This window comes from Natrononativus sp. DTA114 (assembly GCF_059736515.1).
Genome location: NZ_JCASSN010000004.1, coordinates 227,197 through 342,539, shown reverse-complemented (window position 1 = coordinate 342,539; position 115,343 = coordinate 227,197). Strand labels below are relative to the sequence as shown.

The 115,343-nt window shown below is 61.9% G+C and carries 83 protein-coding genes and 1 pseudogene (1 of these 84 running past the window's edge); 44 read left to right on the top strand and 40 right to left on the bottom strand.

What is annotated here, in order from left to right:
* The 4 genes from AC6I6S_RS17315 to AC6I6S_RS17300 all read right to left on the bottom strand — a co-directional run.
* Positions 1–595, bottom strand: the 5' portion of a protein-coding gene (locus AC6I6S_RS17315) for an NADH:flavin oxidoreductase/NADH oxidase (RefSeq protein WP_497951881.1). 503 nt of this gene lie to the left of the window's left edge; the window shows 595 of its 1,098 coding nt (coding positions 1–595); it begins with the start codon at positions 593–595; its stop codon lies off the left edge, out of view.
* 123 nt (positions 596–718) lie between these two features.
* Entirely contained in the window at positions 719–2,221 is a 1,503-nt protein-coding gene (locus tag AC6I6S_RS17310) for a carboxypeptidase M32 (RefSeq protein WP_497951879.1), read from the bottom strand.
* Positions 2,222–2,288: 67 nt separating this feature from the next.
* A complete protein-coding gene (locus AC6I6S_RS17305) occupies positions 2,289–3,461 on the bottom strand; it encodes a M24 family metallopeptidase (RefSeq protein ID WP_497951877.1) in 1,173 nt (390 codons plus the stop codon).
* 84 nt (positions 3,462–3,545) lie between these two features.
* Positions 3,546–4,733, bottom strand: coding sequence for a M24 family metallopeptidase (locus AC6I6S_RS17300; protein WP_497951875.1), 1,188 nt, complete (start codon positions 4,731–4,733; stop codon positions 3,546–3,548).
* 92 nt (positions 4,734–4,825) lie between these two features.
* Here AC6I6S_RS17300 and AC6I6S_RS17295 point away from each other — a divergent pair, with 92 nt between their 5' ends.
* The 6 genes from AC6I6S_RS17295 (at position 4,826) to AC6I6S_RS17270 (ending at position 13,309) form a co-directional block, all read left to right on the top strand.
* A complete protein-coding gene (locus AC6I6S_RS17295; protein ID WP_497951874.1) occupies positions 4,826–6,919 on the top strand; it encodes a S9 family peptidase in 2,094 nt (697 codons plus the stop codon).
* 171 nt (positions 6,920–7,090) lie between these two features.
* Complete coding sequence (locus AC6I6S_RS17290) at positions 7,091–8,749, top strand: ABC transporter substrate-binding protein (RefSeq protein ID WP_497951873.1); 1,659 nt, start codon at positions 7,091–7,093, stop codon at positions 8,747–8,749.
* 163 nt (positions 8,750–8,912) lie between these two features.
* Positions 8,913–9,950, top strand: a complete 1,038-nt coding sequence (locus AC6I6S_RS17285; protein ID WP_497951871.1) for an ABC transporter permease — start codon at positions 8,913–8,915, stop codon at positions 9,948–9,950.
* 2 nt (positions 9,951–9,952) lie between these two features.
* Positions 9,953–10,933 (top strand): ABC transporter permease, encoded by a 981-nt coding sequence (locus AC6I6S_RS17280; protein WP_497951869.1) that lies wholly within the window; start codon positions 9,953–9,955, stop codon positions 10,931–10,933.
* Positions 10,934–10,937: 4 nt separating this feature from the next.
* On the top strand, positions 10,938–12,029 hold the full coding sequence (locus tag AC6I6S_RS17275) for an ABC transporter ATP-binding protein (RefSeq protein WP_497951868.1): 1,092 nt from the start codon (positions 10,938–10,940) through the stop codon (positions 12,027–12,029).
* Positions 12,026–13,309 (top strand): ABC transporter ATP-binding protein, encoded by a 1,284-nt coding sequence (locus tag AC6I6S_RS17270; protein WP_497951866.1) that lies wholly within the window; start codon positions 12,026–12,028, stop codon positions 13,307–13,309. Before AC6I6S_RS17275 ends, AC6I6S_RS17270 begins: the two co-directional genes overlap by 4 nt.
* A 48-nt stretch (positions 13,310–13,357) precedes the next feature.
* Here the strand turns inward: AC6I6S_RS17270 and AC6I6S_RS17265 are convergent, their stop codons facing one another.
* A complete protein-coding gene (locus AC6I6S_RS17265) occupies positions 13,358–13,876 on the bottom strand; it encodes a DUF7974 family protein (protein WP_497951864.1) in 519 nt (172 codons plus the stop codon).
* 88 nt (positions 13,877–13,964) lie between these two features.
* On the opposite strand from AC6I6S_RS17265, the gene AC6I6S_RS17260 reads away from it, so the two are divergent.
* The gene (locus AC6I6S_RS17260) at positions 13,965–14,354 is read left to right on the top strand and encodes a cupin domain-containing protein (protein WP_497951862.1); all 390 of its coding nucleotides are present in this window, start codon (positions 13,965–13,967) and stop codon (positions 14,352–14,354) included.
* A 21-nt stretch (positions 14,355–14,375) separates the two neighbouring features.
* On the opposite strand, the gene AC6I6S_RS17255 is transcribed toward AC6I6S_RS17260, so the two are convergent.
* Positions 14,376–14,909, bottom strand: a complete 534-nt coding sequence (locus AC6I6S_RS17255; protein ID WP_497951860.1) for a cupin domain-containing protein — start codon at positions 14,907–14,909, stop codon at positions 14,376–14,378.
* A 174-nt stretch (positions 14,910–15,083) separates the two neighbouring features.
* Between AC6I6S_RS17255 and AC6I6S_RS17250 the strand changes: the two genes are divergently transcribed.
* Positions 15,084–16,157 (top strand): M42 family metallopeptidase, encoded by a 1,074-nt coding sequence (locus AC6I6S_RS17250; RefSeq protein WP_497951859.1) that lies wholly within the window; start codon positions 15,084–15,086, stop codon positions 16,155–16,157.
* Between the two features lie 81 nt (positions 16,158–16,238).
* Here AC6I6S_RS17250 and AC6I6S_RS17245 read toward each other — a convergent pair whose 3' ends face one another.
* Complete coding sequence (locus tag AC6I6S_RS17245; RefSeq protein ID WP_497951858.1) at positions 16,239–17,066, bottom strand: SDR family NAD(P)-dependent oxidoreductase; 828 nt, start codon at positions 17,064–17,066, stop codon at positions 16,239–16,241.
* A 163-nt stretch (positions 17,067–17,229) separates the two neighbouring features.
* Between AC6I6S_RS17245 and AC6I6S_RS17240 the strand changes: the two genes are divergently transcribed.
* From AC6I6S_RS17240 to AC6I6S_RS17225, 4 genes are all read left to right on the top strand, one after another.
* On the top strand, positions 17,230–18,546 hold the full coding sequence (locus AC6I6S_RS17240) for an aspartate aminotransferase family protein (RefSeq protein WP_497951857.1): 1,317 nt from the start codon (positions 17,230–17,232) through the stop codon (positions 18,544–18,546).
* Positions 18,547–18,705: 159 nt separating this feature from the next.
* Complete coding sequence (gene gcvPA / locus AC6I6S_RS17235) at positions 18,706–20,112, top strand: aminomethyl-transferring glycine dehydrogenase subunit GcvPA (RefSeq protein WP_497951855.1); 1,407 nt, start codon at positions 18,706–18,708, stop codon at positions 20,110–20,112.
* The gene (gene gcvPB / locus AC6I6S_RS17230; protein ID WP_497951854.1) at positions 20,109–21,746 is read left to right on the top strand and encodes an aminomethyl-transferring glycine dehydrogenase subunit GcvPB; all 1,638 of its coding nucleotides are present in this window, start codon (positions 20,109–20,111) and stop codon (positions 21,744–21,746) included. Before gcvPA ends, gcvPB begins: the two co-directional genes overlap by 4 nt.
* Positions 21,747–21,886: 140 nt before the next feature.
* Positions 21,887–22,912: an ornithine cyclodeaminase family protein gene (locus tag AC6I6S_RS17225; RefSeq protein WP_497951853.1), complete on the top strand. Its 1,026-nt coding sequence runs from the start codon at positions 21,887–21,889 to the stop codon at positions 22,910–22,912.
* 30 nt (positions 22,913–22,942) lie between these two features.
* Here AC6I6S_RS17225 and AC6I6S_RS17220 read toward each other — a convergent pair whose 3' ends face one another.
* Both AC6I6S_RS17220 and AC6I6S_RS17215 read right to left on the bottom strand, forming a co-directional pair.
* A complete protein-coding gene (locus tag AC6I6S_RS17220) occupies positions 22,943–23,704 on the bottom strand; it encodes an SDR family NAD(P)-dependent oxidoreductase (RefSeq protein WP_497951852.1) in 762 nt (253 codons plus the stop codon).
* Between the two features lie 180 nt (positions 23,705–23,884).
* Positions 23,885–24,820, bottom strand: coding sequence for a TIGR03619 family F420-dependent LLM class oxidoreductase (locus AC6I6S_RS17215; RefSeq protein ID WP_497951851.1), 936 nt, complete (start codon positions 24,818–24,820; stop codon positions 23,885–23,887).
* Positions 24,821–24,934: 114 nt separating this feature from the next.
* On the opposite strand from AC6I6S_RS17215, the gene AC6I6S_RS17210 reads away from it, so the two are divergent.
* Together AC6I6S_RS17210 and AC6I6S_RS17205 are read left to right on the top strand one after the other, a co-directional pair.
* On the top strand, positions 24,935–25,354 hold the full coding sequence (locus AC6I6S_RS17210; protein ID WP_497951849.1) for a nuclear transport factor 2 family protein: 420 nt from the start codon (positions 24,935–24,937) through the stop codon (positions 25,352–25,354).
* Between the two features lie 51 nt (positions 25,355–25,405).
* Positions 25,406–26,179 (top strand): SDR family oxidoreductase, encoded by a 774-nt coding sequence (locus tag AC6I6S_RS17205; RefSeq protein ID WP_497951848.1) that lies wholly within the window; start codon positions 25,406–25,408, stop codon positions 26,177–26,179.
* A gap of 17 nt (positions 26,180–26,196) precedes the next feature.
* On the opposite strand, the gene AC6I6S_RS17200 is transcribed toward AC6I6S_RS17205, so the two are convergent.
* A complete protein-coding gene (locus AC6I6S_RS17200; protein ID WP_497951847.1) occupies positions 26,197–26,835 on the bottom strand; it encodes an EthD family reductase in 639 nt (212 codons plus the stop codon).
* Between the two features lie 206 nt (positions 26,836–27,041).
* Between AC6I6S_RS17200 and AC6I6S_RS17195 the strand changes: the two genes are divergently transcribed.
* From AC6I6S_RS17195 to AC6I6S_RS17185, 3 genes are read left to right on the top strand one after another with little or no spacing between them, the layout of a single operon-like run.
* Positions 27,042–27,956 carry an ABC transporter permease gene (locus AC6I6S_RS17195; protein WP_497951845.1) on the top strand — a complete coding sequence of 305 codons (915 nt, stop codon included), beginning with the start codon at positions 27,042–27,044 and terminating at the stop codon, positions 27,954–27,956.
* A 2-nt stretch (positions 27,957–27,958) separates the two neighbouring features.
* A complete protein-coding gene (locus AC6I6S_RS17190) occupies positions 27,959–28,987 on the top strand; it encodes an ABC transporter ATP-binding protein (RefSeq protein WP_497951844.1) in 1,029 nt (342 codons plus the stop codon).
* Positions 28,984–29,994 (top strand): ABC transporter ATP-binding protein, encoded by a 1,011-nt coding sequence (locus tag AC6I6S_RS17185; RefSeq protein WP_497951843.1) that lies wholly within the window; start codon positions 28,984–28,986, stop codon positions 29,992–29,994. The genes AC6I6S_RS17190 and AC6I6S_RS17185 overlap by 4 nt, the downstream gene beginning before the upstream one ends.
* 172 nt (positions 29,995–30,166) lie before the next feature.
* On the opposite strand, the gene AC6I6S_RS17180 is transcribed toward AC6I6S_RS17185, so the two are convergent.
* Positions 30,167–31,108 carry an ABC transporter permease gene (locus AC6I6S_RS17180; protein ID WP_497951842.1) on the bottom strand — a complete coding sequence of 314 codons (942 nt, stop codon included), beginning with the start codon at positions 31,106–31,108 and terminating at the stop codon, positions 30,167–30,169.
* Between the two features lie 205 nt (positions 31,109–31,313).
* Here AC6I6S_RS17180 and AC6I6S_RS17175 point away from each other — a divergent pair, with 205 nt between their 5' ends.
* From AC6I6S_RS17175 to AC6I6S_RS17165, 3 genes are all read left to right on the top strand, one after another.
* Positions 31,314–32,972 carry an ABC transporter substrate-binding protein gene (locus AC6I6S_RS17175; protein WP_497951841.1) on the top strand — a complete coding sequence of 553 codons (1,659 nt, stop codon included), beginning with the start codon at positions 31,314–31,316 and terminating at the stop codon, positions 32,970–32,972.
* 136 nt (positions 32,973–33,108) lie between these two features.
* Complete coding sequence (locus AC6I6S_RS17170) at positions 33,109–34,725, top strand: DUF885 domain-containing protein (RefSeq protein WP_497951839.1); 1,617 nt, start codon at positions 33,109–33,111, stop codon at positions 34,723–34,725.
* A gap of 67 nt (positions 34,726–34,792) precedes the next feature.
* Entirely contained in the window at positions 34,793–35,983 is a 1,191-nt protein-coding gene (locus AC6I6S_RS17165; protein WP_497951838.1) for a M24 family metallopeptidase, read from the top strand.
* 69 nt (positions 35,984–36,052) lie between these two features.
* On the opposite strand, the gene AC6I6S_RS17160 is transcribed toward AC6I6S_RS17165, so the two are convergent.
* Positions 36,053–37,285: a metal-dependent hydrolase family protein gene (locus tag AC6I6S_RS17160; protein ID WP_497951837.1), complete on the bottom strand. Its 1,233-nt coding sequence runs from the start codon at positions 37,283–37,285 to the stop codon at positions 36,053–36,055.
* A gap of 171 nt (positions 37,286–37,456) precedes the next feature.
* Between AC6I6S_RS17160 and AC6I6S_RS17155 the strand changes: the two genes are divergently transcribed.
* Entirely contained in the window at positions 37,457–37,945 is a 489-nt protein-coding gene (locus AC6I6S_RS17155; RefSeq protein WP_497951836.1) for a VOC family protein, read from the top strand.
* A gap of 60 nt (positions 37,946–38,005) precedes the next feature.
* Here AC6I6S_RS17155 and AC6I6S_RS17150 read toward each other — a convergent pair whose 3' ends face one another.
* The 5 genes from AC6I6S_RS17150 to AC6I6S_RS17130 all read right to left on the bottom strand — a co-directional run bounded on the left by AC6I6S_RS17150 (position 38,006) and on the right by AC6I6S_RS17130 (position 43,275).
* Positions 38,006–38,947 carry a dihydrodipicolinate synthase family protein gene (locus tag AC6I6S_RS17150; RefSeq protein ID WP_497951835.1) on the bottom strand — a complete coding sequence of 314 codons (942 nt, stop codon included), beginning with the start codon at positions 38,945–38,947 and terminating at the stop codon, positions 38,006–38,008.
* A 128-nt stretch (positions 38,948–39,075) separates the two neighbouring features.
* A complete protein-coding gene (locus AC6I6S_RS17145; protein WP_497951833.1) occupies positions 39,076–39,855 on the bottom strand; it encodes an SDR family NAD(P)-dependent oxidoreductase in 780 nt (259 codons plus the stop codon).
* An 80-nt stretch (positions 39,856–39,935) separates the two neighbouring features.
* A complete protein-coding gene (locus AC6I6S_RS17140) occupies positions 39,936–40,709 on the bottom strand; it encodes an SDR family oxidoreductase (protein WP_497951832.1) in 774 nt (257 codons plus the stop codon).
* A gap of 761 nt (positions 40,710–41,470) precedes the next feature.
* Complete coding sequence (locus tag AC6I6S_RS17135) at positions 41,471–42,412, bottom strand: aminopeptidase (RefSeq protein WP_497951831.1); 942 nt, start codon at positions 42,410–42,412, stop codon at positions 41,471–41,473.
* 587 nt (positions 42,413–42,999) lie between these two features.
* Complete coding sequence (locus tag AC6I6S_RS17130) at positions 43,000–43,275, bottom strand: PadR family transcriptional regulator (protein ID WP_497951830.1); 276 nt, start codon at positions 43,273–43,275, stop codon at positions 43,000–43,002.
* Between the two features lie 208 nt (positions 43,276–43,483).
* Between AC6I6S_RS17130 and AC6I6S_RS17125 the strand changes: the two genes are divergently transcribed.
* Together AC6I6S_RS17125 and AC6I6S_RS17120 are read left to right on the top strand one after the other, a co-directional pair.
* Complete coding sequence (locus AC6I6S_RS17125; protein ID WP_497951829.1) at positions 43,484–43,852, top strand: TIGR04076 family protein; 369 nt, start codon at positions 43,484–43,486, stop codon at positions 43,850–43,852.
* Between the two features lie 140 nt (positions 43,853–43,992).
* Complete coding sequence (locus AC6I6S_RS17120) at positions 43,993–45,030, top strand: aldo/keto reductase (protein WP_497951827.1); 1,038 nt, start codon at positions 43,993–43,995, stop codon at positions 45,028–45,030.
* 74 nt (positions 45,031–45,104) lie between these two features.
* Here the strand turns inward: AC6I6S_RS17120 and AC6I6S_RS17115 are convergent, their stop codons facing one another.
* Positions 45,105–45,626: a DedA family protein gene (locus AC6I6S_RS17115; RefSeq protein WP_497951826.1), complete on the bottom strand. Its 522-nt coding sequence runs from the start codon at positions 45,624–45,626 to the stop codon at positions 45,105–45,107.
* 1,055 nt (positions 45,627–46,681) lie between these two features.
* Between AC6I6S_RS17115 and AC6I6S_RS17110 the strand changes: the two genes are divergently transcribed.
* Positions 46,682–47,467: an endonuclease/exonuclease/phosphatase family protein gene (locus AC6I6S_RS17110; protein WP_497951825.1), complete on the top strand. Its 786-nt coding sequence runs from the start codon at positions 46,682–46,684 to the stop codon at positions 47,465–47,467.
* A gap of 27 nt (positions 47,468–47,494) precedes the next feature.
* Here the strand turns inward: AC6I6S_RS17110 and AC6I6S_RS17105 are convergent, their stop codons facing one another.
* Both AC6I6S_RS17105 and AC6I6S_RS17100 read right to left on the bottom strand, forming a co-directional pair.
* On the bottom strand, positions 47,495–48,349 hold the full coding sequence (locus AC6I6S_RS17105) for a hypothetical protein (protein ID WP_497951824.1): 855 nt from the start codon (positions 48,347–48,349) through the stop codon (positions 47,495–47,497).
* 363 nt (positions 48,350–48,712) lie between these two features.
* Positions 48,713–49,981 carry an FAD/NAD(P)-binding protein gene (locus AC6I6S_RS17100; protein WP_497951823.1) on the bottom strand — a complete coding sequence of 423 codons (1,269 nt, stop codon included), beginning with the start codon at positions 49,979–49,981 and terminating at the stop codon, positions 48,713–48,715.
* A gap of 104 nt (positions 49,982–50,085) precedes the next feature.
* On the opposite strand from AC6I6S_RS17100, the gene AC6I6S_RS17095 reads away from it, so the two are divergent.
* The 4 genes and pseudogenes from AC6I6S_RS17095 to AC6I6S_RS17080 all read left to right on the top strand — a co-directional run bounded on the left by AC6I6S_RS17095 (position 50,086) and on the right by AC6I6S_RS17080 (position 52,041).
* Positions 50,086–51,360 carry a GTP-binding protein gene (locus AC6I6S_RS17095; protein WP_497951821.1) on the top strand — a complete coding sequence of 425 codons (1,275 nt, stop codon included), beginning with the start codon at positions 50,086–50,088 and terminating at the stop codon, positions 51,358–51,360.
* The gene (locus AC6I6S_RS17090) at positions 51,329–51,568 is read left to right on the top strand and encodes a DUF7511 domain-containing protein (protein ID WP_497951820.1); all 240 of its coding nucleotides are present in this window, start codon (positions 51,329–51,331) and stop codon (positions 51,566–51,568) included. Before AC6I6S_RS17095 ends, AC6I6S_RS17090 begins: the two co-directional genes overlap by 32 nt.
* Before the next feature lie 20 nt (positions 51,569–51,588).
* Positions 51,589–51,846: a hypothetical protein gene (locus tag AC6I6S_RS17085; protein WP_497951819.1), complete on the top strand. Its 258-nt coding sequence runs from the start codon at positions 51,589–51,591 to the stop codon at positions 51,844–51,846.
* Positions 51,843–52,041: pseudogene (locus AC6I6S_RS17080) on the top strand (30S ribosomal protein S14). The gene AC6I6S_RS17085 and the pseudogene AC6I6S_RS17080 overlap by 4 nt, the downstream one beginning before the upstream one ends.
* A 301-nt stretch (positions 52,042–52,342) precedes the next feature.
* Here AC6I6S_RS17080 and AC6I6S_RS17075 read toward each other — a convergent pair.
* The 5 genes from AC6I6S_RS17075 to AC6I6S_RS17055 all read right to left on the bottom strand — a co-directional run bounded on the left by AC6I6S_RS17075 (position 52,343) and on the right by AC6I6S_RS17055 (position 58,141).
* Positions 52,343–54,580 carry a CDC48 family AAA ATPase gene (locus tag AC6I6S_RS17075; protein ID WP_497951818.1) on the bottom strand — a complete coding sequence of 746 codons (2,238 nt, stop codon included), beginning with the start codon at positions 54,578–54,580 and terminating at the stop codon, positions 52,343–52,345.
* A gap of 199 nt (positions 54,581–54,779) precedes the next feature.
* Positions 54,780–55,421 carry a hypothetical protein gene (locus AC6I6S_RS17070; protein WP_497951816.1) on the bottom strand — a complete coding sequence of 214 codons (642 nt, stop codon included), beginning with the start codon at positions 55,419–55,421 and terminating at the stop codon, positions 54,780–54,782.
* Between the two features lie 214 nt (positions 55,422–55,635).
* Entirely contained in the window at positions 55,636–56,331 is a 696-nt protein-coding gene (locus AC6I6S_RS17065; protein WP_497951815.1) for a glycerophosphodiester phosphodiesterase, read from the bottom strand.
* Positions 56,332–56,486: 155 nt separating this feature from the next.
* Complete coding sequence (locus AC6I6S_RS17060) at positions 56,487–57,167, bottom strand: NTP transferase domain-containing protein (protein WP_497951814.1); 681 nt, start codon at positions 57,165–57,167, stop codon at positions 56,487–56,489.
* Entirely contained in the window at positions 57,155–58,141 is a 987-nt protein-coding gene (locus AC6I6S_RS17055; protein ID WP_497951813.1) for a CDP-glycerol glycerophosphotransferase family protein, read from the bottom strand. The genes AC6I6S_RS17060 and AC6I6S_RS17055 overlap by 13 nt, the downstream gene beginning before the upstream one ends.
* Positions 58,142–58,727: 586 nt before the next feature.
* Here AC6I6S_RS17055 and AC6I6S_RS17050 point away from each other — a divergent pair.
* Positions 58,728–59,708, top strand: coding sequence for an ROK family protein (locus AC6I6S_RS17050; RefSeq protein ID WP_497951811.1), 981 nt, complete (start codon positions 58,728–58,730; stop codon positions 59,706–59,708).
* A gap of 21 nt (positions 59,709–59,729) precedes the next feature.
* On the opposite strand, the gene AC6I6S_RS17045 is transcribed toward AC6I6S_RS17050, so the two are convergent.
* The 3 genes from AC6I6S_RS17045 to AC6I6S_RS17035 form a co-directional block, all read right to left on the bottom strand.
* Positions 59,730–61,694 (bottom strand): bacterio-opsin activator domain-containing protein, encoded by a 1,965-nt coding sequence (locus AC6I6S_RS17045; protein WP_497951810.1) that lies wholly within the window; start codon positions 61,692–61,694, stop codon positions 59,730–59,732.
* Positions 61,695–61,930: 236 nt separating this feature from the next.
* Positions 61,931–63,952, bottom strand: coding sequence for a histidine kinase N-terminal 7TM domain-containing protein (locus tag AC6I6S_RS17040; protein WP_497951809.1), 2,022 nt, complete (start codon positions 63,950–63,952; stop codon positions 61,931–61,933).
* A gap of 226 nt (positions 63,953–64,178) precedes the next feature.
* Positions 64,179–64,988 carry a winged helix-turn-helix transcriptional regulator gene (locus tag AC6I6S_RS17035; protein WP_497951808.1) on the bottom strand — a complete coding sequence of 270 codons (810 nt, stop codon included), beginning with the start codon at positions 64,986–64,988 and terminating at the stop codon, positions 64,179–64,181.
* Between the two features lie 173 nt (positions 64,989–65,161).
* On the opposite strand from AC6I6S_RS17035, the gene AC6I6S_RS17030 reads away from it, so the two are divergent.
* The 3 genes from AC6I6S_RS17030 (at position 65,162) to AC6I6S_RS17020 (ending at position 83,155) form a co-directional block, all read left to right on the top strand.
* Positions 65,162–66,274: a hybrid sensor histidine kinase/response regulator gene (locus AC6I6S_RS17030; protein ID WP_497951806.1), complete on the top strand. Its 1,113-nt coding sequence runs from the start codon at positions 65,162–65,164 to the stop codon at positions 66,272–66,274.
* 1,315 nt (positions 66,275–67,589) lie between these two features.
* Positions 67,590–80,036: a right-handed parallel beta-helix repeat-containing protein gene (locus AC6I6S_RS17025; RefSeq protein ID WP_497951805.1), complete on the top strand. Its 12,447-nt coding sequence runs from the start codon at positions 67,590–67,592 to the stop codon at positions 80,034–80,036.
* Positions 80,037–80,329: 293 nt separating this feature from the next.
* A complete protein-coding gene (locus AC6I6S_RS17020) occupies positions 80,330–83,155 on the top strand; it encodes a hypothetical protein (protein ID WP_497951804.1) in 2,826 nt (941 codons plus the stop codon).
* Between the two features lie 254 nt (positions 83,156–83,409).
* On the opposite strand, the gene AC6I6S_RS17015 is transcribed toward AC6I6S_RS17020, so the two are convergent.
* Positions 83,410–84,399: a hypothetical protein gene (locus tag AC6I6S_RS17015; RefSeq protein ID WP_497951802.1), complete on the bottom strand. Its 990-nt coding sequence runs from the start codon at positions 84,397–84,399 to the stop codon at positions 83,410–83,412.
* A gap of 285 nt (positions 84,400–84,684) precedes the next feature.
* On the opposite strand from AC6I6S_RS17015, the gene AC6I6S_RS17010 reads away from it, so the two are divergent.
* On the top strand, positions 84,685–87,450 hold the full coding sequence (locus tag AC6I6S_RS17010) for a M14 family zinc carboxypeptidase (protein WP_497951801.1): 2,766 nt from the start codon (positions 84,685–84,687) through the stop codon (positions 87,448–87,450).
* Between the two features lie 720 nt (positions 87,451–88,170).
* Here AC6I6S_RS17010 and AC6I6S_RS17005 read toward each other — a convergent pair.
* The 6 genes from AC6I6S_RS17005 to AC6I6S_RS16980 all read right to left on the bottom strand — a co-directional run bounded on the left by AC6I6S_RS17005 (position 88,171) and on the right by AC6I6S_RS16980 (position 95,899).
* Positions 88,171–88,836 (bottom strand): DUF1028 domain-containing protein, encoded by a 666-nt coding sequence (locus AC6I6S_RS17005; RefSeq protein WP_497951800.1) that lies wholly within the window; start codon positions 88,834–88,836, stop codon positions 88,171–88,173.
* The gene (locus AC6I6S_RS17000; RefSeq protein ID WP_497951798.1) at positions 88,833–90,980 is read right to left on the bottom strand and encodes an ABC transporter ATP-binding protein; all 2,148 of its coding nucleotides are present in this window, start codon (positions 90,978–90,980) and stop codon (positions 88,833–88,835) included. Before AC6I6S_RS17000 ends, AC6I6S_RS17005 begins: the two co-directional genes overlap by 4 nt.
* The gene (locus AC6I6S_RS16995; RefSeq protein ID WP_497951797.1) at positions 90,977–91,858 is read right to left on the bottom strand and encodes an ABC transporter permease; all 882 of its coding nucleotides are present in this window, start codon (positions 91,856–91,858) and stop codon (positions 90,977–90,979) included. The genes AC6I6S_RS17000 and AC6I6S_RS16995 overlap by 4 nt, the downstream gene beginning before the upstream one ends.
* A complete protein-coding gene (locus AC6I6S_RS16990) occupies positions 91,858–92,817 on the bottom strand; it encodes an ABC transporter permease (protein WP_497951796.1) in 960 nt (319 codons plus the stop codon). Before AC6I6S_RS16990 ends, AC6I6S_RS16995 begins: the two co-directional genes overlap by 1 nt.
* A 59-nt stretch (positions 92,818–92,876) precedes the next feature.
* Positions 92,877–94,511: an ABC transporter substrate-binding protein gene (locus AC6I6S_RS16985; RefSeq protein WP_497951794.1), complete on the bottom strand. Its 1,635-nt coding sequence runs from the start codon at positions 94,509–94,511 to the stop codon at positions 92,877–92,879.
* A 137-nt stretch (positions 94,512–94,648) separates the two neighbouring features.
* Positions 94,649–95,899, bottom strand: a complete 1,251-nt coding sequence (locus AC6I6S_RS16980; protein ID WP_497951793.1) for a M20 family metallo-hydrolase — start codon at positions 95,897–95,899, stop codon at positions 94,649–94,651.
* Between the two features lie 329 nt (positions 95,900–96,228).
* On the opposite strand from AC6I6S_RS16980, the gene AC6I6S_RS16975 reads away from it, so the two are divergent.
* Together AC6I6S_RS16975 and AC6I6S_RS16970 are read left to right on the top strand one after the other, a co-directional pair.
* Positions 96,229–97,029, top strand: coding sequence for an IclR family transcriptional regulator (locus tag AC6I6S_RS16975; protein ID WP_497951792.1), 801 nt, complete (start codon positions 96,229–96,231; stop codon positions 97,027–97,029).
* A 612-nt stretch (positions 97,030–97,641) separates the two neighbouring features.
* Entirely contained in the window at positions 97,642–98,166 is a 525-nt protein-coding gene (locus tag AC6I6S_RS16970; RefSeq protein ID WP_497951790.1) for an Lrp/AsnC family transcriptional regulator, read from the top strand.
* Between the two features lie 39 nt (positions 98,167–98,205).
* Here AC6I6S_RS16970 and AC6I6S_RS16965 read toward each other — a convergent pair whose 3' ends face one another.
* The 4 genes from AC6I6S_RS16965 to AC6I6S_RS16950 form a co-directional block, all read right to left on the bottom strand.
* On the bottom strand, positions 98,206–99,447 hold the full coding sequence (locus AC6I6S_RS16965; protein ID WP_497951789.1) for a CaiB/BaiF CoA transferase family protein: 1,242 nt from the start codon (positions 99,445–99,447) through the stop codon (positions 98,206–98,208).
* 30 nt (positions 99,448–99,477) lie between these two features.
* On the bottom strand, positions 99,478–100,644 hold the full coding sequence (locus tag AC6I6S_RS16960) for an acyl-CoA dehydrogenase family protein (protein WP_497951787.1): 1,167 nt from the start codon (positions 100,642–100,644) through the stop codon (positions 99,478–99,480).
* Positions 100,641–101,996: an aspartate aminotransferase family protein gene (locus AC6I6S_RS16955; RefSeq protein WP_497951786.1), complete on the bottom strand. Its 1,356-nt coding sequence runs from the start codon at positions 101,994–101,996 to the stop codon at positions 100,641–100,643. The genes AC6I6S_RS16960 and AC6I6S_RS16955 overlap by 4 nt, the downstream gene beginning before the upstream one ends.
* Positions 101,997–102,148: 152 nt before the next feature.
* A complete protein-coding gene (locus AC6I6S_RS16950; RefSeq protein ID WP_497951784.1) occupies positions 102,149–103,408 on the bottom strand; it encodes a M20 family metallopeptidase in 1,260 nt (419 codons plus the stop codon).
* Between the two features lie 166 nt (positions 103,409–103,574).
* Between AC6I6S_RS16950 and AC6I6S_RS16945 the strand changes: the two genes are divergently transcribed.
* The 7 genes from AC6I6S_RS16945 (at position 103,575) to AC6I6S_RS16915 (ending at position 111,990) form a co-directional block, all read left to right on the top strand.
* Positions 103,575–105,233 carry a thiamine pyrophosphate-binding protein gene (locus AC6I6S_RS16945; RefSeq protein WP_497951783.1) on the top strand — a complete coding sequence of 553 codons (1,659 nt, stop codon included), beginning with the start codon at positions 103,575–103,577 and terminating at the stop codon, positions 105,231–105,233.
* A 90-nt stretch (positions 105,234–105,323) separates the two neighbouring features.
* Positions 105,324–106,463: an ABC transporter substrate-binding protein gene (locus AC6I6S_RS16940; protein ID WP_497951782.1), complete on the top strand. Its 1,140-nt coding sequence runs from the start codon at positions 105,324–105,326 to the stop codon at positions 106,461–106,463.
* Positions 106,464–106,529: 66 nt separating this feature from the next.
* Positions 106,530–107,564, top strand: coding sequence for an ABC transporter ATP-binding protein (locus AC6I6S_RS16935; RefSeq protein ID WP_497951780.1), 1,035 nt, complete (start codon positions 106,530–106,532; stop codon positions 107,562–107,564).
* 4 nt (positions 107,565–107,568) lie between these two features.
* Positions 107,569–108,507 (top strand): ABC transporter permease, encoded by a 939-nt coding sequence (locus tag AC6I6S_RS16930; protein ID WP_497951779.1) that lies wholly within the window; start codon positions 107,569–107,571, stop codon positions 108,505–108,507.
* Positions 108,504–109,322, top strand: coding sequence for an ABC transporter permease (locus AC6I6S_RS16925; protein WP_497951777.1), 819 nt, complete (start codon positions 108,504–108,506; stop codon positions 109,320–109,322). Before AC6I6S_RS16930 ends, AC6I6S_RS16925 begins: the two co-directional genes overlap by 4 nt.
* 87 nt (positions 109,323–109,409) lie before the next feature.
* The gene (locus tag AC6I6S_RS16920; protein WP_497951776.1) at positions 109,410–110,540 is read left to right on the top strand and encodes an arginase family protein; all 1,131 of its coding nucleotides are present in this window, start codon (positions 109,410–109,412) and stop codon (positions 110,538–110,540) included.
* A gap of 127 nt (positions 110,541–110,667) precedes the next feature.
* Complete coding sequence (locus AC6I6S_RS16915) at positions 110,668–111,990, top strand: aminotransferase family protein (protein WP_497951775.1); 1,323 nt, start codon at positions 110,668–110,670, stop codon at positions 111,988–111,990.
* Positions 111,991–111,996: 6 nt separating this feature from the next.
* On the opposite strand, the gene AC6I6S_RS16910 is transcribed toward AC6I6S_RS16915, so the two are convergent.
* Positions 111,997–113,223, bottom strand: coding sequence for a Zn-dependent hydrolase (locus AC6I6S_RS16910; protein ID WP_497951774.1), 1,227 nt, complete (start codon positions 113,221–113,223; stop codon positions 111,997–111,999).
* A 161-nt stretch (positions 113,224–113,384) separates the two neighbouring features.
* On the opposite strand from AC6I6S_RS16910, the gene AC6I6S_RS16905 reads away from it, so the two are divergent.
* Positions 113,385–113,831: a GNAT family N-acetyltransferase gene (locus AC6I6S_RS16905; RefSeq protein ID WP_497951772.1), complete on the top strand. Its 447-nt coding sequence runs from the start codon at positions 113,385–113,387 to the stop codon at positions 113,829–113,831.
* A gap of 106 nt (positions 113,832–113,937) precedes the next feature.
* Positions 113,938–115,227 carry an ArgE/DapE family deacylase gene (locus AC6I6S_RS16900; protein ID WP_497951771.1) on the top strand — a complete coding sequence of 430 codons (1,290 nt, stop codon included), beginning with the start codon at positions 113,938–113,940 and terminating at the stop codon, positions 115,225–115,227.
* The last annotated feature ends 116 nt before the right edge of the window (positions 115,228–115,343 follow it).

Sequence of the window (115,343 nt, the reverse complement as noted above, 5' to 3'; positions counted from 1 at the left end):
TCGCGACGGGTGAGAGAAACTCGTGGAGCAAGTAGCCGTGTGCGGCGTGGATTTCGGCGATCTCGAAACCACTCTCTGCAGCGAGTACGGCGGCTCTGGCAAACTGATCGACGACGTCGGCGATATCGTCGGTGTCCAACACGTGAAGGGGCGGCGAGTCGCCATACGGAGTCCACGGGAGATCACTCGGCGCGACGACTTCCCAGCCGCCGTCTTCGGGCTGTACCGGGCGGGCACCGTCGGTCTTCCAGGGGACGCTGGTGCTGGCTTTGCGGCCCGCGTGACTCAACTGGACGGCGGGAACGCTGTTCTGTGAGGAGATGAACTCGGTTATCGGTTTCCAGGCGTCTCTGTGTCCCTCACTCCAGAGCCCGGTGTCCGCCGGAGAGATGCGCCCGCGCGGGTCGACGGCCGTCGCTTCTGCCATCACGATTCCCGCACCTCCGACGGCGCGGCTGCCCAGATGAACCAGATGCCAGTCGTGAGGGATCCCGTCGTGGTCCTCGACAGAGTACTGGCACATCGGAGAGACGACCAGTCGGTTCGGAACCGACACCTCCCCGAGGTCGATATCGCTGAATAACTGTGAACCCATACACTCTGCTGGTTGCGCGACCGTAATAAACGTCACTTTCGAGGCCGATTCCGTAGCGATCTCGGCTACGGGACCCCTACCCAAGCGGGTACGACTCACAGATCCGACGATCCGAGACCCGGCTCAGAGGTCGTACAGATCGCTGTACTTCTCGGTGACGTAGTCGATGAAGTAGGTCGCGGTCAGCGGTTCGCCGGTCGCCTCGATGATCAGGTCGTCGGTCGTGTGAAGCCGGCCGTGCTGATGGACGTTGCTGGTCAGCCAGTCGTGGATCTCGTCGAACTCGCCCGCCGCGACCTTGCCGTCGACGTCGTCGATCTCCTCGCGCATCGCGGCGTCGAGTTGCGCGGCGAGGACGCTGCCGAGCGTGTAATTCTGGAAGTTGACGATCGCGCCCATGCTCCAGTGGATGTCCTGTAGCGGCCCGTCGGTCGCCGACTCCGAGGTGACGCCGAGATACTCCTCGAGTTTCTCCGACCAGACGGCCGGCACGTCCGCTACGTCGATCTCGTCGGTCAAGAGCGCCCGCTCGGTCTCGAACCGGAGGATGATGTGCATGTGGTAGGTGAGTTCGTCCGCCTCCACGCGGATCGGGTTATCCTCGTACACTTGGTTTGCGCTCCGGTAGGCCTCCTCCGGCGTGAGGTCGTCGAACCCGTCGAATTCCTCGCGGATGAGCGGCAGCAGTCGTTTCCAGAACGGCCGGGAGCGACAGATGTGGTTCTCCCAGAATCGCGACTGGGACTCGTGGACCGCGTGGTGCTGTGCGAGGCCGTCGGGCGAGTTGAATCGGTCCTTCGGCAGTCCGAGCGCGTAGGAAGCGTGACCGAACTCGTGGAGCGTCGTCGGGATCGCCGACAGGAGATTGGACTCGTCGAACCGCGTCGTGATCCGCGAGTCGTACGGCGTTCCGCCGGCGAACGGATGCGGGGCGGTGTCGAGTCGACCGTGTTCCCAGTCGTAATCGACGACGTCGAGAATCCTGCGTGCGAGTGCGTACTGTCGGTCTTCCGGATACGTCCCGGCGAACGCCTCCTGGTCGATTTCGACGTCGCTGGCGTTGATCTGCTCGATCAGCGGAACGAGTTCCTCGCGCAACTCGGCCAGGATCTCTTCCATCCGGTCGAAACTGAAGTGCGGTTCCGTCTCTCGAAAGAGTGCCTCCACGCGATCCCGATCCGGGTCGACGTGGTCGGCGTACCGCTTCGAGACGTCGAAAATCTCCTCGAGCGAGTCCGCAAACACCGAGAAATCCCCGCTCTCTTTGGCCTCCCGCCAGACGGGCTGCGCCTCGGAGGTGACCGTCGTCAGTTCGGAAACGACCTCGTCGGGGACGCGACTCGCGCGTTCGTGTTCCCACCGGAGTTCGCGGACGAGTGCCGCCTGTTCTCGGGACAGGTCGTCCTCGTCGACGGCCTCGAGCAGGTCGCCGGTTCGTTCGTCGGCCAACCGCTCGTGTTTCAGTGAGGAGAGCGTCGATCGCTGGCCCGATCGCGCTGGCGTCCCGCCTTCGGGCATCATCACTTGCTCGTCCCAGTACAGGTTCCGATTGGCCTGGTCGATCGTGACGACGGTGGTTCCGATCGTTTCGAGTTCGTCGAGTGGCGATGTGTCTTCTGTCGACATCCACCTCACACTTACCGTATGACCTAATAAAATTCAGTACACCGGTCAGGCTGGCGAGCGCACTTGGTCAGTCGATGACGAACTCCGTGTGATACTCGGTGAAGTTTCTGTGACCGTCTTCTGTCACTTCGATGATATCCTCGATCCTGACGCCGCCGACGCCCGGATAGTACAGCCCCGGTTCCAGCGTGATCACGTTCCCGGACTCGAGTTCGTCGCCACCGGGGAGACAGACCGGCGACTCGTGGACGTCGAGGCCGACGCCGTGGCCGACGTAGTGGAGTGCGCCACCTTCGATCTCCTCGTCATTCCGGCGGGACTGGTGACCGTTTTCCTCGAAGAACGTGAACACGCGGTCGTTGACCTCGTCGCCGGTCACGCCGCTTGCGACCGCATCGAGCGCAATATCGAGCGCTTCGTGGACCTCGTCGTACAGCTCTCGAAGCCGCTCGCTCGGTTCGCCCTTCACGAACGTCCGGGTCATATCCGAGTGATAGCCCGACTCGAGGTGCTTCGGGAAGATGTCGATGACGATACTCTCGTGGGGGCGAAGCGGCCCGCTCGTTTGGCCGTGGGGGTCGGCCGAATCGTCGCCACAGCCGACGAGCGTATCGTGGAGCGCTGCGCCGTGTCGCAACAGCGTGACCTCGATTTCGCTCTTGAGGTCCGCTCCCGTCAGCGTCTCACCGTCGACGACGAGCGTGTCGTCGTCGATCTCCGCCTCGGCGAGGAGGTCCTCCGCTCGTTGCATCGCCGCTTCGGTGGCTCGCTGTGCCATCTCGATGGCGTCGATTTCCGCATCGGTTTTCACCGCTCGCACGGTTTCGATCGTATCATCATCGTCTGTCGCCACGTCGATTCCGTGCGTTTCGAGGCCGCGGGCGGTTCCGAGGGGGAATCGCTCCGGTACGAGGACGGTCTCGACATCGCGTTCTGTCAGAAACTCCGCTAGCGCGTCGTACTTCGCGGTCTTCGGGTTCTCCGTCTGTTTCGCCTCGTAGTCGTACTCCGAGAGTCGCGCGACGTCCGTGGCGTTGCTCTCGCGTTTCGCTCGCCGATAGTCGGTGCCGCCGATGAGCAGATGCACCTCACCCGGCTTGTAGAGTGTGATGAACGGATCGTGGCCGTTCAGTCCCGACAGGTAGCGCTGATCGCCGTTCGAGGAGTCGTCGTCGAGGAGGTAGCCGTCGGCCTCGGCGGCGACGAGCGTCTCGTCCAGTCCCTTGCGTGGAAGGTCCATGCACTACGTGAGTGAACGGGTGATATTAAGTCTACAGGAACACTCAGTCCGGTCGAAGTTGATGGGACGTTCGAGTGAGGGTGACTACGCCTCGAGGATGCGGAACTCGGTCTGAGGTTCGACGAAGTACTCGACGCCGTCGTCGGTTACCTCGACCATCTCCTCCTGGCCAAGATAGCCCCACTCGGTGTCGACGCCGAGTTCGAGCGTGTAGATCTCTCCCTCGCGGACGATGCCCTCCGGCGACGTTCCGTATCTATCCCAGCGCGGACCGAGGAGCGTGCCGCCGTCGTGGGCGTTTCGCCCAACGTTGTGTCCGACGGCGTGTTTGTACTCCGGCCAGCCCCGGCCCGTGATCTCGTCGCGTGCGGCGTCGTCTACCTCGTACCCTTTCACGCCGGGCTCCATCGCGTCGAACGCCGCATCGATGGCCGCCCGAACGTCGTGGTACGCCTCGAGCAACTCCTCGGGTGGCTCCTCCCCGTTCTCCGGGTAGTAGTATAGCCGCTGGATGTCGGTCGCGTACCCCTTGTACTTCACCCCGAAGTCCGTATGAAGGACCTCGCCCGGCGGAAGCGTGAGATCGCCCGCCATCGTATGTCCCAGCTCTGATTCGCCGCCCGCGTGAACTGTCGGACAGTAGTCCCAGCTCCAGGCGCTGTCGAGGCCGCGCTCGGTCATCCGGGAGTGGATGAACTCGGAGACGTCCGCTTCCGACCAGTCTGGCCCCCAGGCGTCCGACATCTCCGTGAAGAGCCCCTCGGTGATCTCGGCGGCCCGGACCATCCGCTCGCGCTCGATGGGTGACTTCTCGCTGCGCAGTCTCGAGACGAGATCCGACGAACTTCGTAGCCGGTCCTCGTACCCCGTCCCCTCGAGCGCGTCGGTGAGCATGAGATAGAGGCCGTGTGTCAGTCCGTCTGCGATGTTGTTGTCCCGGGAGAAGTTCACCGCGATCTCGTCGGGGTCGATCTCCTCGAGGAGGTCGACGAACTGTGGTTCGAAGGACTCGTCGTAGGCGTGAACGTCGTAGACGCCGATTTCTCTGGCGTTCGGCGCGTCGTGACGGCCGATCAGAACGTGTTTCTCACCCGTTTTCGTCAACAACACCATCGTCGGCCAGACGATGTCGAATCCCAGCAACAGCGGGAGACACGGTTCGTCGATCTCGGTCGTCTCGCGGCCGAAGGTGATCCAGAGATCGGTATCCGTCTCCTCGAGCAATTCGATGCTCTGCGTTATCTTTTCGGTGACCAGTTCTTGGTCTGACATCGTCTACACGACTGGTCGACTCCACCATAATTGTTCCTCTGTCGGTTATCGGGGAGGGGAAACTATTACTCTCCCCCATGCGATGGGACGGTGTGTCACAGACAGTCGATTTCGGCATAGAGGATGCGCTCGATCTGGTATCGGTGTCGAATCCACAGTGGAATAGCGCGGGGGATCGAGTGGGGTTTCTGCGAACCGCCCACGGAGACACGGATTTCGCCAGTCACCCCGTTGGTGACCTGGCGGAGACCGCGGTCTCGATACGTGACGGAGCCGAAGAGCCAGCCCGGCGAACAGAAAGTGGCGCCGTCTCGACGTTCGACTGGCGACCCGGCCACCCCACGGAGGTCGCCGTCATCAACGATGGCGATCTCGAGCGTCTCGACGTCGAAACCGGAGAGACGCTTCCGCTCGTCCGTGGAACGGACCCCTGTTCGGGGGTAACGTGGTCTGCCGACGGCGAGACGCTGGCGTACCTCTCCGGGGAAACGCTGTGGCTGTACGAAGGCGGCTCCATCACAGCCTGCGAACTCGGTGAAGACGTCATTCCAGCGTCGTTTCTGAGCGGCCCGACGCTCCGGTGGGATCCGAGCGGCCGGTATCTCGGAGTCGTTACCGAGGGGGACCGCGAGGCACTCGGCATCGCGGTGTACGACGCGGCCGAGAACGCCGTCGCGTGGTCGACTGTCCCGGAAGAGGTAGAATCGTGTATGCGTGCGTCGTTCGACTGGGTCGACGACGGCCACCTCGTGTACGCCGAGGATACGATGGACGGGACGACCAGGATCTACCGGTCGGTCGTAATCGGTACCGACACCGGAATCGGCCGGCCGATCGCCTCCGAAACCGTCGACGGACTGTTGCTCCCTCACCGGCCGGTCGGCAGCGGTCACGGGCGACTCGCTGTTGTCTCCGCTCGGACGGGGTACCGACACGTGTACGTACTCGACGTCGAGCGGCGACGACGACTCGACGACTGCGATCACCCGGACCTCTCCGGGCCCGGCGTCGTACAGGTAACCGACGGCAAGTTCGAGGCTCGCGGTGACGCCTCCGACGTACCCGCCTGGAGTGACGACGGAAGCCAACTCGCGTACGTGACGAACCGTATCGACTCAGGCGAACGACACCTGCACGTCGCTTCGATCGACGACGACGGAAGCAGAGAGCGCGTCGCCTTCACTGACATCGACGGGAACGCGCTGGCGCCGACCTGGTTCGAAAACGACCGAATCGCGTTTCTCAGGGCCGGCCGACGTTCGCCGGCTGACGTTCACGTCACCGATGTCCGACACGAAACCGTACAGCGCGTCTCCGCGTCGCACCCGTCACCCGACCGACTCGAGACGCTGCCAGACCCCGAACCGGTGGCGTTCGAAGCGAGCGATGGCGAAACGGTGTACGGCTATCTCTATACGCCGCCCGAAGCCAGCCCAGGGGACGACCTGCCGGCGATCGTCCTCTGTCACGGCGGTCCCATCAGCCAGATGCGACGCGGTTTCCACCCCGGTCTGACCTACTGTTACTTCCACGGGTTCGATCAGGCCCTCGTTGCAGAGGGGTACGCCGTTCTCGAGTTGAACTTCAGAAGCGGAATCGGCTACGGTCGTGCGTTCGAACAGGCAATTCACCGGAGCGTGGGGGTCGGCGAAGTACAGGACTGCGTCGACGCCGCGGCGTTCCTACGAAATCACGACCTCGTCGGGGAGTCGGTGGGAATGTGGGGCCGGAGCTACGGTGGGTTTCTGGCGAACATTCTCGCCACGAAAACCGATGCGTACGACTGTGCGGTCAACGTCGCCGGAATCTGGGACTGGCGGACGTGGGAGGAATGGGCGATCGACCAGGGCCGATCGACGTGGGGACCGGGCGAAGCGAGCTGGTTCCACAACCGCTTTGGCGGGCCGCCGGACAGTGATGACCCAGCCGTCGCCGAGCGCTACCGCGTAGCGTCGCCCAACACTTACGTGGACGAAATGGAGACGCCGCTTCTGGCGCTGCACGGTTCTGCAGATAAGAACGTCACTATCGGCGAACTCCACCGGCTGATCTCCGAGTGTGTCGAAGCCGGCGTCGAGTTCGACTCCGTTCACTACCCGGACGAAGAGCACATGTTCGAACGTCCGGAAACCTGGCGAGATGCGTACGCTCGGGTCAGCGCGTTCTTCGCGACGCACCTCCGCTGAGTATCACTACTGCCTCGAGTGAGCAACTCCTGCAGCTTCTTTTGCGAGAGGGGAACTCGGTCCACGTTACACCTACCCACATATTTATTATGGGTGAGACGAATGGTCCGATATCATCGCGAACAGGTGGAGGGTGTACGCATATCCGATTCGCGATTGGTATGAACTATCATGACTGCCCGCAAAAGCACGGAGTTCGGTCGTCGGACGTTTGTCAAAGGAGCCGTTGGTACCGCCGGCGTAATCGGCGTCGCCGGTTGTCTCGGCGATGAGAGCGACGACGATGACTCGGGGAACGGAAGCGGAAATGGAAACGGGGACACGGATGCTGGCGATGGGGATGTCCCCCGGGATACGAAACTGTACATCGGACAATCGCAGGCGCCAGTTCACTGGGATCCGGTTGAACAGATGGACGTCCACACGCAGTTCATCGGGAACCAGATTTACACGACGCTGTTTACCTTCGACGAGGGGATCGGCCTCCAGCCCAGCGAACTGACCACCGGCTTACCGGAGGAAGAAAACGACGGACAACGGTACATCGTCGAGATCGTCGACTACGCCGAGTGGCACAACGGCGATCCGGTCACCGCAGAGGACGTCCAGTACACTTACGAGCAGCCGCTGGTCGAAGAGACGCGAATGATGGAGAGTTTCGACATGATCGACGAGATCGAAATCGTCGACGAAACGACCATCCAGTTCGACCTCGAGCATCCCTACGGTGCCTTCCCGGTCAACCTCGCCCACCAAGTAACTCCCATGAACGTCCGGGAAGACGACCTGGACACGTTCAGAAACGAGATGCCGATCGGTTCCGGCCCGTACCGCTTCGTCGACTGGACCCAAGGTGAGTACGTCCTCATCGAACGGTGGGACGATTACTGGGGCGACTGGGACCCGAACATTCAGGAGATCGAATTCGTCCCACTCGAGGAGGACACGACGCGAATCACGACCCTCGAAACGGGAGAAAACGACATGGTCGAAGGAATCCCGGCGAGCCTCTGGGAAACCGCCGAGGGTATCGACGACGCCGAAATCCACAGCGAGGAGGCGATGAACTACAACTACTTCGTTTTCAACTGTAACGAAGGTCCCACCGTGGATAAATCCGTCCGGGAGGCAATCGACCACTGTGTCGACATCGATCAGGCGGTCCAGAACTTCGTCGAACCCGCCGGTTCGCGGATGTACAGCCCCGCAAACCCTGCGATGCAGGCAGAGTGGGACTTCCCGCAGGAGGAGTGGGAGGAGTACTCCCTGGAACGTGACATCGATCGTGCACAGGAACTCTTCGAAGAGGCCGGCGTTCCGGACGACTACGAGTTTACGATCATCTGTCCGCCCGACGACGTCCGTGAAGAGATCTGTGTCTCGATGTCGAACGGTATCGAGGACGCGGGATACAGCGCACAGGTCCAGCGGCTAGGCTGGGACACGTTCATCGATCAGTTCGTTTCGGGTGACGAGGACGACTACAACGTCTACATCCTCGGACGCGGTTCGACGCCGAACATGCCCCGTCTGCTCGCTTCGCTGTGGAGCACCGAGGTTGCCGGGATCAACAACGGCCTGTACTGGCACGACGACGAGTTCGAAGATCTCATGCGAGAGGCTCCCCGGGAAGCCGACAGGGACACGCAGCGTGATCTCATGATTCAGATCATCGAGACGGCGCTCGAGGAGAAACTGCACCTGCCAACGCACGGAAACCTCAACAGTTGGGGGGCGAAGGACTACGTCAACGACGTCCACGTTCACCCGATCGCACAGTACAACCCCAGAGTCGTCAGTGACTACAGCAACATGTGGGTCGACCGGTAGTCGCCCCCACAGTTCGCTCGTGACGATGCGGAGACACGGGTGCGGCGGATAGCTCACCCCCTCCGATAACTATATAATCATAGTTCAGAGAGTCTATCCCATGCGAAGCGATCAACAGAGAGAAGAAATACATAATGAGATTCAGATTGCTCGGTGATTTTAGGTGAGTTTAGCTCGATATGTCCTCAGACGCGTCCTCCAGGCAGTACCGGTACTGCTGGGTATCATTACTATCACGTTTATCCTGGTGAACTTGATACCGGGCGACCCCGTACGGATAATGCTGGCGCAGGCGGGTGCGGATCAGCAACTGGCCGAGGCGATTCAGGCCAGATACGGGCTCGACCGGCCGATCCACGAACGCTACTTCAGTTACGTTCTGGGCGTATTCCAGGGTGATCTCGGACAGAGCATCTATTACGGTGTACCGGTGACGACGAAAATCGCGGAGGTCCTTCCAGTGACCATGCTGCTGATTTTTTCGGCGTTCGCGTTCGCGATCACGACGTCTATCCCATTGGGTGTTCTTGCCGCACAGCGGCAGAACAAGCCCACTGACCACGTTTCGCGCATCATCGCACTGATCGGCGTGAGCACGCCGTCGTTCTGGATCGGGCTCATTCTCATCATCGTGTTCGCGTTTCACCTCGGATGGCTTCCGTCGTCCGGCATGGTGTATCCGTGGCAAGATCCGGACACAGTCCGCCATCTCGACGGCGGAATACTCGGAGGATCACTGCTATCGATCCACCCCAGACTGGCCCTGTTCTACCAGACTGCTCGCCACCTGATACTGCCGACGATCGCACTTGGCACGCTCCAGATGGCAGCGATAATGCGTATCGAGCGAGCGGAGATGCTCGAGACGCTTCAGCGAGATTACGTCGACCTGGCACGGGCCTACGGCGTCTCTGAGCGGACGATCCTCCGGAGGCACGCGTTCAGAGTCGCACAGTTGCCCGTCGTGACGATAATCGGCCTGAACCTGACCTCGGCACTCGGTGGTGCGGTCCTCATCGAGACGGTGTTCAATATAAACGGCATGGGTCGACTCATCATTACGGCGATTGAGAACCTCGACTACCCGCTAGTGATGGGCACTACCTTCTTCTTCGGGTTGGTGTTCGTCGTTGGCGTGATCATTACGGACGTCTCCTACGCGTACATCGATCCGCGAGTGACCTACGGGGAGGAGAAGTGAATATGGCTGTTGGAGAATCCCAAACCGACGAAATAAGCGGTACAGGTCCCGGCGAAGTGAGTGATGAGCCCGAAGACGAGTTCGAATCGCGTATCGGGTGGCGGTATACCGTGGCGAGAATAACAGAAGACACCACGGCCAGATACGGGCTGTACATCATCGTTGGGATGATGTCCATGGCGACGATCGCAGCTATCGACTACTACGTGTTCAACTACAGTCTCGTCGAGTCGGTGTGGTATCACCCCGCTCGCGAACCGGATCAGCCGGAGATGCTCCTTCCGCCGTTCTTTGCCGATGGAGGAACGCTTTCCCATCCGCTGGGCACCGACCACCGCGGTCGAGACCTCCTCTCCCGCCTCGTCTACGGCTCGCGGATTTCGATGACCGTCGGGATATTCGCGACAGCGATCGGCCTCTCGGGCGGGATCGTTATCGGTTCAGTCGCCGGCTACTACGGCGGCTGGATCGACGACGTTCTGATGCGGATCGTCGAGACGATCTACTCGATTCCGTTCCTCGTGCTCATCATCGCGCTGATGGCCGCACTGGGGACGCGAAACGTTACGTTCGCCACGCTCGGCGTCGGAGTCGCGATCATTCCGGTGTTCGCTCGTCTGATCAGGTCTCGAGTTCTCAGCGTGCGAGAGGAGGAGTACGTCGAAGCGGCACGCGCTGCAGGGTTGAAAGACAGAAAGATCATTCAGCGCCACATCATTCCGAACAGCTTCGCACCAGTGATGGTGCAGGCGACGCTACAGATCGGTATCTGTATCCTCATCGTCGCGGGGTTGTCTTTCCTGGGCTACGGGGCACAACCACCGACGCCCGACTGGGGACAGATGCTCTCGGAGTCGCGGACGTACATGATCCCGAACCCCTGGTTTAGCGTCTGGCCGGGGCTGATGATCCTCATAACGGTCATGGGGTTCAATCTGCTCGGTGACGGCCTTCAGGACGCTCTCGACCCACGAAACAAGTGATACGATGACAGATGATATACTACTCTCGGTAGACGGACTCAAAACGCAGTTCTACACTGAACAGGGCGTCGTCAGGGCAGTCGACGAAATATCGTTCGACGTCAGGGAAGGCGAAATCGTCGGCATCGTCGGTGAATCCGGTGCCGGAAAGAGCGTCGCGATTCGAAGCATCATGCGGATGGTCCACCCGCCGGGTGAGATCGTCGCCGGAGAGATCACGTTCAAAGGCGAGACGTTGTTCGCCGTTGAGGAGGGGGAAGACAACACCGCCTCACTCCGGGACGACGTTCTCAGCAATGAAGCGATGCGAACGAAGATCCGTGGAAAAGAGATCGCGATGATTTTCCAGGACCCGATGGAGAGTCTCAACCCCGTGTATACTGTCGGGGGACAACTCCGCGAGTTCATCGAGTTGAACACCGACTACTCGGGCGCCGGGGCCAAAGAGCGTGCGATCGAAATGCTTCACAAGGTCGGTATTCCGGAGGCTGAAGAACGGTATTCAGAGTACCCTCACCAGTTCAGCGGTGGCATGCGCCAACGGGTGCTGATCGCGATGGCGCTCGCGTGTGAACCGAGTTTGATCATCGCAGACGAACCCACCACCGCTCTCGACGTCACTATCGAAGGCCAAATTATCGAACTCGTGAAGGAACTACAGGACGAGTTCCAGACGAGTTTTATCTGGGTTACACACGACATGGGCGTTGTCGCGGAGATCTGTGATCGGGTCAACGTCATGTATCTCGGCCAGATCGCAGAACAGGCGGAAGTTCGAAACCTGTTTCACGAAACGAAACACCCGTACACGCAGGCGCTGCTGAACTCGATTCCCCGCCCGGATCAGACGATCGATCGGGTCGAGCCGATCAAGGGAACGATTCCAAAAGCGATCAATCCGCCGCGAGGCTGTCGGTTCCACACTCGGTGTCCGTACGCCAGGTCGGCGTGTCGAGAGATCAATCCCGAACTCGAGCGGTTCGGAGAAACCGGTGGAATCGCACACAGCGCAGCCTGCATCAAATACGACAATCCGGAGTACGACGGATCGGAACCGATTCCCAACGCGGCCAGAACACAGGAGGGATACCAATGAGTAAGACTGTCGGCGAGGTGCCCCGGCCCACGACTGCTGACGATGCGATCCTCCGATTAGAGGGTGTCTCGAAACACTTCGACGTAAAGGAGGGGATGATCGAGGGGGTGCGAAACCGACTGGGGAACAAAGAACCCCAGAAAGTTCGTGCCGTCGAGGACATCTCCTTCGAGATCGGTGCGGGACAGACGTTCGGGCTGGTCGGCGAATCCGGCTGTGGCAAGAGTACGCTCGCTCGAGCGATCCTGCAACTGATCAGACCCACGGAGGGTAGTGTCTACTTCCAGGGTGACGACCTCTGTGGGCTGTCACAGCGGGAGATCCGTGCCAAACGTCGGAACATGCAGATGGTCTTTCAGGACCCACAATCCTCACTGGACCCACGGTTGAAAGTCGGGAAGATCATCGAAGAGCCGATGGAGGCCCACGGGATCCTTGACGCCGAGGGGCGCGAGGAGAAAGCACGGGAGCTGCTGACGAAGGTCGGTCTCTCACAGGACCATTACAACCGGTATCCGCACGCCTTTTCGGGCGGACAGCGACAGCGCATCAACCTCGCTCGAGCCCTGAGCGTCGAACCGGATCTGGTCGTCTGTGACGAACCCGTCTCCGCGCTCGACGTCTCCGTTCAGGCCCAGGTGCTCAACGTGATGAAAGACCTCCAGGAAGAGTTCGACCTCACCTACCTTATCATCAGTCACGATCTCAGCGTCATTCGGTACATCTGCGATCGCATCGCGGTGATGTACCTGGGTCACATCGTCGAACTAGGCGGGAAAGAGGAGCTATTCGACGACCCGAAACATCCGTACACGAAGGCGCTGTTGAACTCGATCCCGATCCCCGATCCGGATCTGACCGAGGTGCGAAGCATCATCCGCGGGGAGGTCCCGAGCCCGATCGACCCGCCATCGGGCTGTCGGTTCCGAACCCGGTGCCCGTCCGTGATCCCGAACGAGGAGTATTCGTTCACCGACGACGCCTGGGAGGCGCTCTTCGAGTACATCCGACGCGTCGACTACCGTGAAATCGATCCACGCTCCCCGGAGCAGGGCTACACGGAACGGTTCAGCGGGGTGCAGTTCGATGACGAGGTCGAACGGACGGTTCGAGCGTCACTCGAGTACGTCTGTAACGAGGAGTGGGAGCCCGCGAAAGAACTCCTCTACGACGAGTTCATCAGGACGAGTATCTGCGCCAGGGACCGACCGCAGTACGTCCTCGACGGTGCCGACGGCGCTGACGGCCGGTATGTAGAGTGTCATCTCTACCGGGAGTGACGGAACCGGCCGTTTCTGGCCCGTGGGATGTGACCCACGCTGGCGCAATTATTCGATTTCGATCGTCGTCGTCGCGGTCAGCCGTGAACCGGCCGACCGTGCGTCGATAAACGCAGCGATTTCGTGCGATCCGTTCTCGGAAGGGACCCATCGCGTGGGGCTGCCGCTCCGTTTGAACCGACCATCCCAGACTCGCCGGATCCGTTTGACCTCCCCAGCCCGAAAGCCGAGGTCGTTCCCGATGTCGCGGCGGTACTCGAGGTCGTTGCTCGCCGCCGGTTCGCCGTCGACGGTCCACCCCCACTGCCTGGACGTCGGCGTCTCGATCCGGACCGGGGCGGGCAGTCGGTTCGCGAACGTGATGTCGATCACGATCGGTTCACCGGAGCGGTACGTTTGCTTGTCAGTCCTCACCGAGACGGAGACGCCCCTGATCGCGAGCCACTGAGGGACGAGCGGCGCCATGATCGCAGAGAGATAGTTCTTCGTCTCACTGAATCCGTACTGGTCGCCGCTCTCGCGTCGGCTTCGACCGGACCGAGAATCCGAGCGTCGTGAGGGGGACATAGATATCGTATCTGTATACTGAAAGTGAGGCCAAATAAGCATCGTGGCTGGCGGTATCTATTTGCGAGTCGGGCCGAATCACATCGCCATGGGATACCATACGATCTCGGTCGAAGACATTCCCGCCCACTCGAGCCACGAGTGCGATCGGCGTTCGCTTTCGGCAGTTCTCGATCTGGATCACGTCGGAATGAGTGTCTACACGGCCGAGCCAGGCGAACAGATACCGCAGCACTACCACCTCCACACGACTCAGGAGGAGATCTTTTTCGTCCTCGAGGGCGAGTTACACGTCGAAACGCCCGACCGAGAGTTCGTCGTCAGTGAGGACGAACTCTTCGTCGTCGAACCCGGGAACTTCCACCGGGCGTTCAACGCCGACGACGCCACGAGCCCGGTCCGCGTGATCGCAGTCAGCGGGCCGAACGTCCGCGATGGGAAACTGCACGAAAGCGATCCGGAACACAACTCTCGCTGACCTGCTTCGTCACCAAGTCGGTCACTCCTCCGACGCTGGCTCGCCCTCCCAGTAGTCGACGGGATCGGACTGCCGGAAGTACTCGTTGAACGGGTCGCCGGAGAGCGTTCCTGATGCCGATCCCGCGAACGCACCGATCTTGTCCGAATCGGGGTAGATCGAAATCTCCGGCTCGATCATGGTCGAAAAGCAGAGGTATCGTAACTCCGAATCGGAGTCGTTGATCACTCGACGGGCGAACTGCTCGCCGGTCGGAAAGGTGAAGTAATCGCCGGCCTCGAGGGTCGTCGTGCCACCCTCCGCCCGCAGGGTGCCTTTGCCCTCGAGGACGTAGATCGCTTCCTCGTTGGCAGTGTGGTAGTGGTACGGCCAGGATTTCTTTCCCGGCGGAATTGCATAGAGGCTACAGCCGAGCTGTTCACCACCTGCGTGTGCGGCCAGTTTCTTTCGTTTGATATCGAATCCGGTCCGGTGGGAGTTGGTACGCCACTCGAGATCATCGGCGTTGACGTGCCGTGACCGTGCATCCTCAGTGGTCGGTTGATCGTCGCTCATCGTCGTTTCGTATTACGCCCCGGTGGGCATAACCCTATATGCTCCCGTTGTATGACGCCGCTTTGTGAGGTCACTCGCTTTCGCGCGAGGGCGGATGTTAGAACCTGCACCGACATTGCGGAGATTTTCGTACGCAACACGTATACTTACCTCCTCGGTCGCGAGAGATTGGCTATGCCAGAGGAGTTCGACCTGGAGCTATTACAGCGGCTGACAGCAGCAACCGGTCCCGTCGGCTACGAAGGGCCCGTTCGAGAAATCGTCGAACAGGAGTTGCGGGCGGCGACCGATACGGTTCGGACCGACGCGATGGGCAACGTCGTGGGAACGATTCACGGGGATTCCGACTACCGTGTCGTCGTCGCCGCACACATGGACGAGTGGGGCTGGATCGTCGAGAGCGTCACGGACGACGGGTTCCTCAACGTCAAGATTCTCGGCGGGACGAACCCCAGTACGGCCCGCTCACAGCGCGTGACCGTCAGAACGCAGAGCGAGGAACTCACCGGCATCATCGGCGCGGTGCCGCCACACATGCTCGAGGAAGAAGACCTCGACATGACTCCGAAAAAACGCCGACAGTCGGTCTGGGACGTCGAAGACGTCGTCATCGAACTGGGACGGCCGGCGGAGGAGGTCCGTGAACTCGTCTCGCCTGGTGACGTCGTCTCGCTCAAACAGGAGACGATCAAGATGGGAGATCACGTGACCGGTAAAGCATTCGACAACCGGGCACTCGTCTTCAGCATGATCGAGGCGGCCCGTCGAATCGAGGATCCCGACGTCACGATCGACTTCGCAGCGACCACCCAGGAGGAAGTCGGCCTCCGCGGGGCGGAGGCGCTCGCGACCGACCTCGATCCCGATCTGGCGATCGCACTCGACGTCACGCTGGCGACCGATCAGCCGTACTACGAGGAGGACGACCACATCAGCGAGACCGGCGAGGGAACGGCGATCAAGGTCATGGACCGGCGCACACTGACGAACCCCGAAGTCTACCGGCGAATGCAACGAGTCGCCGATGACGACGGAATTCCGTATCAACTCGAGTTACACTCCTCGGGCGGGACCGACGCCGGCGCGTTCCAGAGCACGAACGGAGCAACACCGGTGGGTGCGATCCTTCTCCCAACGCGGAACATCCACTCCGACACCGCGAGCGCACACGTCGACGATCTGACGGCGACGATCGACCTGCTCACGCGGTTCCTCGAGACTGAAACGGGCGACGACTACATTCCGTAGGCCAGTGCACTCCCGTTGCGGCGAGAACCCCGTCGCACAGACCGAAAGCGAAACGAACGGGGGAGAGAACGCCGCGGGCGGTTAGTCGCCTTTCGACCCCCAGCCGAACGCCAATACCCCACCGTCCGCGTTGAGTATCTCCCCGGTGAGATAGTGGTCTCCGCGGGCGAGAAAGGCCACGCAGGATGCGATCTCTTCCCCAGTTCCCTTCCGATCGAGCGGGATCCGGTTCAGGATCTCCTGGTCGTCGTCTAGAACGTACTGTGGCCAGGAACGGTCCCCACTGTCGTACTCATCGGGAATCCGGACGCGCTCGTCTGAGATCAGCTCCGTCCCGCCGATATACCCCGGCGCGACGGCGTTGACCTGAATTCCATCCTCGGCGAGTTCTACCGCTAGCGCCTTCGTCAGGTTGTTTATCGCCCCTTTCGAAGCACAGTAGGCCGCACGACCCTGCAACGGTGTCGTCCCCAGCATACTGGAGACGTTGATGATGTGGCCGCCGTCGCCTTGCTCGAGCATTCGTTTCCCGACCAACTGCGCACAGAAGAAGGTGCCAGTGAGGTTGACCGACAGCTCGTCTTCCCACTCCTCCGGTGTCACCTCCATGATCGGAACCACGGATTCGACCCCGGCGTTGTTGACGAGGATGTCGATCTGATCGAACTCGGAGACGGTCGCGGATACGAGATGTTCGATGTCCTCAACGGCGGAAATGTCGGCTTCGACCGCAAGAGCGCGTCCGCCCTCGTCTCGGATCTCCGCGGCCGTCCGCTCCGCTCGCTCGAGCGAGCGGGAGTTCGTTACGACGTTTGCACCCTCTGCTGCGAGTCGCTTGGCGATCGCCTTTCCGATACCGCTGCTCGATCCAGTTACGATCGCCGTCCGGCCGGCTACCGATTGATCCATACCCATAGATTCGAAAATCAGTACTTAGTCTTTCGCGTCGATGGCCGACCGAGTCGACGCGCCCGAAATCGGCGTAACACCGGCAATCGCCGCCCGTATCGTCGGTCCGACTGATCGACGCGAAAGATATAATTGCCGAGCACCGAAATAGATCGGATACCCGATGAGCGAGTTCACACGCGACGAAGCCACTCGTACAGCCGACGACAAACTGATGCCGGTCGTCTACGGACAACAGGACCTCGTTATCGACAGAGCCGAAGACACCCGTATCTGGGACGTCAACGGAAACGAGTACCTCGACGCGGTCGCGGGGATCGCCGTCGTCAACACCGGCCACTCGCACCCGACGGTCGTCGACGCACTCCAGGACCAGGCCGAGAAGTTCGTCCAGTCGTCGTACTACTTCTACCACGAACCGATGTCGACCCTTCTCGAGACGCTCGCTGAGAAATCACCCGGCGGTCTGAAAAACACGTTCTTCGGGAACTCCGGCGCCGAGGCGGTCGAGGGCGCGATCAAACTCGCGAAGAAGGCGACCGACTCGAGCGAACTCATCAGTCTCAGAGGTTCTTTCCACGGTCGGACACCCGGTGCGATGGCACTGACCGGCCAGAGCAAGTACACGCACACGTTCCACCCGCACATGCCCGGCGCCTACCAGATCCCGTCGCCGAACTACTACCGCTACGGCGACCGTTTCGAGAGCGAGGAGGAGTTCGGAAAGTGGGCGGCCGAGCAGATCCACGACGTGATCAAGTACGATTCGAACGACGACATCGCGGCCGTGTTCGTCGAGCCGATACAGGGCGAGGGCGGGATTATCGTCCCCCCGGAAAACTACCTGCCGTACGTCAAGGAGATCTGCGAACAGGAGGACATCCTCTTCGTCGCCGACGAAGTACAGACGGGGATGGGTCGGACCGGCGAACTCTTCGCCGTCGACCACTGGGGGGTGAAACCCGACATCATGACCCTCGCGAAGGGGATCGGGAGCGGAATGCCGTTCGGCCTGTTCATGGGAACCGAAGAAGTGAGCGACACGATGGATCCCGGCGACCACTACACCACCTACGGCGGGCATCCGATGGCGTGTGCGGCCGCCAACGCCACGTTCGACGTGATCGAATCCGAGGGACTGGTCGAAAACGCCGCGAGCGTCGGTGAGAGCGCGCTCTCGCGGCTTTCGGAGATGAAAGAGGACCACGAGTTGATCGGCGACGTCCGCGGAAAGGGGCTCCACATCGGCGTCGAACTCGTCCGGGACCGATCGACGAAGGAGGCGGCCGACGACGAGGCAGGTGCCGTCAGAGCCGAAGCCTTCAACGAGGGGCTGCTCGTCTCGCAGTGTGGCACCCACAAGAACGTCATCCGTCTCACCCCACCGCTGACCGTCTCCGCCGAGGAGATGGACGAGATGCTCGACCGCCTCGAGGCCGCTATCAAAACCGTCTCGAGCGAGACGACCGTCGAGGCCTGAGGGTCGGATCGACGCCTCGCTGCGGGGTCCACTCGGCGGATGTGTCCGCTTCTCGATGTGAGTACTACGCCCCGATTGTCGGGCGTATTCGTTTGTGAAACCAGTAGAGTGCACAGCATTGAGAAAAACCTATGTGGTGAGAGAACACCGTTCAACTGTATGTCAAGGGGTACCCACCCGTATATGCCCAACTCCTCTGCGGAGATCAAAGAGGAGATGCTCGAGGCGGTCGGGGCTGACGATATCGAGGAACTGTACGAACAGATCCCGCCGGCGCTGCGATACGACGGCGAGTTCGATCTGCCCTCCGCGACGAGCGAGCTCGAGTTACGAAAGCAGGTCACGAAGATCCTCTCGAAGAACGATTCCTGTGCCGACAACCTCAACTTCAGGGGAGCTGGCTGCTGGCAACACCACGTCCCGCCGGTCTGTGACGAAATCGCAGAGCGCCGGGAGTTTTTGACCTCTGAGTGGGGGTCGCCAGAATCGGACCAGGGGAGAAACCAGGCCTGGTTCGAGTTCTGTAGCCAGCTCGGCGAGTTACTCGAACTCGACGCAGTAGGAATGCCAGTGTACAGCTGGGGGAACGCGGCCGGGTTCGCGATGCGGCTGGCCCACCGGTTGAACGGTCGAACGGAGGTTCTCGTCCCGGAAACCATCAGTCCCGAGCGGTTGGCGGTCATCGAAAACTACAGACGGCTCGCGGGCAGCGACGAGGACCTGACAATTACGGAAATAGCCTACGACCGGGACACCGGGCGGCTGGACACGGAGGATCTGGCCGCAAAAGTGTCCGACGAGACGACGGCTGTCTACTACGAGACGCCGACGTACCTCGGGACGATCGAGTCGGCCGGCGAAGAGATCACAGACATCGCACACGAGCACGGCGCGGAGTGTATCGCCGGCGTGGACCCGATAACGCTCGGCGTTCTCGAGACGCCGGCGAATCACGGGGCCGACATCGTCGTCGGGACGACCCAGCCCCTCGGCGTCCACATGAACGCCGGTGGTGGCTGTAGCGGCTTCATCGCGAGCCGCGACGAGGAGGAGTACGTCGTCGAGTATCCGACGCTACTTCTGAGCGTCTCCGAGACGGCTAATGATGGTGAACTCGGGTTCGCGTTCATGCCCGAACAGATCGGCAGGTCGTCGTACGGCGAGCGAGAACACGGCAACGACTACACCGGGACGTCGGTGTTCCTCTGGACCATTGTGAACGCGGTCTACCTCTCGCTGCTGGGACCGAAGGGCTTTCAGGAAGTCGGAACCCTGATGATCGAACGCTCTCACTACGCCGCAGAGCGGTTGTCGGCTATCGACGGGGTCAGCGTCGAGCTCTCGCCGGAGTTCTTCAAGGAGTTCGTCGTCAATTTCGACGACGCCGAACAGTCCGCAGCGGAGATCAACGACGAGCTTCGTGAGCGAGGGATCTTCGGCGGGCAGCCCCTTGGCGAGGCGTTCCCCGAACTCGGCGATAGCGCGTTGTACTGCGTGACCGAAGTGCACGACAGGGACGAAATCGATCGGCTGGCGGCCGCGATGGACGAGGTGATCACGACATGAGTCGGAAATCCGGCGGCGACGAGCGTCCGGAGTGGGCTCGACTGGACGAACACGACGCTCGCGAGGGACAGCGGGGCGGCCTAGTTCGTGAGTACCAGGGCAAGGTCTGGGACGAACCTATGATCTTCAACATGGGACGAGAGGAGCGGCGGGCGGTCACGTTTCCCGACTCCGAGCCCGAAGTGAGAGACGAAGTCGGTGAGGCGGCCTCGTACGTACCCGATTCGGCACGCCGGGAGACCGAGCCCGAACTCCCCGAGGTTTCGAAACCCTGGGTGTTGCGCCACTATCTCCACCTGTCACAGGAGACGCTCGGATTCACCAACCTCAGTCCGTGGGGGACGTGTACGATGAAGTACGCCTCGAAACTGGGCGAACAGATCGAACGACAGGAGCTGGCAGACCTCCATCCGTTACAGGACGAGGAAACGCTTCAGGGAACGCTGGAGATCGTCCACGAACTCGAGGGGTATCTGCAGGAACTGACCGGAATGGATCGATTCTCGTTCCAGGCGGCCAGCGGGACCCAGTCCTCGTTCGTCTTTACGAACCTGCTGCGTGCGTATCTCGAGGATCGCGGCGAACTCGACCAGCGAACCGAGGTGATAACGACGTTGTACACCCACGCCTGCAGTCCGGCGACGGCTAACGTCGCGGGCTTCGACGTCGTTACGCTTCAGCCGGGTGAGAACGGCTACCCGACGACGGAAGCGCTCGAGGAAGCGGTTTCGGAGCGAACGGCCGCGTTGATGGTCGTCAACCCGAACGACCTCGGGATCTACAACCCGGAGATGAAGGAGTGGGTTGACATCGTCCACGAAGCGGGCGGGCTCTGTTTCTACGATCAGGCCAACTTCAACAGTACGATGGGGATCTCGAGAGCGGCGGATATCGGGTTCGACGCCTCCCAGTACATGTTGCACAAGACGTTCGGTAACCCGAAGGGCGGGCTCGGGCCGGCCGCCGGTGCGTTCGGCTGTACCGAGGAACTCAGCGAGTACCTGCCGGCCCCGCTCGTGACCTACGACGGGGAGCGGTACCACCTCGATGACGACCGCCCGAAGAGCATCGGGAAGGTCCGCGAGTTCTGGGGGAACGTCCCGCTGATGGTGAAAGCCTACATGTGGGTCAACGCGATGGGTGGTGACGGGATCATCGAGGGAAGTCACCTCTCCGTACTCGGGAACAACTACCTCGACGCGCTCCTCGAGGACGTTCCGGGGCTCTCGAAGTCCGTCGAGAACGTCACCCAGCACCGGATGGAGATGACTCGCCACTCGTGGGAGGAATTGGCCGAGGACACCGGTGTAAGCACCGTCGACATTCGCCGACGGCTGACCGACTTCGGTATCGACGCCTACTGGATGAGCCACGAGCCCTGGACGTACGCCGAACCGTTTACGCCCGAGATGGGCGAGATGCACTCGAAAGAGAACATCAAAACCTACGCGGAGGCGATACGCCGGATCGCAGAAGAGGCGTACGAAGACCCCGAGATGGTCAAAAACGCCCCGCATAACGGCTCGAAAGCACGGGTCGACGAAGCGCGAATCAACGACCCGGACGGGTGGGCGCTTACGTGGCGGGCGTTCCAGCGGAAGTTCCCCGAGTGGAGCGAGGCCCAGTCGAAGTAACGACCCACTCGCTCAATTTTTGCGGCAACGACCTGTTGGCCGTCTCACTCGAAACTGGGTTTTCCGGTCGCCGAACGTCGCCACCCTCGAGATAGCCGGGAGAGGAAGGATTATATGGGACACAGCGCACTGTCAGGACGATGGTAACCCAATCAGCAGCGCCGGGAGAACTCCTATTTCTGGATCGAAACGACGTGAACGCCGCACTTGACGCGGGCCCCTGTCTCGAGCGCGTCGAAGACACCTTTCGCTGGGTCGGCGACGGCCGCGTCCAGCAGTCGAACCCGTTCGATCTCGACGTCTCAGACCACAACGACGAGTACGGCCTCGGCATGGTCCAGTCGTTCCCCTCGTACGTCGAACCGCTCGCGGTCGCGGGACACAAGTGGCTGGGCTACTACGAGCGAAACGCGACGCGCGACCTCCCGACGATCAACGCTATCAACGTCCTGAGCGACGCACAGACCTCCCTTCCGCTGGCCATCATCGAGGGGCAGTCGGTGACGGCGATGCGCACCGCCGGCCATGCGGCAGTCGGAGCGAAGTACCTGGCGAGGCCGGATTCCTCCGTCGTGACTATCGTCGGCTGTGGCGATCAGGGGCGAACCCATCTCGCGATGATGGACGAACTGTTCGACCTCGAGCGGGTTCACGCCTGCGACATTAACGACGAGATCAGAAGCGGGTTCGTCGAGGAGATGTCCGAAGCCTACGACGCCGAAATCGTCGGCTACACGGACGCCCGGGAAGCGGTCAGCGGAGCTGACGTGGTCTGTACAGTCACGTCAGCGACGACCCCGATCGTCAAGGAGACGTGGATCGAACCGGGAACCCACGTGGCCGCCACAGCCGGATTCTACGATATGGAACCAACGCTCAGCAGCGAGGCGGATAAGTGGGTGGTCGGCTGGTACGAGCGCGATCTGAGCTGGATCGAGGGCGAACACGAGGACAACTGGACCGCGGACGGCTACGCGGTGGACGACGCCGACATCCACGGGGATCTGACCGAGGTGATGGCCGGCGACGTCTCCGGACGCGAGTCCGACAACGAACGGACCGTGATGACACACAAGGGGATGCCGGCGCTGGACACGGCGACGATGGATCTGGTTTATGAGCAGGCAACGGAGTCGGGACTCGGGACCTCGTTGTGGCTGTTCTGACTCGACGATCGGTCGCCTCCCGCTGAGCACTCACCGGGCGACGTACCCGCCGTCGACGTGGAGATCGACGCCGTTGACGAACGCTGCAAGGTCGCTTGCGAGGAAGAGAACGACGCCCGCGATCTCGTCGGCGGTCCCGGGGCGACCCTGCGGCGTCACCTCGAGTAAGCGCTCAGACGGCGAACTGTTGGCTCTGACCGCCGGGTCGTTGCTCATCGTCGTTTCGACGACGCCGGGGTGGACGGAGTTCGCTCGGATGCCATCGTCCGCATAGCCCACTGCGGCGTTCTTGGTCAGTACCGTCACGCCGCCTTTCGCAGCGTGGTAGGCCGCACAGTTACCGAATCCGCCCACGGTGCCGTAGATCGAAGAGATGTTGACGATACTCCCGCCGCCGCTGTCTCGGAGCAGCGGAATCGTGTGTTTCATTCCGAGCCACGTCCCCGTGAGGTCGACGCCGAGGACGTACTCCCAGCCGTCGACCGTCTCCTCGGTAATCGACTCCTGTCGGATGACTCCCGCGTTGTTGACTACCACATCCAGCCGACCGAACTCCTCCTCGATCAGGTCGACGAGTGCCTCCCAGTCGACCTCCGCTGCAACGTCCTGTTCGTAAAACACCGCCTCGCCGCCGCTGTCGGTTATCTCATCCGCCACGCCGCGTCCCTCCTCGGTCAGCACGTCGGTAAGAACGACAGTAGCACCGTGTTCGGCGAACAACTCCGCTTCGGCGCGCCCCTGACCGCGGGCTCCGCCCGTCACAAGCGCGATCTTGTTTTCGAGTAACTTCATCGTACGACACGTAGTGTCACCGCGTGCCACCGGCATAAGTGACTACTCCCACGACTTCAGTCGTGGGCTTTCTCCTCGAATCTGTGTAACGGTCTTCCGGCATCTGCGTGCCCTCGCTCGAGGAAGACGGCTCGCGACGACCGGCAAAGGGTCGGCGGTAAAAACGGCCACTGGCACCCGTTACTCGAAGGCGGGCCGGATCTCGTCTTCGAACAACTGGATCTGCTCGAGTTCTTCCTCCAGGGTGTCCGCTGCCGAACCGACGATCACCTGCGTGGTTCCCGCGTCGGCGTACGCCTTGAGATCGGCGATGATCTCCGCCGGATCGCCGGCCGACGTGTACTCGTGGTCCGCGTCCGGGTGGTCGCCGACGTGAACGCGCCGGCGCGCCGAGATTTCGGGGACGCCTTCCCGATCGAAATCGGTCCAGGCGTTCATAATTCGCTTGCGAGCGGCGTCGACCTCCTCGGCAGAGCGGTTGACGATCGTCCACCCGACGCCGAACTCCGCGACGCGGCGGAACGCGGCTCCCGAGTCCCCGCCCACCCAGATTCGCGGGCGCTCGTCACCCTCGGGGATCGGGTAGAACCCGGTCGTCTCGAAGGAGTGATGTGGGCCGTCCAGGCCGACCTCTCCCTCCGCACAGATACGTTCGTACAGACGGAGGAACTCGTCGGTTCGCGAGCCGCGTTCTTCGAACGGCACATCGAGAACGTCGAACTCGGAGGCGAGCCAGCCGGGGCCGACGCCGAACTCGAACCGACCGTTCGAAAGCGCCTCGAGGCTGAGCGCCTGCTTGGCCAGAATGATCGGCGGGCGGAGCGGAACGACGCAGATGTTCGTCCCGAATTTGATCTCGTCGGTCGCGCCGGCGAGATAGCTGAACTTCTGGAAGACGTCGACTGAGGGGTTGGTGCTGTTCGCCCAGTCCGGAACGCCGAACTGGTACTCCTCGTAGCGAAGTTCCTGTGGGATAGTGATGTGATCCCCCGTCCAGATCGTTTCGAACCCCGCTCGTTCCGCCTCCGTCGCAATGTCGATCCACGCCGACGGCTCTCCGTACTTGCTGAACCCGGGTAGTGCGTACCCGAACTCGAGGTCTGATTGTGTGCTCATGCGAGTCTTACGTTCCCAGTCGACTACTGTCGAGGGATACGCTTTACTGTTCGGGTATCGGCCGGTGACAACCCAGACAGCGGGTATTATCCCGCTGTCCACGCACGCTGTATCATGGACCTCGAGAAGACCCTCGCCGAGATAGTAGCCGAACGCGCGATTGAACGGCTGAAAATCGAATACTGCTACGCCATCGACGAGAAACGATGCGACGACTTTGTCGACCTCTTCACCGACGACGCGACGATCGATTACGCGACTCGAGACACCTATCGGGGTCGCGAAGAAATACGCGAGTTCATCGAGACGCACGTGATCGAAGCCGATAGGATGGCTCACACGGCGCTCAATCCGCGACTCGTCGTCGATGGCGATACGGCAGCCGGGACGTGGTACGGCATCGTCCTCATTTCGATCGACGAAACCACGACACTGTTCGGACAGGGGAAATACGACGAGACGTACCGCCGGACGACCGACGGGTGGAAGATAGCGTCGTTAGCGACGGAGTCACGGTTTTCCACCGAACTGTAGCGGAGTGAACCCACCGGTACAGTAATGATGGTCCTCTCGGAACCCCCAGGTATGACCGACCTCTTGCTCGACAAGACGGTAGTCGTTACCGGCGCGGCCAGCGGCAACGGCCGCGAGATAGCCATCACGAGCGCTGAACACGGAGCAGACGTGATCGTTGCGGACATCCAGTCAGAGCCCAGGGAGGGTGGGGCCCCGACTCACGAGGAGATACGTGAACGAACCGACCGGGACGCCACGTTCGTCGACTGTGACGTCACCGACGCCGCCCACCTCGAGCGGTCGATGGACGCAGCCGAGACCTATGGCGGCGTCGACGTAATGGTGAACAACGCGGGAATTCTCACGATGGGAGCAATAATGGATCTCACTGAAGACGAGTACGACACGCTGATGGACGTCAACGTCAAGGGTGTCTTTCTGGGGTGTAAAAGCGCCGCCGAACGAATGCGCGAGAATGGTGGCGGGAGTATCGTCAACATCTCGAGCACGGCGGGGATGGTCGGCATTCCGGAAAACAGCATCTACTGTGCCTCCAAAGGAGCCGTGAGACTGTTCACCTACGCGCTCGCTGCAGAACTCGGCCCCGATATCCGCGTCAACGCGGTTCATCCGGGTACGACTGAAACCCAGATGGTGACCGAGGACGTCGAGATCATCGGTACCGAGCGTGGCGCCGAGCAGGAAGGGGCAATCCCGCTCCAACGGTTCGGAAAACCGAGAGACGTTGCGAACGCAACTGTCTACCTGGCGAGCGACCTCGCAGACTACGTGACCGGCGAATCCCTCGTCGTCGACGGCGGAATTCTACAGGGCGTCAACTAGCCGGGTTTGCCCCGGACTCAGCGCGCCTCGACGACCGTCGTTTCCCACCCCGCGAACGAAATCGTCGTCTCCGAGACGTCGTCGAGGCCATCGCGGCCGGTCGGGTCGCCAGACGCGCGTTCCTCACGATATCGCTCGTAGGACGCCTCCGAGTCGAACGATCGCTTCACGACGGCATCGTACCGTGTCGTGTCCTCAACTGGTGTCGCTATGAAACACGACTCGACTGACGGATTCCGGGCTGACGCCGCCGTGACCTCCTCGAGGCGTTTTGCGAACCGATCCGGCTCGACCTCCGGACTGCGAGCGAGGACCAGCAGTTCGGAAACGGTGCGTGCTGCGGACGACGGCGTCTCGGCGTCGGTCGGTTCAGCAAGAAGATGGCGCTCCGTTCGCGCGATGAAGTTGTTTACGTCCGCCATCGCGTCCGTCTCGGCGTCTGCGCCGAGAACGCGCTCGAACGCCGACACCGAGTCGAAGGAGAGTTCCGCGACTCCGTCGAACCCCGCGGTCGGCGTGAGCGCGCGGTTCACCGAGTACCTACGCAACCCCGGTAGCTCTCGGGCGATCGATGCGTGCTCGTCGTGCCAGTACCGGACGAACTCCTCGTGAGAAAGTGCACCTTTTCGGACGAGAAACGAGGTCAGTCGTATCATGGCTTCGTATCTGCCCAGCACCGAATAAAGCTACCGCCGAGGACGAGAAGCGCGGTCGATTTGGCTCCGAACGGTATCGTTTTCCGACGGACGTCGTCTGCGATAACTCGAGGGTGGAGACAGATCGCCCCATGCACCGTCGGTGTGCTACGCTACCCCGTAACAATTATAGTGGTATGTGAATCACATTGACTCATAGCCGGTACATGAAGGCCCAACAGACGGATTCACAGGCGACGGTAACGATCGCATCCCGTTATGCACGCGCCCTTTCACTCCTCAAACGGAGCGTTCAGACACGGCTCGCACTGACGGGAATGGTCATTATCCTCGCGCTAGTGATCGTCGCGGTCTTCGCCGATTTCATCGCCCCGCACCCGCCCGGGGCGCAGTACCACGAGGCGACCCGTCATCCGCCGAGTTTGGACCCACTGTACCTGTTCGGGACGGATCAGTACGGCCGAGACATGTTCTCTCGCGTTGTCCACGGTTCGCGGTACGCGTTGTTTCTCGGCGTCGTGATCGTCGGGATCCAGATGGTGATCGGTGTCACGCTCGGACTGATCGCTGGGTACTATAAGGACTCGTACATCGAGGGGGCGATAATGCGGTTAGTCGATATCAGCCTCTCTATTCCGGATATCGTCCTCGCGCTCGCGATCGCAGGAGTGCTCGGCGGTGGGCTCGTTCCGCTCATCATTGCGGTGAGCGCGGTCGGGTGGCGCGGGTTCGCCCGCCTCGTTCGAGGTGACGTTCGGACGGTGATGGAAGACGACTACGTCAGGGCAGCACAGCTCTCGGGCGTCCGCGACGTCTCGATCATGCTTCGGCACGTGTTGCCGAACTCGATCGACAGCGTGATCGTCTATGCGACGCTGAACATCCCCACGGTGATTCTGTACGCCGCGGGGCTGTCGTTTCTCGGTCTCGGCGTCCATCCTCCGACACCGGAGTGGGGCGCGCTAATCGCCGACGGGCGCGGCGACCTCAGAGCCGCGTGGTGGATTTCGACGTTCCCGGGGTTGGCGATCATGCTCACGGTTATCGGCTTCAACGTGATCGGTGACGGTCTTCGGGAAGCGGTGGATCCACGCCAGCAGCAACTCAACCAGTCTGACTGATCATGTCCTCGCCAATACTCGAAATACGAGATCTGTCGGTACAGTTCAACACGAACGATGGCGTCGTCGAAGCGGTCGACGGCGTCTCGCTCGAGCTCGAAGCGGACGAAGTCCTCGGCGTCATCGGCGAAAGCGGCTGTGGAAAAACCGTGACCGTACTGTCGGTGATGGGGTTACTCGACTCCCCACCTGCTGAAATCACGAGCGGTGAGATCATCTTCGACGGACAGAACCTCCTCGAGCTCTCGGACGGAGAGATGAACCGCCTCAGAGGCGACGAGATCGCGATGATCTATCAGGACCCGATGTCATCGCTGAATCCGACGCTCAAAATCGGCTATCAGGTAGCTGAACCGCTGCTGATGCACACAGAGCTGTCCAAACGGGAGGCGATCGACCGTGCGATCGAAACCCTCGAGGCGTGCGGGCTGGCCGACGCCGATCGGATCGTCGACCAGTACCCCCACTCGCTCTCCGGCGGAATGCGCCAGCGCGTCGTCATCGCGATGGCGTTGATCAGCGAGCCGAGGCTGCTCGTCGCCGACGAGCCGACGACCGCCCTCGACGTCACGATTCAGGCCCAGATCATCGATCTGCTGGACGACCTGCAGCGCGAGCACGGTATGAGTATGATATTCATCACCCACGATCTACCGCTGGTGAGCGAGATCGCGGATAGAATCTCCGTGATGTACGCCGGAAACGTCGTCGAGAACTGTGCGGTCGAGGATCTCTTCCAGAACCCGCTTCACCCCTATACCCGGAAGCTCTCGGAGAGCATCCCCCGTCAGAGCCGAACGTATCACAGACTGCCGACGATCGAGGGCACCGTCCCACAGCTGATCGGCATCTCCGGCTGTCGGTTCGCCTCGCGGTGTCCCCAGTACATCGGCGGCGAGTGTGATGCCGTCAGACCGGATCTGGAACGGGTTCGAGACGGAGACGACCACGAGGTCGCCTGTCACCTGTATACCGACGCGAGCAGCGAGACGCCGCCGTGGGACGTTCCACAGTGGGAGGCGAACCAATGAATACCGCAACAGACGCCGAACGATCCCAGGAGAGTCGAGAGACGACGGTCCGAGTCGAGAATCTGAAAAAACACTACCCGATCAAAGGCGGAATCCTCAATCGAACCGTCGACCACGTTCAGGCGGTCGACGACGTCTCGTTCAGCATCAACCAGGGGGAGACTCTCGGACTGGTCGGTGAATCCGGCTGTGGCAAGAGCACGCTCGGGTTTACCATCCTCCGGATGCACGAGGCAACGGCCGGCTCGATTCAGTTCAACGGGACCGAGTTGACCGGACGCTCGTCGCGAGAACTGCGGCCGATCCGGAAGGATATGCAGCTAATCTTCCAGGATCCCGCCTCGAGCCTGGATCCGCGGATGACCGTCCAGGAGATCATCGCCGAACCGATGGGGGCGCTCACCGACTGGTCGAAAGAGCGCCGGCGCGAACGGATCGAGGAACTGATCGAACAGGTCGGACTGAGCGTCGAGCAGTTACACCGGGCGCCACACGAGTTCAGCGGCGGCCAACAACAGCGGATCGCCATCGCGAGAGCGCTGAGCGTCAATCCATCGTTCGTAGTGGCCGACGAGCCGACGAGCGCCCTGGACGTCAGCGTTCAGGCCGACATCCTCAACCTCATGATGGACCTCCAGGAGGAGTACGATCTCACGTACCTCTTCATCAGCCACGACCTGAGCGTCGTCCGCCACATCTCCGACCGCGTCGCGGTGATGTATCTCGGGGAGATGGTCGAACTCGCCGAAACGGAAACGCTGTACGAAGACCCAAAACATCCGTACACGAAGGCGTTGCTCTCGGCCGTACCGAAACCGAGTGCAGGGGGGCTCAAAGATCGGATCCTCCTCGAGGGCGACGTACCGAGCCCACAGGACCCACCGTCGGGCTGTCGGTTCCACACTCGGTGTCAGGAGTACATCGGCGACGTCTGCGAACAGGACAATCCCGAGTTGCTTCCCGAGAACCCCGACCAGCACGTCGCCTGTCATCACTACACCGACTGAGACGGCTACCCACCGACTACCGCTGTTTTGCGAGCAGTAACGCCACGCGACTGCCATCTAGAACGCGTCGATAGCCACGGCAACTCAAACAGACGAACTGAAACGGCCACCGAATCGCCGTTCTCCGGGAACGGACCGGTGCGGGAACCGTAGACACACTCGAGAGAGCGAGTTAGTCGTAAGAGATCCGCGGATCGAAATACGTGTACAGCAGGTCCACGACGAAGTTCGAGGCAAGAACGATGAGCGAGTAGACGAGGACGAGTCCCTGGACGACCGGATAATCCCGCGAGAGAGTCGCGTTGACGAGCAGCCGCCCCATCCCCGGCCAGGAGAAAACGATTTCGACGATGACCGACGCCGAAAACAGCGTCGGTACCTGAAGGCCGATGAGCGTGAGGACGGGGATCATCGCGTTTTTCATCGCGTGGGTGTAGATGAGCGTCTTCTTTCCAACGCCCTTACCGCGCGCCGTGCGAATGTAATCCTGATGGAGGACGTTCAACATCGCCGACCGCGTCATCCTGAGGAGTAACGCTGAGCGGCGTGCTCCGTTAGAGAGCGCGGGGAGAAAAATATAGGACGCCCAGGTGAGGGTCAAAACCGCACCGGCTCGTCCCGAGATGGGGAAAATCGACCAGTGAACCGAAAAGAGCAGCAAGAGCACGAGTCCGAGCCAGAACGACGGCATCGACAGCCAGAACAGCGCGAACAGCATCGATCCGGTGTCAGTCCACGTGTGCTGGCGTACGGCGCTCAGAACGCCGAGCGGAAGGGCGATGACCAGCGTGATTGCCATCGAGACGACGACCAGTTCGAGCGTAGGAGCGATTCGCGCCGCGATCATCCCCGAAACCGATTCGCCCGTACGAAGCGAACTTCCCAGATCACCCTGTAACACGCCGAACAGCCACTCGAAGTATCGTATGTGTGGCGGGCGATCCAGTCCCATTTCCCGCTCGAGTGCCTGGACGGCTTCCGGATCGGCCGTCGGACCGAGCGCGACCCGTGCGGGGCTCGCTGGGTCGAGGTAGATAATCGAGGAGATAATCACCGTGATTCCGATTATCACGGGTATCGTTATGATGAGTCTGCGGATGATGTACTTTAGCATCCTTGCTATGCGTACACGACACGTGATGCTACTATATTCGTTTCGGTGAAACAATGATCAGTTCCTGACTATCGACGACCGGACTGCTGAGAACGTGCCGTCTGAACGCTCGTCTCAACCGACACTCACCTATCAGCGCGATCACCGAATGATTTTTATAATGATATTCGCTAACAGTAGCCATATCCCGGAGGGGATGATGACAATGTACGATTCGATAGCAAGCAGTAGACGGGAGTTCATGAAGCTTACCGGTGCGGTTGGACTCGGTATCAGTGTCGGACTGGCTGGCTGCACCGACGACGTAGACGACGGGACGGCGTACAACTTCGGGCTCGGTTCCGAGATGGATACGCTCGATCCACACATCGATTCGAGTGCCCGAGGAGAAGTGGTGTTCGGGACATTTTCGGAACCGCTGTTCCATTTCGACAAAAGCGGCGACGTCATCCCCCACCTGGTTTCGGAGTACGAGATGGGCGACGACGCGATGGAGTACGTCTTCGAAATTCGGGAGGGAGTGACGTTTCACGACGGCTCGGACCTCAACGCCGAAGCCGTGGCATGGAATCTGGAACGACTGCTCAGCGACGAGAACCCGTCGGCTGCTCAACTCGGGCCAGTCGACGAAATCGAGGTGGCCGACGAGATGGAGGTCCGGGTCCACTACGAGGAGTCCTACCCGCTCCTCCCGCAGTACCTCACCTACAACACACAGACGATGACGATTCTCTCCAAGGAAGCCTACGAGGAGGCCGACGATGGCGACTGGGGCGTCTCGGAAATCGTCGGAACCGGGCCGTTCGTCTTCGAAGAGTGGGTCCGCAGCGAGGAGATCAGATTCTCGCGGTACGAGGAGTACGACTGGGGTCCCGAGTTTGCGGACAATCAAGGACCCGCACACTTCGAGGAGGTCGTGATCCGAATCATCCCCGAGGGGACGACCCTCACGAGCGAACTGACCGACGGGAGCCTCCACGCCTCAAGTTACGTTCCCACGAGCGATCTCAGCACCGTCGACGACCACGACGAGACGTCGGTCGAACGGACCGAAGGGGTGTCAGTCCTTGCCGTTCCGTTCAACCTCAACAACGAACCGGTAAACGAACTCGAGGTTCGCCAGGCGGTCGCACACGCGATCGACCGCGAAGCCGTCGTAAGTACGGCGATCGACGGCGAAGGGTTCCCGCTGTACGACCACGTGCCACCGTCGATACCCGGCGCGTGGGACCCCGAGGAAGCGGCGGACCGAGCGATCGGGTACGATCCGGACGCTGCCCGCGACCTGCTCGAGGAAGCCGGCTGGACGAACGACGAGGAGGGCGAAGTCAGAACTCGCGATGGCGAGGAGCTAAACGTCCTGTACCGGGCGGTCGACATCGACCACTACGAGGAGATGGCGATCGTGGTCGGGCCGATGCTCGAGGCCGTCGGATTCGACGTGGATATCGAAATCAATGAAATCGGGACCTACTGGGACCAGCTCGAGGAGGGGAACTACGACCTCAAATCCGCGGAGCACTGGGCGGTCGCGGCGCCCGCCGACACGCTTTACGATGCGTTGCACTCCTCGCTCATCACGACACCGAACGGTGGGACGAACTATCCGAACCTGGAAGACGACGAGGTCGACGACCTTCTCAACCAAGCGTTACGGAGCCCGGACGAGGACGATCGACTGGAAGCGGTCCGGGAAATCCAGGAACTGTATCACGAGAACGTCTGGTACACACCGGTGTTCGGTTTCGACAGGTCGTTCGGCTACAAGAACTCGCTGAACGGCACGGAGAGCTTCTTCGACCACGAGATGTGGGGCGACCAGTTCTATCTCGACCGACTCGAGTTCAGTCTCGAAGACGAGTAACGCCCGTGGGCGCCCTCTTCCAACGAGCCGTTCCCGCACGTTTTCAGGGATTTTTCTCGCCCAGTGGCTGTCCAGCGGTGCTCGCCAGCCGAATTTCTAGGTACGCTTATGGGTGGCTGGTCCGTCGGATACTACCATGTCGTCATTTAACACGACCGTCGACGAGTTCCTACGGGCGTACTGGGAACACGACCCAGTCGAAGCCACGCGTGCCGGGATTCACGACTACGACCATCTCCTGCCGTCGTACGGTCCCACAGAGGGCGCGGCGTGGAACGAAACGATCGAGACGTTCGCCAATCAGTTTCGCTCGTTCGACACCGACGAGCTCACCCACGAGCAGACACTCGACAGGCGCTGGGCACTGGCCGTTCTCGAAGAGTTGTCCATCACACAGGAGCTCGAATACTGGAAGCGCTCGCCGCGATTCTACCTGGATTCGCTCGGCGACGGATATCACGATCTGCTGCTCGGCGAGTTCGCCCCGCCGGAAACTCGTCTGGAAGCCCTTCTCGAGCGCCTGAACGCGACGCCGGCGTTCCTGGCAACGGCTCGATCGAACATCGAACCCGAGCAGACGCCGCCGATCTGGATCGAAGACGGGCTGGTAACGACGGAAACCCTCACGCAGTTCGTCACCGAGGGGATCCCCGAGGCAGCAGCCGACGTCCCGCAACTCGAGGACGAACTGGTCGCCGCCTGTGAGACGACAGCAGCGGCCCTCGAGGAGTTCGCCAGCGCACTCCGCGAACTCGAAGCAGACGCCGAGGGGGAGTTCGCTATCGGCCGGGAGCGGTTCGATCGGCTGCTCCAGGAGTACCACCTCCTGGAGATGGATAGCGACGACCTCTACGAGTTCGGCACGGAGTGGATCGACCGCTACGAGCGAGAGATGGAGGAAGTCGCAGCGCAGATAGCGCCCGGTGCGGACTGGGTGACAGCGCTGGAGTCGGTTAAAGACGACCACCCGGAGGCCGGCGAACTGCGACAGGCGTACGAAGACGAGACGCTGCTCGCCCGAGAGCACTGTCTCGAACACGACCTCATCACGTTTCCGGAGGGCGAGACGGTCGATATCGAGTGGATGCCGTCGTTCATGCGGGAGTCGTATCCGATCGCGAAACCGTGGACGACCTCGCAGTTCGAGGACGGCCTGTACGGAAAGTGGTACATAACGCCGGTCGATCCGGAGGCGCCGTCGGAGGACCAGGAAGCTCACCTCCGAGACAACAGCTGGGCGTGGATACGAGGAATCGCCCAGCACGAGATGTATCCGGGCCATCACCTGCATATGGCCATCCACAAGGGGGTGGCGACGCCGCTTCGATTGCAGTTCAGGAGCCCGGTCTTCATCGAAGGCTGGGGACTGTATACCGAAGAACTGTTCTACGAAACCGGGTTCCTGGCGGAACCGGACCTTCGTCTCATGCAGCTCCGAAACGGGCTCTGGCGCGCCGTCCGGATCGTCATCGACACCGGCCTCCACACTCGCGGACTATCCCCCGAGGAAGCGGTCGACATGCTGGTCGACCATGCGCGACTCGAGCGCCGGTGGGCGCGCAGTGAGGTCCGGCGGTACACGCGACGCCCAACGTATCCGTCGTCGTACCGCCTCGGTCTCTCTTCACTGATGGACCTGCGGGAGGCATACGAGGAAAAACACGGAGACGACTTCGATCGCAAGTCGTTCCACGACGACCTGATGTCGTACAGTATGCTTCCGCTAAGCATGGTCGCAGAAGAACTGCTCTGAGACCCGCGTAACCCCGCGAATCCAAACGCTTATCCCATTTTCCAGAGAGGTGTACTCGTGATAGCGAATGGCAGATGAAACCATCGTCCGCGAAAAAACCGATCAGGCGATTGACGTTCTGGAGACACTGGAGATAGACGCGTGGATTACGATCGGCCGGGAGACGAGCGAGGTAGCAGAGCCAGCCCTTCCGCTCGTCCTCGACGAGGAGTTCGTCTGGCCGGGAATGGTCGTCCTCACCCGGTCTGGCGAGAAAATCGCGATCTGTGAGACCCACGACGGGGATACGATTCGGAGCGTCGGGATGCACGACGTCTATCCCTACGAGAATTCGATGGAAGACGCGTTTCACGAGGTCATCGAGGCCATCGATCCCGATCAGATCGCCCTCAACTACTCGAAGAGCAACAATACCGCAGACGGCCTCAGCTACGGACTGTATCAGCTTCTCAATGAGTACGTCGAGGGCGCCTCGATCGACAGTGAGTTCGTAAGCGCGGAACCGATCGTCGAGCGCGTCCGCGGCCAGAAGTCGCCGACGGAACTCGAGCGCATCCAGCAGTCTGCGGACGTCTCCCAGGAGATCCTCGCGGAGATGCGACTGGCCTGGGAGCCGACCTGGAGCGAGGCCGAGACCGCCGCGTTCATCCACGACCAGGTCGAATCGCGGGGACTGACGACATCGTGGCACGCGTCCGCCTGTCCGGCGGTGGACGCGGGGGGCGACGCCGAGTGGGGCCACGCGAAACCGAGCGACTTGCGTCTTCCCGAGGGGGAAGTCTTACACCTCGACTTCGGAGTGATCTACGACGGATATGCCTCGGACATGCAGCGACTCTACTACCATCCCGTCGACGGCGATCCGACGATCCCCGCCGGCCTCCAGGACGCCTTCGAAGACGTCAGAGCCGCAATTACTGCGGGGTTCGACGCTCTCGAGCCCGGCGTCCAGGGGTACGAAGTCGACCAGGCCGCGCGGGAGGAGTTGACCGGTCGCGGGTGGCCCGAGTACCAGCACGGGCTCGGCCACCAGGTCGGACAGAACGTCCACGACGGCGGCGCGTATCTCGGTCCGCGTTGGGAGCGATACGGAGAGAGCCCGTTGAAGACCATTCGAGAGGGTCAGGTGTTCACGATCGAACTCGGCATCGAAACGCCGTGGGGGTATCTCGGCCAGGAAGAGATGGCACGCGTCACCGCCGACTCCGCGACGTACCTCACCAATCCACAGACCGAAATCGTGCCGCTCGGTCAGTAAGGCGACGCTCGAGTCTCGTCGCCACGGCGATTTGTCGGTCGCCGTGGCGTCGGCAGCGACAGAACGGGGTCAGGCACGCACTCGTTCGCCGCTCTTGTAGACGGCCTCCACGTTCCCGATTTCGGAGATATCCTCGAGCGGGTTCCCGTCGATGACGACGAGATCCGCGTACCGTCCGCGCTCAATGGCCCCGATCTCGTCGTCTGCGAGCGCCTCGGCTGCGACGCTCGTCGCCGACTGAATCGCCTCCATCTCCGATAACCCGACCTTCTCCACGAGGATTTCGAACTCCATATACGTGCCCAGGGGGTGGTTTTCGGTTCCTCCACAGTCTGAGGCGTGGGCGATCGGAACGCCGGCCTCGTAGGCCCTCTTTGCGGATTCGATGTGCTCTTCGTGTGCCTGCTTAGATTTCTCGATGCTCCACTCCGGAACGTCACTCGTCTCGTCCGCGATGGCGTTGCGATAGATCGCCTGAATCGTCGGCACGAGTATGGCCCCCGTTTCGTGGAACAGTTCGATCGACTCGTCGTCGATGCCGATACCGTGTTCGATCGTGTCGACTCCGTTCCGGAGTGCCCGGTTGATCCCCTCTGTTCCTTCGGCGTGGGAGGCAACGGGAATCCCCCATCGGTGGGCCTCATCGGTGAACGCCGCGATCTCCGCTTCGGTGTAGTGTGGCTGGTCAGGATGGTCCTTTTCGGACAGCATCCCGCCGCTGGTCATGATCTTGATGAGATCGACGCCTTCCCGGAGATGTTTTCGTACTTCCTTGCGACACTCGTCGACGCCATCCGCCAGGACGTTGCCCTGAGTCTTTCCCCGTGTGACGCCGTCGTCAGTCACCCACTCGTAAGGCAAGAAGTGTGCGTCGGCGTGTCCCGCCGTCTGGGAGAAGGATTTCCACGACGTGTACACTCGAGGCCCGGGGATCGATCCTTCCTCGACCGCGGTCCGCAGTCCGAGTCCGGTCGGCCCACCGCAGTCTCGAACGCTCGTAAAGCCGGCGTTGACCAGTGTGCGAAGGTCCTCGGTTGCACGCGCCGTCGCGGTCACGATGTCGAGTGTCGTCATATCGAACGGCCGGAGCGAGCGCCAGCCGTTGATGTGAAGGTGGGCGTCAATCAGTCCGGGGACGATCGTTTTCTCGGCGTGATCGACGTGCGTTGCGCCGTCGGGAACGTCGATATCGGCTCTCGGGCCGACGTCGGTGATTCGCTCGTTCTCTACGAGGAGACGGGCGTCTTCGATCGGTTCGTCGCTGATTCCATCGATTGCTGACTCACAGTCTATGACTTTCATACTGACATCCTCGTCCGTCGAGTACCGGTGTCGACTAGGTATGTCCTGAGGTGGCAAGTCACATTATTCTTCTTGTTACTCTCGCTGCGATGACCGATTAGCACCGACTGCGATCGCTGGGACCGTCGTAACCACAACCTATTTTGTCTCATATCCGAGTGTATGTACTGTATGACCGATACGCCATACCCACGCGGATTAGCCCACGTTGGACTCACCGTCTCCGATATCGACGAAGCGGTCGACTGGTATCAGGAGGTGTTCGGCTTCAACCTCGTCCTCGGACCCGCAGAGATCCAGAACGAGGGGTTCTTCGGAGAGCAGGTCACCGACCTGCTCGGGGAGTTCGAGAAGATGAAAATCGCGCACCTGAGCACCGGCAACCAGATCGGCGTCGAACTATTCGAGTTCGATTCGACGGAAGGAACCAACGATCCGGATCCGTTCTCTCCGGGACTATTCCACCTCTCGATCATCGATCCGGACGTCGAGGGGCTCGCCGAAACGATCGACGAGACCGGCGGCGACGCCTACTCGGACGTCTGGGGCGTCAATAGCGCCGACGACGAGTACAAACTCGCGTACTGCCGTGATCCCTGGGGGAACATGATAGAAGTCTTCTCACACAGCAACGAGCGCATCTACAGCAACCGCGAGTGAAGAATCCGCGGTCGCACAGGAAACGGAGAATCGGCGGGGATCGATCCTCCGTCGGTCGAATTACAACTCGGCTTCGAGTTCGAGAAGTGGTTCGACGGCCTCCTCGAGTTCTGCCCGCGCAGTCTCGTCAAGGCGCTGGTAGGGAAGTCGCGGCGGGCCGCCGTGTTGGCCGCCGATCTCGGCGAGTTCGTTCAGAATCGTCTGCTCGTAGGCCATCATCGGACTGTCCGTCAGGCGGCCCATATCGCCGAACGCTCGAATGATCCGCCGGTTCGCCTCCTGGACCCACGAATCGAACTGATTGCCGCCGGCGCACTCCTCGTAGTACTTCAGGAACACCTTGGGTGCCGCCCACGTCAGGATGCCGATGAAGCCCTCCGCGCCGAGCATTGAATCCTGCCAGAACGGGGCGTCGTACGGCGAGATGAAGTTGATCTCGTCGGCGACGGTCGTGAGGATCTCGCTTCGGTGTCCCACGTCCATGTTCGACTCTTTGAGTGCCTTGACGCTCTCGATCTCGAGTAGCTCATCGCGCCAGAGTTCCGGCGTAATATTCGTCTTGGTCACCGGCGGGAAGTTGTACGCCATGACGGCGATCTCTCCGGCGAGGGCGTCGTCGAGGTCGCGGTAGAACGGTCCGATCCACTCCTCCTCGAGTGGGAGCATGTACGGGATCTCGATCATGGTGCCGTCAGCGCCGGCCTCCTCGATGTAGGTTGCCCGCTGAATGACCTCCTGTTGGCTCACTCCGGAGCCGCCGATGATACAGGTGATATCGTCAGCAGCATCGACGCAAACGTCAGTGATTTTCTCGAACTCTTCGTCCGACGGCGCGTTGATCTGGCCCATGCTCGAGAGTTGAATCACGCCGTGGATACCCTGCTTCTCGAGATACTGAATGTTCGATCGGATTCCATCGTAGTTCACGCTCTGATCGTCGTTGAGACAGAGCGGGTTCAGTGCTAAGATACCTTCCAGCGGTTTCCGGGTAAACGTAGTCATTGTTGAATTATTCGTAATCGACAGTCACAGGGTACCGGTCCGATCTACTTTAGGTTTGTTATCGAGCCCCACGACCACTACCGTCTTCGGATTGTCCGTTTGCACGCCGGGCACAGTTCCGAACGGAACTAGTACATGATTTTGCCGGCGGAGACGTTGAGATCCTGGCCAGTCATCTGCGTAGTTTCACTCGAGCACAGAAGCGACGCCATCTGAGCAATGCTTTCGGGTTTCACCAGTTCGTGACGCGCACTCTGGGAGAGCTCGCCCTCTTTGACGGTTTCGCTGTCGGTTCCTCGCGCCTCCGCGTACTTCCTGAAGACGCGTTCGATTCGGGGTCCGTCGACGGAGCCCGGACAGATCGCGTTGACGTTGATATCGTACTCCCCGACCTCTGCGGCGAGCGAGCGTGTGAATCCGATTAGCCCCATTTTCGAAGTCGCGTACGGCGTTCGATTCGAAACGGGCCGTTTGCCACTGACCGAACCGATGTTCACAATTCGTCCGTACTCCTGTGACTTCATCGACGGAACGATCTCTCGACACATCAAGAACGCACCCCGGAGATTTACCGCGATCGTCTGGTCCCACTCGTCGACGGGAATCTCCTCGCAGGGTAACGTCGGCCCGGAGATCCCGGCGTTGTTGATAAGGATTTCGATCGAGTCGAATTCGGAAAGGGCCCGGTCGACCGTCGAACGGACGCTCTCGTAGTCCCGCAAGTCAGTTTGGACGGTAACCGCCGACTGGCCTAACTCGGTGATGAGCGCTTCCGTTTCGGACATCTCGTCTGGATCGAGGTCTGCGATAACGATATCGGCGCCCTGAGACGCCAGTTCAAGGGAAATGGCTCGGCCGATTCCGCGACCGCCACCAGTAACTACCGCTGTCTGGTCAGTGCTAACCATAGAATATGGTATGAGCACAGGTATATAAAATCAACTCCCTGGCTCGGCCCCACCTCGCGGAAGAGGTGGCCGACCCGCTTTCAGCTCGTGTTCACCTCTCCGCCGTCGACTGGAACGGACACTCCTGTTACGTATCCGGACAGGTCACTCGCCAGAAACACGGCGACGTCACCGACGTCTGTAGGACGGCCCAATCGACGCAGCGGAAGCGACGCTGCGACCGCTGTTTCGGAGTCGGTGCCGAGCAGATCGATGTCCTCGCGGTTCATCTGAGTCTCGATGGTCCCCGGGTGAATCGCGTTCACTCTGATACCGTCCGGGCCGAGTTCATCGGCGAGTGCGTACGTCAGTAACCGGACTGCTCCCTTGGAAGCGACGTACGGAACGTAACTCTTCGATCCCCGTATTCCGAGCACGCTCGATATATTGATGATCGAACCGGCCGTCTCGTTCGCTCTCATGCGCGCGGTGGCGATTTGTGTGCCGAAGAAAACACCCTTGACATTGACGTCCATGACCCGATCATACTCGGATTCGGTCACTGCCGGAAAGGGGGTATCGGTGAGGATCCCTGCGTTGTTTACGAGAACGTCGATGCCTCCGAACTCCTCGGCGGCGTCTACCGCGGTCTCGAGGTCTGCCATCGACGTGACGTTACAGTCGACGAACGACGCACTCGACTCCGTTTCGTCCGGAATCAGTTCGTGTGTTGGAACGCCACCTTCTCGCGGCGATCGATCTACGTCCGCGACGACGACATCTGCACCCTCGGTGGCGAACCGCCTCGCAATACCGCGACCCACTCCACTCGCTGCCCCCGTTATCACTGCGGTTCGATCGTCGAGTAGTCCCATACACTGCAGACGAGAGTAGGGCGCAAAGCTGTTTTGCTGGTTCTCGGAACGGCATTCGACGGTACCGCGTGTTTCACAGCAGGGAACAATAATTCACATTATGAAACGATACGCGATACGAGTCATCGGTAGCAAACGCCGATTGGTACGACAACACAACACACGGAGGTAGAACCCCGGTCGAACGGCTGAAAACGGTGACTGCTCGTGACGCGGTCGAGAGGAGATCGGAACCGGCGGTTTCGTCCGTGGAATGTTTCGAACGTCCACTGGGGACACCGACTCGTGGGTCGATTACGCGTCAGATACTCGTGCGCGTGGTTCGTCGAGTCAGAACGAAAGGCTGTAACAACGGATAGCAGAGGGACGACAGGCCGCGAATGACAACTGTACAGCCGCGTTTTCCGCTCCGATCTCCCGTGCTGGCGCTACCGTACGGAGATGAACCATATCGATCTGCATCGACAGACACTATCCAAGGCAGTTGCGGATTTTACGACGTTTATCCAGTGTACAGCCACTGTTTGCGCGTATTGTGATGTTTCTCATAGCTAGCGTTAGTTTCATAATATGAAACGGTCGCGAGAAACCGAACAAGAGAGGATACATACTACACTGGACGAAGTCCATTACACGTCTATCAATGTAACCAAGTGAGAGGCAGTGGTGTTACAGACATATCTTTGTAACGATTGCGGTACGAAGAGAGAGAGACGACTCCTGTACATTCGTGAGACCGACACTGAACGGTGGGATCCTCCTTACCGCGGTAATTCGATTGGCTGACCGTCGGCGTACACCGTCGGCTCGCGGATGATCCCGTCAAGATGAATGGGTGCTTCGGCGTCGCCACCCATCCCCACGTCGTCACCGACGGCAACGTGGACGGTCCCTGCAGCTTTCTCATCGAGTAGGACGGACCCCATCAGTTCCGTGACAGCGACGTTCGCGCCGATACCCAACTCGGCGACGTTGTACGCGGCGTCACCAACGTCCTCGGCCGCTCGCTCCACGATCGTTCGAACTTCGTCGTCCGAAATCTGGGTCACGAGGCCGTCTTCGACGTCGAACGTAATCGGATTTTCATCGAGCAACCCGTGGGGCATCATCGTCCCGTCGACGACGAACCGGCCCTCGGCGCTCATCGGTCCGACGGCGACCTCGCCCGCCGGGAGGTTGGACATCGCACCCGACTCGTGAACGATTCCCGTATCGGACATGAACTCTCGGTCCCCGATGGTGAACATGATGTCGGTCCCGTTTTCGGTCGTCACACGGACCGTTTCGGCACCGGCGACCTGCTCGTGAATTCGCTGGCAGTGATCGGCAATCAGCGTATACTCCACGTCGAGCCCCGAGACGAAAATCTCCTCGCTGATACCGGGCAGCGTTACGACTCGAGCGCCCGCCTCGTTTGCGGCGGTTCGTGCGCGTGTATGACTCAAGCTCTTCGACGTCGGCGCCAGGATCACGTCGCTGGTTGCCATCGCTGCAGCGACGGGTTCCGGCGGCTCCTCACCGTTTGTATTGCCGGGAGGATAGCGAACGAGAACCGTATCTGAACTTACCTCCGAAGCGACCTCGTACAGTGCCGCCCCGATCAGCTCGAGATCGTCGTCGGTGATGATCGCGCAGGATTCATCGGCTGCGAGATTCACACATTGGTTGATCGCCGTTTCCGCCGCGGATCGAAGGTCGGACATACAGGTTCTCGGTAAAGTACCACCATATGTCTTCCTGTCCTGGCGATCGACTTCCGAGCACTGAAACTCACCATCCTCGAATCAGAGTCTCCGAAATAAAAAATATGTGATTGTTTCAGCCACACAGCCCGCCAATATTGTGAATGATACACAATATTACTGGTATCTGCTCATTCAGTCACTTCTATCCCATAAACCAACAAAATATGCAGAATACTCCATTATTCTTGTCATACTTGTTGTAGAATCCAATTTTCAGTTATTTCTGTACATTCTCTGTAGGAAACTTATTATGGTGCGACTTATCGGATTTTCCCCACCCTCGATGCCTTCAATCTTTAAGATAACTGTGTGGGCCCCCAGTTGACCGTCGCAGTTACTCCCCGACAGCACTGATCTAGACTCAACGCATAGAACCCATATTGCAAGGACTTCACAATTCTAATAGACAGTAGTAGTGGCAGGTCCGATATGATATCCCTGGCGGAGTTCCGTGATTCAGAGAGGAAACTGAAACGGCGGCCTCGAGTGAGAGCCGGCCTCCGAAATGGGCATTTCGCTGGAATGTGTCGAACTGGGGCGGGCCGTTAGATGTCGACGTACTGGTTTTCCCACTCTCGTCGGTCCTCGAGTTCCCGCCGGCCGCGGCGCGTCAGCGTGTAGATGTTCGTCCGTTGATCTTTTTCACCCTTTTCGATTAGCCCCTTCTCGGCGATCGTATCGAGATTGGGATACAGGCGACCGTGGTGGATAGCTTTTCCGTAGTACTCCTCGAGTTCCTCCTGGATCGCGAGCCCGTGTGGCTCCTCTAGACCGTCGGTTACGTACAGTAGATCACGTTGGAACGCGGTAAGATCGAACATTATTGGGTAAATATACAATTTGTATTATGATAAAACTGTGGGCCATTCTGCGATCTCTTCCTAATGTCCGGTGTAATTACGAAGGCCACATCACTGAAACCACTTTCCAGGGAGATAGCAGCGCCACCGGAGTCCGTTCACTCGAGTACAGCACGGGGTGTGTCGGAGCAGCCAGCTATACGACCGTCGACGAGTAACGAGTCAGACGATGACACCGAACACTGACGACACGTTCACGTTGTACGACCTCCGGGTCGAGTGCGTCGAGATTTCCGGCGAGCCTGTCGCGAGCTACGAGGTCGGTGATTACTTCGAGGTTCGCGGTGAGGAACTGGTCTTCCCCGAGGGCCAGACGTTCTCGCTGTACGCACTCTCCTCGCTTCTCCCACTGTTGCCAGCAAAACAGCGCGAAGCCCACGAGAACGATTGGCTCACCACCGATACGAAAGTCGCGGGTCCTGACCCGAACGTCGGCGGCGTCTTCGAAATTACACGAATCGGCAAACGAGAGTTCAACCACAGTAACGTCTCGGGGGAATCGCTCGAGCACGAGGTCGGAGACGACAGCGACGGCTGATCGGACTCGTTCACACTGGTAACTGCTTGCAGACAAGGATCCGGAGCGTGTCGCCCATCGAGCGGTTCGAACGGCGGCGAGCGAACGGGGCGGGTAGGCGTTCCGCTAGAGGTATATATCGGCGTGCGAACCGATACCACATGAAACGCGAACTCACTGACGGCTACACGGTCTCTCCGATCATCAAAGGCGGCTGGCAACTTTCGGAGAGCCACAGCGACGATACGAGCGCAACGCCGGTGCGAGACATGTTCGAGTTCGTCGACGCCGGCATCACAACCTTCGACTGTGCCGACATCTACACGGGCGTCGAAGCCTTGATCGGCGAGTTTCGCGAACAATACCGCGAGGAGCGTGGGGAGGCGCCCCCGATCCAAGTTCACACGAAATTCGTCCCCGACCGAAGCGCACTCGGAGAGGTCGACAGGGAGTACGTCGAACGAATCATCGATCGGTCCCGCGAACGCCTCGGGGTCGAGGCACTGGACCTGGTCCAGTTTCACTGGTGGGACTATTCGGTCGATAACTACGTCGAGACCGCACGGCTGCTCGCGGACCTCCACGATGAAGGGAAGATAAACCGCATCGGTGTAACGAACTTCGATGCACCACACCTCCGAGAACTCCTCGAGGCAGACGTTCCGGTCGTCAGCAACCAGGTTCAGTACTCGCTGCTGGACGACCGCCCGGAGCGGGCGATGGTCGACCTCTGTGCTGAACACGATATCCAGTTGTTGTGCTACGGCACGCTCGCCGGCGGCTTCTTGACCGGGAGGTACGTTAACGAGCCCGACCCCGGCGGCGCGACGACGCTGGAAAACCGGTCGCTGACGAAATACAAACTGATCATCGACGACGCCGGCGGCTGGGAGCCTTATCAAGACCTGCTCGAGGCAGTTTCGGCGGTCGCGAAGAAACACGACGTCTCCGTCGCGAACGTCGCCACGCGGTACGTCCTCGAGCGCCCCCAGGTGTGTGCAGCGATCGTCGGTGCAAGAAATACGTCACATCTCGCAGACACCTGCCGGGCCCTCCAGTTCTCGCTGGACGATGAGGACTACCGAACGATCGAGGCAGCCAGAGAGAGGTTACGCGCCCTTCCCGGAGCTGTGTACGAACTCGAGCGCGGCGAGGGTAAACACGCCAGAATAATGAAGTACGACCTCAACGACGACTGAGTCGGTACCGGTTACTCGACCCCCCGGGTTCTGCTGGGAGCACCAGTCGGCTTGATGGTGCAGAACGGGAAAATTTACATCACCAGGGCGACCCCGGCAACCGCGGCACCCACGTAGACGGCGTGATAGAGCAGTGTTGCCGCCGAGACGTGAATCGTGTATCGCGTGGTCGAATACGAACTCATCGCTGCAGGGATGGCAATCAGCCCGCGGCTCCAGGGAATGACGTTCGTCGTGAAGATTGCAGCACCGCCGTAGCGGCCGAACCACCGGTCGAGCCGACGGTACCGGTCGGAGTGCCGATCGACCTCGACGTACGGAAGTCGCTCGAGGAACTGGCGGTCGTAGCGCTTGATTCCGATGAAGATGATGAGCTGGCCGAGGATGTGTGCGATTGTTACCAGGAGGACGACTATCGCCGCCTCGTAGAGACTGACTCTGCTCGCGAGGACGTAGCCGGGAAGGAACACGCTCGTCGGGAATACCTTCCCGACGAGTGCACCCTTCAGTACGAAGACGAAAAACAGGACGGGCAGGCCAACCGTCTGTATCGCTGACTGGAGTACGTCACCGAGTGTCGTTACCGAACTGAACATGGGAGGGTATACCGTTGGTAGGGCGGTTCAGCGCCGGTCAGTTCCGGACACTGTGTTTCTCAACGGAGTGTTGTTGACGGGAGTACATATACCTTATTATATCTATCAGACAACATGAGATGGAGCTACCCAGGAGTATCACAACACTCGATAAGTCTCGAATCGTTCGAGCAGTCACCTCGTTCAGCGGGGTCGTGCGACGAGTGTTGCCCACAGTTAGCTGAAGGTGAAGGCGCCAAGCCCCCATCCTTAAGAAGCGAAGCGGAACCGGGCGAGTAGGGCGGGGTTGTTCACTTGCGAATCAGCCACTTCCGGAGTCGACCGCCACAGCGCCGAAGCAGACCCGGTTCGACAGCCTCCGTTTTCGATGACTCGACCGTCTCTGCGAGTTCTCTGTACGCACGCTCCTTTTCTGCGATGATTCGCTCGTAGTGGACAGTCAACTGCCGAATCTCGCGCTTCCGTTTCGCGTCCGTCGGTCGCCGTTCTGGCGACTCTACTGCGTCAACTGTTGTGTCGGGGCGCCGTGTGTCACTGGACACATCTTGCGGTTCCGGTTGCCTGAGGACACCAGTAGATACTCGGCAGTCGGCGGTGTGGGCTGGAAACTCGCTGTCACCCTGGAGCGGGAGGCGACGGATCGGTTCTGCTGCCGAACGGTCGGTATCGGTCGCGGGTTCCGACTCGGCCGCGTCGGGGTCCGATGGATCGATGAGGGAGTTTGGTGGCATCTGTCGAGAGATCCATGTGTATTCCTCACACGTACTTAACTGTCAGTCAGACGAGAGTCAGACGGCGTCCTGTCCGTCGGTTCCGGCGTGACCGCCGCGGTCAATCGAAGAATCCTCGTGCAGGACTCGCCGCGAGTGAGGTAGTCGTCGAGTTCACTCGAGGCGGGATGCAACGGCGGAAAGACGGCCAGAGTGACCCCGAGAGTGTTGTTCGAGGCTGCAGGCGAGGTTTGCATCCCCCTCGGCGAAGTGTACCCGTCTCTCGAGTGGCCTGGCCCCTCCGGGACCAGAACGATTATATTTGAGACGAACGGTTCGGAGGGTGTGACCACACTCCGCGTCGTCTCGTACAATATCCACTGGGGTATCGGGATGGACGGCGAGCGCACGCTCCGTCGGATTGCCGACGTGATCGAGCGCCTCGAGCCCGACCTCGTCGGGATTCAGGAGGTCGATCGCAATCGTCGACCGGAAACCGGCTACGAGGATCAGTTTTCGCGTCTTCGGGAGTACCTCGGCGTGGACGCGGCCTACGGCGTGACGATGGAGAAGGAGCCGACGGCAGACTCCGATGGCGAACCGCGACAGTACGGCATCGCGACGCTCACTCCCCACGAGATCGTCGATACCACGACTCACCGGCTGACACGCGTCGACGGAGCCGAACAACGCGTCCTGCTGGAGAGTCGCATTGACGTCGACGGCACCGAGGTTCCCTTCTTCAACACCCACCTCGGCCTGACCCCCGAGGAACGCAGACAACAGGCCGAGGACATCCTCGAACTCACCGCCGACTGCGACGAACACGTCCTCGTCGGCGACTTCAACGCGAGACCCGGGAGTGTTCCGATCCAGACGCTCACGGACCGGTACACCGACGTACTCGCAGTAACCGACAACACCGACGCGACGTTCCCGAGTCCGTACGTCGATACGGGGACGGGTGAGACCTACACCGACTCCTACGACGCGGTGTACACGCCTGACCGCCGGGTCGACTACGTGTTCGCGACGAGCGATGTCGAGCTCCGCGAGAGCGACGTCGTCCACTCGCTGGCGTCCGACCACTCCCCGGTCGTCGCGGAGCTTGCGCTCCCGGAACGCGAGTGAATTTTCGTGATAAATCGAACGAACGTTTTACTCCCCGAGTCGTTCTACCCATCTCTCTTGAGCGCGGGCGCCGAACTCGAAGGTCGTCCCTGCTGAGATATTGGCTTCTCCAGGGTCCTCGACCGTCCCGGTTGCCGTTACGACCCCTGTGGGATCAACTCGCAAGAACGGGTCAGTAGCGTTCGTCGTGCCAGCGAGATCTCTGTCTTCGGTCGTCCCATCAACGAGTTCGCGATAGGAGTGAGTCGCGATGTCCAAAAATCCCGGCCACCAAATCTCGAGCTCGTCGAACTGGACATATCGGAACTCGTTACCCGCCCAACCGACCATTCGACGCAGGAATCGGATATTGTATCCGTCTTCTTCGAAGCCGTGCTCTGCTTTGGCGTCGTCGGTCATCTGAAACAGGCCATCCAGGAGGAAGTACGATCCATCGCCCTCGAATTCGTCTGCTTCCTGGATGATCTCATACAGACTGTGGTTTGGTCCGCCGCTCAAATCCCCCTCGAATTCGAATCGATCGTCGCCCAACCGAAGGACTGCCCGCCCGGGTTCTTCGGGAATTTCGATATCCGGGTGATCGTCATCCCAGGCGTCACCCGGGGTGAGACCTAACTCGGATGGCCGGATCTCTGGCGATTCGGTTTCGTCTGCTTCGGTATCCGTGTCGTCCGCAGACGACGTATCCGTCTCCGCTGAGTCATCTGAATCGCCTGCATCCGTTTGCAGCGTTTCCTCGGTCGCACTAGCGGGTTCAGCATCGTCAGAACAGCCCGCAAGCCCGCCAACACCGGCCACAGCTAGCATCTGGAGAAGCTGTCTTCGTTCTAGTGTTTCGATATCGTACTCTCTTCCCGTTATACAGTACTCTCTGATCGTCATGATGTGGATTTTGTATACCGACTACGTCAGTGGCTGACGCTGGGCATTCTCCCTCCTCCATCCGCAACGCTGGTAAGTGTTTTATAATTATCTATTATTACCTATTTTATGGAACGATCACCCCTGAGAAACCACTAGTCGCCGCGTGCTGCTGCACTGAGAGAGTACCGACAGCGACCGACGAAGGCGTCCCGGTACTGCCAGAGTGGAGAAGACGAAGCGGTGAGTGTCGAAACTACCCAACGTGCGCGACGGGACGCTGAGCGGGCGCTCGAGCGCGACGAACGGCGATCACCGACCGAGGTCGAGAAACAGGAAGCACGCCTGTGAACGGTATCGACTCCGTTCGCGCCACGCGGTCCATTAATCGGATGCTTCCGTTCCGTGCACTGGCCCGCGCCCGCTGGTCGCGTCGGCACGACGAAGGCGTCGAGCGAGAGCTTTCGTAATTCGATCGCCTGCTCGCCTGGCTCCCGGAATGTTGGGCGCGTACGGGCCAACCGATCCGAGGGCGAGTGCCCCAGAGACATACAACGGGACGGATCGTCCATCGTCGCGCTGCCAGGCGAGCGTGTCGTCGTCGAGGACGGGCATCCCTCGGTAGCCTCGAGCCAGTTCGAGTTCGTCGGTCACTCGATCGACGAACGGATGATCGAACACCGGTTCGAAGCCGGTCGCGAGGACGACGCGGTCGCCGAGGAGCCCCAGCCCGTGATCCAGGGACAGCCGAACCGATTCGTTGTCGATCGTTGCTGACTCGACCGCTCCCTGTGCGAGCGTAAGCACGCCCTCGTCGATTCGTTCCTCGAACTCAGTGTAGCGATACGGCGGAATCGTCGCGTCGTTCCGGGCGTCCGAGATCACGTCGAGCCGGTCGCTCGAGCCCGGCGGATGGACGTGGAGGTGTTTTTCGACGTGCGACCAGTTGATCCACGGCGGCTCCGCCTCGGAGATTTCCCACTCGAGCGGGTGTCTGGAGAGCAAAGCGACCGACTGCGTCTCACTCAATTCGCACGCGAGCTGTGCTGCCGTGATGCCGCCACCGACGACGATAGTTCGATCTGCAGGGGCGTCAGAGTCGAATCCCTCCCAGACGTGATCGATGTCGTCGAAGCCAGCGGCCCAGTCGGGCCAGCGGTACCGACCGCCGTGGCCGATCGCCAGCACACAGTGGTCGGTCTCGATAGCTCCGCTGGTTGTCTCGAGCCGAAGTCCCGTCGCGTCGGGAAGTTCGTGAATCGCCTCGACGGCAGCCCGGTGGTGCAGCGACTCGAGTTCCTTCCGTTCGATCACGTACTCCGAATAATCGAGAAACAGATCGAGAGACGGGCGCGGCGGATAATCGACCGTCGGGACGAGTTCGTCCGCCCGGTCGTTCGCTTCGGCGAAGGTCTCGAGACCGAACGGTTCGGTTCCGATGTGATGTACGAACGTCGATCGAAGCGCCTCCATGCCGCAGACACTCGCCTTTTCGCGGAACGACGATAGCAACCGCTCGTGAGGATCGACGATACGAACATCGGACCTGTCGTACGGCGCGTCCTCGAGGAGACGCTGAACGAGGTACGTTCCGTGGAGTCCGCCCCCAATGATGGTACAGCCCAATTTCAGATCTGCGGTATCTGTCGTCATACGAGAGAGGTCACGTCGATGTATACCGGCACTCCCGACTGATTAATAAAATCTTCGATAGAGATAACAATATATATTACTAACCCAGCTATTGTTGATAATGCATGGAAGAGCAAACGATTCCCGTAACGGTGCTATCCGGGACGCTCGGTGCCGGAAAGACGACCACGCTCAATCACGTACTCCGTGAGAGCGGCGACCGGGATCTCGCCGTGCTCGTCAACGACATGGGGGAAGTGAACGTCGATGCGGATCTGGTCGCCGAATCCTCGGACATCTCGGCCGACGAGGAGGAGCTGGTCGAACTCTCGAACGGCTGTATCTGCTGTGAACTGCGCGGTGATCTGCTCGACGCAATCGGCGGACTCACACGCCAGCGGGAGTTCGACGCGATCGTCATCGAGTCGACGGGCGTCGCCGAACCGCTCCCCGTGGCGCAGACGCTGACGCTCGGATTCGACCAATCGGATCTCGACCCCACGGAATTCTACGAGGAAACCGGAATCGAACCGCTCGAGAACTGCCACCTCGATACGGCGGTGACGGTCGTCGATGCCCACCAGTTCCACGAGGCGATGCAGTCTGACGAGATCCTCGACGACGATGGAACCGAGAAACACCTCGGGGACCTGCTCGTCGAACAGGTGGAGTTCTGTGACGTCCTCGTGGTAAACAAGTGTGATCTCGTCGACGAGGCGACGCTCGTCGAGATCGAAGCGACACTCGAGGTCCTCCAGCCCCGTGCCGAGATCGTCCGAACGACTCACGGGCGGATCGACGTCGACGAAATCATCCACACTGGTCGGTTCGACTTCGAAGAAGCGAGCCGATCGGCGGGCTGGATGCAGGAACTACGGGAGCCCCACGAATCGGCCGAGGAAGAACACGGCGTGACCTCGTTTGTGTTCGAGGCGCGACGCCCCTTCCACCCCGAGCGGTTTGCCGAATTTCTCGACGAGTTCCCCGAGGAGGTCGTTCGATCGAAGGGCCACTTCTGGCTCGCCGGCCGCGAGGAGATGGCACTCATGATACACGTCGCCGGCCAGTCGATTCGAGTCGCACCCGCCGGGAACTGGATCGCATCCCTCCCGCCCGAAGAGCGCGCCGAACAGTTCGAAGCCTACCCCGAACTCGAGCAAACCTGGGACGAAGAGTGGGGGGATCGCGGAACGCGACTGGTCGTCATCGGGATCGAGATGGATCACGAGTCGATCCGGAATCATCTCGAACGCTGTCTGCTCACCGACGAGGAGTTCGAGGCCGACTGGGCGGCGTTCGACGACCGCTTCCCGACGTTCGAGTTACCCGACGAAGCCGACGAAGACGAGGCGGACACTCCCGAACACGATGGGCAAGAAGAAATCGGACTCGCAGATTGACTCGCAGCACCCGAACGAGCCCGTGAGCGAACCGGAATCACCATCGGCGTCCGAGCACCCGTCGCTCGAGTGCCGCGTGATCGTCGAACCGACCGAGGCGGGATCGACCCTGTGTACGATCTACTCGACCGCGTCCGAGGACTCGCCGACAACGGCGTGGATTTCGGCTCACGAGAGTTCGTACTGTGCGCTCGAGGACGCTCGATAACCACCCCCCGAAACCTACCGATGTCAAAGACATTCCAGACTGAAGTCACGAAGAACGTGTCACGAACGAAACGCTACGAAGCGATCGATGCGCTCGCTCGAGCGGACGAAACGACGAACCTCGCGATTCTCGTCCAGATGGGCGGTCTTCGCGGCGAGTTCCGCCGCCACGCACTCAACGGGTTAGCCGACTGCAACGCTACGACGCTCCTCGAAGACTTCGCAGAGGACACGTCGGTCGCGCCGTCGTTGCGACGGAGAGCGGCTGAGCTAGCATGACCAGTGGAGCTTCGACTGACTCCACAAACGAGTCGAACGCCGATACCGACGCAAACGGAGGACGTACTGGAAACCAACGCGTCTGCAGAGACACCGGCCGCGAACAGGGCCTGATCGGCACGTACGACATCTGGCTGTGTCGACAGTCGTTTCGCGAGATGGCCCGGCAGCATGGGCTTTCGAAAGTACGACTGAGCGACCGGTGGCAGTTTTTCAGTAGTGAAGAGGCAATTGGCTTTGTTGAAATCAGTAACTAGTGACAGGGTTTGGGACTAATGCTGCAATACAGCGCGCAAATGCACCACGGCTACCGCCGCCCGAAGTCCGTTCTCTAACAGTTTCTTGACGTGATCTCCGGAATCTGCCTGGCCGTTCTCAGCGTGCTTATCGCGCTCCGTATCGCCGAGCGCGACGACTCCACCCTCGAGGCGGCGCTCGACATTCGACAGCAGTAGGACGGGCTCCGGCCGAAGGCGACGATCGGGGGCCGAACCCGTCACTGAAAGCCGAGCATCGAGTCACTGACGTCGCCGGTCGTATCGCCGCCGAGCCGGTCGACGAGGGAGCTGTAGAAGTCCCGGGCGTCATCGGAGACCGACCGGGTGATCCTGTCCAGCGCGCGGTCGAGATGCGCACGAGTTACGGTCACATCGTCAGCGGCGGCCGAAATGTCTTCGTCGCCCGCGTCGGTATCCAGTGATGCAACGGCCTCGTCCATCGCGAGCATGCTCCCTTCGCGAACGATCGCCTCGATGTCGCTGCCAGTGTACCCGTCCGTCTCGTCGGCCAGTTCGTCGAGATTGACATCCCCGGCGAGCGGGACGCCGCGGGTGTGAATGCCGAAAATCTCGCGGCGGGCGTCGCGGTCCGGCGTTGGCACGTAGATATTTTTCTCGAGTCGACCCGGACGCAACAGCGCGCGGTCGACGATATCCGGACGGTTGGTCGCCCCGAGGACGAACACACCTCGCAGGTCCTCGACGCCGTCGAGCTCCGTGAGGAGTTGAGAGACGACCCGTTCGGTGACCCGCGAGTCGAACGACTCACCCCGCTCCGGTGCGATCGCGTCGATCTCGTCCAGGAAGACGATCGTCGGCGCGTTCTGTCGAGCGCGCTGGAACACATCCCTGACTGCGCGTTCGCTCTCACCAACGAACTTGTCGAGGAGCTCCGGCCCCTTCACTGAGATGAAGTTGACCCGGCTCGCGTTGGCGACCGCCCGGGCGAGCAGGGTCTTCCCGGTCCCCGGCGGGCCGTACAGCAGGACGCCGCGCGGCGGACGGGTGTGGAGCGTCTCGAACAGTTGCGGGTACGCAAGCGGCCACTCGACGGCTCGCACCAGCTCGCGTTTCACTGGCTCGAGGCCGCCCACGTCATCATATGTGACGTCCGGGACTTCGACGAACACCTCGCGCATCGCGCTGGGCTCGACGTATCGGAGCGCCCGTTCGAAGTCGTCCCCCGTGACCGAGATCCGATCGAGAACCTCGGGGGAGATGGCCTCGACGTCGAGATCGATCTCGACTTGTACCCGGCGGAGAGCGTGCATGGCGGCTTCTTTCGTCAGCGACGCGAGATCGGCTCCCGTGAACCCGTACGTTCTGTCGGCGACGTCCTCGAGGGCCACGTCCTCGGTGAGGGGCATCCCCCGGGTGTGAATCTGAAGGATCTCGAGCCGGCCGTCCCGCGAGGGGATACCGATCTCGATCTCGCGGTCGAACCGGCCGCCTCGGCGCAGCGCGGAATCGATGGCGTCGACGCGGTTGGTCGCCGCAATCACGACCACGTCGCCGCGTTCGTCGAGGCCGTCCATCAGGCTGAGAAGTTGTGCGACCACTCTGCGTTCGACGTCGCCCGTCACCGCGTCTCGACTGGGTGCGATGGAGTCAATCTCGTCGATGAAAATGATCGCGGGGGCGTTCTCCTGGGCGTCGTCGAAGACGTCGCGGAGGTGTTGTTCGCTTTCGCCGTAGTACTTCGACATAATCTCCGGGCCGGAGATCGTCTCGAAGTGGGCGTCAATCTCGTTGGCGACGGCCTTCGCCAGCAACGTCTTCCCGGTACCCGGCGGGCCGTACAGCAGGACACCCTTCGGGGGAGCGATGCCGAGGCGCCGGAACAGTTCGGGGTGGCGCATCGGCAGCTCGATCATCTCGCGGACCTGATCGAGCTCGCGCTCTAAGCCGCCGATGTCCTCGTAGGTCACGTCCGGGATGTCAGTCCGCTCGCCGCGGAGGTCCTCTTCGGTGATCGGTGCGTCGCGGATGGTGATCGTCGTCCGGTCCGTGATCGTCACCGGGCCCGATGGCGCCGTTCTCGTGACGAGAAAGACGAGCGGTCGACCCAGGAGGTGCATGTGGACGGAATCCCCCCGTACGATCGGCCGATCGACGAGGTGACGTTTGAGAAACGGTTCCGCGCCGCGGAGCATCACGTACTGCGGGAGTGCAACCGTGATCGACTCCGCAGGGCTCGCCTCTGCTTTCACCACCTCGACGCGATCGTTGATCCCGACGTTCGCGTTCGCGCGCAGGTTTCCGTCCATCCGAATGACATCGTCCGGGTCGTCCGTGTAGCCGAGGACCGCCTTCGCGACCGTTCGGCGTCGGCCCGTGATCTGGACGATCTCGCCCGCGGTGATCTCGAGGTTCTCCATGGCGGTTCGGCTCAACCGGACGAGCCCGTGCCCCGCATCGCGTGCCGTCAGTTCCTGAACTCGTAGCTCCTCAACCATACAATCGCCTACCGAAATTCTCGGTAGCGAGGTCGATATAACCGTCTCAGTCGCCGCGCTGAACTACCGTTTCGTCGGTTACTCACTGCCGGATGAGTGTTCTATTCCTTCGCCCCTGGTACACCGAAACACCCGAGGACGCCGCCTCTGAGGAGGGACCGAGGGCGGATACATACGAGCAAAACGGCCTCGCTCGGTCTCACGTCGCGTCTGCGTCGTGTTCGGACGATCGGGAGTACTGCTGTTCGATGTCGAGTGCGGTGGCGACGGCGTCGTCGAACCGTTCGCGCAGTTCCGGATCGAACCCGTCGATTCGGGGATCCTGGTTCACCAGCGTCAGCGATTCCCAGTCGCCTGCAGTTCCGGCGGCGTACTGCTGTGTGAATCGCTCCCCATCGTTCGCGTAGACCGAGACGATCACCACTGGCGCGGTGCCGTCGGAGCGGTCGTTGTCGCTCGGGTGTTCCCACGCCCCGGATCCGGCCACGCTCACCCGCCCGAAATCGCGCAGGTCGACGCTGTACTCGCCGACGCCGAGGCGTTTTACTAGCCACTCACGTTCCCACTCGACGGTTTCTCCGGTCTCGGTGTTCGTTCCGGTAACGGTGTCCTCCGAAATCGATTTAATCTGCCACTTGGCGAGCGCGGGAGATTCCAGCTCCTCTCGGGTTCGACTACGAACGTCGCCCTCCAAGAGACGATCTCCCTCTTGAACGTGGATGTAGCGCGGATTTGACGCCGGAATGTCGATGTAGATCTCCCCGGGCTCCGTGTTGACGATGGATTCGACTCCGTCGATGTACTGCGTTACCGTCATCCGATTGTATGCGTTTTCGCTCATAGCTGTTCCTCTCGGGGCGTCGTCCACGACAAGAGAGACCGCGTAACGCTCCGTCTGCTGCTGTCGCAATGGGCCCTCCGAGGAAGATACGCGACCGGAACGCTTCGCTCTGTCGGTCACTGCGGGCCCGGGTCTGGATCCGCGAACGATCAGAATAGAGCGGTCAGCATCGCGCGTCGATGGCCACGGTTTCCGCTGAACGGACACTGCCAGGTTACAAGGAGCCGGAGGGCTCGCAGCGAGGAGCGGGAACGATGTCATTGCGGTCGGCGGTGACGCCGTCGACACCGGCCTCGCGCAGGGCTCGAACGTGCTCGGTCGTTCGCGCCGCCTTCCAAGCGATGACATCGAATCCGTACCCGCGAGCGGCGGAGACGATATCCGTCTTGGTGCAGAGATCGTAGTGGGGAAACACGTGCGTACAACCCAGCTCAGCCGCCCGCGAGAGGTTCGTCTCGGGCGCCTCTCCGAAGAGGAGGCCGCGGGGAACGTCGGCGCCGTTTGCCGTCACTTCCGCCAGCGCCTCGGGCAGAAACGACGAGATGCGCGTGTCAACCCCGGCTTCCCCTGCGAGCCCCAGCGTATCGGACGCGAGGCCCGTTTCTTTCAGCTCGATCTGAACGGTCACGTGTTCGGGCACAGCTTCCAAGACCGTCTCAAGGCGCGGAATCGATTGGTCCGAGTCGAGTACCGTGAGCGTTCGAAGCGTCGACCAAGACGTCTCCGCGATCCGTCCGTTCGCCTCGGTGACGCGGTCGAGCGTCGCGTCGTGAAACACCACCAGTTCACCCGAACCGCACCGACGAACGTCGATCTCGACCGCCGGTAATCGACGCACAGTGTTACGAATCGCAAGAAGCGTGTTTTCGGGGAACTGCTCCGCACAGCCACGATGGCCAATGATCTCCATCTACCGGATTCCCACCACCCACTACAGATATATGTTGTGTTTCATGGTAGCGTTTGTCAGTACCGGTGAACGTGTTCGACGGCAGAGTATCGTGCCACCGGAGCGCTTTCGAGGCCGGACTCACCCTGGTGTCCGCCTGGCTCTCCGGTCACGCCTCACGCACACCGGATTCGGTCGGACGCGAGCCACTCGCAGAGTCGATCGAGATCGGCCGGTCGATTGAGTTCGATGTGGCGCTCCGGCGGGATCAACAGCGGGCGGGTCGGCGTCCGCGGATAGACGCAGGGGTACCACTCGTGCAGTCGCTCGCTCAGGATCCGGATCGCCGTCTCCCGGTGGGTGCGGCTCACGATCCCGAAGCCGGCGTGGCGGTGGCCTTCGATCAATCCGTACGCCGTCACCTGCCCCGTGTCGTCCCACCGAATCGCCGTTTCCGAATCCTGTATTCCCGGAACACAGCCCACGATGTTGAGACGGCCCCTGAGACCGTCGAACTGGTCAGTCAGTCGACCGAGTTCGCGCTCGTCGACGAGCACGTCGCCGTTTATCACCAGCAAGTCGTCGTCGACGCGTCGCAGCGCGAAGAGCAACGAGGCGGCGTTCTCGTACCGGTCCCACTCCTCGAGAACGAGCGGTCCGTCGGGGTCGTACCTGTCGAGAACCCTCCGGTGGTGGTAGCCGAGCACCACGCGCGTCCGCCGGACGTGGGGCTCGAGCAGCGAGCGCTGGCGGTCGTACAGCGTTCGACCGTCGATCTCGAGGAACGCTTTGGGGACCTCGGCGGTGTAGTCCCCCATTCGCCGGCCCCGACCGGCGGCCAGAATCACGCCCTGCATTCGAGCACCTCCGTAGCAGCGCGTTCGCCTGCTCGCCCGTCCATCGGAATTCCGAGGACCTCGAGCCACGATGCGCGCCGGCGTCTCACGGCGTCGGGCTCACCGTTTCGGTAGAGGTCATCGATGAGCGCGAGATCGAGCGCGTCCGTCGTCACGCCGATCCGAGGGACGTCGCGGTCGGGTGCGTCGATATTCGTCAGTTGAACGAGTGGTCGCCCGGTGTGGAGCCACTCGGTGATCGACCCCGAGTAATCAGAGATCAGGACGTCCGAGCGGCGCATGCTCTCGGTGGGGGTCGTAGACGTATCGAAGGTGACGTTCGGGAGCTCCGCGATCCGGGCCCGACAGTCGCGAGTGACTGGTAGGCCCGGCCCTTCGCGCCGATCGGTCGGATGAGGGCGAAAGAGGAGTTCGTACTCCGTCTCGGCAAAACACTCGATAACCGAACGAGCGGTGTTCGCGTACGCGCCTCGGCCGACCAGGTAGTTCGTCGGCGCGTAAAGCACGCGACGCTCGCGGGGTGGGGGGCTGCCGACGAGTGCGTCGGCTTCCGGGATGCCGACGACGGCGACCTTTACGCTCGCCGGAGCGGCCGCGCGGTACGCTGTCGCCCATCTTTCGCCGGGCGCGAGTGCGACAGCGACGAGGCCGAGAATCGTGTCCGCCGTGACGGCGATCTCGCCGCGGCCGACTGACGCCCCGTGGCGCAGGTGAACGAGCGGGTACTCTTCGTGGAACGTGAATCGGTCGATCCCGAACCGATGGTTGTAGACCACGACGGCCGGATCGACCGCCCGAACGTTGTCGTCGACTGCGCCGGGATCGTCAACCTCGATTTCGTCGATCAGCGCGCTACTGCCGCGTGCGTCCGCTCTAACTGGGATGAACGCCGAGTCGGCGTCCACGTGTCGGTCGATCGCTTCGAACGTCTTCCGCATGAACGGACGTTCGATGACGTACAGGACTTCTACCATCTGTGCCACCTTGCTAGAAGAGCAGCGGCGTGCGCAGCCAATCCGGCCGTTTTCCGAAACGACAGCCGACCGTTCAACTAGCATACCACATAAGGGAAGTTCCGTATTAACGTTTGCAGTATATCCGATTACAGTATCGAACAGATTACAGAATCGACCCCATTTAGATATGCAGGCGAGCGGGGGGAATCTATCGGGAGTCCCTCCTCGAAAGGCCAATTTTCGATCGAAACGACCGACAAATCGCAGTCCTCACCTTCGTCTCCGCCGTCGCCGTGTCGTCTCTCGCACCACCGGAACGGTCTAGCTACGGCGAGTCAGTTAGTCTGTACTGAGCGTTATTCTATTTCTTGTCCCGATCGAACGTGGAAAGTCGAACGCTCAGCAACAATGTTAAACAAGGCAATGAACGGGGTAGTTCTGGTAGTCACATTTTACTCGAGATAGAACACACAAGGATGCTGGTTTTAATTCACTAGCGAGCAGTAGGTATGAACCCAGAGAGGCAACCATCTGGCGACTAAGAGATGCCTAAGGTCCCGATTGCAGGTTCATTACTATCCGTGCGGTACTCTTCGATTCGAGCATGGACCTCGTCGCGCTCTTCGGTCTCGGGAGCACGAATTTTCACTCTACTATCGGAACGCCTGCAGGGGACTTCGTAACCGATATTTCGACGGAGCCCACGGAACCGCACCGACTCGCAGAGCAACTGCTCGAGCGACTCGAGGAACTAAAGCGAATACGACCGCTCGACGCGGTGGCGATCTCCGCGCCGGGGCTGGTCGATCCCGAAGCGGGGTGCATCCGGAAGTTCGACACCGCAGACGGAGCGTTTATCGACCGGATCGATCTGCGCGAGCCGATCGAGCGGGCGTCCGGCCTCCCGGTGTATCTCGAGAACGACTGTTCGGCCTCGGCGCTCGGGGAGTGGTACTTCGGGCGGCGCACCGAACAGGACTGTGTCCTGCATCTCACCTTCGGCACTGGAATCGGCGGCGGCGTCGTCGAAGACGGTCAGCTACTGCGAGGCGAGTCCGGCCAGGCCGGCGAGTTCGGGTTGCTGTCGGTCGATCCGGACAGCGACCTCGAGAGCGGCGGGGTGCCCGGCGCGTGGGAGGCGTTCTGTTCGGGTCGGGGCATCCCCCAGTACGTCCACCACCGTCTCGAGCGAGAGGACTGGGGGGCGACCGACAGCGAACTCGCACGACGGGCGCTCGCACCCGACGATGCCATCACCGCCCCGGACGTGTTCGCCGCAGCCGAGGCCGGCGACGAGTTCGCCCGGACGTGTCTCGCACAGATTAGCCGGTACAACGCCGCCGGGATCGGCGCGCTCTGTAACGTCTACAATCCGGGGCTGCTCACCGTCGGCGGCGGTGTTGCGCTCAACAACGAGAGCTGGCTGCTGGACGGACTCGCCGAGGAACTCGCCGAGTTCTGTTTCGTCGAGCCACCGACACTCGAGATAACGCCGCTTGGCGAAGAGGTCGGGCTGTACGGGGCGCTAGGGACCTACCTGAACCGCGCCGAGGGGGTCGTCCACTCCCCGGTTACGTCGACGTGACGCGCCGGTCCTCGTGACGTCTCACTCTTCGGTGTCGTTCGTTGTCGAATACATCTCGTCGAACACCTTCAGCTGAGCTTTCCGCAGGTGCTGGTGGAACGTCGGCGGGGCGACGTCCATCGACGTCGCGAGTTCCTCTCCGGAGGTCTCGCGGGGCCACTCGAAGAAGCCGGCGTAGTAGGCGGTGTCGAGGGCCGCGCGCTGTCGATCGGTGAGATCCGAGACGAGTTGTCGGTGAAGGCGCAAGGGGTCGTCGCGGGGCCGCGTAATCTGGCGGCGGCGCAGCATCGTGACCTGACTGTGGGCCGCCTCGATAGCGTCGGTGACCCGGCGAACATCGGCACTCGGCGGAAGATGAAGCGTGAGTCGGTAGGTGTCGCCGTCGATGACGCCGCTGTCGATGTACCCCCCCATTGCCGTTACGACCGATAGCACCGGTGGCTCAGCCAACCGGAGCTCAAAACGGACGGGATCGTCTGTCGAACGAACGGAAACCGACACCCAGTGTGGGAGTTTTTCGGCGAGATCGGAGATGGTGTCGATTGCGTCCGGAGTCGCCGTCCCGTAGTAGAGGAACTCGTCGTCGCTCGCGGGAACTGCGTGCTCGAACGTGATCGTCCCCTCGAAGTCGACCGCCGTTTCGAAGTCCGAAAAAACGTCCTGGATCTGGAACTCGAGTTCGACGAGGTCGTCGCTGAGTAGCGCCTGTTTCCGCTCGGCGGCGGCGATGGCGTGACCGATTATCTCCCCGACCTGGGCGATCAGCTCCCCCTCCTGGCCGTCGAACGCACGTGGCCGGTCCGCATAGACGTTCAACACGCCGTAGACGGTTTCCTCGTGGATGATCGGGACGGCCGCAGACGAGCGAAAGCCGTACTCGCGAGCGATCTCCCGCCACGGTTCGTACTCCGGATCCTCGAGGACGTCCCGACTCGCCTGTACCTCGCCGGTCCGGAACGCCCGCCCGGTGGGCCCCTCGCTGCGCTCGTCATCGGGATCGACCGAGATCGTAACCCCTTCGAGATAGTCCTCTACGCCGGCCTCGGTTCGCATTCGCACCCGCTGGCTGTCGCCGTCGGCGTCGCCGATCCAGGCGAATCGGTAGGAGTCGGAGGCCGCGAGATGCTCACAGACCGTCGCCTCGATCTCTTCACGCGTCGATTGGTCGATAACGGCGTCCGTGAGCTCCCTGACGACCTCGTTGAGGCTGTTCAGGGCCAGAAGCTGCTCGCGCTGGTGGCGCAGTTCCTGTTCGCCGTCGACGCGTTTGTACGCCGCTGTCGCGTTCGTCGCCAGCAGTTCTGTCAGCTGGCGGGTCTCTTCGTCGATGCCGTCGACCTCACGCGAGCCGGCGATGAGGATCCCCTCGGCGTCCAATGGGACGAAAACTCCGGCTCGCATCTCGGTCGTCTCCGGGGACACCTGCAGGTGTGACGACTCGAGGACGTCCTCGTAGTAACGGGGCTCCCCGCGGGTGAAGACGGAGCCGGCAATGCTGCTGTCGTCGGGCGCAAGCTGGGGAAACTCACCGCGCATAAAACTCGCGTCAGCGGACGCGGTGGTGGGAACGAGGCGGTCGCGGTCGGCGTCGTAGCAGTAGACCACGACGCCGGGCAGGTCGAGGACCTCACTCGCGGTGTCGACAAGCGCGTCACTGATCGCCGATGTACTCCCAGCGGTGAGGAAGCGACGCGAGGACTCGTAGAGGGCACGCAGACGGTCCTCGTCCGGTTGTTCGAGGTGATCCCGCGGGACGCTCCTCTCGGCGGGAGCCGCCCCCGTCGGTAGCCACCAGATACGACCGTGAGCACCGACCGATTTGCTCTCGAGGTGGCCCTGCTCGGCGAGTCGCTCCAGTCGATCGTGCGCGGTTTGGCGGGCAACGCCGAGGTGGTCGGCTACCTCGATCGTCGCCAGCGGCTCACCGGCGCCGCTGACGGCGTCGAGTGTCTCTCGAAGCACCTCTGACAGCGGTTCCGAGCCCATCGTTCCGTCTACGACGCCTCGGATGCATCAAAGTTCCCCCGGAATGACAATGAGCGCCGGTCTGGGTCGTTGATGCGAGCGTACTCTGGTGCGGAGGTCGAACCGGCCGGCGGGCGGAGACCGCGCCTCGAGTGCGACTGCAGATCGACAGGAGGCCAGTACTCGCCGCTCATAGCACAGCTTTGCGCGATTCGGGTATCCTTGCCCGGTTCTCGAAATTTTTGCAGGTCTGGTCACTATCGTTCCCGATTTTCCAATCTGCTCCCGTCGAACTCGATTTCGAAGCGAGCACCGCCGTTGGCGCTCTCGGTGACGCCAATCCGCCATCCGTGGGCCTCGATCACGTCGCGGACGATCGCGAGGCCGAAGCCGGTCCCGTTCTCGCTCGTCGTCTGACCGCGTTCGAATACCAGCTCGCGATACTCCGACGAGATTCCGTCCCCGTCGTCCTCGACGACGAACCCCGCGTCCGTATCGCCTTCGAGGTGACTCACCTGGACCGTCACGGGGGCGTCGTTGTGCTCGACGGCGTTCCGAAAGAGGTTCTCGAAGACGTGGAGCAACTGATCGCGGTCACCGACCACCGTCCAGCCGTCGGCGAGGTCACAGACGAGCGTCGCTTCCCCGACGCGGGTTGTGTCCCATGCCGTTTCTGCGACCGACTCGAGTTCGACCGGCGAGGGCTCCTCGAGGGTCGTCCCCGTCTGGGCCATCGTCAGCAGGCTCGTGATCATTCGGTCCATCCGGTCGTGAGCGTCGGTCACCGCCTGGAAATCGTCGGCGCTCGCGGATGCCTCGGCGAACTCCGCGTAGCTGCGGGCGATCCGCAGCGGCGTTCGCAGGTCGTGGCTGATCACGCCCGCGAACTCCTCCAGGCGTCGGTTCGTTCGGCGCAACTCCCGCTCGCGGGCGTTCCGGTCGGTAACGTCCCGGGAGTTGATCACGACCCCGCCGACGATGTCGTTCTCGAGTAAGTCGATTGCAACCCCTTCGAACACGACCCAGGACCCGTCTCGGTGGCGGAGTCGGTACTCGAAGCGCGTTTCCACGGTCGTTCCGTCTCGGAGGGCTGCGAATGCCTCGACTGCGTCCGCGCGGTCCTCGGGGTGGACGAACTCGAGCAGTGATTCACCGGCGAGTTCTCCCGGCCGAAAGCCGACCACACCATGTACCGAGGGACTAGTGTAGGTGATCCGTCCCGCCTCGTCGACGACCGTGATCACGTCGGAGACGTTCTCGATGAGCGCCTGAAAGCGCTTCTCGGCCCGCCGCTGCTCGGTGACGTCCCGGAGCATCAACACGACACCCTCGGTCCGGTCGTCGGCGAGGATCGAGACGCTCGCGTCGACGGTTGCCCCGTTTCGGGTGATCGTGAGCTCTCGCGTCTCCCCCTCGAGCAGTGGCCGACTCTCTGGGAGCACGGTGTCGATGTGGTTCCCAACGACGTCCTCGTCCTCGAGTAACGCTCGCGCCGCGGGATTGAGGTCGACGATCCGTCGTTTATGATCGACGACGAGATAGCCATCCTGCATGCCCTCGATAACGCGGTCGCGAGCGATCGGAACGAGGTCGAGCCAGCGATACCGATAGAGGGCGATGGCGATCAGGATGCCGGTCGCGCCGAACCCCCACACGGAGTAGTTGATCGCCGTCGTCTCGTTGAACGCGAGCACGTTCGCCACACCGGGGATCAACGGCGCCAGTACGACCAGCCGCGCCTGCTTGTGGTAGACGTCGCTGCCTCTGGCATCGAGGTACTCGAGGAAGAAGACGTAGATGCCCGCCCCCGAGAGCGACCAGTTGTAGAAAACGTACACCCAGTAGATGGTGTTCTGGTACTCCTCGACCGGGAGCAGCACTTCGGTGAACTGCATCGGGTCGTGCATCAGACTGTGAGCGGGGTTCGTCCACGTCAGGATGATCCACATACCAGTGATGGCGTAGACGACGCCGAGACGTCGGGGACGAAGCCAGTCCTCCCGGCCGGCGTAAGCCATCGCGAAGTGAAACAGTCCCGTCGACATGATGACCGCGCCGGAGTCGACCGTCTTCGCCAGCGCGAATCCGATCGTCGGATCGGTTTCGACGAGGAGCACCCCCTGGGGAATCGTCCACAGCGCAATCCCTGCGAGAAAGACCGCGAGCGGGACGACGTCCTCTCTCGAGCGCGTCCGGAGGATGTACCCGGCGAGACCGAGGTTCAGGAGTCCGACAACTACGAGACTGATCGCATGCCCTGTCGTGAACTCCTGTGACACACTCTGCTGAAAGCAGAGCGAAGTGAAATATATTGTGTCGCAGACTGTCGACCTGCCGTATCAGTTGGTGAGCCATCAAGACAGAGTATCGACGGGAGAGGTCAGTTCTGTCGAACGACTCGACACACTCGGTCTGTGTGTGAAGTGCCACGGGAACAGGTCCCGAGGCGACGACCCACGACGTTGGCCGTTGGTAGGCAGATTCGATGTAACGACTTCGTTTTTGTTACTCCTCCAGCTCCTCGAGTCGCTCCCGTTTCTCGAGGTACGTCTCTGTTGTCCGAAGCTGTTCGCGCGAATGCAACGACTCGAGCAGCGAGAGTTTTGCAGTCAACGCGGCGCGTTCACGCGCCTCGGCCGGCTCACCCTGGCGGCGCAGTTGCTCGTCGATGGCCTCGAGGACCGTCTCTCGGACGACCGGCTTTCGGAGCACGTCGTCGCAATCGATCTCGAGTAGATCGACGTCAGGACGGTCGCTTACGAGGACGATGGTTCGACAGGCCAGCCCGACGGTGTCCGGGACGCCCCGCGGGTCGACGCCGGGGAGGCCCTCGTCGAAGATGACGACGTCGGTCGTCTCCTCGAGGGAGCGCTCGAGTTCGTCGACGTTGTGCACACGGGAGACGGTGTAGCGGTCGGTCAGCCACGTGCCGTACATCCCGGTGATCCGTCGGTCGGCGTCGGCGAGCAGGACGCGCGGGTTCGCGGACTCGAGGTGACGCCGTCCCCAGCCCGTGAGCTCCTCGAAGATCGGCTCCATGTCACGGCCGGCCGCCGTGAGGGTGTACTCGACCCGCAGTGGGGAGTCGCTGACGACGCGCCGTCTAACGAGACCGGCGTCACACAGCGCCTCGAGCGTCCCGGAGAGTACCTTTCCGGAGACGTCGGGAATGGTCTCGAGCAGATCGTTAAATCCAAGCGGCTCGTGATGAAGGAGAACGAGCACGACGACGGGGTGCCACTTCCGCGAGAGCAACGAGAGAGCGTCGAGTGCGACGTGGTCGCCGGCCGAGATGCCGGTGTCGTGACCAACCATACCAATCGTTTTCGATGATCTAATATAACTGTTGAGCACACGTTCCGGTACCAGACCCTATTCAATCGCATGCTCACACTGGACAGCCGGCCTCGGTCGACGACGGTGCTCGGAGTGCCTCGGTCGCACAGCGTCGACAAATCGCGTGCCGTATTTCCCGTCGAGGTGGGAGCGTGACGGCTGCGACGGCCCGCGACGTCGACCTTCTCCTCGTTGAGGATACCCACGCCGACGCTCAGTTCGTCGAACGCCTGATCCAGGAGTACCAGTCATCGCTCGACGTCGACGGCAACCAGGGACCCATCGAGATCAGCGAAATCGTCCACGTCGACCGACTGGCCGACGGCCTCGAGTACGTTCGGACGTCGTCGCCGGACGTGATTCTCCTCGATCTCATGCTTCCCGACAGCAGGGGTCTCGAGACGGTCGACCGAATGGTCGCACACGCCACGGACGTACCGGTGGTCGTCCTGACCGGCCAGGACGGGACGGCCGCCGGCATCGAGGCGATTCAGCGGGGCGCACAGGATTACCTCGTCAAGGGAACCGTCACGGGAGAACTGATCTCGCGCACCCTGCGGTACGCTATCGAACGCGCCCGAAATCAGCGGACGCTCGTCGATCGGAACCACCGACTCGCGGTTCTGAACCGCATCGTCCGACAGGACATCCGCAACGACGTGAGTATGATCGTCGGCCTCGGCGACGGCCTTCGTACGCGGGTCGACCCGGCCGACGAGGGGACGGTCGAGACGCTCCTCGAGGCGGCCCACCACGCCGTCGACCTCACCGACACGGCGGCCGACGTGATGGACGTCCTCGCGAGCGATGACCTCGAGTCCCAGCCCCGCGATCTGGACGCCGCCCTCGACGTGGAAGTTCGGCGACTGCGCCGCGAGCACGACGTCGAGATCACCGTCGATCGCCAGATTGACGACGGCCCGATAATCGTCGCCGCCTCGCCGATGCTCGAGTCGGTGTTCGGTCATCTGCTCGCGAACGCCGTCGATCACTCCGATCGGGCGACCCCCCGAGTGACGGTCACGGTTACCACCGCGGCCGATCAGGCGATGGTCGAGATCGCAGACGACGGCGTCGGCATCCCCGATGCCCAGAAGGAGGTGCTCGTCGATCCCGACGCCCGCCTGGGCGCCCACTCGGGGATGGGTGTCGGCCTCTATCTGGTGACAAATCTGCTCGAGGCGTTCGGTGGGGGCCTCGAGATAGACGATAACCATCCGCACGGGACGCGGGTCACCGTCACATTGTCACGGATTCGAAAGTAATGTCCATCGTGAGGTTTTACCCCAGACAACTCTGTTGAAAGCCTCCGCAGATGATAAGTGCTGACTGCTGAATACAGGGGATGGATGCAGCACGACAACTCGCTTTATTTCTCAGGACTGGGTCTGAGCTACCCGGTATAGAACCTGCGAACTGAGCGCTGACTTCGCTCTCAGAGTGGCTGGAAGTATCTCTCAGAAGCGGTCAGTCTATACGCGGTACCGAACGCGAATTCCTGGGCAAGGACGGGTTCGTTACAAAGGATCTCCGAGTTCTTCGGATTCCCACTGGGCAGCGAGTCTCTCGGCTAACTCGGTCGGTCGGTGCTCGCTCACCAGATGGGTTTCGAGACTTTTCCCGGATTCGATCGTCTCATTACACAGTTCACAGAATACTGGGGCTTTGCTTGCCATGTTCCAGTTACGCTACAAACGCCCAAAAGCATCTCGTAGGAGGCGGGTGACTTGTGGCTGGAATTCGTTTTCCGCTGGGGGACAGCACTGGTCACTGTGGACGGAAACGAACAACTCTGATGATACCAACGATCGAGAGGTCCGGACTGACGGCGACAGTGCAAAAACGGGACTGATCAGGCGTCAGTGGCCGGTTCATCGGTATCGAGGACGTCATCGGTTATTTCACCGGATAAGTCCTCAAACTCCGTACTTCCACACGAGCACGCCTTTGGATTCCCGATCGGGCGAATGGTGCCGTCCTCGAGAAGTCGAGCTACGTACGCAGTTTCACAGTCTACGCACGCTGCAGGAATTCGTTCTGCTCCGTCGTGTGACACCATACTCTATGATACCCGTTCTGTGATTATTAGGGTTACTCAAGCAGAGGTAAATGTCGGACGTTCAGTATCCGCGGAGAGCGACCGTCAGATGCAGTCACGTTCAACTCGGAGTGAACAAAGTGGATATGATGGTTGTCCCGCCTGTACTGAGCGTTCGGCCCTTCGCACAGATTGCGCTCTACCAAGTGCCACATTTGCGCTGTCTATTCAGCAGAGTTGCAAAAACCCATTATCAGCCGAGAATCGTAACAGAGATGCCAGACAAACGCTGCAGGGAATAGAGCTCTGACTAACTTCTACCCCTGACCTGGTGAAATTCGCAGTTCGAGACTCCGAACTCCGGTTCGAAAAACCGAGTATTGGTTCGAGGTTACCTCGGGGTACCCTACTCGCTCACCCGACCGTTAGCGCGAGTATATAGAATCTGAGTGCGTGGATCGTTCATGAATAGAAGAGTTTCGGGGGATCTAGTACGTGTTCGGCTGTTTGCGATCGTGTGTTCGGTACTGATGGTGAGTTCGATGCTCGCACCTGTGGGGGTGGCGGCACAGCCAACTGGCGATTCGAATCTCGACTCGCAGTCGACAGCCAACTCCGACCTCGAGGGCTGTACCGTTGTCTCCGAAGGCGACAGCATACAGGACGTAATCGATGATGCCGCCCCCGGGGAGACGATCTGTATCGAACCCGGGACGTACACCGAGGAGGTGGTGATTACGACGGACGGGATTTCACTGGTCGGTGTCGGGGCAGAGAAACCGGTGCTCTCTGCGCCCTGGGGGGCGGACCGCGGGATACACCTCGATGGGGTAGAAGGAGTCACGATCGAAAATATCGCCGTCGAGCATTTCGACGAGTACGGTATTCTGCTCGCAGACGCGCCTGAAACTACGCTGACGGACCTCACCATCACGAACAATGGAGAAGCGGTGGCGGTTCAGGACTCCGATGACGTCCTCATCTCGGGAAGCGAGATATCAGGGCATACGGACTGGAACGCGGAGTCAACGCTGAGTATTTCGGACTCGGCGGGCGTCCAGTTGCGGGACAATACGATCACTGGCAACGGCTACGACATCTCGATTTCGAACGCCGATGGGCTGGTGATGGCGGATAACGAGTTCACCGACAATATGCAAAGAGACGGCACCCGCATCGTCATTTCGAGTTCTCTCGGCGTCACCGTCTCGGACAACATCCTCGACAATCAACGCGGCGGGATCGTACTCGAGGACGCGGCCGATGCCGTCGTCACGAACAACGAAATTACGACCATCGAGGAGTACGGGCTTCACCTGCACGCCTCGAGCGGGGCGTACGTCGAGAACAACACCGTTACCGACAGCGGTGCCGGAGTGGATTTCCTCCTCGAGTCCTCCGCAGACCTGACGCTCGCGGACAACACCTTCGACTCTGGGGTATTCTTCGACGGCGACGACGTTTCTCACTTCGACCACACGGTTTCGAACAACGCGGTCGGCGACGGAACGCTCTACTACGTCTCGGGGGCCGACGATCCGGCCGTTCCGGACGAGGCCCGCCAGGCGATCATCATCGACTCGAGCAACGTCGCGCTCTCGGACGAGTCGTTCGAGGACGTCGCCGCCGGCCTCCAGGTCGCGTTCAGCGACGGGGCGCAGCTCACCGACCTCGAGGTGACGAACGCTCACCACACCGGACTCCACATCGTGGGGTCGGACGCCGCGCTGGTCGAACGCGTCACGGCAACGGATAACGGGGTCACGGGGATTCACATCGCCGGGTCGACGGGAGCGCTCCTCGAGGAAAACACTGCCTCCGGGAACGGCGTCGGGATTCACGTCGCGAACGACGACGGGAGCATCGTCGAGAACAACGCGGCGACTGCCAACGCGGGTGACGGCATCCGCGTCTCCGGTTCCGATAGTACGGTAGTCGCCGACAACGACGCGGACGGAAACGACCGACACGGAATCGCCGTCTCGAACGGGTCCGGAGTGACGGTCTCGAACAACGACGCCGAGAACAACGACGAGGACGGCATCCACGTAACGGACTCCGATTCGGTTTCGGTGACCGGGAACGACCTCTCCGGGAACGGAAACAGCGGGATCGGAGTCTCCGACTCGGACGAAACTATCGTCGACGACAACGTCGTGACGAACGACGGCGAGACCGGAGTCACGATTGCGGACTCAGTCGGCGGGTCGGTGACGAACACGGTCGCGACTGGCAGCGACTACGGCATCCACGTCGTCGGCTCGACCGAGACAGCCGTCGAACACAACGACGTCTCCGACAACACCGAAGGGATCGTCGTCGAGGGCTCGAGTGCCGTCGACGTCACCGATAACGACGTGCGGGAGAACTCAGGCACGCTCTCGCAGGGGAGCGGGATCATCGTCCTCGAATCTCAGGACACGCGCGTGGAGAACAACCACCTCACCGACAACGACTTCGCGGCGATCATCGTCGACCAGTCGGACGGGATCACCGTCGAGGTGAACACGGCCACCGGCCACGAAGCCGACCTGATCCTCAAGGAATCGACGAACGCGGGCGTCTTCGACAATACGCTCGAGACCGGCTTGTTCATCGACGGCGAGGAACGCGCCCACTTCGAGCACGAGGTCGATGGGAACACCGTAAGTGGAGAGGAGCTGTTTTACGCGAAAGGCGCTGTCGCGCCTGAGATCCCCGACGAAGTCGCGCAGGTGATCGTCGTCGACTCGACGGATGTCGACGTCTCGGGCCACGATCTCGAGGGCGTGGCGGTCGGCATTCAGGTCGCGTTCAGCGACGGTGCGAAAATCTCCGAGAATACCGTTACCCACAGCACGCTAACCACCCAGCCGAGTGCCAGCCAGGCGTACATGATGACCCAGCCCGGCGGAATCACCGTTCGTGGCTCCGACGACGCCGCTCTCCGAGAGAACACGGTGGCGCAGAACGCGTATCACGGGATTCGTCTCGTCGATTCCCACGACGTCGAAGTCGACTCTAACACCGCGTCGGACAACCGGTACGGGATCAGCCTCCTCGAGACGGAACGGGCGCTGCTCGAGGCGAACACCGTCCTCGAACATGACCTCTCGAACCAGGGAGTCGGTATCGAGGTGCGATCCTCGAACGCCCCAGAACTACTGGGTAACGAAGTTCACCAGAATCGAAACGGAATCGAACTGTATGAGACGACCGGCGGACTCATCGAGAACAACAACGCGACGGCGAACAGCTACGGTCTCTACGTGCGCTCGTCGAGCGGAACGGACGTCCTCGAGAACACGGTGACGGACAACAGCATCTACGGAATTTTCGTTACCGGTGATTCGAACGAGGTTATCGTCGAACGGAACGTCGTCGAGGACAGCGGATGGAGGGGAATTCTCTTTTCGGGTTCCTCGGACGGCGGAGCCCCTAACGACGGCATTATTCGGGAGAACGTCGTTACGAATAGTGGTCACGAGTACACCAGTTACAGCTCGATAGGCGGCATTCAGATCGGCTCTGCATCAGGGGGCGTAAGCCGCCTCTCGAACACCAGGGTCGAAAACAACACGGTCGCAGGCAGTGCTGAAGACAATATCCTGGCGATTAACGCCCGTTCTCCGGTGATCGTCGACAACACGGTTACTGATGCGGGTGAAGACGGGGTTCGGGTCACGAGATCGGCGACAGCACCACGTGTTCAGGACGCGATCGTACGCGAGAATACGATTGCGAACAGCAACCGCTACGGGATCAGCGTTTCGAGTGCGCCTGAGGCATTGGTGCGTGAAAACGACGTCTCCGGCAGTGGAGAAGCCGGTATCCGTATCGCTAACTCGTGGGTGTCGTGGCAGGAACCATCTCAGGTCGTCTGGAACACCGTCACCGATACCGACGGCCACGGGATCGTCGTCTCGAGTCAGTCGGAGACTCGAGTCGAACACAACACTGCCTTCGGAAACCAGGCCGATCTGTTGCTCAACGAGGCGCCCGACAGCCGCGTGTTGAACAACGAATTCCAGACGGGCGTTCTCATCGACGGCGATGAAAAGGAGCACTACGCGCACGGTTTCACCGATACCACGGTCAATGGCGGCCACATCGCGGTTATGGACGGTGCTGACGACGACCCCATCGACGCTGACGCGACACAGCTCGTCTTCGTCGAGGCGGACGGCCTCGAGATCACGGGCGACGACGTCAGCGGGGATCTCGTATCGATGCAAATCGCACTATCCGAAGACGTCTCGGTAACCGACCTCGAGATCGCCGACGGGCTGGGTATCCACGCGACGCGATCGACCGGCGTCACCGTCGACGGCGCCACCGTTTCGAACGCCAGCTACGGTGGGGTGACGTTCGATCGGGCCGACTCGAGTGCGATTGCCAACAGCACGATCACCGACAATCGCGATCACGGAGTCGTCCTCGAGAATGCGAACGACGCGACAGTATCGGGCAACGTGATAACGGGTAACGCTGAAGCGGGTGTCTACGGACTCGTTCACGAGGACGCCGACGAGACCGGGATTACGGCCAACACGATAGAGGAGAATCGCGTCGGGATCGAACTCGAAGGAATACAGGACGGATGGGGAACCGCCTACATTCGAGACGTGACCGCCACTGACAACGTCATCACGAACAACGAGATCGGGATACACGCCCACTACCGCGTCGACAACGTCGACGTCCGGCACAACGAGATCTCGGGTAACGACGAGGGCGTCGTCTACGACTTCGGCCACGTCTCCTGGCCGATGGACGCCCGCCACACCTGGTGGGGCGATGCGAGCGGGCCGAGCGGCGACGTCGAGGACCCGGAAACCGAACGGCTGGCCGATGGATTCGGCGACTCGGTCGACCAGCACGTCCTATTCGATCCGTGGGACGAAACGCCGCCGGGTCCGACGTTCGAGATCGGCATCGACGACACGAACGCGCCCATCGCCGCCGGCGAGACGCTGACGGTCGACGTCACCGTCGAAAACCTCGCCGACGAGACGGACACCCAGACGATCGAACTGGTCGACTTCGACGGAGCCATCGTGGACACCGTCGAGGATCTGACGCTCGAGGGCGGGGGAACCGATTCGTTCACCCTGTCATGGGAGACACCCGCCGACGTCGTCGGGATCGACGAGATCACCGTCCGGAGCGCGACCCACTCGGCGACGGAAACGGTCGAACTCGAGCGACCCCCCGCCGAAGCGTTCTTCGACGTGACGATCGACGGAACCAACGCGCCCGTGAACGCGGGCAACGAACTCGAGGTCACGGCCACAATCGAGAACGTCGGCGACGAGGAGGGCACGCAGACGATCGCCCTCGAGGCCTTCGACGGTGCGGTCGTCGACTCCCGCGCGGATCTCACGCTGGGCGGCGGGGAGACCGAAACGGTTGCCCTCACGTGGGCGACCGGCGAAGCCGACCGCGGCCAGGGTGACGTGACCGTTCGAAGCGAGAACGATTCCGACACCGAGCGGGTGACGCTCCTCTCCGACGAGGCGATCGAAGTAGACGCGTGTACGGTGATCGACTCCGCCGGGAACTACGTGCTGACCGGCGACCTCGAGGACGACACGACCTGCCTCGAGATCACCGCAGACGACGTGGTTCTCGACGGAATGGGATACACCGTCCAGGGCGAAAATCTCGACGACGACGGAACCCAGTACGGGATCGCGGTCACCGGTGCCGACGGCGTCACAGTCAGCAACGTGACGGTCTCCGGCTGGGACGTGGGCCTGTACTACAACGAGGCCACCAACGGAGCCGTCAGCGACGTCGTCACCGAGCACAACGGAGCCGGGTTCAATCTCCGGGCATCCAACGACAACGACGTTTCGAGCCTCACGACCCGGTACAACGACAACCGCGGGCTTCAGGTCGGCTGGGGCGGCGGCTCGAGTCACGGCAACACGTTCACCGATGTCCACGCGCACGGGAACGAAATCAGCGGAAGTGCGTTCTATCCGGGTGCAGTACAGGTGACGTTGGGGTCGACGAACAACGAATTCGTCGGGCTGAACGCCTCCTCGAACATGGCCGGCCTGCGGACGACCGGCTCGTCGAACACGTTCACCGACGTCGTCGCCGACGACAACTCGATGTACGGGCTGAACCTCGAGAGCAACCAGGGCAACGCCTTCGAGAACGTCAGCGTCGCCAGAAACGGCTGGAACGGCATCATCGTCGATGACAGTAACGGTAACCTGCTGACGGACGTCACGGCCGTCGAAAACGACGGCGCCGGCGTCCTCCTCATGGGCGACACCCGGTGGAATACGCCGGTAACCGGCAACGTCTTCCACTCGGTGACCGCCACCGATAACGACGGCAGCGGGGTGCAACTCTCCGTCGCCGACAACAGCGAATTCCACGGCCTCGAGTTGCACAACAACGACGGTAGTTCGCTCAACCTCGCCAGCCGCTCGAGCGGGAACACGTTCACCGGTGTCGTGATCTCCAACAGCGGCTGGCACGGGTTCTTCGCCGGTCCGGACAGCCACGACAACACGATCACGGATCTCTCGGTAACGAACAGTGAGGCCGCTGGCATCGCCTTCTCGGGCGCCTCGGGGAACACCGTCGATACCGCGACGGTCACCGAGAGCGGCTCCGGATTCCAGTCGTTCCAGGGCGCGACGGACAACACCGTCTCGGATCTCGAGCTGGACGGCGTCACCCTCTCGTTCGAGGCCCAGGACGTTCAGGTCGATGTCGCCGACGAACCGGACGAGCTACCGGCCGACGTCCACCCGCTCGGAGCGTACGTCACCGTCAGCGCAACGGGAGAAGACGCGTACGTCAGCTCCCTGTCCGTCCACTACGATCCCGCCGACCTGGCCAGCGTCGACGAGTCGACGCTCGAGCTCTGGCGGCTCAGCGATACCTGGTCGGCGTCGGACGACGAGTCGTACGATTCGGGTGTAAACACGGCTGAGGGGTACGTCTACGCCACGGACATCGACGAGTTCGGCACCTTCGGCGTGTTCAGCGACGAACCGGACGCTGTTGCGGAGGTGACCGACGCTACCCTGGACGTCGACGAACTCGTCGCAGGGGAGTCCGCGACGGTCACGGCGACGGTCGAAAACGTCGGCGACGCCGACGGGAACGTCACCGTCGCCCTCGAGGTCGATGACGATAGCGTCACCACCGAAACGATCTGGCTCGAGGCGGGCGACACCCATCAGGTCGCGTTCACGCACGCGTTCGAGAACGCGGGGACGTTCGATGTGAGCGTGAGCGGCACCCACGCGGGGACGATCACCGTTCTCGAAGGTGCTGACATCTTCGTCTACGGCGGCTCCGTGAGTCACACAGACGTCGGCGTCGACGAGACCGTGACGATCACCGGCGACCTCTACAACGGCGGCGACGTCGCCGGCGACGTCACCGTTGCGCTGACGATCAGCGGCGAGCACGTCGACGAGGAGATGAGCCAGACGGTCACGGTCGAACCCGGTCTCGACCGGGACGGCGTTGAGTTCGAGTGGACGCCGACGGAGGACGCACTCCCCGACGACATCGACAGCGACGAGGTTACGATCACGCTCAACGGCCTTGTCGTCGACACCGTCTCGCTCGAGCACCGGTACTCGGATATTCAGGTGATCGCCGCCTCTACCTCCGAAACAGAGGTCGTCGGGGGCAACGAGTTCCACGTCGTCGGGAGCATCTACCAGGCAGGCACTGTCGAGGGGCCAGAGGAGATTACGTTAACTGCCACCCCGACCGACGGCGGCGACCCGATCGAACTCGGCAGTCAGGACGTGACGCTCGAGCCCGGCTTCTACCACCTCGGCGCGCTCAACATCACCGCCTCGTTCGAACCGGACGACGCCGGTTCCTACGACCTCGAGCTGGGCGACCGAAACGCCGGCACGGTCGAAGTCGAACCTGCAGAGTCGGATATCCAGGTGATCGCCGCCTCCGCCTCCGAGATCGAACTGGTCGAAGGCGAGGAGCTGTCCGTCGTCGGCAGCATCTACCAGGCCGGCAACATCGAGGGAACGGAGGAGATCGAACTCACCGCCACGAACACCGAAACCAACGAGACGGCGGTCGTGGGGAGTCAACAGGTCACGCTCGCACCCGGCTACTACCACCTCGGGGCGCTCAATATCACGTACGCGCCTGCCGAAGCCGGCACCTACGACCTCGAGTTAGGCGACCGAAGCGCCGGAACGATCGAGGTCGCCTCCGCCGAATCGAACATCAGCGTGATCGCTGCTGGCGTCTCCGAGGTCGAGGCGGTCGAGGGAGAGGAGTTGTACGTCACCGGAAGCATCTACCAGGCTGGAAACGTCGACGGGCCCGAAGAAATCGAGCTCACTGCCACGAACGTCGACACCGGTGAAACCGACGTTCTCGGCAGCGAAGAGGTGACGCTCGAGCCCGGCTTCTACCATCTGGGCGCGCTCAACGTCTCGTTCACGGCCGAGCCAGGCACCTACGACCTCGAACTGGGCGACCGGTATGCGGGAACGATCGAGGTCGAACCCGCCGAATCCGATATTACCGTGATCGCCGCTTCCGTCTCGGAGGTCGAACTGGTCGAAGGCGAGGAGCTGTCCGTCGTCGGGAGCGTCTACCAGGCCGGCAACGTCGACGGCACCGAAGAGATCGAACTCACCGCCACGAACGTCGACACTAACGAAACGACGGTGGTAGGCAGCCAGGAGGTCACGCTCGAACCCGGCTTCTACCACCTCGGGGCCCTCAACGTCACGTACGTTCCAGAACCCGGTACGTACGATCTCGAACTCGGCAACCGCCACGCGGGCACGATCGAGGTCGAACCGGCCGAATCGGATATCAACGTGATCGCCGCCTCCGTCTCGGCAGTCGAACTGGTCGAAGGCGAGGAAATCCACGTCGTCGGGAGCATCTACCAGGCCGGCAACGTCGAGGGACCCGAGGAAATCGAACTCACCGCAACAAACGTCGACACCGGCGAAACCGACGTTCTCGGCAGTCAGGAGGTGACCCTGGAACCCGGCTTCTACCACCTCGGGGCGCTCAACGTCACCGCTGTCCCGGAACCCGGCACCTACGACCTCGAACTGGGCGACCGGTACGCCGGGACGGTCGAGGTCGAACCCGCCAAATCGGACATCCAGGTGATCGCCGCCTCCGCCTCAAAGGTCGAAGTCACCGCCGGCGAGGAGCTGTCCGTCGTCGGGAGCATCTACCAGGCCGGCAACATCGAGGGAACCGAGGAGATCGAACTCACCGCGACGAACACCGACACCAACGAAACGGCGGTCGTGGGGAGTCAGCAGGTGACGCTCACACCCGGTTACTACCACCTCGGCGCGCTCAACATCACGTACGCACCCGACGAACCCGGAGAGTACGATCTCGAGCTGGGCGATCGAGGGGTTGCGACGATCGCTGTCAACGAGATCGCCACCGACATCCAGGTGATCGGATCGTCGCTCTCGGAGGCGGAAGTGGTCGAGGGCGAGCCGGTCCACGTGACCGGAAGCGTGTATCAGAACGGCAGCGACGAAGCGACGGAAACCATCGAGCTTACCGCGATCAACCAGGAGACCGGGGAGAGTGAGGTAGTCGACAGTCAGGACGTGACGCTCCAGCCCGGTTACTACCACCTCGGCGCGCTCAACGTGACGTTCGTTCCCGACGAAGCCGGCACCTACGACCTGGTTCTCGGCGACAGGGACGTCGGCACGGTCGAAGTCGAACCTGCAGAGTCGGATATCACCGTAATCGCCGCTTCCGTTTCGGAGATCGAACTCGTCGAAGGCGAGGAGCTGTCCGTCGTCGGGAGCATCTACCAGGCCGGGAACATCGAGGGGACCGAAGAAATCGAACTCACCGCCACGAACACGGACACCGGCGAAACGGAGGTTGTGGGTACGCAGGACGTCACGCTCGCACCTGGATTCTACCACCTCGGTGCGCTCAACATCACGTACGCGCCCGATGAGGCCGGCACCTACGACCTCGAGCTCGGCGACCGAAGCGCCGGCACGATCGAGGTCGAACCTGCCGAATCGGACATTACCGTGATCGCCGCGGGCGTCTCTGCGGTCGAACTCGTCGAAGGGGAGGAGCTGTCCGTCGTCGGCAGCATCTACCAGGACGGTACTATCGACGGACCCGAGGAGATCGAACTCACCGCCACGAACACCGAAACCGGTGAGACGATGGTCGTGGGGAGTCAGGAAGTATCGCTCGAGCCCGGATTCTACCACCTTGGGGCGCTCAACGTCACGTACGTTCCAGAACCCGGAACGTACGATCTCGAGTTGGGCGATCGATACGCTGGGACGGTCGAGGTCGAGCCCGCCGAATCCGACATTCAGGTGATTGCCGCCTCCGCCTCGGAGATTGAACTCGTCGAGGGCGATGAGTTACACGTTGTCGGGAGCATCTACCAGGCCGGAAACATCGAGGGAACCGAGGAGATCGAACTCACCGCGACGAACACCGATACCGGCGAGGCGACGGTAGTGGGAAGCCAGGAGGTGACGCTCTCACCCGGGTTCTACCACCTCGGAGCGCTCAACGTCACGTACGCGCCCGATGAGGCAGGTACCTACGACCTCGAACTCGGTGACCGGTACGCCGGGACGATCGAGGTCGAACCTGCCGAATCGGACATCCAGGTTATCGCCGCCTCCGCTTCCGCGCTCGAGGTCGCCGAGGGGCAGGAGTTCCACGTCGTCGGGAGCATCTATCAGGCCGGCACCGTCGAGGGGCCAGAGGAGATCGCGTTGACCGCCACTCCGACCGGCGGCGACCCGATCGAACTCGACACACAGACCGTCGAACTCGCACCCGGCTTCTATCACCTCGGCGCGCTCAACGTCAGCGCGGCGATCGACGAACCGGGAACCTACGACCTCGAACTCGGCGACCGGTCCGCCGGGCAACTCGTCGTGACCCAGGCGACCGTCGAACCGACGATCGTCGCCGTCGAGGGCTACTCGAGCGCGAGCGAGTTCGTCACGACCGACGGCGACGTCCTCGAGACCGACGGATCGTTCGTGTACGCGAGCGACGAGGCCACCGTCGAGGTGGCCGTCGAGGCCGATCACCCGATCGAGGAGGTGGCGGTGCTCGTTAGCTCGCTCGAGACGACCTACAGCATCTCGGCCAAGGCGACCCTCGAGGGCGACACCTGGGTCGCGGACATTCCGGTCGCGGACATCCCCGACGACGGCCGCTACGAACTGACGGCCGTCGCCGCCGACGAGCGCGACAACGGTGGAATGGTCCAGGCGACCGAAACGCTCGTGATCGACCGCGAGGAGCCCGAGATGGCCGTCACCATCGAGGACGTCGACAGCGATTCGGCAACGATCGTCGTCGAGAGCACCGAACCGCTCGAGGAGGCCCCCGACGTCTCGGCGACCATTCAGGAGCCCGACGGCACCACTACATCCGCCGGGGTGACCGTAGAACCCGCGACGGGCGACGCGACCCGATTCACCGGAACCCTCGGGTTCGAGGACTCGGGTAATTACACCGTCACCGCCGTCGGAACCGACCTGGCGGGCAACGAGGGAGAGAGCACCGCCTCCGTCGTCATCGATACGCGGTTCACGCTCAGGGACGGCATAATCGAGATCGACGCGACGGGAACGACCGTCGAGTTCGACGTCGCCGACGACGCCGATGAGGCGATCAAAACCGAGGAGCTGTTCGTCGCCCTCTCGGAGAACACGGTCAATCCGAACCTCGAGGGAGGCCAGCTCGGCGCCGGCTTCCTGACGGCCGAACTCGATTCGTTCATCGACCACCAGTTCGAACAGGGAACGATCGAGAGCGCGACGATCACGCTCGCGGCCGACGAGGACGCCCTCGGCGGCGCCGACGTGAACGATGCGTCGCTGCACTACTACGACGACACTACCGGCGCGTGGGATCCCGTCGACTCGAGTGTGACGTGGGACGGTGGTGAGCCGTTCGTCACCGCCGACGTCACCGGCTTCTCGACGTACGGCATCCTCGTCATCGACGAGGCGCCGCCGGTACTCGAGGACGTCTCACCCACCGACGGTGACACCCTCGCTGCGGGTACCGACGAGACAACCATCGAGTTCGAGTACGCGGACGAACTCTCCGGGATCGATCTCGGCTCCGTCACGCTGTCGGTCGACGGCACCGACGTCACGACCGCGGAGACGACCCAGATCACCTCGACGAGCGCCACTCACACGATTGCCGTCGAGGACGGCGAATCGTACGTCGCGACGGTTACCCTCGCCGACGAAGCGGGGAACGTCGCAACCTACGGGACGACCTTCGAGGTCGAGACGGCCGATGACGGCGGCACTTCGCCGCCGGACCCGGACCCCGAGCCGAAACCCGATCCGGACCCGGATCCCGAGCCACAACCAGATCCGGAGCCGATGCCGGAAGTCTCGGTGGTCACCGTCAACAGTTCACCGACCGCAATCGCGCCCGGAGAAACGGTTACCGTCACCGCGACGCTCGAGAACACGGGCGACGCGACGGGAACGTCCAACCTCACGCTCCAGAAAGACGGGGACATCGTCAACGCTACGACGGTCACCGTGGCCGCGGGCGAAACCACGACCACCACGCTCTCACACCGGTTCGACGAGCCAGGTGCGTACGAACTCGAGCTCGCCGAGACGGTCTTCGACGTTACCGTCAAGATGCCGTGTGATGAAACAGACGACGCTAAACCGGGAGCTGGCGACTGTGACGAGGAAGACACGGATTCGCCGCCGAAAGCGTGCGATGATGACGATACTGCGGTCGACGACCCATGCGGTGATGACGGCGACTCCGACCCCAGTGACGAAACCCCGTCCGAAAGCGACGATGCGGCGGACGATCCACGCCCCACCCCGGACGATTCAGACGAGACCGGTGCGGGTGGCACTGCCGACGACGATGCCGATACCATCCCCGGCTTCGGCGTCACCGTCGCGGTCATCGGACTCATCCTCTACGTGATAGTGCTCAGCCGCCGGGGCCCCCGCTCGGCCCAGTAGGACGTCGTCGCGACCACCTTTTGGAACGGTTCGCTGTCTCGATGTACTCGTGGATGAGTTCGACGAGGATATTAGTTCGATCTTTGTCAAAAAGAGCGGCGATTGCATCGAGACGTCCAACTCCCAACCGTCTGTTCGGAAAGTGAACCTGTCCGGTTCAGAGTGCTCTGTGACAGTAGTTGATACAGCCGTGAGCACTCACGTGTTCACACTCATCCGAATCATCATTTCACACGTCATTACACATTTCTTGAGAAAGTATTTACAATTGCTATTACCAATAGAGATAATGTATGGTCGAGAATGTGAAAGACAGCGATAGGAAAGTGGAACAGAACGAAAATTGGGAATCTGATAAATTAGCACGACGCGATTATTTGAGGGCCAGTGGGGCCAGCATTGGTGCGTCTCTACTAGGTCTTTCATACGGGACGAAATCAACGAGCGCGTCCGCAACTAGCGAGTCCAACGAGGACATTAATCTCTCGCCGGAGGTCCCAGACCGGGCGTACGACATCTGGCAATCCAAGCCAAACTTTCGCGAGGACGACGACTGGGAACTCTGGGACGCCAGCGACTACGATAACCGCTCCGGCGACCTCATGGAACTGGTGAATGAGGCCTCGGCGAACGGGGCGCTGGTTGACGTCGGCGATGGCACCTACGAGGTCGAGTCAAGTGCCGATATGAGCGGTACGATCGGCATTGTCGGCGATGGCGCGCGGATCCACTACGTTGGTCGCGGCGAGGGGATTTCCCACGGCGTCCTCTTTTCGGGTCAGCCAAGCACGTTCGTGCTCGAGGGGGTTACCTTCGATATTACAGAGGACCCGTCAACGGGATCGACCGATATCGGTCTCGTGTACACCACTGCGGGCGATGAATTGTGGATCAAAGATGTCACGCTCGAGGGCTCTCGCCACCGGATGCAAGACCTCGGCAGCGGATACGAGTCCCAAGGTGGCTGGACCACGTTCTTAGTGCAGGTGTCCGACGGCGGTGAAGCACTCGTCGAAAACGTCAACATGCCCGACGGTGGCACCGACGTCGACGGCGAACCGGGCGTCGATCATACTGATCATGCCTACGCGCTGCACGCAGACCCCAACCACGAGGGGTATAACGTCTTCAAAGACTGTTATATCGCAAACTGGGCCGGGAACGGCTACTATACCCAGAACTCGTCGGGCAGAACCATCCTCTGGAACTGTGAGGCAGTCAATTGTGCACGTGGCAACTTCCGTCCTTCGGAGCACGACAGAATTATCGGCGGTCGCGCGGAGGTGAACAACGACTACTACCACGAATACCAAAACGGGACACCGTTCGTCGGCGACGTCGTCTGGGATTGTGAGATCCACGGACTCGAGGTCGTCGCCGAAGGTAACAACTGGGGGAATAATGCTCTCGAGTTGCGTAATGAGACGGAAGATATCCTGTTCGAGCAGTGTTCGTTCCACATCAAGAGTGGTAACAACGCCCCGCTCCGGATTGATGCGCCCGGCGACGCCCCTCAGATCACGTTCAACGACTGTTTCGTGCTCGACGAGGCCTCAGCATCGAACACCTTCTATGTCGGAACGTGGGGCGGGGGCGGAAACAACGGCGAGCTCTATCTCGAAGGTGAAAACTACGTCGAGGGTGGTGGTAATGAGTTCAACGTCGGATCGGGGAATACCATCTATCACGACGGACAGAGCTACGAAGACGAAATCCTGGATGCGAGTGATCTCGGACTTGGCTCACTAACCGAAGATGACTTGCCGAATTTCTATTTCGATCATGAAGACGGAGACGACGACGACGATGACGATGACGGCGGCAGTGATGGCCCGATCGATCTTGGGACCGACAACAACGCGGATTCGACGACCAACGAGAATGGAATCCACATCGAGGTCGAGGAGGAAATCCCCGGCATCCAGTTGACGATCTCGCAAAACAGCGCCGGGTTCACCACCTGCCGACTCCGCGACCCAAGCAGCTTGGACGTCGTCGCTGAACAGGACGTCTCTTACCTGCAGGCAGGAGATACTTTCGAGATCGGCCCCGCCGATGGACTCGAGGCCGGTACATACCTGGTCACGCTAAACGCCGATGGGAGCGAATGGACGCGTGGCCGGTTCGAGAGCCCGTCTTACCCCTACTCGAACGACGACCTCACTGTCATCGAAGGGATCTACACAAGCGGTGGCAGTACGACCCAGAACGTTCGCTACTCCTTCACTGAAATCGCAGTCGGTGATGGGACGGGAACCGGCAGTGGAATCGATCTCGGGATAGACAACAACGCGAATTCGACGACCAACGAAAACGGAATTCACATCGAGGCCGAGCAGGAACTCCCCGGCATTCGGTTGACGATCTCACAGAACAGTGTCGGGTTCACCACTTGCCGGGTTCGTGATGCTTCCAGCGGGAATGTCGTCGTCGAAAAGGACGTCTCCAACTTGCAGGCCGGCGACACCTTCGAAATCGGTCCCGCCGGTGGACTCGAGGCCGACACCTATCTAGTCACGCTGGATGCCGACGGGAGCGAATGGACGCGTGGTCGGTTCGAGGATCCATCCTACCCCTACTCGAACGACGATCTCACCGTCATCGAAGGGATCTACTCGAGCGGCGGTAGCACGACTAAGAACGTTCGTTACTCCTTCACTTCGATCGCAGCAGCGGATGGGCCGGAAACGGGTGACGGTGTCGACCTCGGTACCGACAACAACGCAAATTCCTCGTCGAACGAGAACGGAATCCACATCGAGGCCGAGCAGGAACTCTCCGGCATTCGGTTGACAATCTCACGAAACAGTGCCGGGTTCACCACCTGCCGGGTTCGTGATGCTTCCAGCGGGGATGTCGTCGTCGAAAAGGACGTCTCCGACCTACAAGCAGGGAGTACGTTCGATATGAGTCCCGACAATGGGCTCGAAGCCGACACCTACCTGGTCACGCTAAACGCCGATGGGAGCGAATGGACGCGTGGCCGGTTCGAGGATCCATCCTATCCCTACTCGAACGATGACCTCACCGTCATCGAGGGAATATTCTCGAGTGGCGGCAGCACGACCCAGAACGTTCGCTACTCCTTTACCGAAATCGCAGGATTCCATGACGCCTGATCAGCTAATCTGACTTGGGGTGACCTACGTTTCCTCCAGGTTTATTATAACTAGTGGTATATATCTATAATACTCTCAAGAGTATCTTGAAACTCCGCGTCTGATCTCCCGATTTTCGGCATATCCCTGCAGCAGGTAGTTCGTGGTTTCTGTACTGGGATAAACCCTGATATCCAACCGAATCGTCGGGTAGTTGACCGAATCGACAATCTGAACCGGTTCAGTGGAACATCCAGGCATGAAACGGTCGAACGTCAGAATCCGCGCTGTCCGCGTGCCGGCCCCTCCCGTGGCTGGTCTACGGTGGCGTCCGTCTCTCCGCCTGCCTCGGCTTTCTGTGTGAGCTCTCTGAACTTCGCCGAGCGACTCGCGATCCGGTCGACGGCCTCGCTGTCGGGGGTGTCCCCCTGGGCCTCGAGGAGGAACGTAGTGATCACGACGGTCTTCACCCAGGGCTTGAAGAAGCCGGTGTAGACGGTGAGCAACAGGCCGGCAACGACTACCCAGCTAACGACCTCGAGCGTACTCGAGAGGCCGCCGATAACGCTCGCCAGCGGCGTCAACGCCAACAGCAGGACGAACGTCGCTGCGTACAGTCCGAGCACGATTAGCAACGTGGAGCCGAGCACGGGTTTCCAGTTCTTTCCGTAGAGCACGACACCGTCTCTGGCCGCTCGCCAGGTGTTCTCCTCGTCGGTCGTAAACATGTAGGCGATGATCGCCTCGTCGATGTAGGAGGCGGCGATGGCGACCGCACGACCGACCAATCGGATGAGGTTGCGGAGTCCGGAGGAGAACGAAAACAGGTTCGAAAACGAGACAACTCGTCCGTTGAACTGCCTAATAACCGCCTTCACCAGCTGATCGACGGCGAACAGGGCGCTCGCTTCCGTGAACTGTGCTCGCACCTTTGATTTCCCGAATCGAATCTGGTTCGAGGGAACCTCGCCGGTGTCGACGATGTGTGCGATGACGGCGATGTGCCCGGCCGTCACTAGGTACAGGATGTATCTGCTGATGAGACGCCAGGCACCGATGAAGATCAGGATCGCGAGGAGCAACCCGATCGCTCCGATTCCTCCGGAGATCGTCCCTGCGTCGAGAAGCATGTATCCGAATCCGATGACGATTCCGAAGTACAGAATCGAAACCAGCCCGAGCAGGAGGCCGATCGCCATCCGAAGCAGGACGAACGGCATCGTCCGCACGAAAATCCCCGTGGCCTTTCCGAAGTGAAGTACCATGTGAGGAGCACACACTGTCAAGCGTCAAAGCCTATCACGAACGTCTGAGTAACCATGAAGGTTACCAGAACGTAACTCCACGTCTCTCGTTCCGTTTCGTAAGGGCCGTCGAGTGTCCACCGGTGTGGTTCTTCAGGCATACTGTCCGTCGAAAACCGTATTCGAAAGTTCGAGTACTATTGGTAATATCTCTTGCGGTAATGCTCACTGGTTGAGAGAGACAGTCACGACCATGTGACTGTAGTGTTCTGCTGAACGTGTGGTTGATTACCACACCAAGTCACCATGAGCAACGAATCCCATCACAACCGAGCACCACCACGAGCCACTCCAGATCGTTACACCTACGAGGAGGCCGTGGACCTAACGGAAAGCGAGTTCGAGGAGAGTACCATCGGCCGCCGAACGTTCTTGAGTGTCGCGGCCGCCACGGGGGCTGCACTCACCCTTCCAGGGACTGTTACCGCAGCGGTCAGCGACGATCGAGTCACCGATATCGCGGCGTTCGCCGTCAACGCCACACCCGAGTCGTACGCAGCGACGCTCGTCATCCAGTTCGCAGACGGGGACGCAGCGGCGGCGTTCTACGACGAGTTCGGCGAGCCCGACTGGGACATCGACAAGAACCTTCGTGCGGAGAAGGCGGTTATCCGAAAGGAACCGAAGCCGGCGGCCCACGCGTATCTCACGGCCGACGAACTCGAGTACGCGCTCGCGGAGTTCGACGGCATCGAGTTCGTCGACTTCTCGCCAGGCTCGAACCCGTTCTGGAAGCTCGACGATCCGTACGCCGACGGCGTGTTCCCGACCGTCGAAAACGCCCGCGACTGGATCTCTCACGAGGAGGCCGGACAGGCGCTCGAGCACCTCGAGGCCGAACACCCCGACATGGTCCGGGTCCACCGTATCGGCCAGGGGCCGGGCTGGGAGAACGTCTTCACCGGGGAGGATCCCGACCCCAGGGACATCTACGTCGCGGAGTTGACGAACGACGTTCGGGACGACGAGTCGTTCGCCGAGAAGGAGAAGGCGGTGTTCATCGTCGGCATCCACGGCAATGAGCGCGCAGGCGTCGAAGCCGGTAGTCGTATCCTCGAGCAAGCAGCCGGAGGCGAGGCGGCCGATTTCAACCACCTCCTCGACGACATCGTCATCATCTACGTCTACATCAATCCGGACGGCTGGACCATCCGGAAGCCCCAGTACTACAGCCCGAACCAGCTCTCACACTACCGCGGGAACGCCTCGCTGGTCGACACGAACCGACAGTACCCGACGATCGGCTGGGCGAACCCGTCGTTCTGGCCCGCCGATCCCGATACCGCCCCCGAGGTGCGCCCCGGCTACGACGTAGGGTATGCGGACATCGTTCCGGATGCGCTGGCGACCGTCGGCCACCTCCGAGAGTACGACAACGTGGAGTACCTCTGTGACTACCACATGATGGGGTGGGCGAGCCAGATGGTGTTGAACCTCGAGTCCAACGCGGCCTACGATCACGACGGCACGCACAACTTAGACGAGGTGAACCGGCGGATCGGTGCCGGGATGGAAGCTCACTGGGGCAGTCCCGAGGCCATCGCCGACGACACCATCCGGGCCGGCCAGGACACGAGCTGGCGGTCGAACTACGTCCCCGAGACGCTGTTCGATTACGGCTCGATCTACGATTCCCTGGGGTACAACATCACCGGCGGACTGCTCGGTTGGGCCGGCCAGCCCGAGGAGTTCGGCGGCCTCGGCGCCGTGACGGTCGCGCCCGAACTGGGGATGCGCGACGCAACGAACTGGCGGCCGTACATCGAGCGCCACCTGGAGACAGCCTACCGAATCTCGATGCGCGAGTATGCCGAACTGACCGCCGCCGACACCGACGCGACGGTAGCCACCGGCGACCAAGACACGGCCTACGTGACCACTGACGCGCTGACGCGCTCGTCGGCGGACCTCTCTCACACCGACGAGGGGCCCGGGGGAGGACGTGCGACCGAGGTACAGCGCCGCCACGAAACCGTCCAGCCCGGTCCAAGGGGACGCGCCGGGACGGCCGCGACCGGGCGAACCCACTCACTGGCAGCCCAGGTCGACACCGACGGACTCGAGTCCGGCGTCGTCACCCTAGTCAACCCCAGCGGCCAGGTCGTCCGAACGATCGACCTCGCCGAGAGTGACGAGACGAGCTTCTACGTTCCCGGTCCTGAGACGGGTGAGTGGTCGATCGAGTTCGACGGCGAGGGCGACCTCGAAGCCGAGTTCGTCACCATCGAGAGCGACGAGGAACACCCCGACCCCGAGGAAGCCTTCGGCTACGCCCAGCGGGAGTACGTCGTCAATCCGATGCAGTTCTTCGCCGACCTCGAACCTTACCTCGAGGACGGTGCGATGGACGGACTGCGAGTCCACGACGTCCGCGTCGGCCGCCTCCTGCGAGGCCGCTCCGGCAAGCGTCACTACGACAAGCTGGTGATCTCCCACGACGTCGGGCGCCACGACGAGCGTTACATCGCGGCGATCGAGGACTTCGTCGAGGCCGGGGGCGATCTCGTGCTCACCGACACGGGACTCTACCTGTTAGCCGAACTCAACGTCGGTCAGGCTGCAGCCATCACCGCCGACGACATCAAGACCGTCGAGGTCGGTATCGCGAACCTGCTCGATCGAAACTTCGAGCACTACCTGCTCGATGGCATCAGAGAACTCCAGTTCGAGATTTGGAAGAGCCCACAGGTGGGCTACGTACCGAACACGAACGACCAGCCGGCGACGGTCATCGACGACGACGTCTTCGAAGACGAGGCAGCGATCGCCGGGCAGATGAGCGGCACGGGCGGAGAGGGGGTCGCAGCTGGCTCGCTTTCGGCCGGAGATTCGGAGATCAACGTTATTGGATCGGTCCTCCCGCCAGCGAACCAGCGCGAACTCCATCCGTTCGGAATGGCTGATTACGCGGTGTCGTTCATGGGTCACACCATGCTCTGTAACGCTCTCGGCTTCCAGCAGCGCCGGTTCGTCGGCGGCGAACTCGTCGGGACCTGGGGCGAGGTTCGATAAGTCCAGAACACGAGTGTTTCTGATCCAGATCGGGTATAGGCGGCTCACCCGGTCCGGATTTGCCATCGCCTTGGAACTCGCACTCGTGGTTCCGTCGGGGCGGGCGATACGACCCGTTACGGAGAATCCATCGATTGGTTCTGAACGACGAATCACGGTCGGTGTGGGTCCAGATTCCGTGCCGCGCTCGTAACGTGTCCAAACCATCAGTGAAGGAATATGTTTTTGATTGCCGTGTGTTGTGATGACAAAAATCCACAATACTATTCACTCGGTAGAACTACGGATTCTATAGTAGCACAGACAATCAGTGCACACTCGCTAACGATCTACCGGCCCGGGCAGGCAAGATTCCACCAGCCCGCACCGTTCCACTGCAAGCAGTTGTAAATCGAATCAGTCGTCACCATAGATCGCACGAACTCGCCCAGGAGGATCCAATAATAGTCGATGAAAATGTTATGAATGTGCTCACTTCCCTTTTCGCTCGTACCCTTGAATCATCACTCGTCGATAATCATCACACAGTACAGGTAGGTTCGTTTACTAAATTCAGGATAGAATGTAGATGATGAGATCGTAGTTGTATTGCTATTTATCTTCAATACTCTCACAAGAGTCAGTTACCAATGTTTTTACTACAGGCCGTAGGTAAAGCGGGAAGTTCGATGTATTCGACCACAGTGAGAGAATACTGGCCCCTGAAAACGCTCAGTTCAGCTAGGACCGTGGCGGGTACCGCTGGAGATCCGCCCGCGGATAGCGCTCTGCCCACTCCGTGCCGACCGACGTGGCGAGGTCGTGCACACGAGTCAGTTCCGCAACGGCGTCGTCGTGTTCGTCTACCCTGAGATCGTGTGCGAGGTGTGGTTCCTCGGGGTCGAACACCGCGAGAGCACTGCTCTGTGCGTGGTCACCGCGTTTGTCTCCCCCGGCGTCTGAACCGGCCCGCAGCGCTGCCAGCAACCGATCATCGAGCGGTTCTCCATCGGTCGACTCGAACGCCGTCGCCATCGCATCGAGGACGTCAGCGCCCGTCAGCATGTTTCCGGCGACGGTATACTCCGCACCGATCCGGTCATCCGCTACGGGAACGCACTCGTCGCCGGTCACCGCGGCGGTACCGCCTCGAGCGTCGACCCCGTGAATCTGACGAACCGACGCGTGCGGGTCCGCCTCGAGGCGCTCTTCGATCGCTTCGCGGATCGGCTCGCCGGTCTCGAGCGCCCGAATCGTCCGCACTCCGAGGGGCGTGCTGGTCATCGCCTGCGTGCAGACCGCACCCGTCCGAGAAACGAACGGCGCGGTCGAACCCACTGCGATCGCCTTCGTGGCGACCGCGACGCCGTGACGCCCGTCGACTGACGCACAGATCGAGAACGTCACGGCCCCTCGTGCTCCGATGCGGCAGGCGGGCGGTCGTGGACGGGCTGGCTCATCTCCTCGAGCGAGAGGTGACAGGCGATCCGGTGGATGCCGTCTTCGTCGACCGGCTCGGGGAGCGGGTCGTCGGCCTCGCACTCGGCTCCGATCTTCTTCGGACAGCGGGTGTGGAACGAACACCCCTGTGGCGGGTCCAGCGGGCTGGGTACGGTCCCCTCGAGCAGGATTCGCTCGGTGTCACGGGTCGGGTCGGCGTGGGGGACCGCCGACAGCAGGCTCTCGGTGTAGGGGTGGTACGGCGGCTCGAAGACGTCCGCGACCGTTCCGAACTCGGCGATCTTCCCGAGGTACATCACCGCCACGCGGTCACAGAGGTGCTGGACGACGCTAATGTTGTGCGAGATGAACAGGTACGCGAGGCCGAACTCATCCTGGATGTCGTCGAGCAGGTTGAGGATCTGGGCCTGCACACTCACGTCGAGTGCGCTGACGGGTTCGTCACAGACGATGAGGTCGGGTTCCACCGCCAGCGCGTTCGCGATGGCGACCCGTTGTTGCTGGCCGCCGGAGAACTGGTGGGGGTACTTGTCGATGTCGCTCGCCTGGAGGCCAACGCGCTCGAGCAGTTCCTTGATGCGCTCGCGTTTTTCGTTCCCCGTCGCGATGTCGTGTTTCTCCATCCCGCGGCCGATGATCTGTCCGACGGTTTTCCGCGGGTTGAGCGAGCTCTTGGGATCCTGGAAGATGATCTGCATCTCCTGGCGAAGGCTGCGGATCTCCTTTTTGCCGAGGTCGTGCAGCGGGTGGCCGTCGAAGTACACCTCTCCCGCGGTCGGCTCGAGCAGTTGCATCACGGTTCTCGCCACCGTCGACTTGCCACAGCCGCTCTCGCCGACGAGCCCGACGGTCTCCCCGCGATTGATCGTGAAGCTCACGCCGTCGACCGCCTTGACGTACTTGCGCTCGAGGGTCAGTCCGCCGCCGTCGGTCCGGGCCAGCGAGAGGTTTCCGAACAGGCCGTCACCGGCCGCGAAGTGCTTTTTGAGGTTGCGGACCTCGAGCAACGGTTCAGTGTGTTCCTCGCGCCGGCGCCGTTCGACGCCCTCCTCGATAGCTGGCTCCGAGAGGTCGAGTTCGTCGGTCCGGATACAGGCCGCGTGTGCCCCCGGTGGTGCGCCGGCGACCGGCTCGAGCGCCGGGTCGCCGCCGGTACGACAGGCCTCGACGGCGTGGGGACACCGCGGCGCGAAGTTACACCCCGTAGGAAGGTTCTGCAGGTCCGGCATCGAGCCGCCGAGCGCGTACAGCCGGTTTCTGTCCGCGTCGACCTCCGGAATGGCGTCGATGAGCGTGCGGGTGTAAGGGTGTCGCGGGCGGTCGAAGATGTCGACCACGCGCCCGGTCTCGACGAGGTTGCCGGCGTACATGACCCCGACGCGGTCGCAGGTCTGGGCGACGACGCCCAGGTTGTGCGTGATCATCAGGATCGAGACCCCGCGTTTCTCGCGAAGGTCGTTCAACAGCTCGAGGATCTTCGCCTGGGTCGTCACGTCGAGGGCGGTTGTCGGCTCGTCGGCGATGATGAGGTCCGGCTCGCAGGCGAGGCCGATGGCGATCAACACCCGCTGGCGCATTCCGCCGGAGAACTCGTGTGGATACTCGTCGATACGGGACGCCGGATCCGGAATCTCGACTTCTTCCATCGCCTCGATCGCGATCTCGCGCGCCTCGGCCTCGCCGACGTCCTGGTGAAGCTGGATCGTCTCGATGATCTGCTGGCCGACCGTGAGGACGGGGTTGAGCGACGTCATCGGGTCCTGCGGGATGAGCGTGATCTTGTTCCCGCGGACGGCTCGCATCTCTGCGTCCGAGAACGCCAGAAGGTCGTCGCCGTCGAACGTGATCGACCCGGAGACGATCTCGCCGGGGTAGCGGATGAGCCGCATGATCGACTTCGCGGTGACGCTCTTTCCGGCACCCGATTCGCCGACGATCCCCATCACCTCCCCGCGGTCGAGGCTGAACGACACGTCGTCGACCGCGGTGACGATGCCGTCTTCGGTTCGGAACTGCGTGCGGAGGTTCTCGACGGCGAGCAGCGGCTCGCCGGCGGTGCGGTCGGCGTCTGGCGTGTGTCTCTGAGTCATTCGATGATCTCCCCCTTCGGATCGAGGACGTCACGGAGGCCGTCGCCGAGCAGGTTGAACCCGATCACGGCAACGGCGATGGCGGCGGCCGGGAAGAACACCAGCCACGGCGCATCACCCATGAACGCCCAGCCCTGATTGATCATCAGGCCCCACGACGGGGTCGGCGGCTGGACGCCGAGCCCGAGGAACGAGAGGCTCGCCTCGAGCAGCATGGTGAACGCGATGTTGATCGACGCCTGGACGAGCAGCGGGCCGACGCAGTTGGGTAACACTTCCCGGAAGATGATGTACGAGTCGCTCTCCCCGCGGGCGACGGCCGCTTCGACGAACGATTCGTTGCGAACGGACAGTGCAGCACTGCGCGCGACCCTCGCAATGAACGGCGTGTACACCAGCGCTAACGCGAGGATCACGTTGTTCAAACTCGGCTCGAGGACGGCGACGATGGTCAGCGCCAGCAGGATCGGCGGGAACGACATCATCGCGTCCATTCCGCGCATGAGTCCCTCGTCGATCAGTCCCTGATAGTAGCCGGCGACGACGCCGATCGTCGTCCCCATGATCATCGCTGCGCCGATCGAGAGGAATCCGACGTACAGCGAGATGCGCGTGCCCATCAGGACCCGACTGAAGATGTCGCGGCCGAGATCGTCGGTCCCCATCGGATGCTCGAGCGACGGTGCGAGTTCGCGATCCTGAACGTTGGTCGCCTCGGGGTTGTGCGGAACGACAACGGGCGCGACCAGCGCCGTCAGCACCAGCCCCAGAACGATGAGCAGGCCGATCATCGCCTTCTGGTTGCGCCGGAACTGCCTGACGAAGCGGCCGTAGTGGGCTTTCTTTTCGTCGGTCAGCTGGAAGCGTTCGGTCGACATTACTCGGACCCTCCGTAGCGAATCCGCGGATCGACGTAGGCGTAGAACGCATCCGCCAGGAAGTTCGACACCATGTAGATCAGTGCGATCACGATGATACACCCCTGCAGGAGGGGGATGTCACGGTTCTCGATCGCCGTCAGCGTCAGTCGACCGATCCCCGGCCAGGAGAACACTTCCTCTAAGACGACGACGCCTCCGAAGGCGTAGCTGAACTGGAACGCGATCACCGTGATCACGGGAATAGCGGCGTTTTTCAGCGCGTGGCGAAGGACCACCGCGCGTTCGCTCAGCCCCTTCGAACGGGCGAACTCGACGTAGTCTTCGCTCAGTTCGTCGATCATGCTCGAGCGCGTCATACGCATGATGTAGGCGGTGAGCGCGACACCCATCGCACTGGCCGGCAACACGAGGTGGTGAGCGGCGGCGACGGGGTTGTCCATCGGCGAGACGTAGCCCCGCGTGGGGAACCCGCCCAGGGTGAGCGCGAACACGTAGATGAACACCAGCCCCCACAGGAAGATGGGCAGCGAGAGGCCGATGAACGCGAGCATCGACGCGGTGAGGTCGGTTGGCGTGTTCTTTCTGACGGCCGCGATGACGCCCAGCGGGATCGACAGACTCACCGAGATGACCGTCGCCGAGAGCGCGAGCAGCAGCGACCGCGGCAAGCGGGTCGCGATCTGGTCGGCGACGGGCGTCCCGTAGCGAAGGGAGGTGCCCATGTCCCCCTGGAGCATCCCGACGATCCACTCGATGTACTGGACGTACAGCGGTTGGTTGAGACCGAGTTGCGCCTCGAGTTGGGCGATCGATTGCTCGTTCGCGTTCGGTCCGAGGATCAATAGGGCGACGTTCCCCGGAAGGATGTTGGTCAGCCCGAACGTGATCAGCGTCACGAGAAACAGCGTGACGGCCATGAACCCGAGACGCTTGAGGAGGTAGCTAGCAAACGCCATCTATTGGGGATGCGGTGTGCGTATCAGTGGGGTGTGCGAGGCGTGCGATTCCATCGATGTCACTCCATCCAGGTGTCTTCGAACCGGAACGTGGAGCCGTCGGGGGACATGATCTCGCCCTTGTAGTTCGGCGTCCGCGCCATCAGGGTCGGCATCCAGTACAGCAGGATGTGCCCCGACCGGCGTTCGTGTAGGATCTCGGCGGCCTCGTGGTACAGCGGCGCCCGTTCGTCCATGTCGTAGGACTGACGCGCCTCGTCGACGAGGTCGTTGTACTCCTCGTCCTCCCAGCCGGTGAAGAAGAACGCCCCGTCGGTGTGGAACGGCCGGTGGAAGCCGGCGTCGGGGAACCACAGTGCGAGGTAGGAGCTGGTCGTCGCATCGAAGTTGCGCTCCTCGTAAACGTCACTAAGCCAGTTGCTCCAGGTGATGAGCTGGATGTCGAGGTTGATCCCGACCTCCGCGGCCTGGGACTCGATGATCTGGGCGGCGGTCACCTGGTCGTTGTACTGCTCGGGGATCTGGAACGAGACGTCGAACCCGTCGGGGTAGCCCGCCTCCTCGAGGTGTTCCCGGGCGAGGTCGTAATCCTGTGACCGCGGCTCGAGGTCGGGATGCTCCCACTCACTGTCGGGGGCCGCGGGACTCGCCGCGACCTGGCCTTGACCATACAGCGCTGCCTCCATGACCTCCTGCTTGTCGATGGCGTAATCGAGCGCAAGTCGGGCGTCGATGTCGTCGAATGGCTCTTCGGCACAGTTCAACCCGAGGTAGACCAGCGACTGTGGGAACCGCTGGATGAAGTCGATGTCCGGATCGTCCTCGAGATCGTCGGCGTGACGCGGCGGCACGCCGTTGATGAAATCGACCTCGCCGGCGTTGAACGTGTTGAGACGGTTGTCGTCGTCCGATATCTCGAGTTTGGTGATCATGTCGAGATACGGCAGTTCGTCGTCCCAGTAGTCGTCGAACTTCGTCATCACGAACTCGGAGTCGATCTCCATGCTGTCGAACTCGAACGGTCCGGTGCCGACCGGCTCGGTGATCGAGTCCTCCTCAGCTTGCTCGGCGGTGACGATGTGCATGTGCGAGGTCGCCATCCGCGAGAGCATCGGTGCGAACGGTTCGCTGAGTTCCATGACGAACGTGTGGTCGTCCGGCGCGTCCATCGAATCGACCAGCGCCATGTAATCCGCCGCCAGCCCCTCTCGCTCCTCGATCCGGCTGAACGAGGCGTGAACGTCGTCGGCGGTCAGTTCAGTGCCGTCGTGAAACTGGACCCCCTCCCGAATGTCGAACGTCAGTTCGAGGTTGTCCTCGGAGCTCTCCCAGGATTCGGCGAGCAGCGGCTCGAGTTCGTACTCCCAGTTCACCCTGACGAGTCCCTGCGTGACGTTCTCGAGAACGCGGGCACTGGCTGCGGCGCTCTCGAAGTGCGGGTCCAGGCTCTGGACGGGCACGCTGCCGCCCCAGAGCAGTTCCCCGCCCTCGGACGGATCGCCGTCGTCCGCCCCCGCATCGGTCTCCCCCTCGCCTCCGTTTTCGTCGTCGGTTATCACATCGGCGTCGCCCTCGTCCCCGAGACACCCGGCGAACGCGATCGGCACCCCGGCCGCGGCTGCCTTCATGAACAGGCGACGGCTGGGCCCGCTCGTGAAATCGGCAGTCTCTCGGCTACTGTTATGGGTTGGCATACCTACCTACTGATCACATATTTATCGGATATAAATCTATGCATTGGTGTACCAGAACGTGGCTCGCTCGAGAAATAATTCGATAATGGGTCGACTGGGACGACTCGTCCCTGAGGCCATGAGACCACCGGCCGACATCAGGTCGCGGCGAGTCGAGCGAGTGCCTCGGCGAGAACGGTCGTCGCGCGGGCGCAGTCGGTCCAGTCGGTCCACTCGCGCGGATTGTGTGAAAGCCCGTCTCGAGACGGCGCGAACAACAACCCCGCGTCGGTGACCCGTGCGACGTTCATCGTGTCGTGGGCCGCACCGGAATGCAACGTCACGGTTTCGACGCCAGTCGCGTCACCTGCCTCGACGAGCGCCTCCCGACACCGCTCGGCCATCGGCTCCGGGGCGATGTCGTACGGCCTGGAAACGGTTGTATGCACGTCTCGCTCGGCTTCGACACGGGCAGCGCTCTCTTCGAGCGCCGAGACGAGCGTTTCGATCGATTCCGCGTGGACGTCCCGGATGTCGACACCGAGGCGGGTCTTCCCAGGAATGACGTTCGTCGCGTTCGGAGACACCGTCGCCTTGCCCACCGTGCCGACGGCCGAGGCGGACTCGGTCGAGACGAGCCGGTTCGCCGCCGTCTCGATATCGAGGACGATCTCGCTTGCAGCGGCGAGCGCGTCGATTCGGCCGGCCATCGGCGTCGAGCCCGCGTGGTCGGCCTCGCCCTCGACATCGAGATAGCAGTGGGTGATCCCCGTAATCGAGGTGACGACCCCTGCAGGCGCGTCTGCCCGCTCGAGGACCGTCCCCTGCTCGACGTGCACTTCGAGCCAGGCGTCCCACGCTGACGCGTCGAGACGACCCTCCCCGTGGAATCCGATGTCGTCGAGCCCCTCGCGGAGCGTCGTCCCGGTTTCGTCCGCGAGTTCGAGTGCGTCATCGACGGCGGTCCGTCCCGTCGCGACCGACGACCCGAGCAGCCCATTGCCAAAGCGCTGCCCCTCCTCTTCAGTGAAACACACGACCTCGATGGGGCGTTTCAGTTGGCGGTCGGCCGCCTGGATCGTCCGCACCGCCTCGAGACCGGCGTACACGCCGAGGGGGCCGTCGAAGATCCCACCCTCGGGGACCGAGTCGAGGTGACTTCCCGTCGCGACCGGCGCCGCCGATGGATCGGCTCCCGGCGGAACCCAGCGACCGACCACGTTCCCGACCGCGTCGATCCGGACTGTGAACCCCGCCTCCTCGAGTCGAACAACCAAGTACTCCCGTGCTCGACGGTTGGCGTCCGTTCCCGTCAGTACCGTCCTGGCGTGCCCGTCGGCGGCTGGCCGCGCGCCGAACTGGGCGGTAGCTTCGAGGTCCGCTCGAAGCCTCCTCTCAGAGACCCTCATGCTCAGTGCTCCGTTGCGAAGTGTGGTGGGTTAAGTGTTTGCGTTCCACATACCGTTCCAACGCCGACAGGTATCGAGGACCGGTTGGACCGCGGCGCGGTCCGCAGTCCACCCGAGACGGCAAGAACTGGGGGCGCCTCTCGAGTAACACGCCCATCTACGAGATTGGTTCGCGAAATGCGAACGGGCGACCGTACCCACCCGTCTTGGATCCGGCTGAACGGCGATATCCCCTGCTCACCGGCCGTTACCGCGGGATCGAGGGGACGAACGCCTTCGTGTGTTTGTCAAATGCGAACGGCTATGTCGTATGAGATCTATGAACACGCATGCACTCCGATCGACACCCATCCGCGCGGACCCTCGAGACGGTCGCCCGGGCCTGTGACGTCATCGAAGCGCTCGACACACTCGATGGCGTCGGCGTCACCGAACTGGCGACCCACCTGGATATCTCCAAGAGCTCCGCTCACTCCTATCTCGCCACGCTTCGCCAGAAACGCCTGGTCGTCAAACACGGCGACACCTACCACCTCAGTCTCGAGTTTCTATACCTGGGTAAGTCGGTTCGACACCGCCACGTCCTGTTCGAACACGGGCGGACGGCGATCGACCGCCTCGCTCGGGAGAGCGGCGAGTACGCACACCTGATGTGCGAACAACACGGCCTCGAACGGAACATCTACAAAGTGCCGGGCGAGAAGGCCGTCGGGGACGAGTACCACACGACCAAGGAGCGAAAGCCGGATTACCTTCACTTCACGGCGACCGGAAAGTCCGTGCTGGCACACTTGCCGGCAGACCGCGTCGACGAGATCGTCGACGCCTACGGACTCGTCCGGAAAACCGAGAAGACGATCACCGATCGAGAAACGCTGCTCGAGGAATTACAGCGTGTCCGTGAGCAGGGATACGCGGTCAACAACGAAGAGGAGATCACGGGAATCCGGGCCGTCGGCGCGCCGATCCGCAGCGAAAACGGCGACGTTCTGGGCGCGGTAAGCGTTTCCGGGCCGACGAGTCGGCTCAACGGCGGCTACTACACCGACGAACTCCCTCACATGGTCATGGAAAGCGCGAACGTAACAGAGGCCAGTATCAACATGTCAAACGCGAGCCTGACGCTGTGATACCGGATCGATAGCCGACCCCATTACAGAATTATATTTGTAACGGTGTGCTGTCGGGTCGCACCGTACGCCGCGTTGTGGAACCACGGCGTTCGCATTTCGAGAACGGAGTGCGTCACAGCCATCGGAGCGAGTATGCCGCGCTCGAAGAACACATTGTATTGTGATAAGACCACAATATAGACTTCGGCTTATAATCTTCGGAAGGAAAATACTGCCGGACAGGCCTCACGCCGGGCTCGATCGCCAAAAAACGTTGTTCAACGACTGGGACGGGTGAATACCACGGTCATTATGAAATTAGCTGCGCTCGACGACGGAAACTGATGAACGTGGATCGAATAGGAGGGACGATTACTGAACGAGGCCCAATTAGAGAGTCTTATCTGGATATGTAGCCAATATGCGCACAGAATGGGCAAATCAGCGTCACAGGATTGATCCGGTTGAGTTCGCCGAGTAGCTGCTATGTACCGTTCCCCGGGAACAAACAATATAGTTATTTTCATACAATACAATCCCCAATAGGAGAGTCGGCAGTGACAGGCTACGGAGTGACTGTTGCTTCGAAGTGACCAGAGATATGGTAGGCCCGTTCGAACAGCCACGTAGATGAACGCTGACATCGATGAGCGAGACATCGAGATCCTGCGCGCAATCGCCACCGAACAGACGCCGAGCACCGAGACGATCCACGAGGCGACCGGAATTCCAAAGTCGACGGTGCACTACCGGCTCAACTCCCTCAAGGAGGACGGCGTCATCGCGAACGATCTGTTCGAACTGGATCTCGAGCAGGTCGGCCTCGGGATTACGATCATCTCGGAGGTCTGGGCCGAGTTCGATGAGGGCTATCACGACAGCGTCGGGCAGAAGCTGAGCAACATAGAGGGAGTCAACCAGGTGTACTTCACGATGGGCGATACGGATTTCGTCGTCATCGCACGGCTTACCTCTCGAGACGCCGTCGTCGGTCTCGTCGAGGCGTACGAAGCGATCGACGAGATCCAGCGCACGAGCTCGAAGTTCGTCATCACGGCGATCAAAGATCAGACGCCGGTTGGCATTCTCGGCGACTACCAGACGGAAACGCTGCTCGGCGCCCATGAAATCGAGTCGGACGCCTCGTCGGAGTGAGCGAGACCCGTCGCCAACGGGCCGCCGGACGGCCGACAGTCAGACGACGTCGTCGGCTTCGAGTGTTGCTATTTCGTCGGCGTCGTAGCCGAGTTCGGCGAGGACGTCTGCGGTGTGCTCGCCGAGTTCAGGTGGGTGCCGAGTGAGTTCGGTTGCGGATCTCGAGAAGTGCATCGGGCTGCCGGCCATCTCGATCCGGCCGACCGACGGGTGGTCGACGCTGACGTGCATCCCGCGAGCGCCGGTCTGCGGGTGATCGAAGACGGCTTCCATGTCGTTTATCGCTCGGGCGGGAACGTCCGCGTCGTCGAGTAGTGCTGCGAGTTCGTCGGTCTCGAACGCGGCGAACTCGTCCACGAGGATACGTTCGAGGGTGTCCCGGTGTTCGACTCGGTCGGCGTTTGTCGCGAACCGATCGTCCTCGAGGAGATCGGTGCGCTCTATGGCCGCACAGAGCGCCCGCCAGAGTTTCTCGGAGGCGGCGGCAACGACGATGTAGCCGTCCCGGGTTGGAAAGGCCTGGTAGGGGACGATCGTCGGGTGTCTGCTTCCCATTCGACCCGGTGATTCGCCCGTCGCGAAGTAGCTGCTGGCCATGTACGACATCCAGGCGACCTGTCCGTCGAAGAGGCTGACGTCGATCTTCTGCCCGCCGCCGTCTTCGTGTGTGCCGAACGCCCGGCGAAAGAGTGCAGCCAGGATTGCTTGCGTCGCGTACATCCCCGCACCGATGTCAGCGACCGCGACGCCGACGCGAACTGGCGGTCCGCCGTCCTCCCCGGTGATGCTCATCAGCCCGCTTTCGGCCTGCATGATCAGGTCGTACGCCGGTTTCTCTGCGTACGGCCCCCACTCGCCGTACCCCGACAGCGAGCAGTACACCAGGTCGGGGTTCTCCGATCTCAGATCCTCGTACCCCAGCCCCCACTCCTCGAGCGTTCCGACGCGGAAGTTCTCGACGAAGACGTCGGCATCCGCGATCAGCGACCGGAGGATGTCCCGTCCCCGGTCGCTCTTGAGGTTGAGCGTGATCGAGCGCTTGTTGCGATTGACGCTGGCGTAGTAGGCGCTCACACCGTCGTCGCCCTCGCCGAATTGCGGCGGATACCAGCCGCGGGTCTGATCGCCGACGCCCGGTCGCTCAATTTTGATCACGTCCGCGCCGAGGTCTGCCAGCTGCATCGTACAGAACGGCCCGACGAGGACCTGCGAGGCGTCGACGACGGTGACGCCCTCGAGCGGCCCCTCCTGTGTCTCGGATTCGCGTGCTTCTCCAACCATGTCTTATCGAGTATCGTGACGCCTCATCCATTAGTCATACGCAGGAATCCCGGTGAGATCGTGGCCGAGGACGAGGGTGTGGATGTCGTGGGTTCCCTCGTAGGTGTACACCGTCTCCATGTTCGCCATGTGGCGCATCGGTGAGTAGTCGGTCGTAATGCCGTTGCCCCCGAGCATCTCGCGAGCGATGCGGGACTGGTCGCGAGCCATCCGGACGTTGTTTCGCTTGGCCATCGAGACGTGCTGCGGGCGGAGGTCGTCGCGCTCTTTGAGGTCGGCAAGACGGTAAGCCAGCAGTTGGGCGAGGGTGATCTGGGTCGCCATCTCCGCGAGCTTGTCCTGTTGCAGCTGGAAGCGGGCGATCGGGCCGCCGAACTGCTCTCTGTCGTTGGCGTACTGACGAGCCTCCTCGAAGCAGTCACGTGCCGCACCAACCGCACCCCAGGCGATGCCGTAGCGCGCCTGGGTGAGACACGACAGCGGCCCCTTCATCCCCTCGACGTCCGGCAGCACGTTCTCCTCGGGCACCCGCACGTCGTTCAGACCGATCTCGCCCGTAATGGAGGCGCGCAGCGAGAGCTTTTCGTCGATCTTGTTCGTACTGACGCCGTCGCGGTCCGTCTCCACGAGGAACCCCCGCACCGGATCGTCCTCGCTCGAGCGATCTTTCGCCCACACCACCGCAATGTCCGAAATCGGGGAGTTGGTGATCCAGGTCTTCGAGCCGTTCAGGACGTACCCATCGGAGTCCCGTTCAGCGTGCGTTTCCATCCCCGAGGGGTTCGAACCGTGCTGGGGCTCGGTGAGACCGAAACAGCCCACCGCCTCACCCTCGCCGAGTTTCGGCAGCCACTCTTCCTTCTGGTCCTCACTACCGTAGGCGTGAATCGGGTACATGACGAGCGCACCCTGCACCGAGGCCATCGATCGCAATCCGGAGTCACAGGCCTCGAGTTCCTGCATCAACAGGCCGTAGGCGGTCTCGGAGACGCCGGGCGAACCGTAGCCCTCGAGATTCGGCGCGTAAAAGCCCATCTCGCCCATCTCGGGGATGAGGTCGGTCGGGAACGTGCCGTTCTCGTAGTGGTCGCCGATATCGGGACGCACCCGCTCGTCGACGAACTCCCGTGCGGTGTCGCGGATTAGCCGCTCTTCGTCATCGAGGTCTGCCTCGAGCGAGACGTAATCGAGACTCATCGGTCCTCGTCGACTGCGGTTTCGATCGCCGAGCAGATCACGTCCATGCCGACCTCGGCCTGGCGGTCGGTGAGGACGAGCGGCGGGATCAGTCGCAGGACGTTTCCGTGACGGCCCGCGCTCCAGACGAGGACGCCGTGTTCGTAGCACCGCCGCTGGATATCGAGGACGAGATCCTTCGCCGGGCCGTCGGCGTCGACGAACTCCACGCCGACGAACAGCCCCTTCCCGCGGACGTCACTGATCTCCGAGACGCCGGCGGTGAGTTCCTCGAACCGGCCGCGGATCTCCTCGCCGAGTCGCTGCGCGTGAGAGAGGAGGTCGTGTTCCTCGATGTACTCGATCGCCCGGAGACCACCGACCATCGCCGGAACGTTACCGCGGAACGTCCCGACGTGGCCGCCCGGCCCCCACGTGTCGAGTTCGTCGCGGTACAGCATCGCGCCGATCGGCAGCCCGGTACCTCCGAGGGCTTTGGCCATCGTGATCGCGTCGGGCGTGACGTCGAAGTGATCGGAGGCGAACCACTCGCCGGTGCGCCCGAGTCCGGTCTGGATCTCGTCGACGATCAACAGCGCGTCGTTGTCGTCGGCGATGTCACGGAGACCCTGCAGGAAGTCCGCTGGCGGAACGACCACACCGCCTTCGCCCTGGATCGGTTCGACCCAGATACCGGCCGGCGACTGGTGGCCACCGTAGGGGTTCTCGAACTTCCGCTGGACCGCGTCGAGCGCCCGGTCGGTGTCGACGTCGTTCGACGGGGCGGGATACGGAACGTGGACCGCGTCGGGAAGCAACGGCGCGTATCCCTTCTTGTACTTCTTGCCGGCGGTGAGGCTAAGTGCCCCGGCGGTCGTCCCGTGATACGACCCCTCGAAGGCGAGGAGGCCGTGCCGACCCGTGTTGTGCTTTGCGAGTTTGATCGAGCCCTCGATGGCGTCGCTGCCGCTCGGCCCCCCGAAGATCACCTTGCTGTTGCCGCTGAGGTCGCCCGGCGCGATAGCGTCGAGTTTCTCGATCAGGTCGAGGCGCGCCTCGGTCGGGAAGTCGATCGTGTGGGTGTAGCGGTCGAGTTGCTCGTGGACGCCCTCGAGGACGTACGGGTTCGAGTGACCGACGTTCAGGACGCCGATTCCCGCGAAGAAGTCGAGAAAGGTGTTCCCGTCCGCGTCGCGGACGGTCGCTCCCTTCGCCTCCTCGAGGGCGATGGGAACGCGTCGCGGGTACGCGACCGCGTTGCTGTCGACGTTGCGCTGTCGCTCGAGTAGGGCCTCCGACCGCGGCCCCGGAACGCGGTCTACGTCAGGCTCCTCGGAGAAGTGAACGTCTTCGATCGCAGGTCCGGTTGCCATACGGTTGCATTCGCCTCATCGCATATATATTGTTCCACCTTCAATGGAGGGATCGTATTTTGTGTGTGGTCCAACTTCCGAAGAATGTTTAGTACTGAGCGCGATAATCTTCGGCCGGTCGAAAGGATAGTCTGGACCAGCCGGTAGACGGATCACGCTGCAGATTGCTCGAGGAATCGTCGCGCCGTCTCCGCGACGAGTTCGGTTCCCGTCTGGACGTCTGACCAGCGGATGGTTTCGTTCGGAAAGTGCGCCTGCTCGATGCTCCCGGGTCCGAACACGACGCTCGGAACGCCGACGTCGGTGTAGAACCGCGAGTCCGCGCAGTACGTCTGACCGACCGGCTCGCCCGTCCCGCGACCGGCGTCTCGTAGCGTTTGACGGAGGGCGTCGGCGATCGGCTCATCCGGATCGATCTCCGACGGCTCGAAGTGAATGCCGCGTCGCTCGAATCGCGGCGGGTGTGCGCGCAACCACTCGCGGTCTGCGACGACCTCCTCGAGTCGCTCGCGAAAGGCCGCCTCCACGGCGGCGTCGGATTCGTCGGGCAGGTAGCCGACGCGGACCTCCGCGAGCAGTCGGGAGGGAACGCTCGAGGCCCACGTCCCCGCGTCGACCGTGCCGATGTTGACCGGGCAGTTCACCGGATACTCGTAGAGCGGATGCTCGAGGCGGTCGTGGCGCTCGGCCTCGAGGTCTCGAAACGCGTGTCTGATGGCCTCGAAATGGGGGAGTACCGATTCGCCGTTCCACCGGCTCGCGGCGTGGGCCGACCGGCCGGAGAGTTCGAGTTCGGCGATAAACACGCCCGCGGTCGCGACCATGACGTCGAACTCCGTCGGCTCCGCGACGACCGCGGCGTCGCGGTCGAAGGGATACGGGTTCTCCAGGGCGGCCATCGGCGCGCCGATTCCGCCTTCCTCTTCGCCGGTGACGCTCTCGACGACGATGCGACCATCGAGGTCCGTCCGCGCCTCGTCGTGGAGCGCGCGAGCGGCGAACACGAGCATCGTGAGCTGACTCTTCATGTCGGCCGCGCCGCGAGCGGTGAGCGAATCGCCGTTCCAGGTCGGTTCGAACGGCTCGGAGTCCCAGGCAGGCCGGTCGACGGGGACGACGTCGACGTGGCCGTTCAACACGAGCGTCGGACCCGCGTCGGGGTCGCCGAACTCGAGGACACCGCCGACGCTCGGTCGGTTCGCCGCGTCAATGTCAGCGGCGCCGGGAAACGCCTCGAGGGATGCCAATCGTTCTGCGTCTGCTTCCCAGGTGTACGTCTCGAACCCGAGTTCGGAGAGGCGCTCTCGAAACCACTCCTGGGCCGGTCGTTCGTTGCCGCTCGTCGATTCGAACCGTAACAGCTCCTCGGTGAACGCGCGCTGGTCGACATCGTACCCGCTAGCGATTCCCATACACACGACTACGATTCGTGGACCAAATCGTTTCTCTAATAAAAACTGATAGTTCCCTTCGAGAGTATCGGCCCGCAGAACGATGATCGTCGGTCGTTGAGATAGTACAGTGTCATGTGTGTTACCGTATGGAAAAGTTCATATGACTCGTCTTGACATACGGCGTATGCCTGCAACTGGTGCGGAGCTCTTTGCTAACGCCCTCGAGTCGTATGGCGTGACCCACGTGTTCGGAAACCCCGGGACGACCGAGATACCGCTGCTCGAGGCGCTCGGGGAATCGGATCTCGAGTACGTGATGGCGCTTCACGAGGATATTGCGGTCGGGATGGCCGGCGGATACGCCAGCACGCGCCGCTATCATGGACACACCGACCCGGACGTCTGCCCGCTGGGCGTTGCGAATCTCCACATTGCGCCGGGGACGGCCCACGGACTCGGTAACCTCTACGCCGCACACATCGGCGGCGCGCCGCTTCTGGTGACCGCGGGGAACCACGCGACGGACCAACAACATGAGGAGCCGCTCCTTCACGGAGATCTCCAGCAGCTGACCCGGCAGTTCACGAAGTGGACCGCCGAGGTAGCGGACGTCGAGGCGCTCCCGACGATGCTCCGGCGGGCGGTGCGGGTCGCGCTGACGCCGCCGACCGGCCCGGTGTTTCTCAGTCTTCCGATCGACGTGATGACGGCCGAAACCGAGTCGGACCCCGAGCCGCTCGGTCGGATCCCGTCGGCCGGTGCGGGCGACCGGGCTGCCAGCGAGCGGGCAGCCGACGCGCTGCAGTCGGCCGAGGAGCCGGTGATGATCGTCGGTGACGCAATCGCTCGCAGCGGGCCGGAAGCGGTCGAGGCGACCGTCGACCTGGCTGAGGCCATCGGTGCCCGCGTGCACGGCGAGATCCTGTTAGCCGAAGTCCCGTTCCCGACGGACCACCCGCAGTACCTCTCGCACCTGCCGGAGGCCGTTGACGCGGTGCAGGCGTTGCTCGAGACCGACACCGTTGCGTTCATCGGCTGCTCGACCAACGTCGCCATGATGCCCCACGACGATCCGCTCGTCGATCCGTCGACGACGACGATCCACGTGGGCGAGGATCCGTGGGAACTCGGAAAGAACGAACCCGCTGACGTCAGCGTAATCGGCGACCCCGGCGAGGTCGTCAACGACATCCGCGAGCACGTAGACGAGACGGCGCCAAATCTGGAGGCCCACGACCCCGTCCGGGAGTGGATCGAATCGGAGGTCCTCGTCTCGGATGATGCATCCGGGGAGGGACGGTCGAAGGCCGCACTGATCGATACACTCGCGGAAACGGTTCCGGACGCCCGGGTCGTCGACGAGAGCGTGACGACCCGCTACGCGCTGCTGTCGCGGTGGCCGCTCGAGCACGGCCAGTACATCGGGAACAAGTCGGGCGGCCTCGGCTACGGCCTTCCCGCCGCAGTCGGGGCGGCCGTCGCAGAGAGCGAGTCGTCGACCCCCCGTCCGGTTATCGGACTCGTGGGGGACGGCTCGTACCTCTACTACCCGCACACGCTGTACACGGCGTCGCGGTACGATATCGATCTGTCCGTCGTCGTCTCGAACAACTACACGTACCGCATTCTCAAGGAGAACACCGTCGCGTTGCTTGGCGGGAGCATCGACGACTATCTATTCCCTGGCATGACGTTCGACCCGCCGGTCGATTTCGCTCTCAACGCCCGGAGCCACGGTGCGAGCGCACAGCAGGTCGGCACCGACGACGACCTCGCGTCCGCCCTCGAAGAAGCGACCGGAGACGAGGGGCCAACGGTACTGGACGTGACGGTGAGAGATTGAATATAAACTAATATTATCTCCTCAGTTAGAAATGATTGCTACTAAGGCTGCTACGGTAGTTTTATGTGCAATTGGTTAGTTTGGTCCGGTATGCCAGACCATGACTGTCTCAGGAGCCGTCGGACGGTTCTCAAAGGCGTAGGGGCGGGGGGGATCGCCGCGCTATCCGGGTGTCTCGGTGATGATGACGAAGAGTACGTCCATCCGATCGATATCGAATCGTTCCCAGTAGAGGAGTACGAGTCGTCGGTGAACGTCTGGAACTGGTACACCGACTGGGTCGACTGGCACATCGACCCCTTCCAGGAGAGCTACGATGGAATCGATCAGGTGAACACCCAGGCGTACTCCGGTCCGAGCGAGTGGTACTCTCGGCTCGAGGCAGGAAACGACGAAATCGACACCATCTCAGCGACCAACGAGTGGGTCGTCCGGGCGATGAACAACGACTACCTCGAGCCACTGCCAGTAGAGCGGATGGAAGCGTGGGATACGCTCACCCAGCTCGCCCAGGAGGACGCCGAAGAACACTACAGCATGGATGGTGAGATTTACGCCATCCCGGAGTCGGTCGTAATGCAGCCATCGTTGACGTACAACGAGGACTACTTCGACAGCCCGCCGGACTCCTGGAGTATTCTCTGGGACGAGGACCTAGAGGGGATGATGTTCATGGAAGACTGGGCCGAGGTGGCCTGTCGAATCGCTGCCCTCTACACCGGTCAGGATCCGAACGATCCGTCCGACTTCGAGGAGATCGAAGAAGTGCTCGTCCAGCAGCGGGATCTAAACGTTACCTACTGGAACGAGTTCTCCTCGGCGATGGAGATGTTCGTCAACGAGGAGGTCGTGGTCGGACCGCTTCGCGACGGGCGGACGTGGATGGCCCGCTTCCTCAACGACTCCCCGATCAACTACGCAGTTCCGGACGAGGGAATGATGTACACCTACGACAACTTCGTTATTCCCGAGGGCGCCCCGAACCCGCGAGCGGGCGCCGCCTGGATCGACCACGGCGGGCAGATCTCCTCGAGAGTACAGCTGTTCGCCCAGATGGGGTACGTCCCGCCGATCGACAACCTCGAGGACGAACTCGCGGAAGTCGTCTCCGAGGAAGAAGCCGCGTTCGCCGACTGGCTCGATCCCGACGAGCTCATCTTCATCGAACCGCTCGAGGAGGAGGTTCTGGATCGCTACGACGAGATTTGGACGACGGTCGTCGCCGGATAACGTGCCAGGGTTGTAACTATGTCAGTTTTACAGGTTCAAAACGTTCGAAAGGAGTACGGAGATGTAGTGGCCGTCAAGAACGCCTCCTTCGAGGTCGAAGACGGCGAATTCGTTTCGATACTGGGTCCGAGCGGCTCCGGGAAGTCGACGATGCTTCGCATGGTCTCGGGGTTCGAAACGCCGACAAGCGGAGAGATCAGCATCAACGGCGAGGACGTCGTCGGCGTTCCGTCGTTCGAGCGCGACACCAACATGGTGTTCCAGAACCTCGCGCTGTTCCCGCACCTGACCGTCGCCGAGAACATCGCGTTCGGGCTGAAACGCCGGGGCGTCGGGAAACAGGAGCGCTCGAAACGCGTCGAGGAGATCCTCGAGGTCGTCGAACTCTCCGGCTACGGCGACCGAGAGATCGATCAGCTCAGTGGCGGCGAACAGCAGCGAATCGCGCTCGCTCGAGCCGTCGTCAACGAGCCGTCGATCATCCTCCTCGACGAGCCCCTGGCCTCTCTCGACCGGAAGCTACGCCAGCACATGAAGTTCGAACTCCAGCGCATCCAGGAGGAGACCGGCATCACCTTCCTCTACGTCACCCACGACCAAGAGGTCGCAATGTCGATCTCCGACCGGATGGTCGTCCTCAACGAGGGAGAGATCGAACAGAAGGGGACCGTAAAAGACATCTACGAACGGCCCGCGACCCGGTTCGTCGCGCAGTTCATGGGCGACATCAACGTCGTTTCCGGGACCGTTACGAACCGGTCGAACGGGACCGTCGACCTCGACGTCGACGGGGTTCCGCTGGCCGTTTCGGCTCCCACTCTCAACGCGGACCTCGACGCCGGCGAGACGGTCGATCTCGGCGTTCGGCCGACGCACATCGACCTCGCCGAGGCACCTGCCGAGGGCCGGTTGACCGGGACCGTCGAGAACCGGCTTTACTCCGGCGATACGACGGTGTATACCGTCAACGTCGGCGACACGGTGTTCAACGTCGAGACGGAAAACGGGGCGTTCGATGCCGGCGATTCCGTCGCGCTCGTCTGGGAGCCAAACCGCACGTTCATGTTCAAAAGCGGCGCCAACGTCGTTCACGGGGGATGAATCGATGACGACTTCCGCCGAGTCAGGGTCGACCGGTTCGAGCGCCCGCGAGCGCTCGAGGCAACTCGTCAGATCGGTGCTCGACGAGTTCCGCGATCGGCCGCGGCTCAGGATCCTGGTACTGGTGGGGCTGCCGGCGTTTACGTTGCTGATGTTTTTCGTCCTCCCGCTGCTGTTTATGGTCTGGCTGTCCTTTCTCGACGGGATGCCACCGGCGTCGTTTACGCTCGAGAACTACACGACGCTGCTGACGACCGACCTGTACCTGCGGGTCGTCTGGCGCACGACGGTGCTGACGGTCCAGACGACGGCGATCGTCGTCGTCCTGGGGTACACGCTCGCCTACAGCATGGCGAGATTCTCGAACCGGACGACGCTGCTGCTGTTGCTCGTCATCCTGCCGTTCTGGACGAACTACATCGTCAGGATGTACGCGCTGATCAACATCTTCAGCCGCGACGGCCTGATCGACTGGGTCCAGCTCGCCCTCGGTCTGGCACAGGAGCCAAGCGGGATCATGTACAGCCACACCGCAGTCCTGCTCGGGCTCACCTACGTCTGGTTGCCGCTGGCGACGCTGCCGTTCTACGCGTCGCTCGCGAACATGGACGAGAACCTGATCGAGGCCGCGAAGGACCTCGGTGCCGGCCCGATCGAGACGTTCTTCACCGTGACGCTCCCGATGACGAAAAACGGCGTGATCGGCGGCATCGTCCTCGTCGCCATCCCGACGTTCGGTGCGTTCGTAACGCCGACGCTGCTCGGCGGCACCGACCAGCTGATGATCGGGATGGTCATCGAGAACCAGTTCACCGAGTCGTTCAACTGGCCGTTCGGATCGGCGCTCAGCGTCCTCGTCTCGCTGTTCGTCGTCCTGATGCTGTTGCTGGGCGTCAAACTCGGTGCGGGCGACGTCATCACTCGCCAGGGTGATAGCCGATGATTCCTGCCAGTATCGAACGTGTCGCGGACAAGTACGGCCGGCAGATCGCGCTGGGGCTGATGTGGCTCGTCATCGCGCTGCTGTGGATTCCGATCGGCGTCGTGACGCTGATGTCGTTCGCCGCCGACCGTGCGCTGGCGTTCCCACCGGAGGAGTTCACACTCCACTGGTACGGCGAGTTCCTCGGCAACGATGCTGCGATCAGCGCGGTCCTGACCTCGCTGCAGGTGAGCGTCATCTCGACGATTCTCACCGTCATCCTCGCAACGATACTCGCGTACGCCATGACGAAGTACGACTTCCCCGGAAAGGGGCTGTTGCAGCTGGCCGTCACGCTGCCAATCATCGTTCCGCTAGTCGTCGTCGGGGTCGCTCTCGTCCTCTTCCTCGGGTTCGTGAACATCGGTACCGGCTTCTGGAGCGTCGTCATCGCCCACGTGATCCGGACCATTCCCTTCGCCGCGCTCATCATTATCCCGACGATGCTGCGCTTCGACGAGACGCTCGAGGAGGCCGCACAGGACCTCGGCGCCGACGAACTGGACACGTTCCTGAACGTGCGACTGCCGAACATCCTGCCCGGCGTCGTCGCGGGCGGGCTGCTGGCGTTTACGATCTCGTTCAACGAGTTCGTCTACACCTACTTCGTCCGCGACACGATGACCGAGACGCTGCCGGTCTACCTGTGGAACCAGATACGGTTCGAGGCCTCGCCGGAGGTCAACGTCATCAGCGTCGTGTTCCTCCTGGTCGCCGTCAGCATGATCATGCTGGCGATAGCGATCACGAACGTCCGACGCATCACGCTGCGGTAGCCCGCTCCAGCTTTCGAACCGACACACACTCTTTGCTCCGTCCGAAGATCCACCCACGATTGAGACGACATCGACGAAAACCCACCTATGACTGAGACGACACCACTGACCGTCTACTGGCACCACAAAACGACCGCTCACGAGCCGCCCCGAGGGGCGTTCAAACTCCCGTCGACGGAGCTGTTGGCCGTCGACGAACCCCATCCGGACCAGCCGGAGCGGGTCGAGAACATCAAACGAATCGTCGAGGCGGGCTTCGGCTCCGAGGCCGCGTTCAGAAGCACAGACCGCGCTTCCCGGGAAGCCATCGAGCGAGTACACGACCCGGAGTACGTCGCCTGGCTCGAGGAGTTCGCCGCAAGCGGCGGCGGCTACGTCGACGGAACGACGACGGCCGCGAACGAGGGGACTTACGAGGCAGCGAGCCACGGCGCCGGGGCGGCGCTCGCCGCGATCGACCACGCCCTCGAGGATCGGGACGGCGTCCCGTACGCGCTCACCCGGCCGAGCGGCCACCACGCCCAGACCGACCGGGCGGACGGCTTTTGCTTTCTCAACAACGCCGCGATCGGGGCCCAACGTGCACTCGACCGCGACCGCGAGCGCGTCGCGATCGTCGACTGGGACGTCCACCACGGCAACGGCACCCAGGAGATCTTCGAGGACCGCGACGACGTGTTGTTGATCAGCATTCACAACGATCACGGCGCCTGGGATCCCACGTACCACCCACAGACTGGCGGACTCGAGGAAGTCGGCATCGGCAACGGGGAAGGCTACACCGTCAACGTCCCGGTGCCGCCGGGAACCGGCAACGACGGGTACGAGCGCGTCTTCGACCGTCTCGTCGAACCGATCGTCTCGGCGTACGACCCTGACCTGCTCGTTTACAGCGCGGGCCAGGACGCCGGTCCCTCGGATCCGCTCGGGCGGAACGTCGTGACCCGCGACGGGTTTCGGACACTCGGCCGCCGCGCCAGCGACCTCGCCGAGACGGTCTGTGATGGGCGGTTCACCCTCCTCCAGGAGGGCGGCTACCAGATCAGTCACCTCGCGTTCGCGACGCTCGGCGTTCTCGAGGGCGCCACCGGGAGAACGATCGACTTACCGGAGTACGGAACCGGCGACCCGTTCGCGTGGCTCGAGGAGTCGACGGAGCCGCTCGAGGCGGCGCTCGAGGACGCCTGCGATCACCACGGTGAATACTGGTCGGTCTAGCGATCCCCGCTCTTGCTCGGACTGTATTCTACTGAGATGTGAGATGCGGATCAGAGTGCGACAAGTTGCCCCATATTCGAATTGAAAATCAGGGGAATTTATACGCTATCGTGCCATGTGTGAGGACATGGCATCCGAGCAGCCAGAGATCACAACACTGCAGTCGGCACTCCCCATCCCCCACTGGTACGATTCGGAAAGCGACGTCCCGACGCTGGTCGAGGGAGCGGGTGTCTCCGTCTTCGGCGACGACGGGACCGAGTACCTGGACTTCCAATCCCAGCTGTACTGCACCAACGCCGGCCACGACAACCGCCAGATCATCGATGGAATCACCGAGCAACTCGAGCGGATCCCGTACGTCTCCTCGGGGCGGCACAACGACACGCGCACCGAGTTGGCTACGCGGCTTCTCGAGATCTCGCCGGATCCATTGACGAAGACGGTGTTCTCGATTTCCGGGAGCGAGGCGAACGAGACCGCCGTGATGCTCGCCCGGGAGTACACCGGGTCGCCGAAAGTGCTCACGCGCTGGCGCTCCTATCACGGCGCGACGTACGGCACCGCCAGCCTGACCGGAGACACCGACACGCACACGGCGGTCCAGGCCCACGCCGCGACGACCGGGAACGCGAAGTTCCTGCCGCCGATTCCGGCGGCGTTCGACGGCGCGACCGGCGAGGAACTCGCCGAAAAGGCCGCCGACCACCTCGAGTTCGTCATCCGCAACGAGGGAGCCGAGTCGATCGCCGCGATCCTGACGGAGGTCGTCGCCGGCTCGAGCGGCGGTTTCACCGCGCCGCCTGGCTACTTCGAGCGCGTCAGAGCGCTCTGTGACGAGTACGACATCCTCCTGATCGCCGACGAAGTGATCACCGGCTTCGGCCGCTGTGGCGAGTGGTTCGGCGTCCAGACCGAAGGTATCGATCCGGATATGATCACGTTCGCGAAGGGCGTCACGAGTTCGTACGTGCCGCTTGGCGGCGTGTTGCTCACCGAGGAGATCGCCACCCACTTCGAGTCGGACGGATTCCCGGTCGGCCAGACGTTCGCGGGCCATCCGGTGGGCTGTGCCGCCGGCATCGCCGCGATCGACGCCTACGAGGACGGGTTGCTCGAGAACGGCCAGGCAGTCACACCGCACCTCGAGTCCCGTCTCGGCGCCCTCGAGGACCGGTTCGACGTCGTTACCTCGGTACACGGCCGGGGCCTGCTCTGGGGCGTCGAGTTCGCCGACCCCGAGACGGGGCAGCCGTTCGTCGATCCGCGGGTCGACGAGTCGGATAATCCCGTCAAGAAGGTACTGAAACGGACCGCAGACGACGGCATCCTGTACGGGCTGGGCCGCCCCGGGATCCAGCTTATCGTCGCCCCGCCGCTGTGCGTGAGCGAATCCGAGATCGACGAGGCCGTCGACGCGCTCGAGTCGGCGATCGAAGCCGTGTTCTGAGCGGCGTTACGTCGCCAGTCGATCGGTCGTTTTGGCGAAGACGGCCACGCCCTCGACGACGTCCTCCCACTCCGTGTACTCCGCTTCGTTGTGCGTTTTCCCGTCGACGCTCGGCACGAACAGCATTCCCGTATCCGTGATCTCGTTCAGGTACGACGCGTCGTGTCCCGCGCCGCTGACGATCTCCCGGTGTGAGGCGTCGACCGCGGCGGCGGCCTCGAGGGCGACGGTGCGAACGCGCTCTGCGAACTCCGTGTGCGGAATCCGCCAGATCTCCTCAAGGTCGAACTCCGTCCCCTCGCGCCGACACGCGTTCTCGAGTTCTCGCTCGGCGTGGGAAACGAGATCGACGACCACGTCGTCGTCGTAGCTCCGCACGTCGATGGTGAACGTCACCTCCGAGGGGATCACGTTGATCGAGCCGGGCGAGACTTCCAGCTCGCCGACCGTCGTGACGACGTCGTCCGCGAGCCGTCCCGAGAGCCGCCGAACGGCGGTGACGACGTCGGCCGCTGCGACGAGGGCGTCCCTGCGCGAGTGAGTCGGCGACGGTCCGGCGTGGTCCGAATCCCCGTAAATCGACGCTTCGAGCCAGGACATCCCGTAGACGCCCTCGACGACGCCGACCGAGAGGCCGTCTTCCTCGAGTTTCGGACCCTGCTCGATGTGTAACTCGAGATAGGCGTGATACTCCTCGGGCGGTTCGCACGGTTCGCTCCCCCGGTAGCCGATCTCTGCCAGCGCTTCCTCGACGGTGACGCCGTCCGCATCAGTCTGTGCGAGCGTCTCCGCGACGTCGAACTCGCCGATGAACGTTCCGCTGCCCATCAGGGCGGGTTTGAACCGGGCGCCCTCCTCGTTCGTCCAGTTGACGATCTCGACCGGCCGCCGGTGGTCGACGTCGTCGTCTTCGAGCGCCCTGAGCGTCTCCAGTGCCGCGAGAACGCCGAGTTGGCCGTCGAATCGGCCGCCGAACGGCTGTGAGTCGAGATGCGAGCCGATCAGTACTGGAGCGGCACTCGAGTCGGTTCCCTCGCGTCTCCCGAAGATGTTTCCGACCTCGTCGATCCGGACGTCGACGTCCAGTTCCTCGAGGTCGGCGACGAACGCGTCTCGAACCTCCCTGTCGGCTTCGGTGAGAGCAAGCCGATGAAGACCGTCGTTCTCGGTTCGTCCGATCTGTGAGTATCGTTCGAACGTCTCCCGGAGCCGATCCGTGTCAATCGTGACCATGGAAACAGTCTACGCGAAGCGGTGGTTAAACCCATCGGTCGCGTTCGATTCTGTCGACAGTACTGGAATCGAACGCAGCTTTTCGGAGTTCGGTTAGGTTGCCGTCCAAGACGAGTGGCGAATACAGGAACGCTTTTAATCGACAGCTCTGATGTAGTGGCATGTCTGATCATGGCACGTCTGAGGCGGCCGTTCGCGAGCTATCGAACGAAAACGAGTGGCAAGAGGCGTATCCGATCCTTCGGGAGCTTCGATCACACCTCGAGCCGGAGGAGATGGAACGACGACACCGACAGATGCACGAGGAGGGGTACCGCCTGTTCGGCCGATACGCCGACGGCGACCTCGTTTCGGTCGCCGGCGTCACGCTCGGGGTGAACTTCTACCTTGGCTCGTACTGCTTCGTTCACGACTTGATCACGACCGAGCAACGGCGGTCGGAAGGCCACGGTGGCGCCCTCCTCTCGCACCTCCACGACTGGGCTCGAGCGCAGGGGTGTGAGACGGTCGAACTGGAGTCCGGCCTCTGGCGTGACGACGCCCACGAGTTTTACGAAGACCTCGGCTACGAGCGGTACTGTTACTCGTTCAAATACGAACTCGAGTAATCAACCTATCCAAAGAAAATTCGGACGGAGAGCAAATTTGGTCGCTGTATTCGAACACTAACCGAACAAAACGCTTAACCGCGAGTTGTACGACAGTTGGTACCGTATGCCGACCCACGCAGCACTGTCCGATGCGATCCGCTCCAGAGAGGACGACCTCGTCTCGCTGACCGAGCAACTCGTCGAGGCGGCGTCCGTCACCGGCGACGAGCGACCGGCCCAGGAGGTCGTCGCCAGCTATCTCGAATCCCTCGGCCTCGAGCCCGACGTCTGGGAGCCAGATCCCGAAGCCCTTCGCGACCACGAGGCGTACTTCGAGACCTCCTCGTACGTCGAGTACGGGTACGACGGTCGGCCGAACGTCGCGACCCGGCTCGAGGGCGCCGACGGGAAGGCGCTCACGGTCGGCGGCCACATCGACGTCGTCGACGTGACCGACTCCGAGTGGGAGCGCGAACCCTGGACGCTGACCAGGGAGGGCGACACGCTGTACGGCCGCGGCGTCGCCGATATGAAAGGCGGTATCGCGGCGGTGTTGATCGCCATCGAAGCGATTCGTGACGAGGGAGTCGACCTCGGCGGCGACCTCATCTTCCAGAGCGTCATCGAGGAGGAAGACGGCGGGGTCGGTGGTACCCTGTCGGCCCTCGAGCGGGGGTACGTCCCCGACGCGGCGATCATCGCCGAGCCGTTCGACGTGCCCAACCTGTGTATCGCCAGCGCCGGCGTGATGTACTTTCGTGTAACCGTTCCGGGAAAGAGCGCCCACGCCGCGTGGGGTCACGAGGGCGTCAACGCGATCGGTAACGCGACGAGCGTCTACGAGGCGCTCGAGGAACTCGACGCAGAGCGGAAGGCCCGAATCGACTACCCGCCGGCCTACCAGGCCGATCCCGCGCTCGAGGGGCACGTGACGAACCTGAACGTCGGAATGATCGAGGCCGGCGACTGGCCGTCGACCGTTCCAAGCGAGGCGATTCTCCAGGGTCGGATCGGCTGGCCGCCGGGTGAGAGCCGACTCGAGGTCCGCGAACAGATCGAATCGGCGATCGACTCCGTCACAGAAAGCGACGCCTGGCTCGCCGACCACCCGCCAGAGATCGAATGGTTCGGCTGGCAGGCCGCCCCGCACGAAACGTCGACCGACGCCGAAATCGTCCAGATCGCGAAGGCGAACGCGGAGTCGGTTACCGGCGACACCGGCACGTTCGTCGGTGGGAACGCGGGCCTCGACGAGCGGTTCTTCGAACTCTACTACGACGCGCCTGCGGTTTCGGTCGGTCCCGAGGGGAACAACCTTCACGGCGCCGACGAGCACACGACGGTGTCCTCGCTGCTCGAGACCAGCGAGACGATCGCACACAGCATCGTCGACTATCTCGGTACGGACGAGTGATGCGTCGTTGCGTTCTGCGGACGTAGGGTGTCCGCCGTCCGCTCACGTTCCAAAATTCGTCAAACCCCGCGATGTACGACCTCCTGAGCAGATCTTCGAGCGTCATATCAAACAGA

Bases quoted from the DNA above. Each gene is read 5' to 3' on its own strand.
- AC6I6S_RS17310 (WP_497951879.1), bottom strand. From the start codon at position 2,221: ATGTCGACAGAAGACACATCGCCACTCGACGAACTCGAAACGATCGGA.
- AC6I6S_RS17190 (WP_497951844.1), top strand. From the start codon at position 27,959: ATGTCCTCGCCAATACTCGAAATACGAGATCTGTCGGTACAGTTCAAC.
- AC6I6S_RS16975 (WP_497951792.1), top strand. From the start codon at position 96,229: ATGCACTCCGATCGACACCCATCCGCGCGGACCCTCGAGACGGTCGCC.
- AC6I6S_RS17280 (WP_497951869.1), top strand. From the start codon at position 9,953: ATGGCTGTTGGAGAATCCCAAACCGACGAAATAAGCGGTACAGGTCCC.
- AC6I6S_RS17195 (WP_497951845.1), top strand. From the start codon at position 27,042: ATGAAGGCCCAACAGACGGATTCACAGGCGACGGTAACGATCGCATCC.
- AC6I6S_RS17010 (WP_497951801.1), top strand. From the start codon at position 84,685: ATGAGCAACGAATCCCATCACAACCGAGCACCACCACGAGCCACTCCA.
- AC6I6S_RS17130 (WP_497951830.1), bottom strand. From the start codon at position 43,275: ATGTTCGATCTTACCGCGTTCCAACGTGATCTACTGTACGTAACCGAC.
- AC6I6S_RS17210 (WP_497951849.1), top strand. From the start codon at position 24,935: ATGGACCTCGAGAAGACCCTCGCCGAGATAGTAGCCGAACGCGCGATT.
- AC6I6S_RS17155 (WP_497951836.1), top strand. From the start codon at position 37,457: ATGACCGATACGCCATACCCACGCGGATTAGCCCACGTTGGACTCACC.
- AC6I6S_RS17185 (WP_497951843.1), top strand. From the start codon at position 28,984: ATGAATACCGCAACAGACGCCGAACGATCCCAGGAGAGTCGAGAGACG.
- AC6I6S_RS17060 (WP_497951814.1), bottom strand. From the start codon at position 57,167: ATGCAGGGCGTGATTCTGGCCGCCGGTCGGGGCCGGCGAATGGGGGAC.
- AC6I6S_RS17065 (WP_497951815.1), bottom strand. From the start codon at position 56,331: ATGGAGATCATTGGCCATCGTGGCTGTGCGGAGCAGTTCCCCGAAAAC.
- AC6I6S_RS17140 (WP_497951832.1), bottom strand. From the start codon at position 40,709: ATGGGACTACTCGACGATCGAACCGCAGTGATAACGGGGGCAGCGAGT.
- AC6I6S_RS17275 (WP_497951868.1), top strand. From the start codon at position 10,938: ATGACAGATGATATACTACTCTCGGTAGACGGACTCAAAACGCAGTTC.
- AC6I6S_RS17015 (WP_497951802.1), bottom strand. From the start codon at position 84,399: ATGGTACTTCACTTCGGAAAGGCCACGGGGATTTTCGTGCGGACGATG.
- AC6I6S_RS17240 (WP_497951857.1), top strand. From the start codon at position 17,230: ATGAGCGAGTTCACACGCGACGAAGCCACTCGTACAGCCGACGACAAA.
- AC6I6S_RS17135 (WP_497951831.1), bottom strand. From the start codon at position 42,412: ATGTCCGACCTTCGATCCGCGGCGGAAACGGCGATCAACCAATGTGTG.
- AC6I6S_RS17305 (WP_497951877.1), bottom strand. From the start codon at position 3,461: ATGGACCTTCCACGCAAGGGACTGGACGAGACGCTCGTCGCCGCCGAG.
- AC6I6S_RS17115 (WP_497951826.1), bottom strand. From the start codon at position 45,626: ATGTTCAGTTCGGTAACGACACTCGGTGACGTACTCCAGTCAGCGATA.
- AC6I6S_RS17200 (WP_497951847.1), bottom strand. From the start codon at position 26,835: ATGATACGACTGACCTCGTTTCTCGTCCGAAAAGGTGCACTTTCTCAC.
- AC6I6S_RS17255 (WP_497951860.1), bottom strand. From the start codon at position 14,909: ATGAGCGACGATCAACCGACCACTGAGGATGCACGGTCACGGCACGTC.
- AC6I6S_RS17220 (WP_497951852.1), bottom strand. From the start codon at position 23,704: ATGAAGTTACTCGAAAACAAGATCGCGCTTGTGACGGGCGGAGCCCGC.
- AC6I6S_RS17300 (WP_497951875.1), bottom strand. From the start codon at position 4,733: ATGTCAGACCAAGAACTGGTCACCGAAAAGATAACGCAGAGCATCGAA.
- AC6I6S_RS17075 (WP_497951818.1), bottom strand. From the start codon at position 54,580: ATGGTTGAGGAGCTACGAGTTCAGGAACTGACGGCACGCGATGCGGGG.
- AC6I6S_RS17250 (WP_497951859.1), top strand. From the start codon at position 15,084: ATGCCAGAGGAGTTCGACCTGGAGCTATTACAGCGGCTGACAGCAGCA.
- AC6I6S_RS17290 (WP_497951873.1), top strand. From the start codon at position 7,091: ATGACTGCCCGCAAAAGCACGGAGTTCGGTCGTCGGACGTTTGTCAAA.
- AC6I6S_RS17145 (WP_497951833.1), bottom strand. From the start codon at position 39,855: ATGGTTAGCACTGACCAGACAGCGGTAGTTACTGGTGGCGGTCGCGGA.
- AC6I6S_RS16940 (WP_497951782.1), top strand. From the start codon at position 105,324: ATGCCAGACCATGACTGTCTCAGGAGCCGTCGGACGGTTCTCAAAGGC.
- AC6I6S_RS17120 (WP_497951827.1), top strand. From the start codon at position 43,993: ATGAAACGCGAACTCACTGACGGCTACACGGTCTCTCCGATCATCAAA.
- AC6I6S_RS17125 (WP_497951829.1), top strand. From the start codon at position 43,484: ATGACACCGAACACTGACGACACGTTCACGTTGTACGACCTCCGGGTC.
- AC6I6S_RS17165 (WP_497951838.1), top strand. From the start codon at position 34,793: ATGGCAGATGAAACCATCGTCCGCGAAAAAACCGATCAGGCGATTGAC.
- AC6I6S_RS16955 (WP_497951786.1), bottom strand. From the start codon at position 101,996: ATGGCAACCGGACCTGCGATCGAAGACGTTCACTTCTCCGAGGAGCCT.
- AC6I6S_RS16905 (WP_497951772.1), top strand. From the start codon at position 113,385: ATGTCTGATCATGGCACGTCTGAGGCGGCCGTTCGCGAGCTATCGAAC.
- AC6I6S_RS16950 (WP_497951784.1), bottom strand. From the start codon at position 103,408: ATGGGAATCGCTAGCGGGTACGATGTCGACCAGCGCGCGTTCACCGAG.
- AC6I6S_RS17150 (WP_497951835.1), bottom strand. From the start codon at position 38,947: ATGACTACGTTTACCCGGAAACCGCTGGAAGGTATCTTAGCACTGAAC.
- AC6I6S_RS17270 (WP_497951866.1), top strand. From the start codon at position 12,026: ATGAGTAAGACTGTCGGCGAGGTGCCCCGGCCCACGACTGCTGACGAT.
- AC6I6S_RS17100 (WP_497951823.1), bottom strand. From the start codon at position 49,981: ATGACGACAGATACCGCAGATCTGAAATTGGGCTGTACCATCATTGGG.
- AC6I6S_RS17035 (WP_497951808.1), bottom strand. From the start codon at position 64,988: ATGGTTGGTCACGACACCGGCATCTCGGCCGGCGACCACGTCGCACTC.
- AC6I6S_RS16995 (WP_497951797.1), bottom strand. From the start codon at position 91,858: ATGTCGACCGAACGCTTCCAGCTGACCGACGAAAAGAAAGCCCACTAC.
- AC6I6S_RS17055 (WP_497951813.1), bottom strand. From the start codon at position 58,141: ATGGTAGAAGTCCTGTACGTCATCGAACGTCCGTTCATGCGGAAGACG.
- AC6I6S_RS17170 (WP_497951839.1), top strand. From the start codon at position 33,109: ATGTCGTCATTTAACACGACCGTCGACGAGTTCCTACGGGCGTACTGG.
- AC6I6S_RS16960 (WP_497951787.1), bottom strand. From the start codon at position 100,644: ATGAGTCTCGATTACGTCTCGCTCGAGGCAGACCTCGATGACGAAGAG.
- gcvPB (WP_497951854.1), top strand. From the start codon at position 20,109: ATGAGTCGGAAATCCGGCGGCGACGAGCGTCCGGAGTGGGCTCGACTG.
- AC6I6S_RS17070 (WP_497951816.1), bottom strand. From the start codon at position 55,421: ATGAGCGAAAACGCATACAATCGGATGACGGTAACGCAGTACATCGAC.
- AC6I6S_RS17175 (WP_497951841.1), top strand. From the start codon at position 31,314: ATGTACGATTCGATAGCAAGCAGTAGACGGGAGTTCATGAAGCTTACC.
- AC6I6S_RS17050 (WP_497951811.1), top strand. From the start codon at position 58,728: ATGGACCTCGTCGCGCTCTTCGGTCTCGGGAGCACGAATTTTCACTCT.
- AC6I6S_RS16920 (WP_497951776.1), top strand. From the start codon at position 109,410: ATGACTGAGACGACACCACTGACCGTCTACTGGCACCACAAAACGACC.
- AC6I6S_RS16965 (WP_497951789.1), bottom strand. From the start codon at position 99,447: ATGGTTGGAGAAGCACGCGAATCCGAGACACAGGAGGGGCCGCTCGAG.
- AC6I6S_RS16930 (WP_497951779.1), top strand. From the start codon at position 107,569: ATGACGACTTCCGCCGAGTCAGGGTCGACCGGTTCGAGCGCCCGCGAG.
- AC6I6S_RS16915 (WP_497951775.1), top strand. From the start codon at position 110,668: ATGGCATCCGAGCAGCCAGAGATCACAACACTGCAGTCGGCACTCCCC.
- AC6I6S_RS16980 (WP_497951793.1), bottom strand. From the start codon at position 95,899: ATGAGGGTCTCTGAGAGGAGGCTTCGAGCGGACCTCGAAGCTACCGCC.
- AC6I6S_RS17260 (WP_497951862.1), top strand. From the start codon at position 13,965: ATGGGATACCATACGATCTCGGTCGAAGACATTCCCGCCCACTCGAGC.
- AC6I6S_RS17090 (WP_497951820.1), top strand. From the start codon at position 51,329: ATGGGCAAGAAGAAATCGGACTCGCAGATTGACTCGCAGCACCCGAAC.
- AC6I6S_RS17225 (WP_497951853.1), top strand. From the start codon at position 21,887: ATGGTAACCCAATCAGCAGCGCCGGGAGAACTCCTATTTCTGGATCGA.
- AC6I6S_RS17105 (WP_497951824.1), bottom strand. From the start codon at position 48,349: ATGACGATCAGAGAGTACTGTATAACGGGAAGAGAGTACGATATCGAA.
- AC6I6S_RS17095 (WP_497951821.1), top strand. From the start codon at position 50,086: ATGGAAGAGCAAACGATTCCCGTAACGGTGCTATCCGGGACGCTCGGT.
- AC6I6S_RS16970 (WP_497951790.1), top strand. From the start codon at position 97,642: ATGAACGCTGACATCGATGAGCGAGACATCGAGATCCTGCGCGCAATC.
- AC6I6S_RS17180 (WP_497951842.1), bottom strand. From the start codon at position 31,108: ATGCTAAAGTACATCATCCGCAGACTCATCATAACGATACCCGTGATA.
- AC6I6S_RS16925 (WP_497951777.1), top strand. From the start codon at position 108,504: ATGATTCCTGCCAGTATCGAACGTGTCGCGGACAAGTACGGCCGGCAG.
- gcvPA (WP_497951855.1), top strand. From the start codon at position 18,706: ATGTCAAGGGGTACCCACCCGTATATGCCCAACTCCTCTGCGGAGATC.
- AC6I6S_RS17265 (WP_497951864.1), bottom strand. From the start codon at position 13,876: ATGTCCCCCTCACGACGCTCGGATTCTCGGTCCGGTCGAAGCCGACGC.
- AC6I6S_RS17020 (WP_497951804.1), top strand. From the start codon at position 80,330: ATGGTCGAGAATGTGAAAGACAGCGATAGGAAAGTGGAACAGAACGAA.
- AC6I6S_RS17160 (WP_497951837.1), bottom strand. From the start codon at position 37,285: ATGAAAGTCATAGACTGTGAGTCAGCAATCGATGGAATCAGCGACGAA.
- AC6I6S_RS16990 (WP_497951796.1), bottom strand. From the start codon at position 92,817: ATGGCGTTTGCTAGCTACCTCCTCAAGCGTCTCGGGTTCATGGCCGTC.
- AC6I6S_RS16945 (WP_497951783.1), top strand. From the start codon at position 103,575: ATGCCTGCAACTGGTGCGGAGCTCTTTGCTAACGCCCTCGAGTCGTAT.
- AC6I6S_RS17000 (WP_497951798.1), bottom strand. From the start codon at position 90,980: ATGACTCAGAGACACACGCCAGACGCCGACCGCACCGCCGGCGAGCCG.
- AC6I6S_RS17025 (WP_497951805.1), top strand. From the start codon at position 67,590: ATGCTCGCACCTGTGGGGGTGGCGGCACAGCCAACTGGCGATTCGAAT.
- AC6I6S_RS16910 (WP_497951774.1), bottom strand. From the start codon at position 113,223: ATGGTCACGATTGACACGGATCGGCTCCGGGAGACGTTCGAACGATAC.
- AC6I6S_RS17045 (WP_497951810.1), bottom strand. From the start codon at position 61,694: ATGGGCTCGGAACCGCTGTCAGAGGTGCTTCGAGAGACACTCGACGCC.
- AC6I6S_RS17215 (WP_497951851.1), bottom strand. From the start codon at position 24,820: ATGAGCACACAATCAGACCTCGAGTTCGGGTACGCACTACCCGGGTTC.
- AC6I6S_RS17245 (WP_497951858.1), bottom strand. From the start codon at position 17,066: ATGGATCAATCGGTAGCCGGCCGGACGGCGATCGTAACTGGATCGAGC.
- AC6I6S_RS16900 (WP_497951771.1), top strand. From the start codon at position 113,938: ATGCCGACCCACGCAGCACTGTCCGATGCGATCCGCTCCAGAGAGGAC.
- AC6I6S_RS16985 (WP_497951794.1), bottom strand. From the start codon at position 94,511: ATGCCAACCCATAACAGTAGCCGAGAGACTGCCGATTTCACGAGCGGG.
- AC6I6S_RS17085 (WP_497951819.1), top strand. From the start codon at position 51,589: ATGTCAAAGACATTCCAGACTGAAGTCACGAAGAACGTGTCACGAACG.
- AC6I6S_RS17205 (WP_497951848.1), top strand. From the start codon at position 25,406: ATGACCGACCTCTTGCTCGACAAGACGGTAGTCGTTACCGGCGCGGCC.